This is a genomic window from Corynebacterium sp. AOP40-9SA-29 (assembly GCF_052377405.1).
GTDB lineage: Bacteria > Actinomycetota > Actinomycetes > Mycobacteriales > Mycobacteriaceae > Corynebacterium.
Genome location: NZ_JBQSWR010000001.1, coordinates 283175 through 398517, shown reverse-complemented (window position 1 = coordinate 398517; position 115343 = coordinate 283175). Strand labels below are relative to the sequence as shown.

96 protein-coding genes, 3 tRNA genes and 1 other RNA gene (2 of these 100 running past the window's edge) are annotated in these 115343 nt (G+C 67.3%); 50 read left to right on the top strand and 50 right to left on the bottom strand.

Annotated elements, in window-relative coordinates; genetic code table 11:
• Window positions 1–838 carry the 3' portion of an ATP-binding protein gene (locus tag ACT3SZ_RS01840; protein ID WP_444616220.1) on the top strand. 455 nt of this gene lie to the left of the window's left edge, so only the last 838 of its 1293 coding nucleotides appear in the window; its start codon lies beyond the left edge, outside the window; its stop codon occupies window positions 836–838.
• Window positions 839–846: 8 nt separating this feature from the next.
• Here ACT3SZ_RS01840 and ACT3SZ_RS01835 read toward each other — a convergent pair whose 3' ends face one another.
• Together ACT3SZ_RS01835 and ACT3SZ_RS01830 are read right to left on the bottom strand one after the other, a co-directional pair.
• The gene (locus ACT3SZ_RS01835) at window positions 847–2118 is read right to left on the bottom strand and encodes a D-serine ammonia-lyase (protein ID WP_444616219.1); all 1272 of its coding nucleotides are present in this window, start codon (window positions 2116–2118) and stop codon (window positions 847–849) included.
• Window positions 2119–2157: 39 nt separating this feature from the next.
• On the bottom strand, window positions 2158–3072 hold the full coding sequence (locus tag ACT3SZ_RS01830) for a carbohydrate kinase family protein (protein ID WP_444616217.1): 915 nt from the start codon (window positions 3070–3072) through the stop codon (window positions 2158–2160).
• A 127-nt stretch (window positions 3073–3199) separates the two neighbouring features.
• On the opposite strand from ACT3SZ_RS01830, the gene ACT3SZ_RS01825 reads away from it, so the two are divergent.
• On the top strand, window positions 3200–3979 hold the full coding sequence (locus ACT3SZ_RS01825; protein ID WP_444616215.1) for a TSUP family transporter: 780 nt from the start codon (window positions 3200–3202) through the stop codon (window positions 3977–3979).
• Between the two features lie 54 nt (window positions 3980–4033).
• Here ACT3SZ_RS01825 and ACT3SZ_RS01820 read toward each other — a convergent pair.
• Window positions 4034–4122, bottom strand: a tRNA-Ser gene (locus tag ACT3SZ_RS01820).
• A 147-nt stretch (window positions 4123–4269) separates the two neighbouring features.
• Between ACT3SZ_RS01820 and ffs the strand changes: the two genes are divergently transcribed.
• Window positions 4270–4366, top strand: an RNA gene (ffs, locus tag ACT3SZ_RS01815) — signal recognition particle sRNA small type.
• 20 nt (window positions 4367–4386) lie between these two features.
• Here ffs and ACT3SZ_RS01810 read toward each other — a convergent pair.
• The 3 genes from ACT3SZ_RS01810 to ACT3SZ_RS01800 are packed head-to-tail and all read right to left on the bottom strand — an operon-like array spanning window position 4387 to window position 6943.
• Entirely contained in the window at window positions 4387–5172 is a 786-nt protein-coding gene (locus ACT3SZ_RS01810) for an ABC transporter permease (protein WP_444616213.1), read from the bottom strand.
• A complete protein-coding gene (locus ACT3SZ_RS01805; RefSeq protein ID WP_444616211.1) occupies window positions 5169–5954 on the bottom strand; it encodes an ABC transporter permease in 786 nt (261 codons plus the stop codon). The genes ACT3SZ_RS01810 and ACT3SZ_RS01805 overlap by 4 nt, the downstream gene beginning before the upstream one ends.
• Complete coding sequence (locus ACT3SZ_RS01800; protein WP_444616209.1) at window positions 5951–6943, bottom strand: ATP-binding cassette domain-containing protein; 993 nt, start codon at window positions 6941–6943, stop codon at window positions 5951–5953. Before ACT3SZ_RS01800 ends, ACT3SZ_RS01805 begins: the two co-directional genes overlap by 4 nt.
• Window positions 6944–7123: 180 nt before the next feature.
• Here ACT3SZ_RS01800 and ACT3SZ_RS01795 point away from each other — a divergent pair, with 180 nt between their 5' ends.
• Window positions 7124–8416 (top strand): aminotransferase class I/II-fold pyridoxal phosphate-dependent enzyme, encoded by a 1293-nt coding sequence (locus tag ACT3SZ_RS01795; protein WP_444616207.1) that lies wholly within the window; start codon window positions 7124–7126, stop codon window positions 8414–8416.
• 3 nt (window positions 8417–8419) lie between these two features.
• Complete coding sequence (locus ACT3SZ_RS01790; protein ID WP_444616206.1) at window positions 8420–9082, top strand: hypothetical protein; 663 nt, start codon at window positions 8420–8422, stop codon at window positions 9080–9082.
• An 88-nt stretch (window positions 9083–9170) separates the two neighbouring features.
• Here the strand turns inward: ACT3SZ_RS01790 and ACT3SZ_RS01785 are convergent, their stop codons facing one another.
• Window positions 9171–10505: an HNH endonuclease signature motif containing protein gene (locus ACT3SZ_RS01785; RefSeq protein WP_444616204.1), complete on the bottom strand. Its 1335-nt coding sequence runs from the start codon at window positions 10503–10505 to the stop codon at window positions 9171–9173.
• 205 nt (window positions 10506–10710) lie between these two features.
• On the opposite strand from ACT3SZ_RS01785, the gene ACT3SZ_RS01780 reads away from it, so the two are divergent.
• Both ACT3SZ_RS01780 and ACT3SZ_RS01775 read left to right on the top strand, forming a co-directional pair.
• Window positions 10711–13284 carry a DNA polymerase III subunit gamma and tau gene (locus ACT3SZ_RS01780; protein ID WP_444616202.1) on the top strand — a complete coding sequence of 858 codons (2574 nt, stop codon included), beginning with the start codon at window positions 10711–10713 and terminating at the stop codon, window positions 13282–13284.
• Window positions 13285–13419: 135 nt separating this feature from the next.
• Window positions 13420–15024, top strand: coding sequence for an alpha-amylase family glycosyl hydrolase (locus ACT3SZ_RS01775; RefSeq protein ID WP_444616200.1), 1605 nt, complete (start codon window positions 13420–13422; stop codon window positions 15022–15024).
• On the opposite strand, the gene ACT3SZ_RS01770 is transcribed toward ACT3SZ_RS01775, so the two are convergent.
• Together ACT3SZ_RS01770 and ACT3SZ_RS01765 are read right to left on the bottom strand one after the other, a co-directional pair.
• Window positions 15005–16024: a LacI family DNA-binding transcriptional regulator gene (locus tag ACT3SZ_RS01770; RefSeq protein WP_444616198.1), complete on the bottom strand. Its 1020-nt coding sequence runs from the start codon at window positions 16022–16024 to the stop codon at window positions 15005–15007. The genes ACT3SZ_RS01775 and ACT3SZ_RS01770 overlap by 20 nt on opposite strands.
• Before the next feature lie 42 nt (window positions 16025–16066).
• Entirely contained in the window at window positions 16067–18016 is a 1950-nt protein-coding gene (locus ACT3SZ_RS01765) for an MFS transporter (RefSeq protein ID WP_444616197.1), read from the bottom strand.
• A gap of 208 nt (window positions 18017–18224) precedes the next feature.
• Between ACT3SZ_RS01765 and ACT3SZ_RS01760 the strand changes: the two genes are divergently transcribed.
• The 8 genes from ACT3SZ_RS01760 (at window position 18225) to acpS (ending at window position 34330) form a co-directional block, all read left to right on the top strand.
• Window positions 18225–19193 carry an aldo/keto reductase gene (locus tag ACT3SZ_RS01760; RefSeq protein ID WP_444616195.1) on the top strand — a complete coding sequence of 323 codons (969 nt, stop codon included), beginning with the start codon at window positions 18225–18227 and terminating at the stop codon, window positions 19191–19193.
• Window positions 19194–19281: 88 nt separating this feature from the next.
• Entirely contained in the window at window positions 19282–19596 is a 315-nt protein-coding gene (locus tag ACT3SZ_RS01755; RefSeq protein ID WP_301441777.1) for a YbaB/EbfC family nucleoid-associated protein, read from the top strand.
• Window positions 19597–19608: 12 nt separating this feature from the next.
• Complete coding sequence (gene recR, locus ACT3SZ_RS01750; RefSeq protein ID WP_444616193.1) at window positions 19609–20253, top strand: recombination mediator RecR; 645 nt, start codon at window positions 19609–19611, stop codon at window positions 20251–20253.
• A 97-nt stretch (window positions 20254–20350) separates the two neighbouring features.
• A complete protein-coding gene (locus ACT3SZ_RS01745) occupies window positions 20351–20737 on the top strand; it encodes a DoxX family protein (RefSeq protein WP_301441779.1) in 387 nt (128 codons plus the stop codon).
• A 378-nt stretch (window positions 20738–21115) separates the two neighbouring features.
• Complete coding sequence (locus ACT3SZ_RS01740) at window positions 21116–22990, top strand: acetyl/propionyl/methylcrotonyl-CoA carboxylase subunit alpha (protein ID WP_444616192.1); 1875 nt, start codon at window positions 21116–21118, stop codon at window positions 22988–22990.
• Window positions 22987–24564, top strand: a complete 1578-nt coding sequence (locus ACT3SZ_RS01735) for an acyl-CoA carboxylase subunit beta (RefSeq protein WP_444616190.1) — start codon at window positions 22987–22989, stop codon at window positions 24562–24564. Before ACT3SZ_RS01740 ends, ACT3SZ_RS01735 begins: the two co-directional genes overlap by 4 nt.
• A 35-nt stretch (window positions 24565–24599) precedes the next feature.
• Window positions 24600–33869, top strand: coding sequence for a fatty acid synthase subunit beta domain-containing protein (locus tag ACT3SZ_RS01730; protein WP_444616188.1), 9270 nt, complete (start codon window positions 24600–24602; stop codon window positions 33867–33869).
• Complete coding sequence (acpS, locus tag ACT3SZ_RS01725) at window positions 33866–34330, top strand: holo-ACP synthase AcpS (protein ID WP_444616187.1); 465 nt, start codon at window positions 33866–33868, stop codon at window positions 34328–34330. Before ACT3SZ_RS01730 ends, acpS begins: the two co-directional genes overlap by 4 nt.
• 370 nt (window positions 34331–34700) lie before the next feature.
• Here the strand turns inward: acpS and ACT3SZ_RS01720 are convergent, their stop codons facing one another.
• Both ACT3SZ_RS01720 and ACT3SZ_RS01715 read right to left on the bottom strand, forming a co-directional pair.
• Window positions 34701–34934, bottom strand: coding sequence for a YlcI/YnfO family protein (locus ACT3SZ_RS01720; RefSeq protein WP_444616186.1), 234 nt, complete (start codon window positions 34932–34934; stop codon window positions 34701–34703).
• Between the two features lie 324 nt (window positions 34935–35258).
• Complete coding sequence (locus ACT3SZ_RS01715) at window positions 35259–35732, bottom strand: universal stress protein (RefSeq protein ID WP_444616184.1); 474 nt, start codon at window positions 35730–35732, stop codon at window positions 35259–35261.
• 379 nt (window positions 35733–36111) lie between these two features.
• Between ACT3SZ_RS01715 and ACT3SZ_RS01710 the strand changes: the two genes are divergently transcribed.
• Window positions 36112–37617, top strand: coding sequence for an alanine/glycine:cation symporter family protein (locus ACT3SZ_RS01710; RefSeq protein ID WP_444616182.1), 1506 nt, complete (start codon window positions 36112–36114; stop codon window positions 37615–37617).
• Between the two features lie 34 nt (window positions 37618–37651).
• On the opposite strand, the gene ACT3SZ_RS01705 is transcribed toward ACT3SZ_RS01710, so the two are convergent.
• Window positions 37652–38248 (bottom strand): TetR/AcrR family transcriptional regulator, encoded by a 597-nt coding sequence (locus tag ACT3SZ_RS01705; protein WP_444616180.1) that lies wholly within the window; start codon window positions 38246–38248, stop codon window positions 37652–37654.
• Window positions 38249–38382: 134 nt separating this feature from the next.
• Between ACT3SZ_RS01705 and ACT3SZ_RS01700 the strand changes: the two genes are divergently transcribed.
• Window positions 38383–39600: an MFS transporter gene (locus ACT3SZ_RS01700; RefSeq protein WP_444616179.1), complete on the top strand. Its 1218-nt coding sequence runs from the start codon at window positions 38383–38385 to the stop codon at window positions 39598–39600.
• Here the strand turns inward: ACT3SZ_RS01700 and ACT3SZ_RS01695 are convergent.
• The 4 genes from ACT3SZ_RS01695 to ACT3SZ_RS01680 all read right to left on the bottom strand — a co-directional run bounded on the left by ACT3SZ_RS01695 (window position 39597) and on the right by ACT3SZ_RS01680 (window position 44279).
• On the bottom strand, window positions 39597–41096 hold the full coding sequence (locus ACT3SZ_RS01695; RefSeq protein ID WP_444616177.1) for an aldehyde dehydrogenase family protein: 1500 nt from the start codon (window positions 41094–41096) through the stop codon (window positions 39597–39599). The two genes, ACT3SZ_RS01700 and ACT3SZ_RS01695, sit on opposite strands and share 4 nt — an antisense overlap.
• Window positions 41097–41145: 49 nt before the next feature.
• Window positions 41146–42033 (bottom strand): dihydrodipicolinate synthase family protein, encoded by an 888-nt coding sequence (locus ACT3SZ_RS01690; RefSeq protein WP_444616176.1) that lies wholly within the window; start codon window positions 42031–42033, stop codon window positions 41146–41148.
• 51 nt (window positions 42034–42084) lie between these two features.
• On the bottom strand, window positions 42085–43455 hold the full coding sequence (locus ACT3SZ_RS01685; RefSeq protein WP_444616174.1) for a protoporphyrinogen/coproporphyrinogen oxidase: 1371 nt from the start codon (window positions 43453–43455) through the stop codon (window positions 42085–42087).
• Between the two features lie 158 nt (window positions 43456–43613).
• Window positions 43614–44279, bottom strand: coding sequence for a GntR family transcriptional regulator (locus tag ACT3SZ_RS01680; protein WP_444616172.1), 666 nt, complete (start codon window positions 44277–44279; stop codon window positions 43614–43616).
• Between the two features lie 100 nt (window positions 44280–44379).
• Here ACT3SZ_RS01680 and ACT3SZ_RS01675 point away from each other — a divergent pair, with 100 nt between their 5' ends.
• Window positions 44380–45357 carry an Ldh family oxidoreductase gene (locus ACT3SZ_RS01675; RefSeq protein WP_444616170.1) on the top strand — a complete coding sequence of 326 codons (978 nt, stop codon included), beginning with the start codon at window positions 44380–44382 and terminating at the stop codon, window positions 45355–45357.
• A gap of 40 nt (window positions 45358–45397) precedes the next feature.
• On the opposite strand, the gene ACT3SZ_RS01670 is transcribed toward ACT3SZ_RS01675, so the two are convergent.
• From ACT3SZ_RS01670 to leuA, 4 genes are all read right to left on the bottom strand, one after another.
• Complete coding sequence (locus tag ACT3SZ_RS01670; RefSeq protein WP_444616168.1) at window positions 45398–46222, bottom strand: type 1 glutamine amidotransferase; 825 nt, start codon at window positions 46220–46222, stop codon at window positions 45398–45400.
• Window positions 46219–47481: a MurT ligase domain-containing protein gene (locus ACT3SZ_RS01665; protein ID WP_444616166.1), complete on the bottom strand. Its 1263-nt coding sequence runs from the start codon at window positions 47479–47481 to the stop codon at window positions 46219–46221. Before ACT3SZ_RS01665 ends, ACT3SZ_RS01670 begins: the two co-directional genes overlap by 4 nt.
• Window positions 47482–47489: 8 nt before the next feature.
• Window positions 47490–49337, bottom strand: coding sequence for a DNA polymerase III subunit epsilon (locus ACT3SZ_RS01660; protein WP_444616164.1), 1848 nt, complete (start codon window positions 49335–49337; stop codon window positions 47490–47492).
• A 151-nt stretch (window positions 49338–49488) separates the two neighbouring features.
• The gene (gene leuA, locus ACT3SZ_RS01655; protein ID WP_444616162.1) at window positions 49489–51342 is read right to left on the bottom strand and encodes a 2-isopropylmalate synthase; all 1854 of its coding nucleotides are present in this window, start codon (window positions 51340–51342) and stop codon (window positions 49489–49491) included.
• Window positions 51343–51591: 249 nt separating this feature from the next.
• On the opposite strand from leuA, the gene ACT3SZ_RS01650 reads away from it, so the two are divergent.
• A complete protein-coding gene (locus ACT3SZ_RS01650; RefSeq protein WP_444616160.1) occupies window positions 51592–52869 on the top strand; it encodes a hypothetical protein in 1278 nt (425 codons plus the stop codon).
• A gap of 3 nt (window positions 52870–52872) precedes the next feature.
• Here ACT3SZ_RS01650 and ACT3SZ_RS01645 read toward each other — a convergent pair whose 3' ends face one another.
• The 3 genes from ACT3SZ_RS01645 to fepB all read right to left on the bottom strand — a co-directional run bounded on the left by ACT3SZ_RS01645 (window position 52873) and on the right by fepB (window position 55681).
• Window positions 52873–53679, bottom strand: coding sequence for a trimeric intracellular cation channel family protein (locus ACT3SZ_RS01645; protein ID WP_444616158.1), 807 nt, complete (start codon window positions 53677–53679; stop codon window positions 52873–52875).
• A 24-nt stretch (window positions 53680–53703) separates the two neighbouring features.
• Window positions 53704–54561, bottom strand: a complete 858-nt coding sequence (locus ACT3SZ_RS01640) for a DMT family transporter (protein ID WP_444616156.1) — start codon at window positions 54559–54561, stop codon at window positions 53704–53706.
• 61 nt (window positions 54562–54622) lie between these two features.
• Window positions 54623–55681, bottom strand: a complete 1059-nt coding sequence (fepB, locus tag ACT3SZ_RS01635; RefSeq protein ID WP_444616154.1) for a Fe2+-enterobactin ABC transporter substrate-binding protein — start codon at window positions 55679–55681, stop codon at window positions 54623–54625.
• A gap of 79 nt (window positions 55682–55760) precedes the next feature.
• Here fepB and ACT3SZ_RS01630 point away from each other — a divergent pair, with 79 nt between their 5' ends.
• The 3 genes from ACT3SZ_RS01630 to ACT3SZ_RS01620 all read left to right on the top strand — a co-directional run bounded on the left by ACT3SZ_RS01630 (window position 55761) and on the right by ACT3SZ_RS01620 (window position 60268).
• The gene (locus ACT3SZ_RS01630) at window positions 55761–57827 is read left to right on the top strand and encodes a siderophore-interacting protein (RefSeq protein ID WP_444616152.1); all 2067 of its coding nucleotides are present in this window, start codon (window positions 55761–55763) and stop codon (window positions 57825–57827) included.
• A 106-nt stretch (window positions 57828–57933) separates the two neighbouring features.
• Window positions 57934–59208, top strand: coding sequence for an aspartate kinase (locus tag ACT3SZ_RS01625; RefSeq protein ID WP_444616150.1), 1275 nt, complete (start codon window positions 57934–57936; stop codon window positions 59206–59208).
• 19 nt (window positions 59209–59227) lie between these two features.
• Entirely contained in the window at window positions 59228–60268 is a 1041-nt protein-coding gene (locus tag ACT3SZ_RS01620; protein ID WP_444616148.1) for an aspartate-semialdehyde dehydrogenase, read from the top strand.
• 194 nt (window positions 60269–60462) lie between these two features.
• Here ACT3SZ_RS01620 and ACT3SZ_RS01615 read toward each other — a convergent pair whose 3' ends face one another.
• On the bottom strand, window positions 60463–61173 hold the full coding sequence (locus ACT3SZ_RS01615) for a hypothetical protein (RefSeq protein ID WP_444616146.1): 711 nt from the start codon (window positions 61171–61173) through the stop codon (window positions 60463–60465).
• 217 nt (window positions 61174–61390) lie between these two features.
• Window positions 61391–61996 (bottom strand): TetR/AcrR family transcriptional regulator, encoded by a 606-nt coding sequence (locus ACT3SZ_RS01610; RefSeq protein ID WP_444616144.1) that lies wholly within the window; start codon window positions 61994–61996, stop codon window positions 61391–61393.
• Window positions 61997–62089: 93 nt separating this feature from the next.
• Here ACT3SZ_RS01610 and ACT3SZ_RS01605 point away from each other — a divergent pair, with 93 nt between their 5' ends.
• Window positions 62090–62683 carry an NAD(P)H-dependent oxidoreductase gene (locus ACT3SZ_RS01605; RefSeq protein WP_444616142.1) on the top strand — a complete coding sequence of 198 codons (594 nt, stop codon included), beginning with the start codon at window positions 62090–62092 and terminating at the stop codon, window positions 62681–62683.
• Here ACT3SZ_RS01605 and ACT3SZ_RS01600 read toward each other — a convergent pair.
• A complete protein-coding gene (locus ACT3SZ_RS01600; protein WP_444616140.1) occupies window positions 62680–62805 on the bottom strand; it encodes a hypothetical protein in 126 nt (41 codons plus the stop codon). The two genes, ACT3SZ_RS01605 and ACT3SZ_RS01600, sit on opposite strands and share 4 nt — an antisense overlap.
• 242 nt (window positions 62806–63047) lie before the next feature.
• On the opposite strand from ACT3SZ_RS01600, the gene ACT3SZ_RS01595 reads away from it, so the two are divergent.
• Entirely contained in the window at window positions 63048–64358 is a 1311-nt protein-coding gene (locus tag ACT3SZ_RS01595; protein ID WP_444616138.1) for a YkvI family membrane protein, read from the top strand.
• Between the two features lie 22 nt (window positions 64359–64380).
• Here ACT3SZ_RS01595 and ACT3SZ_RS01590 read toward each other — a convergent pair whose 3' ends face one another.
• The 4 genes from ACT3SZ_RS01590 to ACT3SZ_RS01575 form a co-directional block, all read right to left on the bottom strand.
• Window positions 64381–64854, bottom strand: a complete 474-nt coding sequence (locus ACT3SZ_RS01590) for a hypothetical protein (protein ID WP_444616136.1) — start codon at window positions 64852–64854, stop codon at window positions 64381–64383.
• A gap of 94 nt (window positions 64855–64948) precedes the next feature.
• Window positions 64949–65947 (bottom strand): ferrochelatase, encoded by a 999-nt coding sequence (locus tag ACT3SZ_RS01585; RefSeq protein ID WP_444616134.1) that lies wholly within the window; start codon window positions 65945–65947, stop codon window positions 64949–64951.
• A gap of 10 nt (window positions 65948–65957) precedes the next feature.
• Window positions 65958–67325, bottom strand: coding sequence for a TIGR01777 family oxidoreductase (locus tag ACT3SZ_RS01580; protein ID WP_444616132.1), 1368 nt, complete (start codon window positions 67323–67325; stop codon window positions 65958–65960).
• Window positions 67322–67990: an RNA polymerase sigma factor gene (locus ACT3SZ_RS01575; protein ID WP_444616130.1), complete on the bottom strand. Its 669-nt coding sequence runs from the start codon at window positions 67988–67990 to the stop codon at window positions 67322–67324. Before ACT3SZ_RS01575 ends, ACT3SZ_RS01580 begins: the two co-directional genes overlap by 4 nt.
• Window positions 67991–68254: 264 nt before the next feature.
• On the opposite strand from ACT3SZ_RS01575, the gene ACT3SZ_RS01570 reads away from it, so the two are divergent.
• Both ACT3SZ_RS01570 and ACT3SZ_RS01565 read left to right on the top strand, forming a co-directional pair.
• Complete coding sequence (locus ACT3SZ_RS01570) at window positions 68255–69868, top strand: catalase (protein WP_444616128.1); 1614 nt, start codon at window positions 68255–68257, stop codon at window positions 69866–69868.
• Between the two features lie 111 nt (window positions 69869–69979).
• Window positions 69980–70933 carry a GDSL-type esterase/lipase family protein gene (locus tag ACT3SZ_RS01565; protein WP_444616126.1) on the top strand — a complete coding sequence of 318 codons (954 nt, stop codon included), beginning with the start codon at window positions 69980–69982 and terminating at the stop codon, window positions 70931–70933.
• A gap of 3 nt (window positions 70934–70936) precedes the next feature.
• On the opposite strand, the gene ACT3SZ_RS01560 is transcribed toward ACT3SZ_RS01565, so the two are convergent.
• From ACT3SZ_RS01560 to ACT3SZ_RS01535, 6 genes are read right to left on the bottom strand one after another with little or no spacing between them, the layout of a single operon-like run.
• Window positions 70937–71362 (bottom strand): Na+/H+ antiporter subunit G, encoded by a 426-nt coding sequence (locus ACT3SZ_RS01560; RefSeq protein ID WP_444616124.1) that lies wholly within the window; start codon window positions 71360–71362, stop codon window positions 70937–70939.
• Between the two features lie 5 nt (window positions 71363–71367).
• Entirely contained in the window at window positions 71368–71646 is a 279-nt protein-coding gene (locus tag ACT3SZ_RS01555; protein WP_444616122.1) for a monovalent cation/H+ antiporter complex subunit F, read from the bottom strand.
• Window positions 71643–72812: a Na+/H+ antiporter subunit E gene (locus tag ACT3SZ_RS01550; RefSeq protein WP_444616120.1), complete on the bottom strand. Its 1170-nt coding sequence runs from the start codon at window positions 72810–72812 to the stop codon at window positions 71643–71645. The genes ACT3SZ_RS01555 and ACT3SZ_RS01550 overlap by 4 nt, the downstream gene beginning before the upstream one ends.
• Entirely contained in the window at window positions 72812–74440 is a 1629-nt protein-coding gene (locus ACT3SZ_RS01545; protein ID WP_444616118.1) for a monovalent cation/H+ antiporter subunit D family protein, read from the bottom strand. The genes ACT3SZ_RS01550 and ACT3SZ_RS01545 overlap by 1 nt, the downstream gene beginning before the upstream one ends.
• Window positions 74440–74868 (bottom strand): sodium:proton antiporter, encoded by a 429-nt coding sequence (locus ACT3SZ_RS01540; RefSeq protein ID WP_301443685.1) that lies wholly within the window; start codon window positions 74866–74868, stop codon window positions 74440–74442. The genes ACT3SZ_RS01545 and ACT3SZ_RS01540 overlap by 1 nt, the downstream gene beginning before the upstream one ends.
• Complete coding sequence (locus ACT3SZ_RS01535; protein WP_444616116.1) at window positions 74865–78023, bottom strand: DUF4040 family protein; 3159 nt, start codon at window positions 78021–78023, stop codon at window positions 74865–74867. Before ACT3SZ_RS01535 ends, ACT3SZ_RS01540 begins: the two co-directional genes overlap by 4 nt.
• 232 nt (window positions 78024–78255) lie before the next feature.
• On the opposite strand from ACT3SZ_RS01535, the gene ACT3SZ_RS01530 reads away from it, so the two are divergent.
• Both ACT3SZ_RS01530 and ACT3SZ_RS01525 read left to right on the top strand, forming a co-directional pair.
• The gene (locus ACT3SZ_RS01530; protein WP_444616114.1) at window positions 78256–79119 is read left to right on the top strand and encodes an aldo/keto reductase; all 864 of its coding nucleotides are present in this window, start codon (window positions 78256–78258) and stop codon (window positions 79117–79119) included.
• A 25-nt stretch (window positions 79120–79144) separates the two neighbouring features.
• Window positions 79145–79825: a response regulator transcription factor gene (locus tag ACT3SZ_RS01525; RefSeq protein ID WP_444616112.1), complete on the top strand. Its 681-nt coding sequence runs from the start codon at window positions 79145–79147 to the stop codon at window positions 79823–79825.
• Between the two features lie 55 nt (window positions 79826–79880).
• Here the strand turns inward: ACT3SZ_RS01525 and ACT3SZ_RS01520 are convergent, their stop codons facing one another.
• The 5 genes from ACT3SZ_RS01520 to ACT3SZ_RS01500 all read right to left on the bottom strand — a co-directional run bounded on the left by ACT3SZ_RS01520 (window position 79881) and on the right by ACT3SZ_RS01500 (window position 84329).
• Window positions 79881–80180: a GlsB/YeaQ/YmgE family stress response membrane protein gene (locus tag ACT3SZ_RS01520; protein WP_444616110.1), complete on the bottom strand. Its 300-nt coding sequence runs from the start codon at window positions 80178–80180 to the stop codon at window positions 79881–79883.
• Window positions 80181–80236: 56 nt separating this feature from the next.
• Complete coding sequence (locus ACT3SZ_RS01515) at window positions 80237–80434, bottom strand: CsbD family protein (RefSeq protein ID WP_444616109.1); 198 nt, start codon at window positions 80432–80434, stop codon at window positions 80237–80239.
• A gap of 509 nt (window positions 80435–80943) precedes the next feature.
• Window positions 80944–81017 (bottom strand) — tRNA-Pro (locus ACT3SZ_RS01510).
• Between the two features lie 130 nt (window positions 81018–81147).
• Window positions 81148–82038 (bottom strand): metallophosphoesterase, encoded by an 891-nt coding sequence (locus ACT3SZ_RS01505; RefSeq protein ID WP_444617033.1) that lies wholly within the window; start codon window positions 82036–82038, stop codon window positions 81148–81150.
• A gap of 95 nt (window positions 82039–82133) precedes the next feature.
• Window positions 82134–84329 (bottom strand): transglycosylase domain-containing protein, encoded by a 2196-nt coding sequence (locus ACT3SZ_RS01500; protein WP_444616107.1) that lies wholly within the window; start codon window positions 84327–84329, stop codon window positions 82134–82136.
• A 577-nt stretch (window positions 84330–84906) separates the two neighbouring features.
• Here ACT3SZ_RS01500 and ACT3SZ_RS01495 point away from each other — a divergent pair.
• From ACT3SZ_RS01495 to ACT3SZ_RS01480, 4 genes are all read left to right on the top strand, one after another.
• Window positions 84907–85311, top strand: coding sequence for a WhiB family transcriptional regulator (locus ACT3SZ_RS01495; RefSeq protein WP_444616105.1), 405 nt, complete (start codon window positions 84907–84909; stop codon window positions 85309–85311).
• Window positions 85312–85337: 26 nt separating this feature from the next.
• Window positions 85338–85490 (top strand): DUF4177 domain-containing protein, encoded by a 153-nt coding sequence (locus tag ACT3SZ_RS01490; RefSeq protein WP_301443460.1) that lies wholly within the window; start codon window positions 85338–85340, stop codon window positions 85488–85490.
• A complete protein-coding gene (locus tag ACT3SZ_RS01485; protein ID WP_444616103.1) occupies window positions 85491–85979 on the top strand; it encodes a RidA family protein in 489 nt (162 codons plus the stop codon). It abuts the gene before it with no gap.
• A gap of 75 nt (window positions 85980–86054) precedes the next feature.
• Window positions 86055–86879, top strand: a complete 825-nt coding sequence (locus ACT3SZ_RS01480; protein ID WP_444616101.1) for an MBL fold metallo-hydrolase — start codon at window positions 86055–86057, stop codon at window positions 86877–86879.
• 69 nt (window positions 86880–86948) lie between these two features.
• On the opposite strand, the gene ACT3SZ_RS01475 is transcribed toward ACT3SZ_RS01480, so the two are convergent.
• Together ACT3SZ_RS01475 and glxR are read right to left on the bottom strand one after the other, a co-directional pair.
• Window positions 86949–87896, bottom strand: a complete 948-nt coding sequence (locus ACT3SZ_RS01475) for a DMT family transporter (RefSeq protein WP_444616099.1) — start codon at window positions 87894–87896, stop codon at window positions 86949–86951.
• Window positions 87897–88021: 125 nt separating this feature from the next.
• Window positions 88022–88705, bottom strand: coding sequence for a CRP-like cAMP-activated global transcriptional regulator GlxR (gene glxR, locus ACT3SZ_RS01470; protein WP_441579686.1), 684 nt, complete (start codon window positions 88703–88705; stop codon window positions 88022–88024).
• Between the two features lie 237 nt (window positions 88706–88942).
• On the opposite strand from glxR, the gene nth reads away from it, so the two are divergent.
• Genes nth through ACT3SZ_RS01450 form a run of 4 tightly spaced genes read left to right on the top strand, consistent with a single transcriptional unit; the run spans window position 88943 to window position 92470 of the window.
• Window positions 88943–89638, top strand: coding sequence for an endonuclease III (nth, locus tag ACT3SZ_RS01465; RefSeq protein WP_444616097.1), 696 nt, complete (start codon window positions 88943–88945; stop codon window positions 89636–89638).
• Window positions 89635–90381: a TlpA family protein disulfide reductase gene (locus tag ACT3SZ_RS01460; RefSeq protein WP_444616095.1), complete on the top strand. Its 747-nt coding sequence runs from the start codon at window positions 89635–89637 to the stop codon at window positions 90379–90381. Before nth ends, ACT3SZ_RS01460 begins: the two co-directional genes overlap by 4 nt.
• Complete coding sequence (locus ACT3SZ_RS01455) at window positions 90378–91277, top strand: NUDIX hydrolase (RefSeq protein WP_444616093.1); 900 nt, start codon at window positions 90378–90380, stop codon at window positions 91275–91277. The genes ACT3SZ_RS01460 and ACT3SZ_RS01455 overlap by 4 nt, the downstream gene beginning before the upstream one ends.
• On the top strand, window positions 91274–92470 hold the full coding sequence (locus tag ACT3SZ_RS01450; protein ID WP_444616091.1) for a MarP family serine protease: 1197 nt from the start codon (window positions 91274–91276) through the stop codon (window positions 92468–92470). The genes ACT3SZ_RS01455 and ACT3SZ_RS01450 overlap by 4 nt, the downstream gene beginning before the upstream one ends.
• Here the strand turns inward: ACT3SZ_RS01450 and ACT3SZ_RS01445 are convergent.
• The 3 genes from ACT3SZ_RS01445 to ACT3SZ_RS01435 all read right to left on the bottom strand — a co-directional run bounded on the left by ACT3SZ_RS01445 (window position 92467) and on the right by ACT3SZ_RS01435 (window position 94989).
• On the bottom strand, window positions 92467–93378 hold the full coding sequence (locus tag ACT3SZ_RS01445; protein WP_444616089.1) for an alpha/beta fold hydrolase: 912 nt from the start codon (window positions 93376–93378) through the stop codon (window positions 92467–92469). The two genes, ACT3SZ_RS01450 and ACT3SZ_RS01445, sit on opposite strands and share 4 nt — an antisense overlap.
• 36 nt (window positions 93379–93414) lie before the next feature.
• Window positions 93415–93921: a phage holin family protein gene (locus ACT3SZ_RS01440; protein ID WP_444616087.1), complete on the bottom strand. Its 507-nt coding sequence runs from the start codon at window positions 93919–93921 to the stop codon at window positions 93415–93417.
• 141 nt (window positions 93922–94062) lie between these two features.
• Window positions 94063–94989 carry an HAD family hydrolase gene (locus ACT3SZ_RS01435; protein WP_444616085.1) on the bottom strand — a complete coding sequence of 309 codons (927 nt, stop codon included), beginning with the start codon at window positions 94987–94989 and terminating at the stop codon, window positions 94063–94065.
• Window positions 94990–95175: 186 nt separating this feature from the next.
• Here ACT3SZ_RS01435 and ACT3SZ_RS01430 point away from each other — a divergent pair, with 186 nt between their 5' ends.
• From ACT3SZ_RS01430 to ACT3SZ_RS01395, 8 genes are all read left to right on the top strand, one after another.
• Window positions 95176–96252, top strand: a complete 1077-nt coding sequence (locus ACT3SZ_RS01430) for a hypothetical protein (protein ID WP_444616083.1) — start codon at window positions 95176–95178, stop codon at window positions 96250–96252.
• Complete coding sequence (locus ACT3SZ_RS01425) at window positions 96249–97424, top strand: TadA family conjugal transfer-associated ATPase (RefSeq protein WP_444616081.1); 1176 nt, start codon at window positions 96249–96251, stop codon at window positions 97422–97424. Before ACT3SZ_RS01430 ends, ACT3SZ_RS01425 begins: the two co-directional genes overlap by 4 nt.
• The gene (locus ACT3SZ_RS01420) at window positions 97418–98572 is read left to right on the top strand and encodes a hypothetical protein (RefSeq protein ID WP_444616079.1); all 1155 of its coding nucleotides are present in this window, start codon (window positions 97418–97420) and stop codon (window positions 98570–98572) included. Before ACT3SZ_RS01425 ends, ACT3SZ_RS01420 begins: the two co-directional genes overlap by 7 nt.
• 94 nt (window positions 98573–98666) lie before the next feature.
• Entirely contained in the window at window positions 98667–98936 is a 270-nt protein-coding gene (locus ACT3SZ_RS01415) for a DUF4244 domain-containing protein (protein ID WP_444616078.1), read from the top strand.
• Between the two features lie 17 nt (window positions 98937–98953).
• Window positions 98954–99343, top strand: coding sequence for a hypothetical protein (locus ACT3SZ_RS01410; RefSeq protein ID WP_444616076.1), 390 nt, complete (start codon window positions 98954–98956; stop codon window positions 99341–99343).
• Complete coding sequence (locus ACT3SZ_RS01405) at window positions 99336–99689, top strand: Rv3654c family TadE-like protein (RefSeq protein WP_444616075.1); 354 nt, start codon at window positions 99336–99338, stop codon at window positions 99687–99689. The genes ACT3SZ_RS01410 and ACT3SZ_RS01405 overlap by 8 nt, the downstream gene beginning before the upstream one ends.
• 273 nt (window positions 99690–99962) lie before the next feature.
• Complete coding sequence (locus ACT3SZ_RS01400; RefSeq protein WP_444616073.1) at window positions 99963–100718, top strand: hypothetical protein; 756 nt, start codon at window positions 99963–99965, stop codon at window positions 100716–100718.
• 356 nt (window positions 100719–101074) lie between these two features.
• Entirely contained in the window at window positions 101075–102130 is a 1056-nt protein-coding gene (locus tag ACT3SZ_RS01395) for a hypothetical protein (RefSeq protein ID WP_444616071.1), read from the top strand.
• A gap of 6 nt (window positions 102131–102136) precedes the next feature.
• Here the strand turns inward: ACT3SZ_RS01395 and ACT3SZ_RS01390 are convergent, their stop codons facing one another.
• A complete protein-coding gene (locus tag ACT3SZ_RS01390; protein WP_444616070.1) occupies window positions 102137–103381 on the bottom strand; it encodes a lipase family protein in 1245 nt (414 codons plus the stop codon).
• A 60-nt stretch (window positions 103382–103441) separates the two neighbouring features.
• On the bottom strand, window positions 103442–105835 hold the full coding sequence (locus ACT3SZ_RS01385) for a DEAD/DEAH box helicase (RefSeq protein WP_444616068.1): 2394 nt from the start codon (window positions 105833–105835) through the stop codon (window positions 103442–103444).
• A gap of 384 nt (window positions 105836–106219) precedes the next feature.
• Between ACT3SZ_RS01385 and ACT3SZ_RS01380 the strand changes: the two genes are divergently transcribed.
• Entirely contained in the window at window positions 106220–106423 is a 204-nt protein-coding gene (locus tag ACT3SZ_RS01380; RefSeq protein ID WP_038546005.1) for a cold-shock protein, read from the top strand.
• Window positions 106424–106572: 149 nt separating this feature from the next.
• On the opposite strand, the gene ACT3SZ_RS01375 is transcribed toward ACT3SZ_RS01380, so the two are convergent.
• Window positions 106573–106923 carry a winged helix-turn-helix transcriptional regulator gene (locus ACT3SZ_RS01375; protein WP_444616066.1) on the bottom strand — a complete coding sequence of 117 codons (351 nt, stop codon included), beginning with the start codon at window positions 106921–106923 and terminating at the stop codon, window positions 106573–106575.
• Window positions 106924–106997: 74 nt separating this feature from the next.
• Here ACT3SZ_RS01375 and ACT3SZ_RS01370 point away from each other — a divergent pair, with 74 nt between their 5' ends.
• The 3 genes from ACT3SZ_RS01370 (at window position 106998) to ACT3SZ_RS01360 (ending at window position 112296) form a co-directional block, all read left to right on the top strand.
• The gene (locus ACT3SZ_RS01370) at window positions 106998–107654 is read left to right on the top strand and encodes an NAD(P)-dependent oxidoreductase (protein ID WP_444616064.1); all 657 of its coding nucleotides are present in this window, start codon (window positions 106998–107000) and stop codon (window positions 107652–107654) included.
• Between the two features lie 144 nt (window positions 107655–107798).
• Entirely contained in the window at window positions 107799–110816 is a 3018-nt protein-coding gene (topA, locus tag ACT3SZ_RS01365; RefSeq protein WP_444616063.1) for a type I DNA topoisomerase, read from the top strand.
• Window positions 110817–110955: 139 nt separating this feature from the next.
• On the top strand, window positions 110956–112296 hold the full coding sequence (locus ACT3SZ_RS01360) for an Nramp family divalent metal transporter (protein WP_444616062.1): 1341 nt from the start codon (window positions 110956–110958) through the stop codon (window positions 112294–112296).
• Between the two features lie 19 nt (window positions 112297–112315).
• Here ACT3SZ_RS01360 and ACT3SZ_RS01355 read toward each other — a convergent pair whose 3' ends face one another.
• Window positions 112316–113842, bottom strand: a complete 1527-nt coding sequence (locus ACT3SZ_RS01355; protein WP_444616060.1) for an adenylate/guanylate cyclase domain-containing protein — start codon at window positions 113840–113842, stop codon at window positions 112316–112318.
• Between the two features lie 116 nt (window positions 113843–113958).
• On the opposite strand from ACT3SZ_RS01355, the gene ACT3SZ_RS01350 reads away from it, so the two are divergent.
• Complete coding sequence (locus ACT3SZ_RS01350) at window positions 113959–115200, top strand: DNA polymerase III subunit delta' (RefSeq protein ID WP_444616059.1); 1242 nt, start codon at window positions 113959–113961, stop codon at window positions 115198–115200.
• 100 nt (window positions 115201–115300) lie between these two features.
• Window positions 115301–115343 (top strand) — tRNA-Thr (locus ACT3SZ_RS01345); it runs 33 nt beyond the window's last position.

The window sequence follows — 115343 nt, the reverse complement described above, 5'->3', positions numbered from 1 at the left end:
AGCTCTTCACGGCCGGACATCCCTGACCCTAGTCGACTACACGCGCGAGATTCTGTCCTCGGGATTCCCAGGTATTAGGGATGGAGCGGACCGGTTCAGAGCGCGGGAACTGAACAGCTACTTGGAACTCGCATTGTCACAAGAGGTGCCGGCGCTGGGGACCGTAGTCCGCAGACCGCAGTCACTGCGGTCCTGGCTGCAGGCATATGCCGCAGCTACGTCGACGACGGCGTCGTTCCAGTCCATAGCGGACGCGGTGTCGCCCACCGAGCGGCCCTCGCGGGACACCGTGCTCGACTACCGGGACGCCTTGACCAACCTCTGGCTGCTCGACCCCGTCCCTGCGTGGTCGCCCCGTGGAGTCGGGGTCAAGAGGCTCGGCGGCGCCCCAAAGCACCAATTGGCGGATCCGGCGTTGGCTGCCCGTCTTCTTGGGGCCACGCAGCGCAGCCTCTTGGGTAGTACGACCGAAGCCGACCAGCTTCCGGAGTTCCGGAAGTTCCGGGACGGCCCGCTACTAGGGGCATTGTTCGAGTCGTTGGTCACCCTTACGGTCCGTGTGCTCGCGCAGGCGAATGACCTTGAGGTCTCGCACCTGCGTACGCAGGGCGGTGACCACGAGGTGGACATGATCTTGACCTCAGAGGAAGGCGACGTGGTGGCCGTTGAGGTGAAACTCGCCGAGGACGTCGGTGCCAGGGACGTCAAGCACCTCAATTGGCTGCATCAGCAGCTCGGCGACCGGGTTGTGGCGAAGGTGATCATCACCACCGGGGAGTTCGCCTACCGGCGTGAGGACGGTGTCGCGGTCGTCCCACTGTCACTTCTCGGGCCGTAGATACCGGTCTAATTCGTGGCGTCGAGCAGCGCGGCGAACTCCTCGTCGGGCATCAGGGAACCGCCGGTCAGCCACGCGATGTGCGTGCCATCGCCATCGCCGAGGCATCCTGCTGCGCGCAGCCCAGCACAGGCGGACGGCTCAAGTTTCATGCCGGCGACGTCGTTCGCCAGGCGTAGGACGCGCATCAGGTCGTCGTCGGTGACGGTGGCGTATCCGGCGACGAGGTGGCCGACGGTCGCGCCGACGAATCCGGAGGGACGCCCGACCGCCAGGCCGTCGGCGAGTGTCGCCTCGCCGCGTCCGATGTCGGTGACGGCGACGGCGTCGTCGCGCCCGGTGAGCCGGCCCAGCAGGAAGGCGGGCATTGCCACGGGTTCGACGAACACACAGCGTACGGCATCGCCGAAGGTCTCCCACAGGCCGTAGGTGATGCCGCCGGGCGCCCCGCCGATGCCGCACGGCAGGTACACGGTCAGCGGGTGCTCGGCGTCGACGACGACGGAGGACGCCGCGAGCTGACCGGCGAGGCGGCGTCCTGCGACGGCGTAGCCGGCGAAGAGGCTGCGGGAGTTTTCGTCGTCGATGAAGTGGGCGTGCGGATCGGCCTCGGCGGCGAGACGTCCGGCGTGCACGGCCTCGGTGAAGTCGGTCTCGTGCTCCACGACCTCGACCCCGGAGGCGCGCAGGCGCTCCTTCTTCCACTGTTTGGCATCGTGGGACATGTGTACCACCACGGAAAAGCCGAGCACCGCGCCCATCAGCCCGATGGACATGCCGAGGTTGCCGGTGGAGCCGACCACGATGCGCCGGGTGGCCATGCGCGCCCGGGTGGGCTCGGAGAGGAAGGTCAGCGGCCCGTCGCTCAGGTCGATGCCCAGTTCGTCGGCGGTCTCCACCGCGGTCTGGAGGACCTCGTGGATGCCGCCGCGGGACTTCACCGAGCCGCTGACCGCCAGCGAGTCGTCCCGCTTGACCCACAGGTTCGCCGGCACGGGTGCACCGAATTCTGTGCCTAATGCCTCGCTGAGCGCGGCGACCTTCGTCAGCTCGGACTCGATGATGCCGCCGCGTGCGCGGGTGTCGGGGAAGAGCTCCTCGAAGAGCGGGGCGAACCAGCGGAAGCGGTCCTCCGCGGCGTCGACCAGCGGGGCGAGCGCACTGAGGTCCGGCGCCGTCCCACCACGGTCGGGACGCCACACGGTGGGGCGTCCGGCGACGAGGTCGTCAAAAACCTCCCGGTCGGCGTTGGTGGTCAGGGCGTCCCGCAGTGAGTGCATGGTGCACGAGTGTAGAGGTGCGCGTTGAGAGGCGGCCGCTCACACCAGTTCGTCGCGGTGCGGCGGTTGCGCCCCAGCGCGCGAGACCGCGATCGCGGCGCTGGCTACCGCGGTGTCCAGCGCGCGGGTCACCCGGTCGGCGTCGAGGGGTTCGCCGGCCACGAGAATCCGGTCACTGCCGTCGCTGACCAGGGCGAACAGCAGGCCGGACATGAAGGCATCGCCGGCGCCGATGGTGTCGGCGACCTCCACCTTCCGCCCGGGCACCTCGTGGGTGACGCCGTCGACGACGGCGGTGCAGCCGTCCGCGCCGCGGGTCATCACCGTCACCCGCGGGCCGGACGCCGCGACGTCCGCCAGCACCTCGTCCGCAGTGCGGCCGTCGCCGAGCCAGACGGCGTCCTCATCACTGAACTTCACCACGTGGCAGGACGCCGCCAGCGCGCGGATCGTGCGGCGCGCGGTGCCCGCGTCGCCCATGATGTCGGGTCGGACGTTGGGGTCGTAGGTGCGCAGGACGCCCGGGGCGGCGGTGCTCACCGCAGCGCGCGCCACCGTCCCGCCCGGCTCCAGGACGGCACCGATCGAGCCGGTGTGCACCACCGTGACCGCAGAGGCGTCCGAGACGTCCGGCGCGGGGAGGTCCCAGACCAGGTCGAAGTCGTAGCTGGCACCGCCGTCGTCGGCGAGGGTGACCGTGGCGGTGGACGTCCGGCCGTCGACGACCGCGCCGTCCGGCACGATGACGCCCTCGTCCGCCAGGTGATCGGCGATCAAGTCGCCGTAGTCGTCGCGTCCGATGCGGGTGTGCAGCGTGGCGGGGAGCCCGAGGCGGGCGAGACCGACCGCGACGTTGAGTGGTGACCCGCCGACGTAGCCGTGGCTTTGTTGCGTCGGGCCCTCCTGGACGACGTCGACGAGGGACTCGCCGATCACGGCGATGCGGGTGGTCATCGGTGGGGCTCCTGGGATGCTCTCGGGTTCTTTGGGGTTCTAGGTTTTCCGGGGCCAGTGTAGGCGCGGTGGCGGTACGCTCATACCGGTTGGTCTGACTGATGGTGCGAGACGGAGGAGGTGTGCGGTGTCTGCGACGGTGATTGGTGTGCTGCTCGTCGGGTCGATGGCGGCCGGGTGGGTGGACGCCGTGGTCGGTGGTGGGGGACTGATCCTCATCCCACTGGTGATGATCCTGAACCCGGGGATGTCCAATGCCCAGGCGCTGGGCGTGAACAAGGTCGCCGCGATCTTCGGGACCGCCAGCTCGGCGGCGGTGCTGGCGCGCAAGGTGCCCTCGGCGCGTAAGGCCCTGCGCTTCGCCCCGGTGGCATTGCTCGGTTCGGCAGGCGGGGCGATGATCGCGTCCTCGGTGGACAAGCAGGTCATGCGCCCGGTGATCATCGTGCTGCTCGTGGCCGTGGGAGTGTTCATCGCCGTGCGGCCCTCGTTCGGGCAGGGATCGGGGACCGGTGCGTTCGCCGGGGCAGGCCCTGGTGTGCGCACCTGGCTCAGCCTGATCGCCCTCGTCGCCGCGATCAGCGTGTACGACGGCACGTTCGGCCCCGGCACCGGACTGTTCCTGATCCTGGGCTTCACCTCTCTGTTGGGCGGGGACTTCATCACCAGTGCCGCGTGGGCGAAGGTGATCAACGTATTCACCAACCTCGGCGCGCTTGTTACCTTCGCGCTGCAGGGCGAGGTGCTGTGGCTGCTGGGTATGGGACTGGCGGTGACGAACGTGATCGGCGCGCAGATCGGTGCCCGGATGGTGCTCGGTCGCGGGACCGGCTTCGTGCGCGTGGTGATCCTGGTGGTCGTTGTCGTGATGTCCGCGAAGCTGGGTTACGACCTGTTTGCAGGGTGAGCAGTGCTGCGCGCACGACGAAACCCCCGGTCCGAGGGCCGGGGGTTTTCGTGTTGGCGGAGGATAGGGGATTTGAACCCCTGAGGGATGTGACTCCCGCACGCGTTCCAGGCGTGTGACATAGGCCGCTAGTCGAATCCTCCGACGAGAAATATACACATGAGGGTGTCGTAGATGCAAAACGCGGGTGAATTCCCAGGTAGGAGGGTAAAAATGGGGCGGTGCCGGCATGTGGTGGTGTTGCCGGGCGACCGGTCTTGGCTCCGCGGGCCCCGGCTTGCTACTATGAGGGCCGGACGCCGCGCGGCGTGCATCTTGTGAACTCCCCCAGGGCAGGAATGCAGCAAGGGTCAACGAGCTCTGGCGGGTGCGCGGTGTCCTTTCACTTATTCTGGTGACTTTTCCGGCTACGCTCGCCGGGCCGCGCTCGTCAGGAGCAGCGCCCCCACCGCGATCGCGCCGAGGAGCCAGAGCACCGCAGGCACCACGGATCCGTCCGCCGCCGCTGTGCCGGCGCAGACGTCCATCGCCTCCACGACGGCGCTCAGTGGATTCACCTGCACCACGCCCTGCATATACGAGGGGAATCCCTCGACCGGCATGAAACCGCTGTTGCAGAACATCATGATCATCATCACCGGCAGGGCCGCGACCGTCGCCTCTGGAGTGCGGGCCACCATGCCCACCCACGTCAGTAGGCAGCTGATGGCGAGTGCCACGAGCGCTGAAAGCGCAAGGATGCCGAGAACCCCCGGCAGGCCGTCCACCCGGTAGCCGAGGAACAGACCCGTCATCAGGACGAGGACGGCACCGACGGTGCCGCGGACGACCTCGGCGGCGACGCGTCCGACCAGCGGTGACACCCGGGCACCGGGGAGCGTGCGGAACCGGGTGAACAGGCCGTCCTGCCGTTCGGTGACCAGGCCGGCGGCACTGGTGGTGCCGGCGAACATCGGGCCGGTGCAGATCATCAGCGGTACCAGGCCCTGCACCGCCGCCCGGTCGGTGGCCATCTCGATGGCCGTGCCGAACATGAAGGTGATGATGAGCAGCATCGCCACCGGCATGCCGAGGGCCTGCGCGAGGATCGCGGGGGTACGCGACCATCCCCGCAGCGTCCGGCCCGCGTGGAGGGCGACGGCGCGCGGAAAGGGCGCTGCGGTTGGTGAGTTCATGACATGTGCGCTGGTCATCGTCTCCTCCTGAAGCTCCGGGCGCAGAGGATGCCGCCGGCGACGCCGACGGCGAGGATCCACGCCGCGGCCCCGGCTGCCGTCGTCGCCGTGATGTCCCCTGTACTGGCCTGGCGCAGCAGCTCGCCGATGACGGACACCGGCAGCGCGGCGACTACGTCCCCGCTCATGCCCGGAAGCGTGTCGGACGGGACGTAGGACGTGGACAGCATGATCAGCGGCACGGACACCGCCTGCAGTAGCGCGGCGGCGGACTCCGGGGTGGAGGCGCTCAGGGCAACGCCGTCGAAGACGAGCGAGGCGGCGACGGCGAAGGCCAGCGTCGTAACCAGGTATATCAGGGTGTCGCCGGGGTGACCGTGCCAGCGAAAGCCCAGAAAAAGCATGCCGATCGCCACGACAACGGCGACGGACAGTACGGCCCGGACGAGGTCGGCGATCAGGCGTCCGACGACCGGGGCGATGGTGGGCACCGGGGAGGCGCGCAGCCGGTCGTTGATGCCGGTGGACTTGTCCACGCCGACCGCCATCGCCGAGCCGCCGGCGGTGAACAGCACGGCCTGCAGCGTCGCCGCCGGGACAATGTACTGGCCGTAGTCGATGCCATTGGCCTCCATCACCTGCGAGAAGACGATGTAGAGGGCCACGAGGAAGAGCCCGGGGATGACCGTGGCGCTGATGACGGAGCCGGAGTTGCGTCCGATGCGGCGGACGTTGCGTCCTGCCAGTGCGAGCGTGGCGGTGGTGACGGTGGTGGTTGTGGTGGTTGTCGGGGCCGTCATTGTCCCGCCTCCTGGGCGGTGGACTCACCGGTGAGGGCAAAGAAGACGTCGTCGAGGGTGTGGCGCGCCATTTCCATGCCCGCCAGTTCGATCCCCGTACCGCCGAGAGCCTGCATCGCGGCCGCCGCGGTCCGCGCGCCGTCGGTGAGCGGGACGCGGACCGCGTCCCCTTCCGTAGCGGGTGCCCAGGCATTGAGGGACGCTGCCAGGCGGGGCAGGTCGCCCGGGTCGTCCGGGGTGAGGATGAGTTCGTTCGGGCCGAGCCGCGCCTTCAACTCCTCGGCGGTGCCTTCGGCGATCACGGTGCCGTGGTCGACGACCACGATCCGGTCGGCGAGTTCATCGGCTTCCTCGAGATACTGGGTGGTCAGCACGATGGTTACCCCGCGGGCGCTCAGCGCCCGGACCACGTCCCACAGCTCCGTGCGGGCGTGCGGGTCGAGGCCGGTGGTCGGCTCGTCGAGGAAGAGCACCTCGGGAACGGTCATCATGGACACCGCGATGTCCAGGCGTCTGCGCATGCCACCGGAGTAGGTGCGCACCAGGGAGCGTCCGACGTCGGTGAGGCTGAGGTCGGCGAGGAGGGCGTCGGCGCGGTTCCTGGCGGCGGGCCTGCTGAGGCCGCGGAGCCGTCCGAACAGGACGAGGTTCTCGTGACCGGTGAGCTCGCCGTCGACGGCGGCGAACTGGCCGGTCAGCGAGATCGAGGCGCGGACCGCGGCGGCGTCCTGCACGACGTCGACACCGGCGACGGTGGCAGTACCGCTGTCGGGGGACTCCAGGGTGGACAGCACGTTGACGGCGGTGGTCTTCCCCGCGCCGTTGGGGCCCAGCACGCCGAGAACCTCGCCGCGCCGGACGGAGAGGGTCATCCGGTCGAGGGCGTGCACGGTGCGGTCGCGTGTGCGATAGGTCTTCGTGACCGCGTCCATGCTCACGACGGGGGAGGAGTGGTGTTCCGGGGTGGTCGCCCTCTTGGTGCGGTCCATTCGTGTCTCCTAATAATGAAGAGGTGTCATGATTAGGGTGACCTTGGCGACTTTGATTGTCAAGGGGTCGCCGGGAAGTCGAGGACACCAAGCCAGTCCCTGGGTCCTGTCGGTTCGCGTCTCCGCCAACTACACTCGGACCGAACCCACCCGTTGAAGTCGAGGAGGTCCTGCGGGACTATGAAGCTCACCCACGCGAACACTGCGAACGCCGAGAACCTGAGGTCCCTGAGGGGCGAGGCCGACAAGGCCTACCGCGAGCTCAAGGAGCGCAACCTGGCGCTCGACCTCACGCGTGGCAAGCCCTCCGCCGAGCAGCTCGACCTCGGTATAGACCTTCTCAGCCTCCCGGGCGTGAACTACACCTCCGAGGACGGCGTAGACACCCGCAACTACGGTGGCGGCGACGGCCTCAAGGAGATCAGGACGCTGTGGGCCGAACTCCTCGGCGTGGATCCGTCGCTGCTGATCGCCGGCGACTCGTCCAGCCTGAACATCATGTTCGACCTGGTGTCGTGGTCGCACACCTTCGGCAACAACGACTCGCAGCGCCCCTGGTCGGCCGAGGAGACCGTGAAGTGGATCTGCCCGGTGCCCGGCTACGACCGCCACCACACCATCGCCGAGACCTTCGGCTACGAGATGGTCACCGTGCCGATGACTGAGCAGGGCCCGGACCTCGACGCGGTGCGTGAACTGGTCAAGGACCCCGCGGTGAAGGGCATGTGGACGGTGCCGGTGTTCTCCAACCCGACCGGCTGGTCGGTCTCCCGCGAGGTGGCCGAGGGGCTGGCGTCGATGGAGACCGCCGCCCCGGACTTCCGTGTGGTGTGGGACAACGCCTACGCGGTGCACACCCTCACCGAGGAGTTCCCCGAGGTCATCGACATCGTCGCGCTGGCAGCGGAGCAGGGTAACCCGAACCGTTTCTGGGCGATGTCCTCGACCTCGAAGATCACCTTCGCCGGTGCCGGCGTGGCGTTCTTCAACTCCTCGGCGGCGAACCTGGACTGGTACCGCAGCTTCGCTTCAGCGCGCGGCATCGGGCCGAACAAGGTCAACCAGCTGGCCCACGCCCGCTACTTCGGCGATGCAGAGGGTGTGCGCGTGGTGATGCGCAAGCACTCCGGGATCTTGGCACCGAAGTTCACGGCGGTGACTGACATCCTGCAGCGTCGCCTCGGAGACCTGGGGATCGCCGAGTGGACGAACCCGGCCGGCGGTTACTTCATCTCCGTCGACGTCATCGACGGCACCGCTTCACGCGTCGCCGAGCTGGCGAAGGACGCCGGTATCGCGCTGACCGGTGCGGGGGCGACGTTCCCGTACAAGAAGGATCCGGACAACCGGAACCTGCGCCTCGCCCCGTCGATGCCTCCGTTGGAAGAGGTTGAGGTTGCCATGGACGGTGTGGCGACGTGCATCCTGCTCGCTGCGATTGAGGCCGCGGAAGACGCGGCTGCCGGAGAGTAGCCGGTGAATCTCGAAGAGACGACGTACTGGGTCGGCGACCTGCTGCCCGGCGAGTTCACCACGTCGCGGCGCCGGGTGAGTCAGAGCTTCCCGGAGTTCACGGTCGCTGAGTTGAATCTTGGTGGTGATGCGGACGGGGCTGGCGCGGGCGGCGCGGGCGGCGCGGGCGGCGCGGGCGACGCGGAGACCGTTGCGGCGACACTGGACGCCGCGCGCATCGAACCGTTGCTCGTTACGGAGGACGGTTCGGACCTGCGGGTCGAGTTCATTACAGTCACCGCTGGTCACGGTCGGGCGGCGGCGGACCTGGTGATGGCCGCAGCGACGATGATCTCCCGCGATCCGATCCAGTTGTCACCGCAGCCGGGCCTGCTCCTGCCGAAGTTGGGGTGGCATGTTGACGACACGATCACCGCGCAGCACGGTCTGCTCGTCCCGCCGTTCCTGTGGGAGGACGGGGTGCCGAACGTGCATGAGGTGAACTTCGGTGGTCGTCATGGTGGCGGGCAGCAGCACGAGTACACGCATCCGGGCCGGATGACAGTTTTTGCGCAGTTGGTGATGCTGACCGAGGACGAGTACCGCGTGGCGGTGGACGGTGGTCCGGGTGCGGCGCAGCAGTTGTTGGCGACGTCGCAGGCGAATCTGAACGACGTGTGGCGCTGAATTCGGGGCTATCCGCGGCCCTGGCCCGCACGTCTGGCCCCTGCACCTGCGAGGGTGCGGGGGCTTTCTGTGTAGCTGCGGGTGGCTTCTATGCCGGCGGGCCCTCGGTGGGGTCGGGGCCTTCTGGTTCGGATGGTTCGGCTGGTTCGGTGGGTTCAACCGGTTCGGTAGGTTCTGCAGGTTCGACCGGTTCGGTGGGTTCATCGGGATATGCGGGGTAGACCGCGTCCGGGTCGTACGCCTGGGCCAACGGGCCGGTGGCGTGGGTGGTGTAACGCCGGTCGTTCGGGCCTTGCCAGTCGATGGTGAACCCGTCGTCGGTGGTGGAGCAGGTCCATACCCCCTCGGTTTTCAGCCGGTGGTGCGGGCGGCACAGTTTCTGCCCGTTGCTCGGATGGGTGATCCCGTCGCTGGTGGGGTCGGTGTGCGGGGAGTTGATGATGTGGTCGTTGTCGCACAGCGTGGCCGGCACGTCACAGTTCGGGAACCGGCAGGTCGCGTCACGCCCGTCGAGGTAGTCCTTATGCGCGGTGGTGAATGAGTAGGCCTCGGTGTCGGGATACTTGTCGGGGTTGGTGTGCAGGACGCGCACGTAGCCGGACTCGTTTTCCAGGCGCTGGGCGGTGGAAGGGTCGATCCAGCCAACGCCGGTGACGTAGCCCGCTCCGGTGCCATGAATGCCGTCGAGGGTCGCACGGTACAGGTTCACTCGGATTTTCATCGAGGCTGGGTTGTCGCCGAGCTGTTCGAGCAGTACTTGTGCTTTGAGTTGTGAGCGGGTTGGCAGCACGGTGCGTTGGTCTTCGGGGATGTCTTCCTGCTGGCGGCGGGCGTCGGCGAGTAGGACGCGGGCTTTCTTGTCGAGTTCGTCGTCGATGGCGGCGAGGGTGACTTCGTCGCCACCGGTGAGGACGAGTTGTTTGCCGCGGCGTTTGAGTGTGGCGGTGTCTTCCTGGGCGAGGGCGGTGTCATTGGCCAGTTCCGGGGCGGCGTCGAGGATTGCTGCGCGCACGCGGTCGCGGAGTTCGCGCAGGGTGACCAGCTCGGTGGTGTCGCGTAGCCAGGGGGTGACGTCTTTGTTCACCGCGGCGTCGAGGTGTGCGGTGATCTCATCGTGGTGGGCTGTGGGCACGGTGTCTAGTTGGGCGTGGATCAGGCGGCGGATCAAGGCGAGGTGGTCGGCGGCGAGGATGCCGGTGGTGAGCACTGCGCAAAAGAGTTCGAGGTTACGTGCGGCGAGTTCGCCTGCATGTGCGAAGCGGGAGGCATCAGTTCGGGAACGTCCGCGTAGTGCCAGAGCTGTGGCGAAGCGTTCGGTGGCGGCAATGTCGCGGAGTTTCGCGATGAGCAGCATTTCGCCGAGGTTGAGGTGGCGTTGGATGTCGTCCATGCTCATGGTGGGTGTGGTGTTGTCGTCTGTCATGGTGCCAGCGTCCCCCTTGGTTGGCTTCCTTGACGGAAGTGTACTACATGCCACGGACATGGTCAATAGTATGTTCGAATAATGGCAATCTCCTATGGTGCGGAGTGAGGAGAGCCGGTGTCTTCTCAGTAGCCTCCGGGCGATGACATCCCCCGGTCTCGACGGTGGGGCGGTCCATGTCCGTCCCGCCTTGTAGGCTGGGTCCGTGGCTCTTTACAGGAAGTACCGGCCTGCGTCGTTTGCCGAGGTCGTGGGGCAGGAACATGTGACCGAACCGTTGTCGACGGCACTGGACAGCGGGCGGATCAACCACGCCTACCTGTTCTCCGGCCCACGAGGCTGCGGTAAGACCTCGTCGGCGAGGATCCTCGCCCGCTCGCTGAACTGCGAGCAGGGGCCCACATCAACCCCGTGCGGCGAGTGTGCGTCCTGCCTCGCTTTGGCGCCCGGCGGGCCGGGCACGTTGGACGTCACCGAGATGGATGCGGCGACGCACAACGGTGTCGATGACATGCGCGAGCTGCGCGACCGGGCGTTCTACGCCCCGGCGGACTCGCGCTACAGGGTGTTCATCATCGACGAGGCCCACATGATCACGGCGGCGGGCTTCAACGCGCTGCTGAAGATCGTCGAGGAGCCGCCGGAGCACCTCATCTTTATCTTCGCCACCACGGAACCGGAGAAGCTGCTGCAGACTATCCGGTCGCGTACGCACAATTACCCGTTCCGGCTGCTGACCCCGCCGGCGATGCGTGGCCTACTGGGGCGCGTGTGTGAGGACGAGGGTGCCGTCGTTGAGGATTCGGTGTACCCACTGGTCATTCGTGCCGGCGGTGGTTCTCCGCGAGACTCGTTGAGCATCATGGACCAGCTGCTCGCCGGTAGTGGCGAGGAGGGAGTCACCTACAGCCGGGCGGTGGCCCTGCTCGGGTTTACGGACACCTCGCTCATCGACAGGGCGATGGATGCTCTCGCGGACCAGGACCAAGCGGGCCTGTTTGGCTGTGTCAGTGACGTGATCGACGCGGGCCACGATCCGCGTCGCTTCGCGATGGACCTGCTCGACAGGTTTAGGGATCTGCTGGTCGTGCAGGCTGTTCCGGAGGCCTTTGATACCGGCCTGGTGGACGCGCCCGCAGATCAGCGTGAGGCGCTGACCGCGCAGGCCAATACCCTCGGGCAGGCGACGTTGACTCGCTGTGCGTCCCTTGTGAACGAGGGGCTGGCGCAGATGCGGGGTGCCACCGCGCCTCGACTGTTGTTGGAGATCCTGTGCGCCCGTATGGCCCTGCCCGCTGCGGGTATGACGGTCGAGGCGCTCGCGCAGCGCGTCGAGGCTCTCGAGGCCGGCGGCGGCACCGGCGGAATGGGTGCAGGTGCGGGAAGCGCCGCGCCGGCCGGGTCCGGACGTCCTTACGTGCGTAAGTCCAAGAGGGAGGCGGAGGCTGCTCAGCAGGCGCAGTCAGCACCGCAACCAACACAGACTCCGCAGGCTCCACAGGACGAAACGGTCCAGGCTGCGCCGACGCCTACCCAACCCGCGGCACAACCGACGCCGGACGCTACGCCGGCTCCGGCTCCTGCCGCGGCTGCTGCCGCGGCCGCAGCGCCGGAGACCTCTCCCGAGGATGACCGCAGGGCAGAGGCGGAGCGCGCCCGCGAGATCATGCGACGTCGTCGGCAACCGTCCGCAGAGCAGGCTCCCGAGCCTGAACCCGCTCCAGAGCCGACCCCGGAACAGGCCCCGGAACAGGCCCCGGAGCCTGAACCGGCACCTGAACCAACTCCCGAGCCCGAACCGGCTCCCGAACCTGCACCCGAGCCTGAGCCGGAGCCCGAGCCGGAGCCCACGCCAGAACCGGAGCCGGCGGCGAGCGCCCATCCGGTCGAGAAGTGGGGCGAGGTTCTCGAATCGCTGAAGGACGCCAACCTCGCCGCGTGGATCGCCGCGCGCGATGCCACGGCGCAGGAAGGTGCTGTCGGTGCCGACGGTGCTCCGACGATCTACCTCAGCCACCACACCGGAGCCCTAGCGAACTACGTCAACGCCCCAGAACACGCCGCGATCTACGCTGAGGCCGTGGAGAAGGTCACCGGCCAGTCCGTGCAGGTGACCGCGGGTGTCGGTGTCAGCACGCCCCCGGAGTCGCCGGGAAAAGCTGAGGCTGCGGCTGACCCGCAGCCAGAGCCCGCACCAGCGCCAGAACCGGCACCAGAACCGGCACCGGTGCCTGAGGCGGAGCCAGAACCCGAGCCTGCACCAGAGCCGGCCCCTGAGTCCGAGGCCTCCCGTCCGGCGGACCCCGTCGACATGGCCCTGCAGCGCGCCCGGCAGGCAGAGTCGACAGCTCCGGCGCAGCCTGAGCAACCCCGCCAACCGGCTCAACCCCAGCCCCAGAACGCCCCCCAGAACACGCCCCAATCGCCCGCGGCCCGAAACGAACGGCCTGTCGAGGAACTCTCCGGCTGGCGTGCCCGTCGCGCGAAGATCGACGCACGTCGCAACACCGGTGGTCCCAGCGGTCCCGGTGCCAGGCCCATGGACAACGGCGGATTCAACGGAGTCCCGCTACCGGACGAGCCGTCCGAACCCTGGGACGACGGGCCAGGTGCGATACCTCCGGACCCGGAGGGGCCGCAGGGCGTCGACCGCGCCGAGGCCGAGGAGGCCATGGCGCAGCTCAACGACCCGTCCTCCGCCAACATCGACCACCGCAATGCCATCGAGATCGCCGGTGAGTTGCTGGAGAAGCACCTCGGCGCAGAGCGCACGAGGTAGGCCGGTCTAAAACGGGCTTCCTTCGGGAAATGAGGGAGTCCAAGTGGTACGGTCGGCGACAGTGTTGACGCGCGTCGACACTTCGATATCGACCACGTGGACACCCGCACATCTTCCTTGGGCAGGAGCATTTTAATGGCAGTTGCAACCCCGACCTGGTTAAGCGATGCGGTCATCTATGAGATCTATCCGCAGTCATTCGACGATACGGACGGTGACGGCATTGGTGACCTCAGAGGCGTCATCAACCGTATTGACCACATCGCGAACCTTGGTGCCAACGTGATCTGGTTCAATCCGTGCTTCGCCTCGCCGTTCAGGGATGCCGGATACGATGTCAGCGACTACTTCTCGATCGCTCCCAGGTACGGGAGCAACCAGGACATGATCGATGTGATTGAAGCGGCTAGGAGTCGTGGCATCAAGGTTCTCCTTGACCTTGTCGCGGGCCATACGTCGGTTGATCACCCGTGGTTCGAGAAGGCTGCAAATGACCCGGACGACAATAGGTACATCTGGTCAGACCAGGCTGGGCCCGACTTCGTTGCCGGACCAGGGGCCCGTGACGGTTGGTACATGAAGAACTTCTTCGAATCGCAACCGGCACTGAACTTTGGCTATTCCCGCCTCGACGAAAACGAGCCGTGGCGGCAGCTGCCCAGTGACCCCGGTCCTCAGGAAAACGTTCAGGCCTTGAAGGACATCATTGCCTTTTGGTTGGACAAGGGGGTCGCAGGATTCCGGGTGGACATGGCGTATTCACTCGTCAAGGATGATCCCGATCTCAGCGCGACTACTGCGCTTTGGCACGGAATTTCGGAGTGGTTGGACGCGGCCTACCCTGATTGCGTCCTTATTCCGGAGACCGATGAGGATCGAACTGTCGATGCCGGTGTCCGTGGAGGATTTGATGCTGACTTCTTCCTCGTCATTCAGCGGGAGCACGCTGCGTTGTTCAACAACGGCGCGAGCGGGGTGCTGCCTTGGCAGGAGGGAGTGGAGCCCTGTTACTTCTCGGATGAGGTGTCTGTCGCCGAAGGTACCGCCGCACTCGAACGATTTTTGGGCTACTGGAATGAGCACCAGGTGGGGACCGGCGGGGACCAGCTCGTGGTGCTTCCTTCGTCGGACCACGATTTCTCCAGGCTCGCTGCGGGTACCCGTGGGTACGACCAGCTCTTTGCTGCGTATACCTTCCTGCTGACGTGGGGGTCTTTGCCATCCATTTACTACGGTGACGAGATCGGCATGAGGAATGTGGAGGGATCGCCGTCGAAGGAGGGGAGTCGCTGGAACCCCGGGTACGACCGTTCCGGATGTCGCACGCCGATGCAGTGGGATACCGCGGAGGTCAACGACGGGTTCTCTTCGGCGCCGACGGATGTCATTTACCTTCCGCAGGATTCAGACCCAGGACGTCCGTCCGTGGCAGATCAGGAGAATGACAAGGACTCTCTGTTGTCCTATATCCGCCGTCTCATCAGTGTGCGCCGGGATACCCCGGAGCTGACACCGAGGGGAAGCCTGGAAGTTCTGTCCGTGGGCTATCCCTTCGTTTACCTTCGCGGCGGGAGGTACCTCGTCGTCGTCAACCCGCGCGGTGATGACCAGGATCAGCAGTTGGCTGTGCTGGAGACCGCGCGGTCCGCCACGGTTCTTGCCGGCGAGGGTGTCACTGTCGAGGGGTCAACACTGAAGGTGACCGGGTTCGGACACGCCGTCATCGACCTTGAGGCGTAGCGCTTGATCGTCTGACGGTGAGGGTGGGTTCCAGGAGAAGCTCGTTCGACGACGCCGCCCGACCACCGATCACCTCGGCCAGCGCGTCCACCGAAGCTGCCGCCAAGTCCCTTGGCGACGGTGCCACGGTGGTGAGAGGCGGGGAGAGGATCTCTGCGATGGTGGAGGGGAAGCTGAGACCCACGACCGAGAGGTCGTGGGGGATGGTCACTCCGCGGGACGGCGCCGCGCGCACGAGCCCGGTGATCGCGAGCTCATTGAATCCGATCACGGCCGTCGGTCGGGGGAAGTGGCCCAGGACTTGGTCGAGAACTGACTCTCCACCGTTGATCGAGCTCTCGGCCGTCAGGTGCAGAAGCTCTGCGCCTCGGTTCGTAGCGGATTTCTCCAACGCTGCGAGGGTGCGACGTGCCGGACCATGCCCGGCTTCCAGATAGGACGCCTCCTGCGATATGTAGGCGATGTGGTGGTGTCCCTGGCTAACAAGGTGTTCCACCGCTTTGTCGCCGAGTAGCTCGAAGTCATCATCGACGCAGACCAAGCCATCGGTGTCTTCGGGTCGTCCCAGAAGGGCGAACGGCAGGTCGGTTCCCCGGAGTGCCGGTATGCGGGGATCCTCGAGCCGAATTTCCATGAGGAGTACCCCATCCACCGCCTGTGAGCTGATGAGACCGACCAGGGAGTCGAGGTCTTCAGAAGGGGTGGAGAGCAGAAGCATGTGGTATCCGCGTGCCTGCGCCTGCTGGGAAATGGAGGTCAGGTACTCGAATTCGGTGGTATTCGGGCCGGTGCTCCCCACCGGAAAGTGGAGCGCGATCAGTCCGCTATGTGCACCTGCCAGGGCCCGCGCCGCGGCGTTGGGGGTGTACTCCAACTCCCGGATGGCCTGCTCGACGCGGGCCCTGGTGGCCCCGGAGATCGTGCGTTTCCCACTCAGGACGTAGGAGACCGTGCTGGGGGATACCCCGGCTCGCTCCGCTACGTCTTTTCGTGTGGCCACGTTCGCTCCGGTCTGCAGTGAGTCCTTTGTTTCAGAGCGATTCTAGTCGGCTTCGGCGGTCTCGTCCGCCCTGGCCTGAGCTTCGTCGCCTGCCTGCACAATGAGGACGTTGCATGCGGCCTCGCTGGTGACCCTTCGGGAGATGGAGCCTAGGACGTCGCCTTCCGTGGCGCGCCGTCCTCGGTTGCCCACGACGATCAGGTTGTGCGGGTCGGCGCCGGCCACGCGCAGAAGAGCGCGAGATGGTTTCGCCTTAACCCGCCGCTGATCGACCCGGGTAAATCCGCCTTGCCGCAGCTTCTTGATGGTTCTCTGCATGGCCTCGTCGGCCTGCTCTTCTCCGTACAGGCGGTGGTGGATGACATCGAGTGGGTCGACGACGTCCATTGGGCCGGTCTCACCGTTGTGAACAGCCGCCTGGTCGGGGCCGTCGGGTTCGTTGGGGTCGCCCGGACGGTAGGCCACCACGACCACCAGGCGAGCCTGGGCGGCAGCTGCGAGTCCTGCGGCGTGTCCCACGGCAACTAGCGCTTCGTCGGACCCATCGGTGCCGACAACGACCTTCTTGTACACGGAAGTGAGGCGACGCGGGGAGCCGAAGGGCATGAGGGATGACTCTTCGTCGGCCCTGGGCGCGTTGATCCATGTCGAGGAGAGGCCACCGAGGGCGAACATCACGCCAACGACGAGGCAGGCATAGGTCGGGTTCGAATCGAGCAGGTTGCGATAGATCCAACCGAAGGTGAGTGTCTCGATGAGCTGTGGGACCACGATCATCATGTTCAGGACGCCAAGGTAGACGCCGATCCTGGCGGCAGGGACCATGCTGGTGACCATGACGAAGGGCAAGGAGCAGACGCTCGCCCACCCGATGCCGAGGCCGATCATGGGGATGAACATCGCGTACTCGTTGGGGACGAACGGGAAGACCACCATGCCGATACCTGCAGCGCCGAGTGCCACAGCGTGGACGTACTTTGCTCCGAAACGTCTGGCCAACGGGATCATGATCAGCGCGGCGGCCACGGCGACGAGGTTGTACCAGCCGTTGAGGAGACCAGTCCAGCCGGCGGCATCCTGGAACGCTTGGGTCTGGCCGAACCCGCGCACGCTGGTATCGACGTCGTAAGCAGACTGGCCGACAACGTGGGATCCGAATTGCCACCAGATGAACAGTGCGTACCACTGGAACATGTAAACGATGCCGATCTTGTGCATGCCAGCCGGCATGTCGCGGACGGCATAGACGATCTCCGAGAACACCGCTACAGGATTCTTCGGCAGTGCGCGGACACGGTCGATCTCAGCCTGCGGCGGTTTGATCTCCTTGGTCTTGGCTGCGGAGATGGCCACGCTCACCAGGAGGAAGCATGCTCCAACCCAGAAAGTGGCGGGAACCCAGTAGGGCACTCCGGCGGCGTTGCTGCCGGATATCAGCTTCTGGAAGACGAACAGCGACAGGTTCGCGACGACCGTGCCGGCACCAATGAGCATTCCTTGGAGCAGGTAGCCGGTGGTGCGTTGGGAGAGCCTGAGCTTGTCGGCGATCAGAGCACGGTAGGGCTCCATCGACGTGTTCGCGCCGGCATCGAGCATCCAGAGGAGGACGACGGCCATCCACAGTGCCGCGACGAAGGGGAAGAGGAAGAGCATCAGCGCGGCGACGATCACACCGACGACGAAGAACGGCTTGCGTCGACCCCATCGTGTCCAGGTCCGGTCGCTGAGTACGCCGATGACAGGCTGGATCAGGAGTCCGGTGACGGGGCCTGCGAGGTTGAGCAACGGAAGGTTGTCCGGGTCTGCCCCGATGATGGTGAAGAGGGGGTTGACGGCGGACTGCTGCAGTCCCATCGCGTAGTTCACGCCGAAGAACCCGAGGTTCATAAGCAGGATGGACTTGGTGTCCATCAGGGGTTTTCGACTGTCGGCGGGGTCGAACTGGGCGTCCGCGAGATCCTGTTCGGCGATCGTGCTTTCACGTAGCGTCATCGCTACCTCCTTGGGAAGGTCGTTGCGCCGTGCGGTGCCTGTGGTGGGGGCCTCCGCGGTAAGGTGTCGACGCGCGTCGAATGTTAGCAGGGTCACGATCGGAAAATCCAGAGTCGCAATCTCACAGAAGGGTGTTTCCGGGGGTAGTCTGGCGCTCGCTCAATCCCACAAACGTGCAGTTTTACCTGTCCGCGAGAACTGGAGAACGATGAGAAAACTCCACGACGACCCCTCCGAACCCTCCCCCCGCGCAACCCCTGGCATCCCGTCCATCATCGCCGGAATGATGCGGATCGCTGAGAAGAACGACGCCGAGATCCGTGCGCTCTATGACACGGCACGCGCACGCGGCGTCACGTACTTCGACCACGCCGACCTCTACGGCGTCGGCGCGCCCGGCGGCGGCTACCACCGCTGCGAGAGCAGGTTCGCCGATGCGCTGAATCTCAGCGCGTCCGAACGCGATGAGATCGTGCTGCAATCCAAGGTCGGCATCGTCACCGATGGCCCGTACTACGACTCGTCCTACGAGCACATCATCGCCACCGTCGAGGAGTCGCTGACGGCGCTGCGCACCGATCGTCTCGACGTCCTGCTGCTGCACCGCCCGGACGCACTCGTGGAACCAGACGAGGTCGCCCGGGCCTTCGACGAGCTCGAGGCCACGGGCAAGGTGCGCGCCTTCGGGGTCTCGAACCACACGCCCCGGCAGATTGACCTTCTCAAGACTGCGGTCCGGCAGCCGCTGGTCGTCAACCAGCTGCAGTTGTCGATCACCCACGCGCCGATCATCACCCAGGGACTCAACGCCAACATCGTCGGGGAACCCGGTGCGGTGGACGTCGACGGCGGTGGCGTCCTCGACTACTGCCGCCTCCACGGCATCACGGTGCAGGCGTGGTCGCCGTTTCAGAAGGGGACGGAACGCGGGGTGTTCCTCGGCGACCCTGGGTACGCCGAGCTCAACGCCGTGCTCGAGGAGATTGGCGACGCCCACGGCGTCGGCCCCGCAGCGGTCGCGACCGCCTGGATCCTGCGCCACCCCGCGCGCATGCAGGTCGTCCTCGGCTCCACCGATCCGTCCCGCTTCGCCGAGGCGTCCGACGGTGCGAACGTCGAACTCTCCCGCAGCGAGTGGTACCGGCTGCTGCGCGCCGCCGGGCACCGTCTTCCCTGAATCAGTTACAGACGCCGTCAGCAGGTAAACTCTGTCGGGGTAGAAGACCAGAACGATCGACCTGAACCAACAGCGAAGGGAACACACCGTGAGCCAGCCCGACATGAACCAGATCATGGCCCAGGCCCAGCAGATGCAGCAGCAGCTCCAGGAGGCGCAGGCCGAGATCATGGCCTCCACCGTCGAGGGCACCGCCGGCAACGGCCTGGTCAAGGTCGCCCTGCGCGGCTCGGGTGAGGTGGAGAGCCTCTCCATCGACCCGTCCGTGGTGGACCCGGAGGACGTCGAGACCCTCCAGGACCTCGTCATCGGCGCCTACCAGGACGCCGGAGAGAACCTCAAGAACCTCTCCAACGAGAAGATGGGGCCGCTGTCCCAGGGCCTCGACGGCCTCGGCTTCTAGGACGAGTCCACCGTGTTCGAAGGTCCCCTCCAGGACGTGATCGACGAGTTCTCCCGCCTCCCCGGGGTGGGGCCCAAGAGCGCCCAACGCATCGCCTTCCACCTCCTCCAGGCAGAGCCGGAGGAGCTGGACAGGCTCACCGGCGCGCTGTCACGCCTGCAGAACGGCGTGCGCTACTGCCGGATCTGCCACAACGTCTCCTCCGAGGAGGTCTGCCGGATCTGCGCGGACTCCACCCGCGACGCCACCATCGTGTGCGTCGTCGAGGAGTCGAAGGATATCCAGGTCATCGAGCGCACCGGTGAGTACGACGGGCGCTACCACGTCCTCGGCGGTGCCCTGGACCCGCTGAACGGCATCGGTCCGAAGGAACTCAACGTCACCGCGCTGGTGCAACGCATCGGCGGTCGGGTGGATGATGTCGTCGCCGCAGACGGCACGGTGGCGGACGCCCCGGACATTACCGAGGTCATCATCGCCACCGACCCAAACACCGAGGGCGAGGCCACGGCTGCGTACCTGGGCCGCCTGCTCAAGGAGTTCCCCGGGCTGACCGTGTCCCGGTTGGCCTCGGGAATCCCGATGGGCGGGGACCTCGAGTTTGTCGACGAGTTGACGCTCTCGCGCGCCTTCGAGGGGCGCACCGCGATCCGATAATGGCCGCACAAGCCGCATAAGCGGCATTTACCTCACCAGGGTGTCCTAGCCCACGAAAGCGCTGACAGGGGGTCAGCGTGGGCGTAGCGTGAGGGGCATGACCACACGAAACAAGAACCTCGCGAATGCCAGGGCAGCAGTCTGGGCCACCGTCTTCGGCGGAGCCGGGGTGCTGCATTTCGCGCAGCGCCGTTTCTTCGACTCCATCGTCCCGGAGGAACTTCCCGGCGAGCAGAAGTACTGGACGTGGGGGAGCGGGGTCATTGAACTCGCCCTCGCCGCGGCGATCGCGAACCCGTCCACCCGGGCGGCGTCGGCGAAGCCGGCATCGCTGTTCCTGCTCGGGGTGTGGCCCGGCAACATCAAGATGGCGATCGACTGGCAGGCCTCGGACTCCAAGAGCACACTGTTCAAGGCTGGCGCATGGGCTCGCGTTGCAGGTCAGGTGCCGATGATCGTGTCCACAAGCAGGCTCGGGGAGTAAGAAAGCGGCCGCGTACAGGGTTGTTTCTTTGGGGGGATGACAATCTTGTAATCACTATGTCGGTAAAGGTGTCCGCATAGAGTGACGCAAGGCACATGGCGGCGGGGTTGGGCGTCGCCAGGGTGGGGGCGGGGGTAGTTGGCCGAAGGGGTTCCTATGGTCCAGAAAAACACTTGTTGACCTAAGGAAACTCCCTCAATGTTCGCCGTCGCGGGGAGGGGCACGGGGGTGGGGCACATATATGTGCAGAACAGAATGGGTCGGAGCTGTCCGTAGCGGTTCCTAGAGTTCATCCCTATTCACGCGAACCATGCCCGAACTATGTCGGGCATGCGTTGCGATGAGCCCTTCATGAACCAACTCTCCGAAAGGAGCCCGATGCCGACCACCATCCTCGTGGCCAATCGTGGCGAGATCGCCGCACGTGTCGTCCGTACTGCTCGTGACCTGGGACTTCGTTCCGTTGCCGTGTACTCCGACCAGGACATCGACTCGCCTGCAGTCGCCCTGGCCGATGACGCGTACTCGCTGGAGGGCACCACCCTCCAGGAGACCTACCTCGACATCGCCAAGATCATCGACGTCGCACAGCGTTCCGGGGCGGATGCCATCCACCCCGGCTACGGCTTCCTCTCCGAGGTGCCGGACGCAGCCCAGGCCGTCGCGGACGCCGGGCTGATCTGGCTCGGCCCGGCCGCGGACACGATCCGCCAGCTCGGCGACAAGATCAGCGCGCGGCGCACCGCCCTGGCCGCCGGCGTCTCGCCGGTGCCCGGCACCACCGACCCGGTGCAGTCCATGGAGGAGGTCGACGACTTCGTCGCCGCACACGGCTACCCGATCGTCCTCAAGCGCTCCGACGGAGGCGGCGGACGCGGCATCGAGGTCATCCGCACTGATGAGGATCTGAAGACCTTCGCCGCGGGCCACGCGATGGCCGGCGGTGACCTGGACAAGTTCTTCATGGAGCGTTTCATCGTCTCCGGCCGTCACATCGAGACCCAGTGCATGCGCGACTCCCACGGCAACTTCGCCGTGGTCACCACGCGCGACTGCTCGGTGCAGCGCCGCCACCAGAAGGTCATCGAGGAGGCCCCGGCACCGTTCCTGCCCGAGGGCGCCGACGAGACCCTGCAGAAGTGGTCCAAGGCCCTGTTCGACCACACCGACTACGTGGGTCTGGGCACCTGCGAGTTCATGCTCACCGAGGAGGGTGAACTCTTCTTCCTGGAGGTCAACCCGCGCCTGCAGGTCGAGCACACCGTCTCCGAGGAGGTCACCGGGCTCGACCTCGTGGAGGCGCAGTTCACCATCGCCGACGGCGGCAACATCCCCGAGGTTCCCGAGATCCGCGGCCACTCCATCGAGCTGCGTCTGACCTCCGAGGACCCGGCCAAGGACCTCACCCCGACCGCGGGCAAGATCAAGGAACTCGAGTGGCCGGCCGGCCACGGGGTGCGCATCGAGACCGGTGTGCGTCTCGGCGACAAGGTCTCCCCGGAGTTCGATTCGATGATCGCCAAGCTCATCGTCACTGGTCCGGACCGTCCCCGCGCGATCGCCCGGGCACGCCGCGCCCTCGGCGAGCTGTCCATCAAGGGCATCGCCACCTCCACCCCGGTGCTGGACCTGATCATGGCTCACCCGGACTTCGACGCCACCAACGACCACGGCGACCTGCGGGTGCGTACCCGCTGGCTGGAGACGACCTTCCTGCCGGCCGTGGACATGGAGAACCTCGGTTCCGACTCCGACGGGGACGACGACGAGGGCAGCATCGCCGCTGCACTGCGCACCTTCACCGCGCAGATCGACGGCCGTCGCCACCGCATCACCCTGCCCGACGGGCTGGCGAACCTCGGTTCGATGATGCAGAGCGGGCTCGGCAACCTGGGCGAGATGGGCCAGGAGATCGGCTCTCGTGTCCGACGCAGCCAGCCGCGTCGCGGTTCCCGGCGTCGTGGCGGCGAGGCCGCCGCAGGTGCCGCCCCGGTCGGCGAGTCGCTGACCGCCGAGGGCGCACTGAAGTCGCCGATGCAGGCCATCGTCGTGCGCATGGGCACCGAGCCCGGTGCGACCGTCGGTGAGGGTGACGTGGTCATCGTCCTGGAGGCGATGAAGATGGAGAAGTACATCCACGCCCCGGCCGGGGGAACCATCGAGTCCATCGACGTCGCAGTCGGCCAGAACGTCAACGCCGGCGACACGCTGCTGCACATCAACGCCGAGAGCACCGAGGAGGCCGCAGAATGACCGCCGCCGAGAAGACCGACAAGACCGCCAAGATCGAGAAGATCGCCGCGAAGGCCTCCGTCGACTACGACGCACTCGCCGCCGCCGCGGACGAGAAGGCCCAGAAGTTCCAGCACGGCAAGGGCAAGTACACCGCGCGTGAGCGCATCGCGATGCTCTGCGACGAGGGCTCCTTCGTGGAGTACGGCCGTTTCTTCGGCGGCGACCCCGCCGAGGGCTTCCTCGGTTCCGCCGTGGCCACCGGCTTCGGCACCATCGACGGACGCACCGTCGCCATCTACGCCCAGGACTTCTCCATCCGCGGCGGCACCCTCGGCAAGGTCGAGGGCCAGAAGATCACGGACATCATCGACCGTGCGATCGCCGAGCGGGTTCCCTGCTTCGGCCTGCTGGACTCCGGCGGAGCCCGGATCCAGGAGGGCGTCGCCGCCCTGTCGTGGTACGGCCGTATCTTCCGCAAGTCCTGCGAGGCCTCCGGGTTCATCCCGCAGATCTCCCTGATCCTCGGCCCGTGTGCCGGCGGTGCGGTGTACTCCCCGGCGCTCACGGATTTCGTGATCATGCCGCGCGAGAACTCGCACATGTTCGTCACCGGCCCGGACGTGGTCAAGGCCGTGACCGGCGAGCAGATCAGCCTGGACGACCTGGGCGGCGCGGAGATGCACAACAGCGTCTCCGGTGTGGCCCACTACCTCGCCGAGGACGAGGAGGACGCGATCGACTACGCCCGCGCCCTGCTCAACTACCTGCCGCAGAACTGCAACGACGAGACCCCGTCCTACGACTACGTCCCCACCAAGGAGGACATCGAGGCCTCCCGCGGTGTCGGCGACATCGTCCCGGCGGACAACCGTATGCCCTACGACGTCGTCGAGGTCATCGAGTCCCTCGTCGATCACGGTGAGTTCGTGGAGGTCCAGGAGCACTGGGCCCGCTCGATCGTCATCGGTTTCGCCTGCATCGAGGGCAAGCCGGTCGGCATCGTCGCCGACCAGCCCATGCACAACGCCGGCACGCTGGACGTCGAGGCGTCGGAGAAGACCGCCCGTTTCGTGCGCTGCTGCGACGCCTTCGGCCTCCCGGTCGTCACCCTGGTCGACGTGCCCGGCTACCTGCCCGGTGCCGAGCAGGAGCGCGCCGGCATCATCCGCCGTGGCGCGAAGGTCATCTACGCCTACGGCAACTGCACCGTCCCGGTGGTCACCATGATCACCCGCAAGTCCTACGGCGGCGCCTACATCGTGATGGGCTCCAAGGGCATCGGCGCGGACTTCGCCTTCGCATGGCCGGACGCCGAGATCGCCGTGATGGGTGCCGAGGGTGCCGTGCAGATCCTGCGTCGCCGCGACATCGCCGCGGTTCCCGACGAGGAGAAGGCCGACTACACCAAGCAGTTGGCCGACGAGTACCAGGCGGAGAACATCAACCCGAACTTCTCCGTCGAGACCGGTGAGATCGACCGCATCGTCGTCCCCGCGGACACCCGCGACACCCTGGCCTCCGCGCTGCGTTCCCTGCGCACCAAGGATCGCGATCGCCGCCACTTCAAGTTCCACTCCAACGGGCCCCTGTGACCCCTGCAGAGAACCGTCGGACAACTAAGGACATCATGACTGACTCTTCCTCCAGCTTCCTCTCCCGTCTGAACGGCGGCGACGAGAAGACCACCCTGCTCTTCGGCGGTCAGGCCACCCCCTGGCGTCCCGCCTGCGCGCAGCTCGCCGAGGACCCCACGCTGGCCGGCGAGATCCGCGGGCTGATCACCGCGTCGGACGACCTGCTCGCCCCGGTCGCCGCCGAGCTCACCGCCGCCACGGCCGGCGCCCTGACGCTGGAGCGTCTCGCCGGTAACGCGGCCACCTCCGCTGGCCCCGTCTCCGCCGCGCTGTCGGTGCCTGGCATCACCGCCGTGCAGTACGCGCAGCTCTCCGCGCTCAAGGGTGCCGGCTTCGACGCCGTCGCCGCTGTCGCCGACGGTCGCGCCACCGCCCTGGGCCACTCCCAGGGCGTGCTGGGTGCCGCCTTCGTCGCCGAGGACGGCCCGTCGGACGCCGAGGTCTTCGCCGTTGCCAGGCTGATCGGTGCCGCCGCAGCGCGCACCACCCGCTCCGCCGGTTTCGCCGTCGGCGAGCACACCCCGATGCTCTCCGTGCGTGGCCTGGAGAGCACCCACCTCGACGCCGTCATCGCCGACGCCGGCGTGGACGTCGAGGTCGCCATCCACAACGGCCGTCGCCGCTTCATCCTTTCTGGCACCCCGGAGGACCTGGGTGTCGTCGAGCAGACCGTGCTGCAGCTCGGCGAGAAGGATGCCGCCGAGCTCACCGCGAAGACCCGCGGCGGTGCCCCGCTGTCCCCGCAGACCGAGTACCTCGAAGTCACCGTGCCCTTCCACCACAGCTCCATGGAGCCCGCGGTGGAGCAGGTCGTCGCCTGGGCAGGACGTTGCGGCCTCGCCGCGGACGCTGCGGAGCGCTTCGCCCGCGCCGTGCTGACCGACCACGTCGACTGGGTCGACCAGGTCGCCGCCGCCCGTGACGGTGGCTCCGCGTGGTTCCTGGACGTCGGCCCCGGTGTCGTCGCCTCCAAGATCTCCGCCGAGGTCATCGAGGGCTCCGGCGCCGGCATCGTCGCCGCCGGCAGCCTCGACGACGTCGACGCGCTCGCCGCACCGGGCCCGGACCCGGAGCGCACCGTCGACTGGTCGTCCTACGCTCCGCGCCTGCTCGACCTGCCCACCGGACAGGTCGTGGAGACCGCGTTCTCCCGCCTGACCGGCCGTTCCCCGGTGCTGCTCGCCGGCATGACGCCGACCACCGTGGACCCCGAGATCGTCGCCGCCGCCGCCAACGCCGGCTACTGGGCCGAGATGGCCGGTGGTGGACAGGTCACCGCCGAGGTCTTCGACGCCAACCTCACCAAGCTCAAGGGACTGCTCGAGCCGGGCCGTGCCGTGCAGTTCAACGCCATGTTCATGGACCGCTACCTGTGGAACCTCCACTTCGGCGGCCAGCGCGTGGTCTCCAAGGCCCGCGAGTCCGGCGCACCGCTGGACGGCGTGGTCATCTCCGCCGGCATCCCCGAGCCCGATGAGGCACCCGAGGTCATCGGAGCGCTGCGTCAGTCCGGTTTCTCGCACATCGCGCTGAAGCCCGGCACCGTCAACCAGATCCGCGCCGGCCTGGGCATCGCCCGCCAGATCGAGGACACCGGCACCAGCATCATCCTGCAGGTCGAGGACGGCCACGCCGGTGGCCACCACTCCTGGGAGAACCTCGACGACCTGCTCACCGCCACCTACGCGGAGATCCGTCGTCAGAAGAACGTGGTGCTCTGCGTCGGCGGCGGCATCGGCACGCCCGAGCGCTCCGCCGACTACCTCTCCGGTGACTGGTCGGTGGCCCTCGGCCTGCCGTCCATGCCGGTCGACGGCGTGCTCGTCGGCACCGCGGCGATGACCGCCAAGGAGGCCAAGACCACCGACGAGATCAAGCAGCTGCTCGTCGACACCCCCGGTGTCGCCGATGCGTCCGGCGCGGCCTTCACCGCCCCCAACGGCGGCTGGATCGCCCCCGGCAACTCCGCCGGTGGCGCGACCTCGGGTCTGTCGCACCTGCGTGCCGACATCCACGAGATCGACAACTCCGCCGCCAAGTGCATGCGCCTGATCCAGGAGGTCGGTGGCTCGCTTGAGGCCGTCAACGCCCGCCGCGACGAGATCATCGAAGCGATGGACAAGACCGCCAAGCCCTACTTCGGTGAGCTGGAGGAGATGACCTACGCACAGGTCGTCCGCCGCTTCGCCGAGCTGAGCTTCCCGTGGGTCGACCCGTCCTGGCTGCAGCGCTTCCAGGAACTCCTGCAGCGCGTCGAGGCCCGCCTGACCAGCGCCGAGCACGGCCCGGTGGAGACCCTGTTCCCCACGGTGGAGTCCGCCGAGGATCCCACCGCCGCGGTGGAGACCCTCGTGGCCGCCTACCCGTCCGCCGAGGTCGACACCCTGACCCCGCTGGACACCGCCTGGTTCATCGCCCTGTGCCGCAAGTACCCCAAGCCCATGGGCTTCGTGCCCGCCATCGACGAGGATCTCCTCGCCTGGTGGGGCAAGGACTGCCTCTGGCAGGCCCAGGACGACCGCTACTCCGCTGACCAGGTGCGCATCATCCCGGGACCGGTCTCGGTCTCCGGCATCACCACCGTCGACGAGCCCGTCGCCGACCTCCTCGGACGTTTCGAGGAGGCCTGCCGCGCCCGCATCGCCGACACCGAGCCGGTCACCGCGTGGTCGCGCACCGAGGACGCAGTGGACGTGGAGTCCCTGCTCAAGGCCGTGCCCTACATCTCCTGGACCGGCCACCTGATGGACAACCCGGCCCACGTCATCGACGAGGACCGCTACGACCTGGTGGTCACCAACGACGGCTCCGACGGCAACCCCGTCACCGTCACCATCGACCTGCACCTGGACACCTTCTGGGACGACACCGCCGCCGGTTCCGGCGACGCGCAGGTCCACGCCGTGCGCAGCCTGCCCGTCCCGCTGATCCTGGACACCACCAGCATCACCGGCGGCATGCCCGTCGTCGACGAGGACCGTCTGCCCGACACCATGTACGGGCTGCTCGCCGGTACCGCCGGTGTGGGTAACACCGCCGTCACCGGCGATGAGATCAGCGCGATGCCGACCAAGGTCGCCGGTTCCACCACCGACGAGACTCCCTTCGGCACGTTCAGCTACGACTTCACCCTCACCGGCTCCCTGGGCTCCGAGCACGCCGGCGTGACCGGCGACGACCTCGGCGACCTCTCCGCGGTCGGTGGCGGCGCTACCCGCGCCTCCATCGTGCCGGACGCCCTGCTCGGCACCTGCTGGCCGGCGATCTACGCGGCACTGGGTTCGGCCACGGTCAACGAGTACCCCGTCATCGAGGGCCTGCTCAACGCCGTGCACCTGGACCACACCGTGGCCCTGGAGGTCTCCGCCGGGGAGCTCGCCGCCCGCGCCCCGCTGACCGTCACCGTGTCCAGCTGGGCCGCCGGCATCGAGGAGTCGTCCTCCGGACGCGTCGTCACCGTGCACCACCACATGCACGACGCCGAGGGCGTCCTGCTGGGACGCCAGACCGAGCGCTTCGCCATCCGTGGCCGTGCCTTCGGTACCACCCCGCCGGCCGAGCCGGCGGCCGCCGGCGGCACCGGCGCGGAGGTCACCGACACCCCGCGCTCCACGCTGCTGCGCACCCGCGTCAACGCCCCGGCGGAGATGACCCCCTTCGCATGGGTCTCCGGTGACTTCAACCCGATCCACACCAGCCACGTCGCCGCCCGCGTCGCCGGGCTGCAGGCACCGCTGGTGCACGGCATGTGGCTCTCGGCCACCGCCCAGCACGCGGCGTCCGCCGCCGGCTCCGGCCACCGCATCCTCGGCTGGACGTACCGCATGTTCGGCCTCGTCCAGCTCGGTGACCCGGTGGACATCCAGGTCGAGCGCACCGGACGCGTCGCCGGCGGCGGACTGCTGCTGGAGGTGACCTGCCGGATCAACGACGAGCTCGTGTCCCAGGGCACCGCCGTCACCGCCGCCCCGTCCACCGCGTACGTGTACCCCGGCCAGGGCATCCAGTCCAAGGGCATGGGCCTGGACGAGCGCGCCGCCTCGAAGGCGACCGCGGAGGTCTGGGAGCGCGCCGACGCGCACACCCGCGCCACCCTGGACTTCTCCATCCTCACCGTGGTGCGCGACAACCCCACGTCGCTGACCGCCAACGGTGTGACCTACCAGCACCCGGACGGCGTGCTGTACCTGACCCAGTTCACCCAGGTTGCCCTGGCGACCCTGGCGCTGGCACAGACCGCACGCCTGCGTGAAGCGGACGCCCTGGTTGCCGACGCCTACTACGCCGGCCACTCGCTCGGCGAGTACACCGCCCTGTCGGCGTACGCCGGAACCATCGAGCAGGAGACCGTGCTGGAGGTCGTGTTCCACCGCGGCTCCACCATGCACCACCTCATCCCGCGCGATGAGAACGGCCGCTCGAACTACCGGATGGGTGCTCTGCGTCCCAACCAGTTCGGCGTCGACGACGACCACGTCGTGGAGTACGTCGAGTCCGTGGCGACGAAGTCCGGTGAGTTCCTGGAGATCGTGAACTTCAACCTCGCCGGCGAGCAGTACTCCGTCGCCGGCACCGTTGCCGGCCTGGACGCCCTGCAGAAGGACGCCGCCGAGCGCACCGCCGCCGCCGGCGGCAAGGGCTCGTTCATGATGGTCCCGGGCATCGACGTGCCCTTCCACTCGCGCGTGCTGCACCCCGGTGTGCCCGACTTCCGCGAGAAGCTCGACGACCTCCTGCCCGCGACCATCGACCATGAGGTCCTGGTGGGACGCTACATCCCGAACCTCGTGGCCCGCCCGTTCGAGCTGACCCGTGAGTTCGTGCAGTCCATCCTGGACGTGGTCCCCGCCGAGCCGGCTCAGGCCGTGCTCGATAACTGGGACGCCCGTACCAAGGACGAGGCAGGACGCGCCGAGGTGGCGCGCACCCTGTTCATCGAGCTGCTGTGCTGGCAGTTCGCCTCCCCGGTGCGCTGGATCGAGACCCAGGACCTGCTCCTGGCCACCGACCGCCTGGACATCGACGAGCTCGTCGAGGTCGGCCTCGGTGCCGCCCCGACGCTGGCGAACCTGGCGACCAAGACGCTGCGCCTGCCGCGCTTCACCGGCGCCGACGTCGCCGTGCGCAACGTGCAGCGCGATGAGAAGGCCGTCTACCACGAGGACGTCCAGACCATCGAGGCTCCCGCCGCGCCGGCGGCTGACGAGGCTCCCGCAGAGCAGGACGCCGTGGCCACCGGTGACGTCGTCGCCGAGGCGCGTCCCGACGCGTCCGCACCGTCCCCCGCCGTCGACGAGGGCTACGCCACCCCGGAGCCCCCGGCACCGGCCGGCTCCGTCGAGCGTCCCGCGGACCTGCCCTACAAGGCGTCCGATGCGATCAAGACGCTGCTGGCCTACGCCAACAAGCTGCGTCCGGAGCAGATCGGTGGTGCCGACACCACCGGTACGCTGACCAACGGCGTGTCCTCGCGGCTCAACCAGCTGCTCATGGACATCTCCGCGGAGCTGGGCCTGTCCAGCGTCGAGGGTGCCGCCGAGGCCGACGTGACCACGCTGTCCGCCACCGTGGACGCCGCGGCGCACAACTACTCCGCATTCGGCCCGGTGCTCAGCGAGGCCGTCAAGGACCGGCTGCGCAAGCTCTTCGGTGCCGCGGGTGCGAAGGCCACCGCCATCGCCGACCGCGTCACCGGCACCTGGGAGCTCGGACCGGGCTGGGTCGACCACGCCACCGCGCAGATCCTGCTCGGTTCGCGTGAGGGCGCCTCCGCCCGCGGTGGCGACCTGTCGTCCCTGCCGACCTCGGCGACGTCGATGACCGACGTCAACGCCATCGTCGACGAGGCCGTCACCCAGGTCGGTACCGCCCACGGCATCCCCGTGGCCAAGCCCAGCGCCGGCGGCTCCGGCGGCGGCACGGTGGACTCCGCCGCGCTCGACGCCTTCGCCCAGGAGGTCACCGGCGACGAGGGTGTGCTGGCCAACCTGGCCCGCCACATCCTGCACGACCTTGACCTCGACGTGCCCGCCTCCTCGTCCTTCGGCGACCCCGAGGCCGATGAGACCGCAGCGGTGCTGCAGGCCGTCAGCGAGGAGCTCGGTGCCACCTGGCCCAAGCAGGTCGCGCCCGTCTTCGACGAGCGTCGCGCCATCCTCATCGACGACCGGTGGGCCACCGCCCGCGAGGACATCTCCCGTCTGGCCGAGGGCGGCGAGATCGCCGATACCGCCACCTTCCGAGGCACCGGCGAGACCGTGGCCAAGCACGCCGACTGGTGGGCCGACCACGTCTCCGACGCACAGCTGGCGTCCCGTTTCACCAGCATCGCCGCCGAGGCGCGCGACGAGGAGACCACCGGCGACTTCGCCGGACAGGTCGCCGTCGTCACCGGCGTGACCCCGGCGTCCATCACCGGTGGAGTGGTCGGCGACCTGCTCTCGCAGGGCGCCACCGTGGTGATCTCCGCGTCGCGCATCAGCCCGGCCCGCCTGGAGTTCATCAAGAAGCTCTACCGCGAGCACGCCTGTGCCGGTGCGCAGATCTGGCTGGTCCCGGCGAACCTGTCGAGCTACCGCGACATCGACGCCCTGGTCGAGTGGATCGGCAATGAGCAGACCGAGACCGTGGGCTCCGAGAAGAAGCTGGTCAAGCCGGCTCTCGTCCCGGACCTCTTCCTGCCCTTCGCCGCACCCACGGTGTCCGGCACGGTCGAGGATGCCGGCGGAAACGCCGAAACCCAGGCCCGCCTGCTGCTGTGGAGCGTGGAGCGGTCCTTCACCGCCCTGTCCCGCATCGGCCACGAGGCGAACCTGGCTCACCGTCTGCACGTCGTCCTGCCGGGTTCCCCGAACCGCGGAACCTTCGGCGGCGACGGTGCCTACGGCGAGACCAAGGCCGCCTTCGACGCGATCAGCAACAAGTGGTCCAATGAGCCGTGGGGCGGGCGCGTCACCATCGCGCACCCGCGCATCGGCTGGGTCGCCGGCACCGGTCTGATGGGCGGCAACGACCCGCTCGTCGACGCCGCCGTCGAGGCCGGGGTCCGCGTGTGGACGCCGTCCGACATCGCCGGCGAGCTCGTTCGCCTGTGCTCCTCGGAGATCCGCGCCGCCGCGTCCATCGGACCGGTCGACGCCGACCTGACCGGTGGGCTCGACAAGATCAACCTCACCGAACTGCGCGAGCAGGCCATCGCCGACGGTGCCTTCGACACCGTCGCCGCTGGTGCGGACGCCGAGGCCACCCAGGCCCCGGTCACCGTCAACGCGCTGCCGTCGCCGGTGCGCGCCGCTCAGCCCGTCGCCGTCGAGGGCGACGCGGCCTGGGGCGAGGTCAGCGCCGACCTGGACGACATGGTTGTCGTCGTGGGTCTCGGCGAGGTCAGCGCCTGGGGCTCCGGACGTACCCGCTTCGAGGCGGAGTACGGCGTGCAGGCCGACGGGTCCGTGGACCTCACCGCTGCCGGCGTGCTTGAGCTCGCCTGGATGACGGGCCTTCTGACCTGGAAGGACACCCCGGTCGCCGGCTGGTACGACGCCAAGGGCGAGATCGTGCCCGAGGAGGAGATCTTCCCGCGCTACCGCGACGAGGTCGCCGCCCGCGCCGGTGTGCGCACCTTCGTCGACGACGTCGCACTCGAGGACGTGCACACCCCGCAGGCCGCGGAGATCTTCCTCGACCGCGAGGTCACCTTCTCGGTGGACTCCGCCGAGGCCGCCCAGACCTTCGTCGAGGCCGACCCGGACTTCACCCGGGCAACCGTGGACGAGGGGACCGGCGAGTGGTCCATCACCCGACTGCCCGGTGCCCGTGCGCGCGTGCCGCGCCGTGCCACCCTGGCACGCAAGGTCGGCGGCCAGTTCCCGACGGACTTCGACCCCACCCGCTGGGGCGTGCCGGCCTCGATGGTCGAGGCCATCGACCGGATCGCCGTGTGGAACCTCGTGGCCACCGTGGACGCCTACCTCTCCGCCGGCTTCACCCCGGCAGAGATCCTGCAGGCCGTGCACCCCTCGGACGTGGCGATGACCCAGGGCACCGGCTTCGGCGGCATGACGTCGATGCGCAAGCTCTTCGTCGACCGCTTCCTGGAGGAGGACATCCCGTCCGACATCCTGCAGGAGACGCTGCCCAACGTCGTGGCCGCGCACACCATGCAGGCCTACGTCGGCGGCTACGGTGCGATGATCCACCCGGTCGGCGCCTGCGCCACCGCCGCGGTCTCCGTGGAGGAGGGCGTCGACAAGATCAAGCTCGGCAAGGCCGACTTCGTGGTCGCCGGTGCCACCGATGACATGTCGGTGGAGTCCATCAGCGGGTTCGCCTCGATGAACGCCACCGCCAACTCGGACGCCATGGCCGCCAAGGGCCTCAACGAGCGCTTCTACTCCCGGGCCAACGACCGCCGTCGCGGCGGCTTCGTTGAGGCCCAGGGTGGCGGCACGATCCTGCTGACCCGCGGTTCCGTCGCGGCGAAGCTGGGTCTGCCGGTGCAGTCCGTGGTCGGCTACGCGGCGTCCTTCGCCGATGGCGCGCACACCTCCATCCCCGCTCCGGGTATGGGCGCGCTGGCGGCCGGACGCGGCGGGCAGGGCTCGAAGCTGTCGAAGGAGCTCGCCAAGCTCGGCGTCTCCGCCGACGACATCTCGGTGGTCTCCAAGCACGACACGTCCACCAACGCCAACGACCCGAACGAGTCGCGCCTGCACACTCGCCTGGCCGCGGCGATGGGCCGTACCGAGGGCAACCCGATGTACGTCGTCTCGCAGAAGACGCTCACCGGACACGCCAAGGGTGGTGCCGCTGTCTTCCAGACCGCCGGCCTGGGCGATATGTTCCGCACCTCGCGCATCCCGGCGAACCGTTCGCTGGACTGCGTGGACCCGGAGATGGCCTCCGCGCCGAACCTGGTCTGGCTGCGTGAGCCGATGCAGCTCAACCGCACGGTCCGCGCCGGTCTGCTGACCTCGCTGGGCTTCGGTCACGTGTCCGCGCTGATGGCACTGGTGCACCCGGAGGCCTTCCGTATCGCCGTGGCCAACCAGCTCGGGGAGGACGCAGCGACGGCGTGGGTGGAGACCGCTTCCGCCCGCCTGCGCGCCGGCGTGCGTCGCCGCGAGGCCGGCATGCTCGGCCACCGCGCCCTGTTCGAGGAGATCGGGCACCGTCGCTTCGCCGAGGACGTCGACATCGACGCCGCCGAGCCGGCGATGCTGCTCGACCCGCAGGCCCGTGCCGGTGAGGACGGTCTGCTGCGGTGACCGGTTCCTCCTTCGTGATCGGTGTCGGCATCGACGTGGTCGACATCCCGTCGTTCGCCGAGCAGCTCGATCTGCCGGGGTCGCGGTTCGCCGCGTCCTTCACCGGTGCCGAGCGTCGTGCCTGTGCCCGTCTCGCCGAGACGAGCGGGAATGAGGCGCAGCACCTGGCGGCCCGGTGGGCGGCGAAGGAGGCGTTCTACAAGGCGTGGACTGCCGCCGAGGCCGGCGACGAGATCCCCGGTGCCAAGATGGACTGGTCACGGATCGAGGTGGTCAAGGACCGCTGGGGTCGGCCGTTTATTCGGCTGCATGATCCGCTGGACTCCGTGGTCACCGGTGCGCTGACCCGCCACTTCGGTGGTGGGGACCCGGATAACGGGCATGCCGTCTGGCACCTGAGCCTCTCGCACGACGGCCCGGTGGCCCAGGCCTTCGTGGTCGGGGAGTGGCGGCGCATGTAGCTGCCGTGGTTCCCCGGGCAGCCTTGGTTCCCCGGCAGTGAGCGAGCAACCCCGCAGGTTGGTGTAACCGACCTGCGGGGTTGCTGCGTGCGGGGACTGCCATCATGTTGTGATCGGACGCTACGCATTGAGCCATCGTGGCCCCACAGTTATCTCATGCGCGCCGGGCAGGCTGGGGTGATGATGAGGACCAGTGGAAGTGACCGCCGTCGACTACCGGGACTGCGCGGCAGATTCCGGTCAGGAGGCCGACGCCGCCTGCTCGGCGACACGGTCGGCCCCCGCAGGGAGATCGGCTGTGAGGTGAGCGAGCCGGCTAGTCCGACGAGCCGTCGGTCCCGGTGATGGCGCCGGTGTCGGTGTGCCGGATCTATCCAGTCTCTCGGTCGAGCTCGTGCTCGGCTGCGCGCCGGATCCACGAGGACACCGAACGGTCGTCCTTCTCGGCGGCATCCCGGATCCGGTCTAGGAGAGGCTGCGGAAAGCGGACCGGGACCGGAGCCCCGTACTTGGACTTTCTCCTTACCGGCGGCCCCTGGGGTTCCTGGTTCTCGGGTCGGGAGTAGAACTCGTGCTCTTGTTCCTTCTTCATGTCGTCGGTCACCGGGTCTCCTCGTAGTGGGCTCAGTCCTCCGGAAGCCTGAAAAAGCGGAGTGTGATGGCGCACCGGATGGTTTATCCCACCAATCCTATATCTCCTGTATTACAGATGGCTACTGCCGATGGCATCCGCGCCGGACGGAGTGGACAACTGGGGTGGTGTGGATAGTGGGGGAGGGGCCTCCCGCCCCAGAGCGTCGAGCATCCGGTCGCGCAGGGTGTCCAGTCCGCTTGCTATCACGGCAGGTTTCCCCGGCGTCCCACCCCGCGCAGCGATACTGAGCGCCGCGGTGTCGGCCTCCGCGACGGATTCGCAGAGGCCTTCACTTCACCGTTGCACGGTATTGACGATGTAGAGGTCGCACTTCGCTTCCGAGGCGACCTTGCGGGCCACACTGCCGAGGATCCGTTTGAATCCCTGCACATGCTTGTTGCCCACGACGATGAGGTCTGCGTCCGAGTTCTTGGCCTGCCGAAGGAGCACGTCTGCGGGAGGGCCTTCCCCGGCGAACGCCTCCACCTGGAGCGAAGGGTGGGAATCCCGCAATACTGCGGCAACCGACTCCGCGACCTGGAGGGCGGCGTTCCCCAGCCCTTCGGTCAGCTTCTTGTGCGACTTCGTGCTTGCTACGCCGGTGCTCCTGGTCCTGATGGAGTCCAGGGCATCGGCGCTGGTGGTGCTGTAGGCAGTGCAGAGGTGCACCTGGGCGCCCAGCCCCTCCGCCAACTCGGCAGCCTTCATGGCAGCGTCGAGAGCGGTCTGGCTTGAGTCCACTCCGGTCACGATTGTCTTGGTCATCATCTTCCTCTCCGTCTCCTCGCTGGAGACGATGGAGGCCCCGACAGTGCGGGGACATCGGTGGGTGACAGGGGACGGGCGGTCAGTACCGCTGAGCGTCTCGTATCGAAGGGTAGGGGATTTCAGAGTCGAGCCGGTTCCCCGCGGCGGGTGTCGTGGTGGTTACGGGGAAAGAGCTGGTGCTCTACACAGATGTGATGTGTGATCACAAAACTACATAGGAGGCCGCGTTTGCACAAGAGGCTTCATTGCTGACTTGTAAAAAGGCCAGGTGAGAGAGGGGATTTGCCGATGTGGATACTTCACTCTTGACGTTCGTTGTGTTCCGTGTCACGATAAAACAATCTTCCGCGGCGGGTGTCACGTCCCGGACGGTAACTACATGAACCTACTGACAACGATCAGTGACTGGATCTGGAACCCGCTCGCCTACTTCGCCTTGGCGGTCGGTGGCTTCTTCACGATCGTCACCCGCGGCGTGCAGTTCCGGCGACTGCCCGACATGATCCGGCAACTTCGCCAGAGTGAGGCCGGCGACGGGGGACTGTCCTCGTTCCAGGCTCTCGCGCTCACCCTCTCCAGCCGCGTCGGCGTCGGCAGTATCGCCGGCGTCGCGACGGCCATCGCCATGGGCGGTCCAGGAGCCTTGATCTGGATCATGATCACTGGCTTGCTCGGATCAACCTGTGCCTACGCGGAGGCCGTCCTCGCCCAGGTCTTCAAACGGCGTATCCACGGTGAGGACCGAGGAGGCATGCCCTACTACATCAGGCACGGTCTTCGTGCCCGTTGGCTGGCCGCGGCAGTGGCCTTGACCGCGATGATCGGCTACGGATTCGTCTTCCCCGGAATCCAGGCCAACAACATCGCCTCCAGTGCGAGCCAGGCGTTTGGGCTCGAGCCGTGGGTGACCGGAATTATCATCACCTCGGTGCTCGCGTTCGTCGTCGTCGGAGGTACGCGCCGGGTCGTTCAGGTAGCTCAGACCGTCGTCCCCTTTATGGCGGTCGGTTACCTCCTCGTCGCCCTGGTCCTCATCGTGATGAACGCTGGTAAGGTGCCCGAGGCGATCAAGCTGATCGTGCTCTCCGGTCTCGGTGTGGACCAGATGTTCGGTGGCATTGTCGGCTTCGCTGTTGCATGGGGAGTCCGCCGTGCGGTGTTCGCCTCTGCGACCGGATTCGGCGAAGGTACGTTCGCTGCCGCGTCCGCGGATGCGACCCATCCCGGCAAGCAGGGCATCATCCAGGCCTTCAGTATCTACATCGACCTCTTCCTCATCTGCATGGCCACCGGCATAATGATCATCATCACGGACAGCTACCACGTGGTGAATCAGGCTGGCGGGTACCTCGTCGACCATGTACCGGGCGCCATCGCGGGGCCGAACTTCGTCCAGCTGGCGATCGACACGAGCCTGCCCGGGTGGGGGAGCGTCTTCGTTGCCCTGGCCGTGCTCCTATTCGCCTTCACGTCCCAGGTGTTCTTCTTCTACGTGGCCACAACGAACCTGATCTTCCTCCTCGGGGAGAAGAGCAACCGGTTCTTCGAGGGGATCATCAAGGTCGGTGCGCTCGTCATCTCCTTCACTGGATCCGTTGTCAGTGCCGATGCCATGTGGGCTGCAGGAGACATCGGGTACGGGTTGTTGGCCTGGCTCAATATGATCTCTGTCTTGCTTCTGACACCCATCGTCTTCAAGGTCGTCCGCGACTATGACCGTCAACGCAAGCTCGGTCAAGACCCGGTGTTCGACCCCGAGCCGCTGGGCATCAAGGGTGCGCTGTGGTGGGAGACGACGTTCCGCGAGCGGCTGGAGCGAAACCGTGCGGCCACGGTCGGTGAAGCGTCTGAAGAGCTCGCCGAGGACTCTCCCCAGGAGAGGTAGCGCTACCTCGGGAGCGAAGGGGAGGGTGCGGGGGTCACTTCTCCCCGGGTGTCGCTTGCGTGGCGGTTGTGGTTGGCCCCGGGGCACCTGCGACGGCCTCCACGACCCGCCGAACCTCCTCCCTGTCCGGTGATACTCCCTCCACGAACTGGTTCACCGACCAGCCTTCGATGAGGGAGTCCAGGGTGCGTGCGACGTCCGCGGGGAAGTACCGGCCGAGGGCGGTGCGACTCTTTCGCATCCACTCGCGGTTGATCGAGGTGACGGCGGAACTGCGACGGCTGAAGATGTACATCTCGAACAGCGCGGCCATGTCCTCGGAATTCCCGTAGGACGAGCCGCACACCAGGTCGACTACGGCCTCGACGGGCTGACCGGTGTGCTCAGCGGTCGACAGCGTGTCGCTGTAGCGCTGGAACATGGTCGTGGACAGGTGCGCGAACGCCTCGACGACAACGTCAAGGATCCCGTCGAAATGGTAGGTGATCGACCCGAGCGGCACTCCGGCCCTGCTCGCGATCGCCCGGTGCGTCACATTCGCGACACCGTCCTCCGTGATGATTTCGAGCGCTGCGGCAATGATCTTGTCGCGGCGCTCGGGGTCGTTCGGAATACCTTTGCGTCCCGACACTGCGGTGCGTCCTTTCCCTCGGCTCCAGGGGCCTTGCGGCTCCTTTTTGGAGTGTAGTAGAGTCCGCCTTCTGTTAGTGCGTACATACGTACACACTTCCAGAAAGGTCGTCCAAGAGGAGTAGAGGAGCACGTATGTCGATGAACATCGCGCGGCGCCGCGTGGCGCTGCTCGCACTGTTTTTCCTGCCGGGGATGGGTATCGCGTCGTGGGTCACGAGGACCCCGGCCATCAGGGATGCCATCGACGCATCCACCGCCCAGATGGGCATGGTGCTGTTCGGCCTCTCGATCGGGTCGATGCTCGGCATCCTGAGTTCGGGCCCACTCGTCGCACGCCTGGGTGCCAGAACGGTCATCGGCGTCGGACTTGTCGGGGTCGTCGTCAGCATGCCGACGATTGGTATCGGAGCCGCCGCGGGGAGTCCCTTTGTGGTGTTCTGTGGCCTGGCGTTCTTCGGCGCCGGCATGGGTGCCGGTGAGGTGGCTATGAACATCGAGGGTGCTGACGTGGAGAAGGTGGCACGCCGCCCGTTCCTGCCTCTCCTGCACGGGTTCTTCAGCCTGGGGACCGTGGCGGGTGCTTTGCTGGGCATGCTCGCGACCGCAGTCGACTTCTCCGTGATTGCGCACCTGATCTTGATCGGGGTGCTCGCAGCCGTCGTTCTCCTCGTTGCCATCCGGGAACTGCCCGCCCACACGGGGCGTATCGGCCCGGACGACCGTGAGGTGGAGGGCGCAGATTCGGCCGGGCGGCCGGCTGTCTGGAAAGACCCGACACTCATCCTCATCAGTGTCATCGTGTTGGCGATGGCGCTGGCGGAGGGCACGGCCAATGACTGGCTCCCCCTGGTGATGGTCGACGAGCATGGCTTCGCCGACACCCTCGGATCGGCGATTTACACCGTCTTCGCGGCGTCCATGGCTGTCGGCCGTCTGGTCGGCGGTCCGATCGTCCAGCGGTGGGGTCGGGCCCCGGTCCTGTTCGTCAGTGCGTTGCTGGGCGCGCTCGGCATCGCCCTGATCTCCCTCGTCGACAATCAGGCCGTGGCTGCCGGTTCCGTGGTGCTCTGGGGTCTCGGGGCGTCGCTGGGATTCCCGGTCGCACTGTCGGCGGCGGGGGAGTCCGGCGCCCAGCAGGGCAAGCGGGTCGCCTTCGCCTCCACGGTCGGCTACCTGTCGTTCCTGGTCGGTCCGCCCGCACTGGGATTCATCGGCGAGTCGGCCGGGCTGCGCACGGCGCTCATCCTTCCCCTGGTCGTACTGCTCATCGCCGCACTACTTGTCCCCGCCCTCCGGCCCGGGGGTCGGAAAGCTGGGACGAGGAGTGACCGCACGCTGGAGAAGATCTAGTCGCGTCGCCCGTGGTTGATCTGCACATGCTTGGTGCGCGAGTAGTCCTGCAGGGCGTACAGCGAGAGGTCACGGCCGTAACCGGAGCCCTTGAAGCCACCCCAGGGGACATCGTTCGCTAGGACCAGGTGGCAGTTCACCCACACCGTCCCGGCGTCGATGCGACGGGGAACCGACAGCGAACGGGCGGCGTCGGTGGTGAACACTGACGCGGCGAGGCCGTAGGGGACCTCGTTCGCCCGGGTGACCGCCTCCTTCTCGGAGCTGAAGGTCTCGACGGTGACCACCGGCCCGAAGATCTCCTCCGACGCGGCCTCGGTGCCGGGCTCGACGCCCGTGAGGACGGTGGGGGCGACGTAGAAGCCGTCGCCGTCCAGCGCGCCGCCGCCGACGGCGGCCGTCGCGCCCTCAGCGAGAGCCCGGTCAAGGAACTCGGTCACCCTGGTGAAGTGTTCCTCGGAGACCAGCGGGCCGATCTCCACGTCCTCGCCGGCGGCCGGGTCCCCAACGACCAGGCTGGACACCTGCTCGACGAGCAGTTCGGTGAACTCCTCGGCGACTGACTCATGAACCAGGACTCGGGTACCGGCGCCGCACTCCTGACCGGAGTTCCAGTAGCCCGCTTCACGCAGTGACTCCGCAGCCTGCCGCAGATCGGCATCCTCGAAGATGACGACGGGGGCCTTGCCACCCAGTTCCAGGTGCACCCGCTTCAATGAGTCACTTGCTGCCTCGGCGACGGTCTTTCCGCTGTTCACGCTGCCAGTTAGCGCGACCATGGCGATGTCGGGGTGCTCGGAGAGTCTCGCCCCGACCACAGAACCGCGCCCGGTGACGAGGTTCATCACACCGTCCGGCAGGAGGTCGTCGATGATCTCCATGAACTTCAGCATGCTCAGCGGGGTCTGTTCCGACGGCTTGAGGACCAGGGTGTTCCCCGCCCCCAGGATCGGAGCGATCTTCCACGCAGCCATGAGCAGCGGGTAGTTCCACGGGACGATCGCGCCGATGACGCCCACGGGTTCACGCAGGATCATCGAGGTGTGGTCGGTGACGTAGTCCCCGGCTCCCTGCTCGGTGAACGCGCGTGCGGCACCAGCCGAGAAACGGAAGATGTCCGCGGTGCCCGCGACATCATCGTCGGCAACCATGCGGGGCTTGCCGGCGTCCGCAGCCTCGAGGCGGGCGAGGACGTCGGCGTTCTCCTCGATCCGGTCGGCGATGGCGAGAAGAAGGTCGGCCCGCTCCTTGGGCGTGGTGTCGCGCCAGGTGTCGAATGCTGTGACGGCGGCCTCGACTGCGGTGTCCACCACCCCGGCGTCCCCACGCGGGACCTCTGCGATGGTTGTGCCGTTGGCCGGATTGACCAGCGTGTATTCTCCGTCGCTCTCGACGAAGGTGCCGTTGATGTAGTGCTGCAACGGCGGAAGGTCACCGGTTGAGAGCAGCGTGGTGCCGGAGTCGGGACGGCGGACGGTGAAGGTGTGGTTGCTCATGTGCGTGGTCCTTATCTGGTGCGGTCGGTGCGGCGACAGGGCGTTCTGGTCAGCCGCGCAGGGTGTCCAGGGCGGCGGCGATGCGGTCGGCGGCGTCGGCAGGAACGTCCGCCACCGGGCGGCGGGGGATGCCGGCGGCCACGCCGTCGTGGCGGAGACCTGCCTTGACGGCGGCGATGAAGTTCTCCGAGATCATGGCGTCGATGGCGGGGTAGACCCGGTTCCACTGCGTGCGTGCCTCAGTGAGCTTGTCCTCGGCGATCAGTCGGCTGACCGCGACCAGCTCGGACGGCACGACGTTCGCGGCACCGGCGACGGCACCGGCGGCACCCTCCGCCAGCGCGCTGTAAAGGTAGGGATCCCAGCCGATGAAGGTGCCCAGCTTGTCGCTGTGGTGGTGGATCAGGCGCAGTGCCTGCTCCCAGTCGGCGCCGGAGTCCTTGATGTAGCGAATGTTGTCGACCTCGTCGGCGAGGGCTGCTGCGGTGTCGGCGGAAAGGTTCACCCCGGTGGCGTCGGGGATGTTGTAGAGCATGACCGGGATCTCGACGGAGGAGGCGACCTCCCGGATGTAGTCGAGGGTCTCGTCCAGGCTCAGCGGCTCGTAGTAGGGGGTGACAAGCATCAGGACATCGGCACCGGCGGACTGCGCGGCGCGGGAGTGCCGGATGGCCTCGGCGGTGGAGGTCGCACCGGTCTGGGCGACCACCGGGACGCGTCCCGCGGTGTACTCAATCACGCTCTCGACGAGCTGCAGACGCTCATCGGCGCTGAGTGCGGCCACCTCGGCGGTGGAGCCGCCGACAACGAGGCCGTCGACGCCGTTGTCGATGGAGCGGTCGACGAGCTGCTTGAGCACGGTGGTGTCGATGTTCTCGTCGGCGTCGAAGGGGGTGGCCAGGGCGGTGAGGATGCCGTGCAGGTTGGTGGAAGTCATGGGGTTCTCCTTCTTGGGGGTGAGGCTCTGGTCGGGGGGAAAGCCGGACGGTCAGCCAGCGACGGCGAGGCCGCGCTGGGACTCGGTGGCCAGCAGGCTGGCGGCTCGTTGTGCCGCGGTGAAGGCCGAGGTGATGGCGGTCTCCGTGTAGAGGGATCCGAGGTAGTCTCCGGCGAGGAACACCCGATCCTCGGGGCGCATCAGCTCCTCCTGGATCTTTGCCCGCCCGGGGAAGCAGTAGGGTGCGCCGAGCTTCCAGCGCTGGACGTGCGTCTCCTCGACGATGTCCGAGAACCCGGGCAGTACCTCGTTGAGGTCGCGGTGGTAGATCTCGGCGATCTCCTCGTCGGTCTTATCGATGAGGGCGTCGGCGAGACTGGCAGGGGAGAAGACCATGATGCTGCCACCAGGACGGCGTGCGCCGCCGGTGCCGTTGACCAGGTTCCCCATGTTCAGGACGATGTTGAAGGACCGTTTCGGCGTGGCTATGCCGTAGGCACCGTCCCATTCCTGGGGGGTGTTCTCCTTGGTCAGGAAGGCCGCGCTGACGTAGGAGCCGTACTGGACGCGACCGAGGGCATCGCGCAGTTCCGGGCGCAGGTCGACACCGATGCGACGGGTGATCGGTGCCGGGGTCGCCATCACGGCGGTGCGTGCCGACACTTCGTGCTCTTCCCCGTCCCTGAGGTAGCGGACGGTGACATGGTCACGGTGCTGGGTGAGCTCCTGCACGTGAGCACCGGTCTGGATGCGATCGCGCTGGGAGGCCGCGATGGTCTCGATCAGCGTCGACGGGCCGCCGACGATGCTCTTGCTCAGCCCCTGTCCGATATTCCAGACCAGGCTGAAGTAGCCGATGCCCGCGCCTGCGGAGATCTGGTCGGGGTCACCGGCGGAGCGGGTCACGGTGGGCCGGAACAGTGCGTCGACGTTCTCGGGAACGTCCCCGAGGTACTCGGCGAACGTACGGTCGTTCTCGAAGTCGTAGATCCGCTGCTGGCGGGTCTCGCCGCTCTCGCCGGGGCGGCGTCGGACGGCCTGGGCGTAGCGCAGGACGTCCTTGCTGACCTTGGCACCCTGAGTGAGCATCTGGACGCGGTCGCCGAATGGCACGGGGACGCGGAGCGGGTAGGTCTGCGCCGGTCCGTTGACGAGGAGTTTCCCGTTCATGTGAACGCCGGCGAGTGTGCCGGGGACGTCCATGACCGCAGTACCGGTCTCGTGGAAAAGGTCGTCGGTGGATGTGCCCGCCCCGCTGAAGACGTGTCCGCCCCAGTTGAGGAAGTACGGCCCGCGTTTCTCCGACCGGATGCGTCCGCCGGTACGGTCCTCGGACTCGAGGATGAGGGTGTCCCAGTGGCGTAGCCGCCACGCTGCGGAGAGGCCGGAGAGGCCTCCCCCGATGATGATTGCGTCCTTCACGGTGGACTCCTTCGCGACGTGATGGGAACGGGGCCCGTAGGTGTCCCGGGCAACAGAGCATGTACTACTGTTGTGAAACACACACTAATCTGTGATTTGTGATCACACAAGTATCGCCCGGATATTTCTTTCGCCCGGGCAGGGGCCGCACGGGCAGGTCAGTTCAGGGCGTCGCGGATGCGGTCGATGGCAGAGGTGAGAGAGGCGTCGGTGACGTCCGACGCGGCAGCCGCGTCCCCGTCCTTCGCCGCGTCGATCAGGTGGCGCTGGTGGGTGAGTAGCTCCGCGGTCGAGCCGGACTCGAGCTCGTCGCGGACGCCGACGATCTTGAAGTGACGGCACCGTGCCCAGAGGCTGCGGATCGTCTCGTCGAGGACCAGGTTCCCGGATGCCCCGTAGATCGTCGACAACAGTTCCTCGTCAAGGGAGAGGTAGTCGACCACGTCGCCGCGCTCCAGTGCCCCGTGCATCCTGTCGTACAGAGCCTCCAGCTCCCCGACGGCATCCGGCGGCAGGGCGGCGACACCGGTCTGCGTAGCCCTGACCTCGAGTATCCGGCGGACCTCGTAGATGTCGAGCAACTCTTCCGGGGAGAATGCCTTGACCACGGCACCGCGCCGGGGGCGGGTCTCGACCAGCCCGACCTCTTCCAGACGTTTAATGGCCTCGCGGACCGGCATCACGCTGATGCCGAGCTCCTCGGCGAGGTCACGGATCTGCAGACGCCGTCCAGCCTCGTAACTGCCGTTGACGATCGCGGAGTGGATCGCTTCATAGGCCAGGTCGCCCACGCGGGTGTCGGGCTGCAGTCGGCTGAGAGGCATGCCGACCACTATACCGTGCGGTTTATCCCGGCCAGGCCGGTCCTGATGTAGTTTCGTGGGGCACACGTCCTGTCCCACAGCCTCGGAGGAGACCGTAACCGTGACCGTCGTCGACGTCGGACCTGGGGAGCTCACCGAGCTCTGCGTCCGGGCAGTCCGGAATGCCGGGGCGAGCGCCAGGGTCGCACAGAGCCTGGCCGAGGCGACCGTCGCTGCGGAGATCCGCGGTCGAGCGGAGGTCGGCACCGTCCACCTCATGGACTACCTCGCGGCGCTTCGCCGTGGCGCTCTCGACGGGGAAGCGGAGCCCACGGTGTCGTGGGCAGGTTCCGTCGTCAGCGTGGACGCCCGAGCGGGAACGGCCCAGGCGGCATTCGATGCGGCCCTGCCGGATCTCCTTGCGGCCACGGAGGAGCAGGGGGTGGCCGTACTCCGGCTTCGCAACGCCTTCACCTGCGGGGAGCTCGGCCACTACACCTCACGACTGGCGGAACGGAACCACGTCGCCCTCGCGGTGGCGAACTCCCCTGCGCTCGTCACACCGGACGGCTCCACGGCGCCGGTACTGGGCACGAACCCGTTATCCTTCGCAGCGCCGGCGGACCCGGTGCCATTGCTCATCGACCAGGGGATCAGTGCCGCCGCCTATGTCACGGTCCGCGAGTACGCGCAGCGGGGGGAGGCCCTGCCGCAGGGGTGGGCCCTCGGCCCGGACGGTCAACCCACCACGGATGCGGAGGAAGGGCTCGCCGGGTCCTTGCGTCCTGCCGGTGGGCACAAGATGGCGAATATCGGCTTCATGGTGGAGGTCCTCGCGGGACTGGCCGGCGGGTCGTGGTCCACGGACGCCGAACCCTTCGACCGGGGCTCAGGGAGCCCGCGCGTCGGCATGTTCCTCGTCGCGGTCGACGCCAACGCTGACGCGGTCGACCCCTCGTTCCTGCGCCGGTTGGGCGAACATTTCCAGCGTCTCGAGAACGACTACGAACTCGGTCTTCCCGGCCGCCGCCGGGCACCGCTGGACGTGATCACCCTGGACGTAGGACTGCACCAAGAACTCGTCGCAGCGGGAGGATGACCCCGCCAACCGCCGACCGGGCGGCTGGGCGACCCGGGCCCTACGCCTTCAGGCGCTCCGCACGCAGCTGCGCGACCTCGCCGTCGAGCTGCGTGGCGAAGGCACCGGTCAGCGGCGGCAGCTCGGCCAGCGTCGTGTCCATCGCCGAGGCCAGCAGCAGGTCAGCGAGCTGCGGGTTACGCGCCAGCACCGGCCCGTGCATGTAGGTTGCCACGATCGATCCCTGCACGGCGCCCTCGAAGTAGACCTCCTTGCCGGAACGCTCGGGCGTGAGCCCGGCGGTCAGCGCCCCATGGGGGTCGGTGTTGCCCACGCCCTCGGTCACGTACCCCAGCGGCGTGGCGTCGGTGCCCAGCAGCGTCGCGCCCTGGTGGTTGGCGAAACCGGTCAACGGCTCGGTCAGCACACCGGCCGTACCCAGCGAACCCGCGGTCAGGCCGAAGCCCTTCAGGTTCGGGTCCGAGCGCAGCTCACCGATGGTGCGGTTCTGCAGTGAGGACGTCGTCGCGTCCAGCAGTCCCAGGCCGTCGACCATGCGGTCGGAGGCACGGAAGGACGTCCCGAAGACCTGCAGGCCGGCGCAGATGGCCAGGACGGGGCGTCCGGCCTGTACCGCACGCGCCATCGCGCCGTCGGCGGCGAGATGCTCGGCGGCGAGGATCTGGGCGACGTCCTCGCCACCACCGACCGTGTAAATATCCAAGGTCTCCGGCACGCCGTCGTGCAGGGTGATCGGGTGGATCTCGGCGGTGATGCCGCGCATCCGCGCACGTTGGCGCAGGACGAGGGCATTGCCGTCGTCGCCGTAGGTGCCGAGCACGTCCGGCAACACTAGGCCGATGTTCAGGGCCGCTTCTTTAGTCACTGGGAGATCTCCTTCTGCAGGTCCTTACGCAGGTCACGGAAGGCCGTGTAGTTCGCCAGCACCTCCACGCGCCCGGGCGGGCAGGCGCGCACCGCGGCGACGGTGTCCGCCACGGTGTCGTGCTCCACCCCGGCGTAGCCGAGGCGTACCGCCAGGTCCGAGGACCGCTCACCGGCGGCCACGACCTTGAGGTCGTCGAGGTTCTCGAACTTCACGTCCCACAGCCAGGACAGGTCCTGACCGTCGGCGACTTGCCCGTTCACCGCAATGACCAGGCCATCGGCGGCGCGGTCGACCATCGACAGAGCCTCCTGCCAGCCGGCCGGGTTCTTGGCGAGCAGCAGGTGCACCTCGCGGCCGTCGAGGTTCACCGTGGAGTAGCGTCCGGCGACGTCGTCGACACGCTCGGCGGCGGCCAGGGCGGACGTCTCGTCCACCCCGAGGGCCACCGCCGCGGCGATCGCCTGCGTGGCGTTGCCCCGGTTGGCGTTGCCCGGCAGTTTCAACGACAGCGGCAACAGTTCACCCGACGGCGTGGTCAGCCCCTCGGGCGTGACCGTCCAGGTGGGCGTGGGGCGGCGGAACTCGCGGCCGTCCGCCAGCGGCTTCACCGCGTACCAGTCCGGGGAGCCGTCCTGCTTCTCGGTGCGCACCACCGCACCACCGGTGCGGGGGCAGGACGTGGAGTCGCCGGTGAATCCGACGCCGGCGGACACCCACACCACGTTCGGGCAGTCCCACGCCACGGACGTGACCTGCACATCGTCGCAGTTGGCGACGACGGTCATCCCGGGCCGCGCCTCGACGCATTCGCGCAGCACTCGCTCGATCTTGTTGATCTCGCCGACCCGGTCGAGCTGATCGCGTGAGAGGTTCAGCAGCACCAGCACATCGCAGTCGAGCTTCTTGGCGATGGCCGGCACGTGCAGTTCGTCGACCTCCAGGACGATGCGTTCGCGATCCCGTCCGGCCAGTAGCGCGGAGATCACGCCGGCGTCCATGTTGTCGCCGCCGTCGTTGGTGGCCACCGTGCCCAGGGCGCGGACCGCCTCGGCGAGCATGCGAGTCGTGGTGGACTTGCCGTTCGTGCCGGTGACGATGGTGCAGGGGCGTCCCGCACCGAGCTGTTCCATGAGCTTCGGGTCGATGAAGTTGGCGACCAGGCCGCCGATCATGCCGCCGGAACCGCGGCCGGTCTTCTTCGACGCCCAGGTCGCGGCGTCCGCCGCGCGGACGGCCAGTGAGGTCAACATTCCCATTGCTTCATTCACCCTTGGTTCTGGTTTTGCTTCTGGTTCTGCTTCTGGCCCTGCTGCTTCTGGCCGCCGGAGCCACGACGTCGACGCCGCCGGGACGACGACCGGCCGGAACCGTTACCGCCGCCGTTACCGCCGCCATTGTTCTTCCCGCCGCCGGACGCTGCGTCCTTGGCGGGGTCCTTCGCCGCGTTGCCGGAGTTGCCGCCATTACCGCCGCCACCGGAATTTCCGCCGCCGGAGTTGCCACCCTTACCGCCGTTCTTGCCACGGGACTGGTTGCGATTGCGCGACTGATTGCGGCTACGCCCCTGGTTACGGTTCTTGCCGCGCTGGGGGGCGGGGATGCGCGGGGTCGCCGGCCGGGCGTCCGGCACGGCGATGTCGGTGGAGCCTGGCTCCACGTCCTCCAGTGCGGCGAGGAACTCCTCGTCGGTGAACAGGGGGATGTTCTTGCGCTCGCCGTGCATCGCCTTGCCGCGCAGCTCGTGGCTGCGGTTGCACACCACCAGGCTCGACGTCCGGTTGAGTTTCTCGCTGTACACCAGCCCAGCCTTCGTGGCGGTGCTGATCAGCAGGTCAGGGTCGTCGCCCACATCCGGGCTGACCACGAACTCCATGCCCTGGCGCAGGGCGTGCCCGTCGGGCGTGCCCGGGTTGCCGAAGGGACGCGGCGAGGTCGTGGCGTCCACCCGCACCGTGCTGCGCTGCAGACCGAAGCGGTCCGCCGTCAGGTCGGACGGATCGGCGACCGACAACCCGCCGGGCGTGTTGTCGGCGGCGCCGTCGGTGGCCTCACGCTGGGCGAGGTAGAGCGGGTGCAGAATGCGGGTGTCGGCGAGCAGGAGTTCATCGGCGAGCACGTCGGCGCGCTGCAGGCTGGACGCCGGGCCGAGGGACGCCAGGGCGTCCTGCGGCAGGTCCAGATCGTGGGCGGTCGCGTAGTAGGACGCGATGCTGCGCAGGCGCGGATCCTCGACCGGGACTCCGGCACGCCGGGCCGAGGCCAGGGTGTCGACGATGCGCGTGGGCGTGGGCACCGAGATCTTCTTCGGTCGACGCTGCCCGCGCCGACGCCCGCGCGGATTGTTGCGCTGGGTGCTGCGGTTCGCCGCACGCTGGGCGCGACGGTACTCGAACTGGATGAAACCCCACGTCAGCGTGGTGTTGTGGCAGATCAGCGTGCGTCCGTCGATCAGCTCGAACAGCAGCGGGGCGACCGTGGCGAAACCGGGAGCCTGGCCCAGGTCCGCCTCGGTGTAGCCGTGCAAGTGCCACGGGCCCGGATCCTCGCCGGGGTTGATCTGCTGGACGAAGCCGGTGAGCTGCGCGGCGGGGTCTGTGCTGTCTGTGCCATCTGTACCGTCGGCCTGCGCCGAGGCGGGACGGTTGCCGCTGAACACGGCGCGCTCCCCGTCGGCGGTGTGCAATGTCGCGGCGAAGGCCACCATCCTCGAGGTGCTGGGGTGGATGCCCGAGGTCGCCACCGTGATCTCCACGAACGGTGCCTCCTCCACGCTCGGCAGCGAGCCGTGGAAGGTCTTCGGGAGGTTGCGGGCAGGACGCGGCGCGGCCTGTGCCTGAACCTGGGCCGGAACCTGCGCCGGTGCGTCCTGCACGGCCGGCACGTCCTGCGCTGGCGCGGTAGTCGCGGCGGCCGGAGCGTCCTGCGTTTTCTGTTCGGCCTTCTGTTCGGCCTTCTGTTCGGCCTTCTTGTCGGCCTGCTCGACGGTCCGTGCCGACGGGGGAGCGGAACGGCGGTGGACCTGGCGGCGGCGACGCCGGGAACGGCCCTGCCCGCCGCGCGGGGCACCGTCTGCGCCGTGGTTGGCGTCGGGGCCGGAACCGGGAGAAGTCATGGGTGACATCATACGTTCCGTCGAGCCGCCGGTGCTAAGGACACCGGTGCCTTTACCGCGGTGATGTCAGCTGAGTCGTCCCCCAGGTCGTGAAACGCTATGTTTCGCGACCTGGGGGACGACTCAGATGACATTGCTAGCTCAGGCGGGACTAGACCCCGCCCAGCACACCCTGGGCGACCGGCTCCTTGGAGTGCGCGCGGTTCACACCGGAGGTGATGGCCTTCAGCGAGGCGTAGGTTATGGAACCGGCGATGCCGACTCCCCAGACCTGCTGGCCGTCGATCTCAGCCAGGACGTAGGCGGCGGCCTCGGCGTCGTCACCTGCGGTGCGGGCGTGCTGGGAGTACTCCTGGACCTCCACGTCCACGCCCAGGGCCTCCAGGGCGTTGCAGTACGCCGCGATCGGCCCGTTGCCACGGCCCTGGATGGTGCGGGTGTCGCCCTTCCACTCGATCTCGGCGGTGACCTTGGTCTCCGACCCCTCGGTCTGCGGGCCGTCCACCGTCACGGAGATCTGCTCCAGCGGGGAGGTGCGCTCCAGGTACTCGCCGGTGAAGATGTCCCACATGGCCTTGGAGTTCACCTCGCCGCCCTCGGCCTCGGTCACGGCCTGGACCACGCCGGAGAACTCGACCTGCATCGGACGCGGCATGTCGATGCCGTGGTCGGTCTTCATGATGTAGGCCACGCCGCCCTTGCCGGACTGCGAGTTCACCCGGATCACGGCCTCGTAGCTGCGGCCGATGTCCTTCGGGTCGATGGGCAGGTAGGGGACCTCCCACTGCACGCGGCGGAAGTCCTCTTCGGAGATCTCATTGGCGTGGTGGCCGGGGGAGACGGAGTCCGCCAGGGCGTCGATGCCCTTGTTGATGGCGTCCTGGTGCGAACCGGAGAAGGCGGTGAACACCAGGTCGCCGCCGTAGGGCTGACGCTCCGGGACGACCAGCTGGTTGCAGTACTCCACCGTGCGGCGGATCTCGTCGATGTCGGAGAAGTCGATCTGCGGGTCCACGCCCTGGGTGAACATGTTCAGCCCCAGGGTCACCAGGTCTACGTTGCCGGTGCGCTCACCGTTGCCGAACAGGCAGCCCTCGATGCGGTCGGCGCCGGCCATGTAGCCCAGCTCGGCGGTGGCGACACCGGTGCCGCGGTCGTTGTGGGGGTGCAGCGACAGGATCACCGAGTCGCGGCGGGCGATGTGGCGGCTCATCCACTCGATGCCGTCGGCGTAGACGTTCGGGGTGATCATCTCCACCGTGGACGGCAGGTTGATGATGATCGGGTTCTCCGGGGTCGGCTCCATGATCTCGATGACCGCGTCACAGACCTCCTTGGCGTACTCGACCTCGGTGCCCGTGTAGGACTCCGGGGAGTACTGCCAGCGCCAGGTGGTGTCCGGGTAGTCCTTGGCGACGTCCTTGATCAGCTCGGCGGCGTCGGTCGCCAGCTTCTTGATCGCGTCCCGGTCCTTCCGGAAGACCACGCGACGCTGCAGGATCGAGGTGGAGTTGTAGAAGTGCACGATCACGTTCTTCGCGCCCTCGCACGCCTCGAAGGTGCGGCGGATCAGGTGCTCACGCGCCTGCACCAGCACCTGGATGGTGACGTCCTCCGGGATCATGTCGTTCTCGATGATCTCGCGGACGAAGTCGAAGTCGACCTGGGAGGCGGAGGGGAATCCGACCTCGATCTCCTTGTAGCCCATGCGTACCAGCAGGTCGAACATGCGGCGCTTGCGCTCCGGGCTCATCGGGTCGATCAGGGCCTGGTTGCCGTCACGCAGGTCCACCGCGCACCACTGGGGTGCGGTGTCGATGACCTTGTCCGGCCAGGTGCGGTCGGGCAGCTGGAAGCGCTCGACCTCGGTGAAGTGCGGCTGGTAGCGGTGGGCCGGCATCTGGGAGGGACGCTGCTTGTTCCAGGTCTTCTGTCCCTCGGGGATCTCACCGGCAGGGGTGGAGATGCGGGCGGGGGCGGAGATGAAGGAATCGGAAGGGGTCATGATGGTGCTCCTTGGATCGGTGGAAAGAAAAAATGGTCATCACCGACCGGCACGACTCAACTCCGCGACGGGGAGCCGGTCGGTTTTTCAGAACCTGACCCCGCCGCGGCAGAGAAGGAGGAGCTGCGCGCGCGAGTTATTCATGGCGACCACTGTAACACGGTGACGCGGACGCGGGGAAAGGGGCAGTGTGACCGGGCTAACGTTGAGCAGGTTTGTCGTGGTGGTGGGGCGGTAGGATGAGCGATCGTGGAACGAAGAACAACGGCTCGGGTGACGGCTGTGGTCTCGGCCGTGGTGACGGTGCTGACCGCGGCCGTGCAGATGGTCGTGATGACCATCCGGGGCAACCGAAGCGGCCTCAGCCTGCGCGAGGTCCTCACCCAGTGGGACGCCCAGTGGATGATGATGATCTCCGAGCACGGCTACTCCGGGTTCGTCATGTCCGCCGAAGCCTCCGGCCCGGTGCAGTGGGAGTCGGTGGCTTTCTTCCCCGGCTACCCGGTGCTTGTGCGCCTCGTCGCCGCCCCGATGGCGGTGCTGGACGTGGCGGACGCGACCTTCATCGCCGCGATCGTGACCTCGGCCATCGCAACGTTGTTCCTGGCCTGGGGTGTCAGTCTGCTTGCCGTGCAGCTGTGGCGTCCGCCGGACCGCAGGACGCTGGTCGTGCTGACTGCCGTAGTGACGGTGCTCGCCGTCGGCGCGCCGATGGGTGTCGTTTATTGGATGCCCTACTCCGAGAGCCTGTTCACCGCCCTGACGGTGTGGGCGTTGTACTTCCTGCTGCGCCGCCGCTTCCTCGCCGCTGGTGTGCTGACCCTGTTCGCCGGGCTGACCCGGCTCACCGCCGCGGCACTGGTGCTGACCCTTTTTGTCGCCGCCGCGGTCGAGGTGTGGCGCTGGTGGCGGGCACGGCAGGCAGGAAAGACACCGCAGGACGCTGCGCGTCGTGGTTTCCCGGCGTCGGCCGTCGCCGCGCCGCTGCTCGGCGTCCTGGGCATCGGTGCCTATCTGATGTGGGCGAACCGGACGGTCGCCGAGATCGGCGGCTACTTCGCCGCGCAGGAGCGCGGCTGGCACTCCGGATTCGATCTGGGGGCGGCCTCGCTGCGATGGTTGGCGGCCAACCTGCCTGGCCAGATGACCGGCTACACGATCTCCAGCTGGTCGATCATATTGGTGACACTGCTGTGCGTGGCATCGATCGGGATGCTGTGGGCAGGGTGGATTCCCTGGCAGGTGTGGCTGCCGGCGGTGGTCCTGGCGGGCATCGTGCTGGGGTCGGACGGCCTCATGCACTCGCGTCCGAGGTTGCTGCTGATCCCGGTGTTGCTGCTGTGCCTGCCGCTGGTCGTCCGGGCGGTGCGTGGCTGGCGGACGAGTGCCTCGGCTGGCCCTGCCGGTGCATCCGGTGTGGTCTCGATCGTGGCTGGTGCGGCGATCGGGGTGGCCGCGGTGCTCTGGTGCACGTTGGGGTTCTGGGTCTCCGCCGAGATGCTCATCGGCTTCGAGTACGCGATCTGAGGATCACTCCTCGCGTTCTTCTTTAGCCTCTTCCTCTGCTTTCTCCTCTGCCACTTCTTCGGCTTCCTCTCGTCGCCGCAGTCGGATCCGGCGCAGTTTCATGGCCCGTGCCATCGTCATCGGCTGCCGTAGTCGCTTCTGCGCGGCCCACGACAGGTCCTGCATGCCAGGCAGTACCCAACCTCGCCAATAGGCGATGATCATCAGCCCCGCGCCGATGAAGGGGGACACGATCAGCCCCACCAGGAACACCGGGAAGTCGCCTGCCACCCCGGAGTCGTCCAACGATTTGATCCCGACCATCACCGCCGCGGTGAGCAGTGCCGGGGTGGCGTACAACGTCGCCCCGCCGAAGATTGCGGGTACCGACCCGGTCATCACGTCGCGGATCATGCCGCCGCCGACCACCGTCAACACTCCCAGGAACAATGCCGATGACCACGGCAGGTCGTTGGCCAGGGCTTTCGTTGACCCGGTTGCCGCCCACACACCCAGGACCACGGCGTCGCCGTGGACACGGAAGATTTCCCAGCCACGGGAATTCATGTGGATCATCGTGGAGATCACCGCCCCGACCAGCGCGAGCCCGAAGTAGCGCATGTCCTGCATGGCGGCGGGCGGCCCGTTGTCGATGAGCACGTCGCGGATCATGCCGCCGCCGAGTGCGGTGATGATCGACAGGAACAGGATGCCGATGAAGTCGAGGTTGCGGGCGCGGGCGATGATCGCCCCGATCATCCCGTAGAGAACCACCCCGATCAGGTCGAGTGTTTCGTAGACCGCCCTGATCGACGGGTCGACAAAGTCCATGGTGCCGAGGATATCCTTTCCCGATTACTCCACGCCGCGGCGCGAGAGCACCACCGTGGACACGATCATCACCACCAGGGCCCCGGCCATGATCAGCCACTGGGCGCCCTCCACCTGGAACCGTTCGCCGAGCACAAGGTAGCCCAGCACGAACGCCACGATCGGCTCGGTGATGGTCATGGCGGGCAGCGAGTTCTTCAACGCGCCGGCATTGAAGCTGGCCTGTTGGACCAGCGTGCCGATGATCGCCGCGGCGATGACCCCGTAGAGCTCCCAGGTGGTCAGCAGGGCAGCCACGCCCTCCTGGTTGAAGATATTGACCACCGACTTCGACAGCACCGCCAGGTAGCCCATGATCGCGCCGGTGACCGCACCGAGGATCAGCGCCCGGGTGCGCAGGCGTTGCCGGGTGGCCAGCCACATCAGTGCCAGAAGCACGACCGCGCCCACCCCGAGCGTGGCCATCCACGTGCCCAACGTCGGGAAGTCACTGCCGGGCAGGGGACGTCCCCACACCACGACCACGCCCACGGCGACGGTGAGCAGCGTCGCCCACGTCATCTCCATACGCGACACCCGGCGTCCGTCGAAACGGGCGGCCAGGGGAAGGGTGAACATCAACGAGAGCACCAGCACCGGTTGGACGACCAGCAGCGTGCCGAACCCCAGCGCCACGATCTGCAGCCCGTAGGCAGCCAGCGCGCAGAAGACGCCCGCCCACCAGCGTGGACGGGCGACGGCCGCGAGGACCGGGGTGCCGTGGGCGTTGTCGCGGTCGCCCGACGTCTGTTCGGCAACCTGGTGGCGCAGGATCGTTCCCCAGGCCACGGTGAGTGCAGAAAGAAGGGCGAAGACGACAGCGAGCAAGTTGCTGTGCATCATCAGAAACTCAGACTAGTCGCCTGCAGACTCCGGTGTATCAGAGGGCTTTATTACCTCTGCTCTAATTCGAGAAGTACTCCTCGATCTGGTCCAGCATCACCATCGCACTGTAGTAGTCGATGCGGAAGGTCTCGGCGCTGAACTCGAAGATGCGGTCGTTCTCCACGGCGTAGGTATTGCGCGCGGTGGGCTTCTCAGCCATCTGCTCGCTGACGGGGTTATCGGCGTCGGCGTTGGTGGCGAAGATCGTCCGGCCGGTCAGACCCTTGTCGAGGTTCTCATCGGTGACCTGCACCACGTCGGTGCGTCCTGCGTAGTCGCCGTCGGTACGTGCGACACCCTCGCCGGGGACGTCGAGGTCCCAGCCGAGTTCTTCGATGATGCGGCCCTGGGCGGACTCGCCGGTCATGAAGTTCACGCCGCCGTCGGTCGCCGGCAGGATGAACTGCACGGGCTGCTCGGGCTCCTCGATGTTCTCGGTCACCTCGGAGGCGCGGTCCTTGAACTCCTGGATGGCGTTGGCGGCTTCTTCCTCGTGACCGGTGACCTCACCGAGCTGCGTGGTGACCTCGGTCCAGTCCTTGTCGGAGTAGTCCAGGACCACGGTGGGGGCGACCTCCTGCAGACGCTCGGCGAGGTCCGGGGCGGAGTCCGCGCCGAAGGCGGAGACGATGATCAGGTCCGGGTCCTCGGCGGCGATCTTCTCGAAGTCCGGCTCCAACTGGCCGATCTCCTCAACACCGCGCTCGTCGGCGACGTCGGCCCACTGCTTGAAGAAGCCCTTGTCGTCGGAGGTCGGTCCCGGGCTCGCGGCACCGGAGGCGATGACCGGGGCGTCCATGGACAGCAGGCTGCCGGTCAGGGTCACCGAGGTCGACACGATGCGCTCGGGCTGGGCGGGGATCTCCACCTCCTCGGTCTCATCGGTGGGGGTGCCGTTGTCGACCTTGATCGAGTCGACGGTGCGCGGCCACTCGCCATCGCTCGCGGCGGAGGTGTCGGTGCTGTCGGACGAACTGCTGTCGTTACTGTCGTCGGAGCAGGCGGCCATCGTGAAGACGAGTCCGGAGACGACGACGGCACCGGCGATCAGGCGGCGCAAAGTGGGCAGATGAGACATGTGATTCTCTCCTCGAGAATACGAAAGGGTGCTTACGTTCAGTTATCGTATCGGCACCGCCCGTCCACCGGTAGGGGGTATGTCAGGTGATGCTAACCTCGTGGCGAAGCGGTTTGACCGCCACCCCCGCACCCAACGTGAGGAGCACTTCGCCGTGCCACGAATCAGCCGCGACACCGACATCTACCCGATCACGATGCGCGAGCTGGAGGTGCTCGGCGTCGAGGACGTCTCCCCGAATATGCGTCGCATCGTCTTCGGTGGCGAGGGGCTGCACGCCCACGAGCGTGACGGTGAGACCGTGCCGGCCATCGTCTCCGACGGTTTCGATGACGATATGCGGATGATCTTCCCCCACCCGGAGACCTCCGAGCGTCCCTACCCGGTCTCCCTGGGCGATGGCCGCCTGGACTGGACCGCCGAAGTCAACGAACTCTTCCGTACCTATACGGTGCGCCGCTGGTCGCCGGACGCCGGGGACCACGGCGAGCTCGTCGTGGACTTCGCCCGTCACGGCGCGGGCCTGGCGGAGGGGTGGTCGTCCACCGCGGGTATCGGCGACAAGGTGTACGCCGCCGGTCCGAAGAACTGTGCCTCGCTGCCGGTGCACACCGACTGGCTGCTGCTCATCGGCGACGAGACCGCCCTGCCGGCCATCGGCCGCTGCCTGGAGGAGGTGCCTGCCGGCCACCGGGTGCTCGCCATCGTGGAGGTTCCGGACCGCGCCGATATTCAGGATGACCTGGGCCAGGTGGCCTGCGCGGACACCCTGGACCTGCGCTGGGTCGTGCGCGCCGAGGGCGGGGACTTCACCGCGGAGGTCGACGCCCTGGCGTCCGGCGACACCGCACTGCCGGAGGGCACGCCGTTCGTGTGGGCCGGTGGTGAGGCCGGACGGCTGAAGAAGGTCCGGTCCTTCATCAAGACCGCCGGCGTGCCGCGCGAGCATGTGCAGGTCACCGGCTACTGGCGCAAGGTCGAGGCCCCGCAGCCGGCTACGCCGGAGGGCGAGAATGGCGAGGCAGGGGAGGGCGCAGCTGAGGCAGCAGAGGCGCCGTCGTCGAGCATGTCCGTGCTCCTGCAGCTCCATGAACTCACCGAGATCGCGCCGGGCCTGGCCCTGCAGGCGGCCGCCCGGCTGGCCCTGTTCGAGGCCATCGACGTGGCTGCCGAAGCTGCAGACGGGGCGGCAGCACCGCTCGCCGCCGTCTCCGAGGCGACCGGGGTGGACCCGGACCGGCTGCTGCGCTTCCTGCGCTACCTGCAGTCTCTCGACCTGCTCACCATCGCCGGCGACGCGGAGGGTACCGAGACCCCCACCGTGCAGCTGACGACCCTGGGTAACGAGCTCGCCGACCCGGAGGGTGTCGTCGCACGCCTGACCGGGCCGGGGGCGGTCCAGTCGCTGGCCTGGCTGCACCTCGACGAGACGCTGCGCACCGGCACACCGGCAGCCATCGGCTCGCGCGGGGCCGACTGGGCATCCGTCCGGGCCGAGAATCCCGCCCTGGGCGAGACCCTCGCCGACGGTGAGGCCACCCGCGCCCAGTGGGTCGCCCCGGCGCTGGCGAAGAAGCTGGACGCACTGCCCGGCGGTGCGCCGACACACGTCGCCGTGGCCGGAGCGTCCGAGGGCGTGGCCGCCGCGGTGTACGCCGATGAACTCGTCCGCGCTCGTGGCGACCTCAAGGTCACGGTGCTCGACCTCAAGGAGTCAGAGGAGAACTCGCACGAACGGGTGCTGCGCGAGGTCGCCGCCTCGCGCCGGGACCGCGTCGCGGTCCGCGGCTGGGCCGAAGGCACCGGGGACGCAGGAAGCGCGGCGGGCGCACTGGGCGCGCCTAGCGTCCTGATCCTGTTGGATCCCTTCGCACTGCGCAGCGCGCAGGACGTCCCGACGTTGCTCGCCGAGGCGGCGTCGACCGTCGGGCCGTCCGGCAGCGTTGTGATCGTTACCCGACTGCTCGCCGAGAGCGGGGAGGAGGACCACGACTACGAGGAGGACCTGACCCGCATGCTCGTCGACGGGCACCGTCTGCCCACGGCCCGTGACCTGGCGTCCGCGGTGGCGGAGGCGGGGCTCACCGGAGTGGCGGACCTGCCGGTCGGGTGGGGTAGTCACGCCGTGGTCGTTGCCGGAAAGTGACCTATGACACCGGCTTCCGGGAGTAGTGAAGCCTCAGGTACGCTGGTGAGGTCTGAGCAATTATAACGAGTTATCCCGTCAACACGGGAAGGTGGAGCTGGGAACTGTGGCCTTGATCGTGCAGAAGTACGGCGGATCGTCGTTGGAGAGCGCCGAACGTATCCGGCGCGTGGCGCAGCGCATCGTAGAGACCAAGAAACAGGGCCACGACGTGGTCGTGGTCTGCTCCGCGATGGGTGACACCACCGACGACCTGCTCGACCTGGCGAACCAGGTCAACCCGGTGCCGCCGGGCCGTGAGATGGACATGCTGCTCACCGCCGGTGAGCGCATTTCCAACTCCCTGGTGGCCATGGCCATCGACTCCTTCGGTGCCGAGGCGCAGTCCTTCACCGGCTCGCAGGCCGGGGTGATCACCACGGAGCGTCACGGCAACGCCCGCATCGTGGACGTGACCCCGGGCCGGGTGCGCGAGGCGCTGGACGAGGGCAAGATCTGCCTCGTCGCCGGCTTCCAGGGCGTCAACCGGGAGACCCGGGACATCACCACCCTGGGCCGTGGCGGCTCGGACACCACCGCCGTGGCGCTGGCCGCCGCACTGAAGGCCGATGTGTGCGAGATCTACTCCGACGTCGACGGTGTGTACACCGCCGATCCGCGCATCGTGCCCAACGCCAAGCGGCTGGACACCATCTCCTTCGACGAGATGCTGGAGATGGCCGCCGTCGGCGCCAAGATCCTGATGCTGCGCTGCGTGGAGTACGCCCGCGCCTTCAACGTCCCGATTCGTGTCCGTTCATCATTCAGCAACGAAACCGGCACCCTGGTGTCCGGCTCTTTGGAGGATATCCCCGTGGAAGAAGCAGTCCTTACCGGTGTCGCCCACGACCGTTCCGAGGCGAAGGTCACCGTGCTCGGCATCCCCGACAAGCCGGGCGAGGCCGCCCGCGTATTCCGCACCCTGGCGGACGCGGAGATCAACATCGACATGGTGCTGCAGAACGTGTCGTCGCTGGCGGACAACCTGACCGACATCACCTTCACCTGCCCGCGGGAGGACGCACCGCGCGCCGTGGAACTGCTCAAGGGCCTGCAGGGCACCGAGGAGCACCAGAAGTTCGGGCAGCTGCTGTTCGACGACCAGGTCGGCAAGGTGTCGCTGGTGGGAGCGGGCATGAAGTCGCACCCCGGCGTGACCGCGGACTTCTGTGAGGCGCTGCGCGACGCGGGCATCAACATCGAGCTGATCTCCACCTCGGAGATCCGTATCTCCGTGCTGATCCGCGACACCGACCTCGACGCGGCCGTGGCCGCCCTGCACGAGCGTTTCAAGCTCGGTGGCGAGGAAAATGCCACCGTCTACGCCGGCACCGGCCGGTAGAAGGGATACCGAGAAAACCATGACGACCCTCGCGATTGTGGGTGCCACCGGCCAGGTCGGCCGCGTGATGCGTGACATCCTGGAGAACCGTCCGGCCGTGCTGGACAAGCTGGACGCTGTGCGTTTCTTCGCCTCGGCCCGCTCGGCGGGTACCGAGATCGAGTTCAACGGCGGACGTGTCGTCGTCGAGGACGTCGAGGCGACCTCGACGGAGGACCTGCGTGGCATCGACGTGGCCCTGTTCTCTGCCGGCGGTGCGACGTCCAAGGTGCAGGCCCCGCGTTTCGTGGAGGCCGGCGCCACCGTGGTGGACAACTCCTCGGCATGGCGTAAGGACCCGGAGGTCCCGCTGATCGTCTCGGAGGTCAACCCGGACGACGCGAAGGACGTGCCGAAGGGCATCATCGCCAACCCGAACTGCACCACCATGGCGGCGATGCCGGTGCTGGGAGCCCTGCACGGTGAGGCCGGTCTGAAGCGACTGCACGTGTCGAGCTACCAGGCGGTGTCTGGTTCGGGTCTGGCAGGCGTGAAGGCCCTGGCCGACCAGGTGCGGGCCAACCTGGAGGTCCTGGAGAACCTGGCGACCGACGGGTCGGCGCTGCAGGTCGAGGACTTCGGACCGTACGTGGCCCCGATTGCCTTCAACGCGCTGCCGATGGCCGGCAGCATCGTGGACGACGGTTCCGGGGAGACCGATGAGGAGCAGAAGCTGCGCAATGAGTCGCGCAAGATCCTGCACATCCCGGAGCTTCCCGTTGCCGGCACCTGCGTGCGCGTGCCGGTGTTCACCGGGCACACGATGACGGTGCACGCGGAGTTCGATTCCGCGATCACCCCGGAGCGTGCCGAGGAGGTCCTGGCAGCGGCACCGGGTGTGGAGCTGACGGACGTGCCCACACCACTGGCTGCCGCGGGTGTGGACCCGTCCCTGGTGGGGCGTATCCGCCAGGACCAGTCGGTGGAGGACGGCCGTGGCCTGGTCCTCGTGGTCTCCGGCGACAACCTGCGCAAGGGCGCGGCGTTGAACACCATCCAGATCGCGGAGCTGCTGCTCTAGGCGATCTGGCTGTACTTCCCGGGGCGGTTGTTATCGCCCCGGGGGAACGGCACATAGGCAAGGCCTCCTGGTCCATCGTGGTGGGTGAATGTTTACTCACTTCGAGGGACCAGGAGGCCTTCGGTGTACCAGGAGAAGTGCATCGTTGCTTCACCAGTTAGCTCACTGCGAACTCCGTATCGCGACGAACCAAGTTAGCCGCGCTGCAATAGTTCGTAGAGGTAGTCAATATTTATCTTCCCTGCGTTCAAGTTGTTGACAACCATTCTTTGATTCCGGTGTTTGATCGTGCCGTCTTTCCGTTCGAGCTTTGCCGGTCCTGAAAATACTAGACTGGGCCGCAAGAGGGACTTCTTGAGGTGTATATCGCACGAAGATGGGTCGAACTCTATTTTCGTCCCAGCGGACGCAATCGATGCACTGTGGGGGGAAATGTCGACTACGGCGGCACATTTTCGGTCAGATTGTGGAAGTTTCACTAGGGACCAGACTGACACCATGGCGCCAATTATTCCAACCACGACGTAGTACGATCCGTAGTAGCTTACGTCACTCATAATTCGAGTTCCGTACATTAGGAAGAACCCCGTACCTGGAACCATGCTCGATGCTAACAGGGCGCCGGTCCTGGTTGTGACAACAATTCTGCGGGGTTCAGGGGTTTCGTATCTGAATAGGAACATCGGCACCGTGTGCGGAAGTGCGGCGAATGCGAGGAACGGGGTCAGGAGCAGAGAGGTCAACGTCAACAGTGTGAGCTCTGCGGTCGTTAATCCGCTGGATTCATGATCGACCCACAGGGCGATGAACAGTACAAGAACTAAAGAATAGAAGGCGAGTGCCAAGAGCAACGATATGACACGGGCCTTCCTGGGAGTTCTGGAGTAGGCCGCTAATAGGTCCATAGATTTCGTATCCCTTTAGTTCCCGCGACGGTGGCGGAAGTTTCTGCAATAACACGCGCAATCACTGGGGCTGTCGGAGTGGTAGGTCCAACGGCGACAATGTCCACACCTGGAGGGCTGTGGAGTTCAGTCCGTTAGGTCGGTCCGCTTCGCCTGCTGACGGGAACATTATCAAGGTGCTGGGGACCCGCGAGGTGTTCGGCCCGAGGTTGCGTCCCTAAGTTACGGCCGCGACGACTTTCGCGAGCGCGATGCGGCCGTCCGCGAGAGTGACCCGCTCCAGCGTGTAGGCGCGGGCGATGCCGTCGGCGGCACCGAGGATCGCCTGCATCGACGCCTCAGGAATCTCTCCGGAGGTCGCGAAGGGCAGAAGTGCTGCCCGGCAGCGGGCACTGAAGGCCACGTCGGCCTCCTGGCGCAGCTGCTCGAGCTCGGCCGATCCGGACAGGGCGCCACTGACCCCCGGGATCGCCGCGCTCTCCTCGTCGATGCAGTCCAGGTAGGAGTCGGCGATGACCCGGGCCGTCGCAGCCAGTGACGCGGAGTCGGCAGTCGTGGCGGGGTCTGCGGATGCCGCGGCGGCGTCCAGCTTGTCGTAGGTGCGTCCCTTGAACTCCCGGTAGAGCTCCACAAGGATGCCCGCCCGGGTGCCGAAGTGCTGGTACACCAGCGGCTTCGTCACTCCCGCGTGCTCGGCGAGCTTCGCCGGGGTTAGTGCGTCCACGCCCTGACGGCGCAGGAAGTCGCGGGCGGAGTTCAGCAGTTGGTCGTGGCGTTCGTCGTAGGACATCCGGCGACGACCACCGGTGGCGGCAGGGGACATTGCGAACCTTTCGACGATGCGCTAAGTTACGGTTCGTAAGTTACGTTGAGTAACTACGCGGACAGATCGCAGTCTAACGGAAAGGTTCACACCATGCATGCCCTCGTCCTCTTCACCCACCCCGAGACCGACTCACTCACCGCCTCGCTCGCCGGACGCGTCGCCGACCGGCTCCGTCAGCAGGGCTGGACGGCCGAGACCGCCGACATCGCCACCGAGGGATTCGATCCCCGGCAGACGACCGCAGACCTCGACGTCGTCAGGGGAGTGGGCACCCCACCTGTCGACGTTCTGCAGGAACAGGAGCGCGTGGAACGCGCCGACACCGTCGTCATCGTCCACCCCGTCTACTGGTGGGGCATGCCGGGGTTGATGAAGGGCTGGTTCGACCGCGTCCTGTCCTTCGGCTGGGCCTTCGGCGGGGAGGCCGCCACGGGCCTCTCCGGCCGCGACGTCCACCTCGTCCGCGTCGGCGGCAGCGCCCCGGAGACCTACGACAAGCACGGCTACCGCGATGCGATGCGCACCGGCGTTGAGCACGGCATCTTCGAGTTCGCCGGGTCGCCGCTGGTCTCGTCCCACCTGCTCCACAGCGCGCCCGAGGGCATCGCGGAGCGGCTGCAGGAGACCGAGGACGCCGTCGTCGACGCGGTCGTCAACTCCCGCGCGAAGGTGACGGTGTCCTAGGCGAGCACGATTGAGGCCGGCATCCCCGTCGCCCCACGCATCGCCGAGACGTTGACCACGCTCGGTGCGTCCCGCTTCTCCTTGAAATACTCCAGCGGGCACATGCCCCACGGGAAGGCCATGAGGTCCATCGAGCGGTACGGAACCCAGGTGGCCCCGCGGGTTCGGGAGATCCTCGCAGGTCAGTGACACCCTGGAAGTCGCTAATGTGACGCATGCTACCGTGTTTCCCGTCCAACTTATGTGATCACAGATTTCACGAGTGCCGGGCCGCCAAAACCTGGGGAACACCACCCCAGCACACTGCACCACAGCGACAACCTGTCCGCAGCTGGCGTCCCGGCGCCGGATAGGGAGAGCACACATGAAGAAAGCACTCGTCATCGCGCTCGCGTATTTCGGGGTGACCGTGGGCGCAGGATTCGCCTCCGGGCAGGAGATGTTGCAGTACTACGCGTCCTACGGTTTCTGGGGCATCGCCGGGGCAGCGGTCGTGGTGGTCCTCATGCCGATCACCGCCATGGTCATCCTGCAGTACGGCAGTTACTTCCGGGCGCGGTCCCACGAGAAGGTCTTCACCGGAGTCACCTCGAAGCCGGTGGCGGTGTTCCTGGACTACTCACTGTCGATCGCCCAGTTCTGCATCGGCTTCGTGATGATGGCCGGTGCCGGCTCGAACCTCAACCAGCAGTTCGGGCTGCCGCTGTGGGTCGGCTCCGCACTAATGGCTGCTCTCGTGCTCATCACCGGCATGCTCGACGTCGACCGGGTCACTCAGGTCATCGCCATGATCACCCCGGTGATGATCCTGCTGCTCATCGCCGCGGGCATCTACGCTGTTGCGTCCCCGCCGGAGTCGCTGCAGGCCGTCAGCGACTACGCCATGGCCAACGTCGACTCCCCGGTCTCCGGCTGGCTGCTCGCCACCCTCAACTATGTGGGCCTGGCGATGTTCAGCGGCATCTCCATGGCCATCCTCATCGGCGGCAGCAACTGGAACACCCGCACCGCCGGGTGGGGCGGGTTCATCGGCGGCTCGCTGTTCGCCGGCATCCTGCTGCTGATCACCGTTGCCCTGCTATTCCGTATCACCGACGTCGCCGACAAGGACCTGCCCACCCTCGAGCTGATCAACCAGATGAGCCCCAGTATCGGCATCGTGGCATCCGTGGCGACCTACCTGATGATCTTCAGCACCACCCTCGGCGTGCTCTACTCCCTGGGCAAGCGGCTCACCGTGAACCGTGCCACCGGCTACCGCCCGGTGTTCGTGGTGCTCACGCTCGCCGCTTTCGCCTTGAGCTTCTTCGACTTCGCTCTGCTGGTGAACAAGGTCTTCCCGATCCTCGGCTGGCTCGGCATCGCCCTCGTCGCCGTGCTGCTGGGCACGTGGGTGGTCAACGGCCGAAAGCGCATCGGACGCGAGGTCCTGCGCCGCGACCGCATCCGCACGCTGATCCTGCGACTCGTGGACCCGAAGGGCAAGTTCACCCGCAAGGACTGGGCCGCGCTGGAGAAGTCCTTCAAGGAGTCCAGTGTGAGTGCCGGCCAGCTCCGCGACGACGTCACCGAGGACGTGGTTCAGGAGCTCGACGGCGACGACGACATCGACTTCTCCGCCGAGGACTTCGACGCCGAGGAGTTCTGGGAGGAGACCCGCGACGAACTGCGCTAGATCCCGAGGCGCTGGTTAACCATCACTTACCTTTTGTGGCGCGATGTATGACATGCCCGAGGCGTTCTTTCTTTCGTTCGATCGACGACATGCGGCTCGGGCTCAAGGAGGGCTTGTAGTCAAAAATCGTCCACGGGTGCTTTATGGCGTGAGTTCGGCTGCCTTGGGTCACCATTGCGGGGATGGCCATCAATACCCAGATGAGGAAGTGTGCAGGACCGATCGTGACCGTGTAGATGTCCGCAAGGAATCTGCGAGAAGACGAGTGAATCCGAAAATTGGCGATTGTCGCAATCGCGGCGAATCCAGCCATGAAGTATGTGAAGCTCAGTGGGCTTGACGCGCTGTCGGTATTGACGGTCACCGTAAGCGTCGCGGTGACGGCGGCCGTCATCCAGAGAAGTGTTGTCCAGAAGCCATATCCGTCGAGTCCCTGCCCTGCTATGAGTCCGAGAGCTGTGGTTGCGACGAGAAGGAGCAAGGCTACGGCGGTCATGACTGAGTTTCCATGTGGTTCAGCAGGGCGGCGGGCTCGCCGACAATAGTCGCATTGTATGCCATGTCGACCCGCGACGAGCTGCGTTAGTCCGTTAGTTCACCTGGTCCGGGACCAGATCCAGGATCATCTCGGTGAACTCAGGGGTGGGTCCCGGCGTAGCGGCGCGGACCATCGTGATCCCCAGTTCGGCGGCGGTCTCGGCGGCCTCGTTGTCGAGGTCCCACATCACCTCCATGTGATCGGAGATGAAGCCGATCGGCACCAGCACGATCGGTCGCCGATCACCGGCACCGACGGTCTCCTCGAGGTGGTCGCAGATATCGGGGTCCAGCCACGGGATGTGCGGCGGGCCCGAGCGCGACTGCCACACCAGCTCCACGTCCGTGCCGTCCGCCCCGTCGGCGGCGAAGCTCGTCTGCTCGCGGACCTCGCGGGCGGCGGTGAGCACCTGCCCGGAGTAGCGGTGCGTGGAATCCGAGGAGGACGTCTCGTCCGCCGAGACCGGCACGGAGTGCGCGGTGAACAGCAGGCGGGCGTCCTCCCGCACGTCGGCGGGAAGCTCCTGCCGGGCGGCGTCCACCAGGCGCGCGAAGGACGACAGGAACAGCGGGTGGTCGTGGAAGGGGCGGATCTTCGTCATCGTCGGCGGGGTCAGGCCCGCGTCCCGGCAGGACTGCAGCGCCCGCTCGATGTCCTCGCGGTACTGGATGTCGCCGGAGTAGCCGCCCCAGGCCGACGTCGCGAAGACCACGACCTCGGTGATGCCATCGGCCACCATCTGCTTGGTGGTGTCCTCTACATAAGGCTCCCAGTTACGGTTGCCGAAGTAGACCGGAAGATCCAGGCCACGTGCGTCGATCTCGGCGCGCAGGTGGTCGATGATCTCCAGGTTCTGGTCGTTGATGGGACTCTTGCCGCCGAAACGGTAGTAGTGCTCGCCGACCTCGGCGAGACGCTCGCGGGGGATGCCCCTGCCGCGAGTCACGTTCTCGAGGAAGGGGACCACGTCCTCTTCTTTCTCGGGTCCTCCGAAGGAGAGGACGAGCAGTGCCCTGCGGGCGGTGGTGTCAGACATGCCAGACTCAGCCATGCCCGCGATTCTACTCGCCGGGTAGCCCCAACTCGTGGATCAGGGCACTGCGCAAGGTGGTGTGACGGAACACATGCCCGAGGTCCTCGAGCACCCGCGGTGAGACGTTCTGGTCGGCCAGAGCAAGCTCCTCGGCCCCCTGCACACCCAGCAGCATCGCCGGTGCGGCCGCCGGCACCGGCAGGGACAGCGGGACGCGCACGCGCTGCAGGTCAGACAGGGTCGCGGTGAACTCCGCGTTGGTGACCATCTGCGGACCCACGCCGTTGACGGCCCCGGTCAGGGTGTTGTCCACCACGGCACGCACGTAGATGTCCACCAGATCGTCCACCGAAATCCACGGGAAATGCTGCCGACCGGAGCCGAGCACACCACCACCGATCCGGCAGGACGCCGCCAGCGCGGTGAGCAGCGTCGAGCCGCCTGCGAGCACCAGGCCCGTGCGCACCGCGACGACGCGGCGTCCGGCGTCCCCCGCCGGGGAGGCGGCGTCCTCCCAGTCGGAGACGACCTCGGCGAGGAACCCTTCGCCGGCACCGGCACGCTCGTTGACGCGTCCGGCGCGGCTGTGGCCGTAGAACCCCACGGCGGACGCACCGATGAAGGCGCCGACCCCGTCGGTGGCGGCGGCGCGCTCGGCGAGTCGACGGGTGGGGCCGATGCGCGAATCGCGCACTGCCGCCTTGTGCTTCTCGGTGAACCGTCCGGCGATGGGCGCGCCGGCGAGGTGGACGACGGTGTCCACCCCCTCGAGCAGGCCGCTGGCGGGGGAGTTCGGGTCCCAGATCCGGGCGTGTGGTTCATGCGGCATCCGTGAGCGCGACAGCGGGATCACCGTATGCCCGAGATTGCGCAGCAGCGCGACCAGGCGGGTGCCGACCAGCCCGGTCGCCCCGGTGACTGCCACGGTGTGGTGGCCGGTGACCTCCGCCGAACCCACGCGGGAGCGGTGGGTCAGGTCGTCGATCAGCTGTCGATGCCGGTAGGCGAACACCCGGTCCAGCAGCGCTGCCGGGGCCTTGGCCTGCACGGAGTCGGTGAGCACGGTGCCCGCCGAACCGCCGGCACCGTCCTCGCGCAGGCTGTGGGTGTGGTGCCAGCCGGTGAGCTGGCGTAGTGGGGTGCTCACGCACTCGTCGATGAAGACATGGCCGTCCATGAACTCGCTCGGTACGTGGCGGGCCTCCCACGTCCGCAACCCCGGCACGCCGCCGGGCAGGGAGAGGATGGTGGTCCCGTCGCGCAAAGAGTTCGCCTCGGCGGCGACACGGATCCGGGAGAAACCTGGGGTCAGACGCGTCACTGCGCCCGGGCGGGTGTGCCAGTCCCAGACGTCCTGACGCGGGAACTGGAGATGCTGGTGGTGGAGGTGGGTCACGAACCCCAGTGTAGGACCGGCCCGGAATCCGTGTCGCCGGTCTCGCTGGCGTTGCCGGCGTCACTGGTGTCGCCGCCGTCGCGGCCGGAGGCGGCGAGCAGGTCCGCACGCGCCCGGGCCACCCGCGAGCGAATCGTCCCCACGCGGACGCCGCAGATGTCCGCGGCCTCGGCGTAGGTGTGCCCCAGGATCTGGGTGAGGATCAATGCCTCACGACGGTCCGGGGCGAGGTTGTCCAGCATCGCGCGGGCATCCACCAGCTCCGCCCACGTCTGCCCGCCGGTGGTGTCCGGGGAGGTGGTCAGCTCGGTGGCGTCCTCCCACTGCTCGGCGGAGCGGCGGGGACGGGCCATGTCGTGGCGCACGCTGTCGACCCAGGTGTGCCGGGCCAGCGCCAGCAGCCACGTGCGGGCGGACGAGCGGGCCGCGAAGCGCGGCAACCCGCTGAGCGCGCGCAGGTAGGTCTCCTGGGTGAGGTCATCGGCGCGGTCGGCGTCCGCCAAGTGAGCCAGCAGTCGCCAGACGTCGGCGTGGGTCGCTTCGATGAAGTCATTGAGGGCCTGCCGGTCGCCACCGGCGGCACGCAGGGCGAGGTCGGTGACCGCGCGGTCCGAGTCGGACACGGCGGAAGTGTCGCGGGCCGACTGGGCTGATCTTCTTCGCACGGTACCGAATTCTAGCAGGTCGCCGCCGCGACCGCGAGACCACTGATTATAAATAAACCTACTTAATCCCATCGGATTGATAGTGCGAACCTGCGGGACGAAGTGTATAACGGGAACCAGGCGGCAGGACGCCCCCGGCAGGGGCCTGCGAACCATCCACGTGACTGACTATCACGCGCAGGACCCCCAGGGAGCTCGACCGTCGACCACGACTGACACGTGCGCGACGCGTGCACGACACGGCAGCATCCAGGAGGGTTACACATGAGCACGGACAAGCACACGAGCTCGAAGGACATCGCCGACCGCGGCGTCTGCCCGTACTCCGGGCACTCGACCAACGCCAACGGCTCCCCGGTCACCACCGAGGAGCACTCCGTGACCGTCGGTGAACAGGGCCCCATCGCCCTGACCGACGTCCACCTCGTCGAGAAGCACGCCCACTTCAACCGCGAGCGCATCCCGGAGCGCAACGTGCACGCCAAGGGCTCCGGCGCCTTCGGCGAACTGACCGTCACCGAGGACGTCTCGCGCTACACCAAGGCCGACCTCTTCCAGAAGGGGCGGGTCACTCCGATGCTCGCCCGCTTCTCCACCGTCGCCGGCGAGCAGGGCTTCCCCGATACCGTGCGCGACGTGCGCGGATACTCGCTGAAGTTCTACACCCAGGACGGCAACTACGACATCGTGGGCAACAACACCCCGGTGTTCTTCCTGCGCGACGGCATGAAGTTCCCCGACTTCATCCGCTCCCAGAAGCGCCTGACCAACGGGCTGCGCAGCGCGGACATGCAGTGGGACTTCTGGACCCGCAGCCCCGAGTCCGCCCACCAGGTCACCTACCTCATGGGCGACCGCGGGATCCCGAAGGACTTCCGCCACATGGACGGCTTCAGCTCGCACACCTACCAGTGGATCAACGCCTCCGGTGAGCGCTTCTGGGTGAAGTACCACTTCAAGACCCGGCAGGGCTGGGAGTTCTTCACCGACGACGAGGCCAGCAAGGTCGTCGGCTCCGGCGACTTCGACCACTCCCGCGCCGACCTCTACGACGCCATCGAGCGTGGCGAGTACCCCACCTGGGACGTCAAGGTGCAGATCATGCCGCTGGAGGAGGCCGAGGGCTACCGCTACAACCCCTTCGACCTGACGAAGACCTGGTCGCAGAAGGACTACCCGCTGATCGACGTGGGGCACTACACCCTGAACGCCAACCCGCAGAACTTCTTCGCGCAGATCGAGCAGGCCGCGTTCGCGCCGTCCAATATCGTCCCCGGGATCGGGTTCTCCCCGGACAAGATGCTGATGGCGCGCGCCTTCGCCTACGCCGACACCCAGCGCTACCGCCTGGGCGCGAACTACCCGCAGCTGCCGGTGAACCGTCCGGTCGTCGAGGAGCGCAACTTCTACACCATGAAGGACGGCGCGGCGGCCTATGAGTTCCCCGCCGACGGCACGCCGGTGTACTCGCCGAACCGCTTCGAGCGCGGCGAGGGCACCGACGACGTCGCCGACGGCACCGGTGTGGTGGAGAAGGGCGTGGCACCGGGGGAGTCGTCCTATGGCTTCGGTCGCGGCCAGGAGTCCGCTACCGGCCCGGCCGACGAGCTCGGCCTCTTCGACAATAACTACGGCGGCGACCTCACCCGTGGCGCCTACGTGCGCCACCCGGAGGACGACGACTTCGCCCAGCCCGGAAACCTCGTGCGCGAGGTGCTGGACGACGCCGCCCGCGAGCGCCTCGCCGGCAATATCGCCGGGGCGATGCAGGGCGTCTCCGAGCAGGTTGAAGGCCAGTGCTGGACCTACTGGGGCCGGGTGGACGAGAACCTGCGCGACCGTGTGAAGGAGATCTACACGGAGCTCAAGAACGGCTGATCTTGCTGAGGGTGGGCTGAACTGGAGCGGAACTTCAGTTGGCATTAGTGTGGTTTCTGCATCCATATACCCTGTAAATGACTGCAGGCACCACACCCTGAGGAGTTCAGCATGTCCGCCGCCACCCCGTCCCGATCCCGTACCGGCCCCCACGCGGTGCCCAGTAGGACGCGCCGACGTGGCCGTCTGACGTCGCGGCGCGGCGGCCTGACGTCGCGCGTCCTCGCCGCCGGTGCAGGGCTGCTCGTCTCGCTGGGCCTCGGCGCAACGCTCGCGCCCGTCGCGTCCGCGGCACCGGGTGACGGCAATGTCGTCGCCTTCGGCGACTCCTTCTCTGCCAACCCCGACCAGGTACGCAATACGCTGCACGGTGTCCCCGGGCCGATCGGGGAGTGGGCGGACGACTACCCGCAGACCGCGGGCTGCCTGCAGTCCGCGCAGAACTTCCCCCGGCAGCTCAGCCAGGTCTCCGGACAGGCGGTCGAGGACTACTCCTGTGCAGGGATCAGCTCCGGGTCAATGATCAACCGGATCAACCAGGCGATCAATGCCGGTGTGCTGACCAATGACTCCACGGTGATCCTGGCCGTCGGCATGAATGATTTCGGCCCCTTCGGAGCCTCAGAAAACGGGACGGGCTTGCTCGACCCGGTCAATGTGGCCGCCAGCTTCCGGTCGAATATGGCGTCCGCGGCCGCGCGGATCCGGTCGGTGGCACCGGGGGCGAAGATCCTCGTGCCGGGCACCCTGCCCACCGTGGACCGCGACTCCATGATGTACTGCGCTCTGAATGTGGTTCCCAACATGCCCGCGGGCCTGCCCATTCCGATACTGCGCGATGTGGAGAACTGGAACCGCGAGAACCAGAAGGCCGCGGCCGCCGATATCGACGCGACGTACATTGAGGTCATCGATGGTGCCCGTGGCCATGACAGCTGTGCTGCGGATACCGAGCGCTACATCGCCGGCATCATCGACACCACGACCCCCGGTTACCAGATGATGTTCCACCCCTCGACCGCCGGTTCCCGGTACCTGGCGGAGACCGTCGCCCCCCACGTGTGACGGTCAGTTCGTCTCCTTGGCCCTCTCACCACCGGAGAGGGGCACGGTGTGATCCCACAGGGTGGCGTGCAGGGCACGGCCCATCACATAGGACCCCACCGCCTGCACGATGAGCAACGCCAGCACGGCGACGACTCCCCTGATCAGGTAGCCGATCACGAATCCCTCGGTGGACCAGGAGTATACGAAGTCCGCTGCGACGAGCAGCGGTAGCCCCATGCCGAGAGCAGGGCCGATCATGTTGACCTGGCTCAGAGCGTCCGGCGCGAGGTACATCGCCACGGCGGAGACCAGGACGTAGAGGGCACCGACGACGGCGAGAATGCTGACGATGATCGCCGGGATCCAGCCGATTTCGCTGGTCTCCTGGACCACTCCGGCCTCGGCGGCGAGCAGGTCAACGGTGGACTGAGTCTGTGTGAGCATCATTTCTCCTACCTGCGTCCGCGAGTGATGATTCGCGCGAAGGCCATGGTACTGATCGCGCCTCCCAGCCCGGCGAGCAGGACGACGTCGTAGGTGATCGACGAACTGTAGAACAGGCTGTAGACGAGGAAGCCGGCGATGATGGTCAGGAAGACCATGTCGGCCAGCACGGCACGGCGGGCGTCGTTACGGGTGGATACCGTCCGCCACAGAACGAGCGCCATGGCTGCGGCGACGATCACCGCGGCGATGCCGGCGAAGATCCACAGGAATTGTGTCGGTGTCACTTCGAGTCGTCCTCTCTCTTGTCGCCGTCGGCGGGTGGGGTCTCCTGGTTACCGGTGTCGGGTTCGTGGCCGGTTTCGTGGCCGGTTACGGGATGTCCGTGCCGACCACGCAGCCGGGACAAGGGTGTACCGGGAAGCCCGCGGCGACCACTGAGATCCAGGTTGGGCTGTGGCAGGCGGGAACGCACCTCGAGCGCATTGACCAGCGAGGCAATCGGGGAGGTCCGGCGACCACTGCGTGAGGCTTTGGTGCCATCGGCGTTGGTTGTCGGCTCGTGCGCCTCCGACATCGCGGAGATGCCCCCGTCCTGCGACGGAGCCACTCGAGCGGGATCGATGCCGCCCTCGGAGTCCTCGGAATCGTGGTCCTCGTCCGCATCGTCCAGGTCGAGCGCCGGCGGGCTGAGCTCTTCGGCGAGCTTGCGCCGACGCCGCTTCTCCTCTTCCTCGATCCGACGCCGCTTCTCCTCGGCGGCCTTCTTCGCGTGGGTCTTGGCGATTTTCTCGCGTTCCTCGCGGGAGAGGTTGTCGAAGTCGTTGACGTCGAGGTTGTCGTCCTGTCGCATGATCGCCGCGACGAAGGCGGCGGCGTGCGGGGTGGAATCGACCTTCTCGATGTCGAAGACTCCGTCCTCGCTGGCACGACCACCACGGTTACCGCGGTAGCCGCGCGGGCCGGGCACACCGCGCTCCACGAGGTGCTCCACGTCGAACTCGATCTTGCGTTTGCGCACGGTGGGGGAGACCTTCGCCTCCATCACTGCCAGCGAGTGCAGCAGTTCCTGCGGGTCGGCACCGTACATGGCGTGCACGGCGAGGAAGCGCTGTACGCGGGTGAGACCGTGGGTGCGGAACTCGGAGGTGGCCACGGAACTGACATCGCTGAGATTGCGCTTGCCGGCTTTGGCGTCCTCGTCGACTTCCTTGGGCCCGGTGAGGCCCAGAGCCAGGGTGCCCGGCGTCATGGTGATCGAGGCGATGAAGATCGCGATGTCGCGCTCGCTGGTCAGACGCAGCGGGTAGTAGATCATCACCGGGGCGATGTGGCGACCGGTGGTGAAGGTGTCGTAGGCCATGATGGTCGATTCCTTCACGATCTGGCCTCCGAGCCAGACCGAGTAGGACGTCCAGTGGCCGATCTGCTGGAAGATGTTCTTCTTCTCCATCACCGGGTTCCTTCCGCTGCGGATTCGGTGTGCGCCAGGCCGTACTGCTCGGAGGGCAGGACGACCCCCACGGCCTCGTCCGGGTCACCGAGGACGGCGTGGACGTAGTTCGTGGTGTCCGTCAGCGACGCCGCGGCGTCGCCAGTGACCTGGGTGATCGCGCCGATGCCGAGGAACATGGCGATGCTGACAACCATCATCGCCGCGCTCGGCAGGGTGAGCCGCACGCTGACCGCCAGGCTGGGGTCCATGTCCTGCTTGTCCATCGGCTTGCCCCAGAAGCACTTGCGCCAGACGTGCAGCATGCTCAGCAGAGCGCCGACGGAGGCGATGACCACTGCACCGACACCGACCCAGACCATGGGCCCGGAGTCACGGACCATGGCGAAGATCAGCATGAGTTTGCCCCACAGGCCGGAGAACGGCGGGAAGCCGATCAGCGACATTGCCGCGGCGGCGAAGACCACGGAGATCATCGGGTCGCGACGCATCAGGCCGGACAGCCGGCGCAGACGCCCGGTGCCGTAGGTCTCTTCCACCGCGCCGGCGGCCATGATCAGCGCACCTGCGGTGATCATGTGGTGCAGCATGTAGAAGATCGCGGCGGAGAGCATCAGTTCGGCGCTGCCGCCGAGGAAGGCCAGGGCCACGAGGATGAACGGGATGCCGTTGACCATCTGGTAGGAGATGACACCGCGCAGGGTGGTTTCACCCAATGCGGCGAATCCGCCGATCATCATGCCGATCACGGCGAAGACGAGGATGGTCAGGGCCCAGCGTTGGTCGCCCTCGAAGATGGTCATGAAGATGCGCAGAATGGCATACACACCGACCTTGGTGTGCAGGCCGGAGAACAGTGCCATCACGGATGGGGAGGTCGAACCGTAGGCCCGGGGCAGCCAGGTGTGCACCGGGGCGGCACCGGCCTTCACGGCCAGGGCGATCAGCACGATGCCCAGGGCGAGCCAGAGCTGCCACTGGGTGCCGAAGATTCCCTCGGCGAAGCCATCGGAGGCTCGTTCGCCGGCGGCACCGGCGAGGGCGGCGATGTTGGTGGTGCCGGCCACCGCGTACACCAGGGCGACACCGGAGAGCAGCGTCAGCGAGGTCACCAGGTTGACCAGCACGAAGGTGCGTCCTGCAGCGAGTCGCGCCCACGTGCCGGTCATGGCCAGCAGGCCGAAGGACGGCATCAGCATGACCTCGATGAACACGAAGAGGTTGAACAGGTCGGCGGTGAGGAAGGCACCCCACACGCCGGCTAGCAGCATCAAGGTCATTGCCGGGTAGAACCGTGCCTGCGATTCTCCGACGGCCTCGGCGAACCAGTTGGCGGTGAAGGCGACCACGGAGGTGGCCACGATCATCACGGCGGAGAGTGTGTCGGCCGCCAGCGGGATCGAGACGCCGCCGACGAAGTCGCCGATATTGTCCGCGACCACGGTGGTGTCACCGCCGCCAGCGAGTTGGGTCAGCAGCAGGACGCCGCCGATGATGCCGGCGAAGGGGACGAGCAGGCCGAGGGCCCGCCGGGGCAGGCTCCAGGGCATCGCCGCGGCGATGCCCGAGGACATCAGCGGGACGACGACAAACAGTGCGAGAAGCGGTCCGAGGGTGTCCGGGTTCATCAGTAGTCCACCTCTCGGTCGCGCCGGCGCTTGGCCTGTGCGGAGTGTTCGTCGATGCGGTGGGCGGAACGCTGGCCCACGGTGTCCAGGGCCCGGAATTCGCGGCGGGCGCGCTGGACGTCCTCGCCGGAGCGGGTGTCGTCATCACGTCCAAGGGCCGCGAGGGCGAGCAGGACGGCGGTGGTCGCCATCGAGATGACGATGGCGGTCAGGACGAAGGCCTGGGGGAGTGGGTCGGCGGACTCCGCGGGCAGCGTCCGGTCGGCCAGCGGGTCCGAGCGCCAGGCGCCGATACCGGCGGCGAGCAGCAGCAGGTTCACCCCGTGGCTCATCAGCGTGGTGCCGATGATGACGCGGACCATGCCGCGCTGCATCACCATGTAGACGCCGGCCGCAACGAGCAGGGCGATGATGGCCGCGATGATCATTGGTCGTCACCGTCCTTCTTCTCGTTCTTGTCGTTCTTGTCGGTTGTGTCTGGCTTGTCGGACTTCGGGGCAGGGTCCGTCTTATCCGGGCGTTTCTGTTTCTTCCGGCGTTGCTCTTCCGCGACGGCTGAGGGGTTCAACGGGATCGCCGAACCACCGGCGGTGACCGCGACCTTCGAGCCGGCGAGAGCCTGGAGCTCTGGCCGCTGGGCCATCATCTTCGAGGACTCCACCGGGCTGGCCTTGGTGAATTTGCCGGGTTCGGCACCGGGCCGGTCCCGTCCGCCGAGGGAATTCAGCACGATGACCACGATGCCGATGACGGCGAGGTAGACGCCGCCGTCGAAGAACAGCGAGGAGCTGAAGTGCTCGGAGCCGATGTAGAAGTGGATCGGTGCGAGGAAGCTGCCCTCGAAGAATCCGAAGAGTCCGGTGACCAGGGCCAGGACGATACCGCCTCCGACGAGCTGGTAGCCAAGGTCGGTCTTCCCGATCTTCTTCGCGTTCGGCTGCACGAGGTACCAGAACACCAGGCCGAGGGCGAGCATCAGGGCGGCGAGGAAGCCGCCGCCGGGTGCCTGGTGGCCGCGGTACAAGGTCACCGCGGAGTATGCCACGAGGACGGTGAGGAACGGCCAGACCACGTTGCGGCCCAAGATGGAGTTCAGGTGGGTGCTGCGCAGGTACTTCGAGTAGAAAGGTGCGAGCTCCGGGATCTTGTGCACATCGGGGAACTTGGTGGACCCCTCCTTGCGGAAGAGTTCGGCGGTGGAGCCGGGGCCGTATCCGGGGACCGGGGACTTCGGCACGGAAGCGACGATTGCCGCGATGACGATCCCGGCCATGCCCAGGACGGACAGCTCGCCGAGCGTATCGAGTGCACGGAACTCCACGAGGATGGCGGCCACGATGTTATTGGCACCGGACACGTCCGGGGACTCGTTGATGTACCACTGGGCCAGCTCCGGCCGCGGGTGACGACCGATGAGCAGCCAGACGCCCACGAAGACGACCAGGCCGACAATCGCGGCGAGGGTGACCGCGAACTTCGTGCGGTTCTCCCCCTCCTTGAGGTACAGCCTGGGCTGGTGGCGGACGACGAGCATGAGGAACACGGTGACGATGAACTCGACCATGAGGTTGGTCATCGCCACGTCCGGGGCACCCAGGGTCAGCATGATCCAGGAGACACCGGCACCTGCCACGCCGACCAGGACCACCGAGCCCATCCGGGAGCGGGTGGAGATGATCGCCATGGTCACGAGGAACATGATGAGCAGGCCGGCGATATCGGTGATGCTGTCGATGCCGGAGACCCGGGGCTCCAGGGCGCCGAGGTTCTCCAACCCGCCCGGGCCGAAGAACGCCGCGGTACCGAGCACCAGGAGCATCACGAAGATCCACAGCAGGTGACTGTTCGGGCTCAGTGCGTTGCCCAGTCGGCTGACGAGACGGCCCCACCGGCTGGCCATGCGCAGGGTGAAGGCGATGAGCTCGTTTCCGGTGAAGGGGAAGAGCCGGTGGTCTTCCATCCAGTCTGTGTAGGCACGGTGGCGCAGGGCCACGAGGATGCCGCCGACCACGATCACGGCGATGGTGATGTACAGCGGGATGCCCAGGCCATGCCACAACGCGAGGTGCGAATGCGGGTCGCCGGAGCCGATCGATCCGACGATGGCATCCATCGGAGCGTCCAACATCGACAGGAAGAGCACGACGGGCAGAGACAGCACGCCGGGAATCGCGGCCGGCAGCCAGAAGGAGACGGGGGCTTCCTTCACCTCGTCGACGGGGACGACCTCGGCGGTGTCGACGGCCGAGCCGGTGTCGATGAAGGCACCGATGAGGTACTTCGCCGAGTACATGAAGGTGGCGACGGCACCGACACCAGCGGCGATGAGCAGCACAATCTCCCAGCCCGGCAGCAGCGGGGAGTCGGTGAAGGACTCGAGCATGCCCTCCTTGGACACGAATCCGAGCAACGGCGGGATGCCCGCCATGCTGGCCGCTGCGATCGCCGCGGCGGTGAACGTGGCGGGCATGCGACGCCAGATCGAACCCAGTTCGCGGATATCGCGGGAACCGTTCTGGTGGTCGATGACTCCGATGACCATGAACAGCGAGGACTTGAACATTGCGTGTGCCGCGGTGTGCAGGACGGCCGCAGCGAGGGCGAAGGGAGTGCCGATACCGATCGTCGCCACGATCCAGCCGAGCTGGGAGACCGTGGAGTATGCGGTGAGCCGCTTCAGGTCGGTCTGCTGGTAGGCGAAGACCGCGGCCATGACCGCGGTGGCCATACCCGAGATGATCAGCAGCAGGTTCCAGACCAGCACGTCGGAGAAGATGCCGGAGAAGCGGAGCAGAAGGTAGATACCTGCCTTGACGACGGCGGCGGCGTGCAGGAAGGCCGAGACCGGGGTCGCCGCGGCCATGGCCTCGGGCAACCACACGTGGAAGGGCAGCTGGGCTGCCTTGGAGAATCCGGCGATCGCGATGAGCACGGCGACGATGATGGTCACCGTCGCGTCCTGTCCCCATGCGTCGCTGTTGATGATGCCGGAGATATTCGTCGTCCCGGTGGTGGCGACGGCGATACCCAGGCCGACCAGCAAGCTAAGCCCGCCGGTGAAGGTGAGGATGAGGGTGCGCACAGCACCGGGCTCACCGGTGTGGCCGGCGCGGGCGATGAGGAAGAAGGAGGCCAGCGACACGAGCTCCCAGCCGATGAACAGTACGGAGACGTCGTCGGCGAGGAACAGGAGGACGACCGACACCATGAACGCCGTCATCAAGACGTAGAAGTTCATGATGTGCTCCCCACGGTGCAGATACCGCGAGGAGTAGGCGAACACGGCTGAACCGATCAGCAGGGCCAGCAGGGTGAAGAACATGCCCAGTGCATCCATGCGCAGGGCGAACTCAAGGTCCGCCCCACTGCCGTCCGCACCGGGGAGGATGTCTCGGATCCAGGTCACCGAGTAGACGGCGTCCTGCCCGTCGAGGATGTCCCCGGCGTGTGACAGGACGTAGGCGGCCAACCCGATGAACACGGCGGCCAGAGGCCAGCCCGCATTGCGGTCGAGTGTTTTGACCAGGACCGGGGTAAGTGCGAGAGCTATGGCAAGCACCACAGGAACGACGATCAGGGTCACGGTCTCACCAACACCTCACATTTGTTCTGACTTGGTAGGGCCCCATGGTTCCTGCGGTTGTTGGATCTTTCAGACCGAACTACCTGCGGATCCGGTCAGGATCCGAGTAACCTCATGCGACGGGCCAAGTTTATCAGGCGTGTCGGACACGGGTACGGGCAGGACTTTGCAGTAGGGGCACCTGCCCTTACCTAACGACACCCAACCGGCGACCTTGTTACGATCGGGCGGCATGACTAATTCAGCATCTGAATCATCCGCAGCGCAGGGGACGACCAGCGCGCTCGAACTGCCCGCACTGGGCTTCGGCACCTACAAGTTGTGGGGCACCGAGGGGGCCCAGGCGGTGACTGGTGCCATCGAACTCGGCTACCGGTTGATCGACTCGGCCTACAACTACGAGAACGAAGGAACGGTCGGGGCAGGAATCCGTGCTGCCGTGGAGAACGGTACCGCCGCCCGTGACGAGATCATCTACACCAGCAAGCTTCCGGGTCGCTACCAGAAGCGCGAGAAGGCCTTGGCCGCGGTGGAGGAGTCCTACTACCGGGCCGATGTGGGTCCGATCGATCTCTACCTCATCCACTGGCCGAATCCGGGCCAGGGTCACTTCGTTGAGGCATGGCGTGCGCTGATCGAGGCCCGCGAGCGTGGCCTGGTCAAGCACATCGGCGTGTGCAACTTCCTGCCCGAACACATCGAGACCCTGGAGAAGGAGACCGGCGAGCTCCCGGAGGTGAACCAGATCGAGCTGCATCCCGCCTTCCCACAGGTCGGAGCCCTTGAATGGAACAACTCGCACGGGATCATCACCGAGGGGTGGAGCCCGCTGGGGCGCGGCGCCGCGCTGGACAGCGCCCCGGTGCAGGACGCCGCACGCGCGCACGACGCCTCCGCCGGCCAGGTCGTCCTGGCGTGGCACCGGGCCGTCGGCTCCCTGGCGATCCCCAAGGCGTCCAGCCGGGAACGTCAGCAGGAGAACCTCGACTCGCTGAAACTCGAGCTCACCGACGACGAGGTCACGGCGATCACCGCCCTGGGACGTCCCGATGGGCGTCTGAAGGGCCAGGATCCGGCAACCTACGAGGAGTTCTGAGACAAGATCTGAGACAATTGGCACCGTGACCATTCAATCCTCCCGCCCGCTCAGGCTCCGACTGCTCAACGACTACGAGGTCGTGGTGGCCGGTCTTCGGTCGATCCTCGCCCCCTACGAGGGCAGGATCCACATCGTCGAGACCGACGTGGGGACCACCGGCGCGCGTCCGGTGGACCTCACCTTGTACGACACCTTCGGCCTGACCCAGGCCGACGGGCAGGAGATCGACGCGGTGCTGGCCGACCACACCGCTGGGCGAGTGGTGGTCTACAGCTGGAATATGCAGGCGGACCTCATCCAGGCCGCCCTGGACAAGGGTTGTCACGGCTACCTCGACAAGTCGATGGGTGCCGGGGTGCTCATCGAGTGCCTTGAAGCGATCGGGGAGGGCCAGGTGCTGGTGTCCGATACCGCGGAGATCGCAGGTGCCGCGGAAACTGACCCCGTGCCGGTGCGTGGCATCTGGCCGGGACAGGCGGAGGGACTCACCGCGCGGGAGGCGGAGATCGTCACGCTGATCACGCGGGGGATGACCAATGTGGAGATCGCCGAGCGGAGCTTCATCACGATCAATTCGTTGAAGTCGTGCATCCGTTCGGCGTACCGGAAGATGGGTGTCGAACGGCGCTCCCAGGCGGTGCGATGGGGGATGGAGCACGGGATGACCCCACCCGGACGTGAAAAGACCCCCCAGCCAAGCTGAGGGGTAACTCCCGGTGGTGGGGGAGGAGGGGTCCGGCCCACGGGGGCCGGGGACGTCACCTCTTCTTGGTTACCAAGCCCACGATCCACAGCAGGATCACCGCGCCGATGAGGCACGTGATGAAGCTGAAGATGATTCCTCCGCCGGCCACGTCCACGCCGAAGAGGGTCAGCAGCCAGCCGCCGAGGAAGCCGCCGATCACACCGACGATGATGTTGAGGATGATCCCCATGGAGGCGTCGGTGCCCATGACCTTCGAGCCGATCCAGCCGGCGAGACCGCCGACGATGATCCAGCCAATGAAGCCGAGGGGCGGGGCCGAGCTGGCCGCGAGAATAAGCGTATTCGAGTCCATGTCATACTCCGTTCATGAGTCGTCGTTCCGGGCAGGGTGCAGGGGTCTGCGACCCGCTAGTTTCCGGTGATCTTGTTGATTCCCTCGGAAATCTTGTCCTTGGCGTTCTCTGCCGCATCCTTGATTCCTGACGCCGCCTGGTCGGACTTCCCGTCGCCCTTGAGGCGGTCGTTGTCGGTGGCGTCACCAGCGGCTTCCTTAGCCTTGCCGGTGGCATCCTGAGCCTTGTTCTTGATCTTGTCGTCGAGACCCATGGTGGTTCTCCCTTTCGGTCGTCGGGAACAATTCTGCATTCCCAGTGTACGTGATTCCGGAGGAAAGGTGACGAGTGATTTTCGCTCCCCGAAGTCCTTGCAGTCATAAATGAATCAAAAGAGACATGACAAAAGAAATGGTGTGTATTTATGCCAATACATTTCCGCTGTCTTTTGCTCTCTTCCACACTCGCCTGGGCCCGTCTGTGCCCTGCTCCTGCTGGCGCGCCGGCTAATGGCGACGAGGAGCACCGCGTTGCAGTGCCCCAGACCCCACTCCAGGCGCCATAGGCCGAGTGTGCCGGCCACAGCGTCCCTGTCCGGCCGGGTGGGCAGCAGGTGCGGGCCCAAGCGGTGTGGAACTGATCATGGCTTCCACGCTAGAAGTAGGCGAGCGGGAGGGAAACACCCCTGAGGGTGGCCTGCTTCGGACAGTCACCCAGCCCCACGCGAAAAAAAGGAACACCCTCCGTCCTGCGTCTGCAGGTCGGAGGGTGTTCCTCTGGCTGTCGGGGTAGCGGGATTTGAACCCACGACCTCTTCGTCCCGAACGAAGCGCGCTGCCAAGCTGCGCCATACCCCGGTCTGGAACGGCACGGATTAACCCTCGCGGGTTTCTCTGTGTCGCAACAGATAAGCACTATAGACGGACTTCCGGCCCCGTGGCAAAACACCTGCACACGGCCGTGCCAGGAGCCCACTCACGAGCCCCGTCAGGACTCCCGCTCCACCACCCGGACCAAGGTCGCCGAGGGACGGCAGAACGTCCGGAAGGGCACGTACTTCGACGTCCCCAACCCGTTGGTCACGTGCAGCCACATCCGCTCGGACCACCGCGACAAGCCGGACACCCGGGAGCGGTCGATCCCGCAGTTCGTCACGATCGCCCGCCCACCAGGCAGACATAGCTGACCGCCGTGCGTGTGCCCGGCCATCATCAGTTGGTAGCCGTCGGCGGCGAACTCGTCGAGCACCCGGGGCTCCGGCGAGTGCGCCAGACCGATCGACAGGTCCGCCTCGGGGTTCGGCGGGCCGCCGAGGGACTCGTAGTCGTCCCGGTCGAGGTGCGGGTCGTCCACGCCGCCCACGGCGAGTTTCACCCCGGAGGTGGCGAAGTCCACGCGACGGTGGGTGGCGTCCTCCCAGCCGTGCTCCACGAAGGCGGCGCGCATGCCGCGCCACGGCAGCTCCACGTTGCTGGGCTTGTTGCGCTTGCCCAGCAGGTAATTGAACGGGTTCACCGGGTGCGGTGCGTAGTAGTCGTTGCTGCCGAAGATGAAGACGCCCGGGCGGCGCAGCAGCGGCCCCAGCGCGCGCAGGACGCCCGGTACGGCCTGTTCCTCGCCGAGGTTATCGCCGGTGTTGACCACTAGGTCGGGTTCCAGGGCGTCGAGCGAGGCGACCCAGCCCTGCTTGATCTTCTGGTCGGCGAGCATGTGCAGGTCGGAGACGTGCAGGATCCTGAAGTCGTCCTGCCCTTCCGGCAGCGTGCCCGGCTCCAGGGCGGGGACGGTCACCTCGTGCAGGACGAAGGCGCGGGTCTCGACGACGGCGGCGGCTGCGGTAGCCACGCCGAGCGCGGCGAGCGCGGCAGTGGCGCGCACAGCGGAGGAGAGGACGCCGCGGGTGCGTCCGGAATTATTGTCTGGGAGGTCTCGGCTAGTCACCCTGCCCAGTGTAACGGTGGGCGAGAGGCTGCCTAGTTGAACTCGTCGAGGCTCATGTCCCAGTCGACGGTGCGCGAGGACGTGCCGGACGTGGCATCTGTGCCCGTCTCTGTGCCAGTTCCGGTACCCGTCTCGTTCGCCGCGCTGCGGTAGCGCCCGGGGTTGCCGCGGTCGTAGTCACGGTTGTAGGAGGGCAAGCCCGCGCCACCATAACTTGCCACGATGGAGTTCGCCGCGGTGAAGAACGCCCGCGCCGGCTCATTGCCGCCGTAGAGGTTGCCCTCGCCGCACTGGCGCAGCGGCCCGGTGCACAGCGGGGAGGCCTGCGAGCCGTCGTTGAAGGCGTACGTCGCGCCGGCCAGGCCCGGGGTGAAGCCCAGGAAAGCGGCGGACAGGCTGGTCTCGGTGGTACCCGTCTTCGCTGAGATCGGCCCGCCCCAGCCGGACGCGGACGCCGCGGCGGACGCGGTACCGTCCGCCACGTCCCCGCCCATGCCGTTGGCCAGGGCGTCCGCCACGCCGGAAGAGAGCGCCTGCTCGCAGTCGGGGGTGTCCAGCGCCACGTCCTGCCCGTCGTGGTCGGTGACCGACAGGACGGGGGAGGGCTCGCACCAGCGGCCGTGGTCGGCGAGGCTGGCGGAGACATTCGCCAGTTCCAGGGGGTTGACCTCCAGCGGGCCCAGCACGAACGAGCCGAGGTTGCTGGCCTTGATGAAGTCGGCCACGGACTGCTCGCCGTCGTAGGAGCCCTCCTCGCCGTAGGAGCGCAGGCCCAGGTCGACGGCGATATCGGTCATCCGCTCGGTGCCGAGCTTCTCGGCCATCGCCACGAAGGGGGTGTTGGGGCTGGTGGCCAATGCCTCGCGCAGGCTCATCTTCGACTTGAAGTCCCCAGCGTTCTCCACGCAGTAGCGGTTCGCCGGGCAGTCGGACGCGCCGCCGCTGCCCATGCCGGAGACCTCGATGCGGCTGGGAACGTCCAGGCTGGTGTTCAGCCCCATGCCGTTCTCCATGGCGGCCGCGGCGGCGAAGATCTTGAACACACTGCCCGCGCCGTTGCCCTCGGAGGTGTGGGTCACCGGCAGGACGGTCTCGCTGATGTCCGCGTCCAGCCCGTAAGTGCGTGAGGACGCCATGGCGACGACTTCGTGGGAGTCGTCCGTCGGCGCGATGAAGTTAGAGGTCAGCGACACCCCAGGGGTGGACGCATCGGCCTGGGAGCGCACCGCGTTCACAGCGTCTTCCTGCGCATTCGGGTCCAGGGTGGTGCGCACCGTGTAGCCGCCACGGGCGAGTTCGGCGGAATCAAGGTCGTGGTCTTCGAGGTACGACAGCACGTAGTCGCAGAAGAAGCCGGCGTTGTCGGCACCGATGCAACCGTTCGCCTGCCCCACGGGACTGTCGTTCACGCCGAGGGGTTCGGCCACATAGCGGTCGCGCTCGGCGGGGCCCAGGGAACCTGTGTCCACCATGGCGTTGAGCACGGCATCGCGCCGGGCCTGGGCGCTTTCCGGGTTCGTCCACGGATCGTGGGCGCTGGTGGACTGCACCATGCCGGCCAGAAGGGCAGACTGCGGCACGGTGAGCTGATCGGCCGTGGTGGAGAAGTAGGTGCGCGCGGCGGCCTCGATGCCATAGGCGCCGTTACCGAAGGAGATGAGGTTGAGGTAGCGGGTGAGGATCTCGTCCTTGGAGTAGCGCTTCTCCAGGTCGATGGCCATCTTCATCTCGCGCAGTTTGCGGGTCGCCGAGGTCTCGGTGGCGGCGGCGCGTTCCTCATCGTCTGCGGCATCGATGAGCAGTAGGTAGTTCTTGATGTACTGCTGGTCGATGGTGGAAGCACCCTGCTCCACCCCGCCACTGGAGAAGTTCGCGGCCAGGGCGCGCAGGGTGCCGCGCACGTCCACCCCGTCGTGCTCGTAGAAGCGCCGGTCCTCGATGGCGACGATGGCGTCCTTCATCGTGTCGGAGATCTCGTCCGCCCCGACGGAGTAGCGGCGCTGGTCGTAAAGGGTGGCCAGCGTATTGCCTTCACGGTCGGTGACGGTGCTGACCTCCGGCAGCGACTCATTGTCGTCGATGTCGGCGAGGTCGTTGTCGACCGTGTCCGAGCCGGCATTGACCACCAGGCCCGCGCCGCCGACCAAGGGGACGACGGCGAAGGCGGTGAGTGCGCCGACCATCACGATGGCGAGGACGAGTGTGGCTGCGCTCTTGAGGTAAGTCACACACAGCAGCGTATCGGATGGCTCCTGTGATGGGGAGTCCGTGACGGTATCGCCGATCGGATCGTGACCGGTTCGTGACAGGGGGAGGGTGCGGGGGTGGTGTGGGCCGGTGTTGTTCACCGTCCGACGGAGGCGGTGCGGCAGGCGTCGCGGAGGTGTCTCCGGGGGGCCTCGGTAGCAGTGTCCGTGGCCGCGCGGCGGGGGAACGCCCAAGCGGTGATCGACATCACACTGCCCGGTGACTGTGGTGTCGGCGGTGTGATGACCAGCACATCTTCCGGGATGATCGCTCCATTTAGCTGCGGAATGGATCGGAGTGTGCCGCGGAAGGTGGAGAAAGCACAGTCGCGGGCCGAATGCTAGGGCGGGCGGCAGGGTGGGGCGCCAACGGTCGTTCGGCGCCTCTGCGCAGGTGCGCGGTGATGTGCCACACAGGTTCTCGACATATGTGCGATTCGACACTTCTAAATCTGTGTGAATACACTTACACCCAGTTTGCTGATGATCACTTCCGGGGTCAGATCTCCGGAGCCGGGGATCATCAACCCCCGGCCACCATCCACAGCGGAAGGACATCATGACCGCTTCACTCCAACGCCCCGAGACCTCCACCGACGTTGAGACCGCCGCATCTCCCGACGTTCGCAGCGGGACCCAGGGTGTGCTGCACCGCACTGCCGGGCAGGTCACGACCCGCGAGTCCTTCAACAACCGTGGTGAATGGATCACCCAGGCGCACTGCCGCAACATCGACCCCGAGGAGCTGTTCGTCCGCGGGGCGGCACAGCGCAAGGCCGTGGCCATCTGCCGTCACTGCCCCGTCGTGCTCCAGTGCCGTGCGGACGCCCTCGACAACGACGTTGAGTTCGGCGTGTGGGGCGGCATGACCGAGCGTCAGCGCCGTGCCCTGCTGCGCAAGCACCCCGAGGTCGAGAGCTGGGCCGACTTCTTCGCCGGCCAGCTCGAGGCGTCCCAGGCCTAAACCGCGACGTTTGTATACTCGTCGACATGACTCAATGGGAATACGTCACCGTTCCGCTCCTGACCCACGCAACCAAGCAGATTCTGGATAACTGGGGTGAGGACGGCTGGGAACTCGTCTCCGTCCTCCCCGGCCCGACCGGTGAGCAGCACGTCGCCTACCTGAAGCGGGAGAAGTAGATGGCGGCGGACGGGGGCCTTATCTCCGCCCGTCTCGACGAGCTCGGCCTCACCCTCCCCCCGGTCGCGGCACCGGTCGCGGCCTACGTGCCCGCCATTCGCACCGGTGACTTCGTGTTCACTTCCGGCCAGCTGCCTTTCGTCGACGGCGCACTGCCGGCTACCGGCTCGGTCGGTGCTGTGGACGCTGGGGACGCCGCCGTGTCGCCTGAGGACGCTGCGGCGTACGCCCGCACCGCCACGCTCAACGCACTGGCTGCGATCGACGACCTCGTCGGCATCGACAACGTCGAGCAGATCGTCAAGGTCGTCGGTTTCGTCGCCTCCGCCGATGGGTTCGGTGGCCAGCCCGCCGTCATTAACGGTGCGTCCGATCTCCTCGGTGAAGTCTTCGGCGATGCCGGGGCACACGCCCGCAGCGCCGTCGGCGTCGCCGAGCTTCCGCTGGGAAGCCCGGTCGAGGTCGAACTCATCGTTCGCGTGTCCTAAGCCGTCGTTTCCGGGCGGGTGGGCCCACCCCCGCCCGGACTGACCGTGGGCGTTCCCCGCAGTAGGATCAGAGCCATGGAGCATCCCGCGTACAGCCAGTTGCGTTCCGTCACCCCTTCCACCGGCGTTGTCCTGTGTGATAACCCCAGCTACCAGGCATTGGAGGGCACGAATTCTTGGGTCGTCCGCGCGCCGGGCGACAGCAAGAGCGTGATCATCGATCCCGGCCCGCAGGACGAGGGACATCTCAACGTCCTGCGTGCGAAGGCCACCGAAGGTGGCGCGGAGGTCGCTCTGATCCTGCTGACCCATCACCACGCAGATCACGAGGACGGTGCAGCGCGACTGCGTCAGCTGCTCGGGGCACCGGTGCGTGGCATCGACAAGCGCTACTGCATCGGCGGGGACGTCCTGGAGGACGGTGAGGTGATCCGTTTCGAGGGCCTGACCCCGTCGATCGAGGTCATCGCCACACCGGGGCACACCGACGACTCGGTCTGCTTCGCCGTCCACACCGACGGCGGGGATACGGATGCTGATGTCGAGGCCATCGCCACCGGCGACACCATCGCTGGGCGTCACACCACCATGATCTCCGAAACCACTGGTGACCTGGGCGACTACCTGGACACCTTGCGTTTGCTGATTCGTCGTGGCGCGGGAGTGCACCTGCTGCCGGGCCACGGTCCGGATCGGGAGGACACCGCAGAGCTGGCGCAGAAGTACCTGGAGCGTCGGGAGCTCCGGCTCCAGCAGGTCACGGAGGCCGTGGCGAAGCTGGGGGACGACGCGACCGTGGGCCAGATCGTCGACGAGATCTACACCGATGTCGACCCGGTCTTGCGCGACTCCGCCAAGCAGTCGACCCGCGTGGCGCTGCGCCACCTCGGCAAGTTGTAGGAGCCATCGCGCTGGGGGAGCGCCCATGTCGCCGGATCACCCTTCCAGGTAGCGAATCAGCCCGAATGCCTACCTGGAAGGGTGTTTTTCTTCAGGCTCGGGCAACGGGGTGATATCGCGTCCCGTCGGCTGAGGCGCGAAGGCGAGGATCAGCAGCACCAGCGCGATCAGTGACAGGCCGACCCACCCCAGCGGAGCCAGCCGCTCGCCCACGACCACCACGGCGAGCAGTGCGGCAACCGCAGGTTCCAGCAGCGTCACCGTCGTCGCCGTACTCGGGGAGAGACTGGTCAGCCCGTAGCCGAAGAGAACGTAGCCGAGGAACATCGGCACCACCGCGATATACGCCGACACCGCTACGTTGTTCCACGAGTCCAGGATGGGCCCGCCGGTCAGCAGCAGGACCGGCATCAGCAGTGCGCCGCCGACGCCGAATACCGAACCCATTGCCGCCCCGCGCCCTGCCCCGGCGACCATCAGCCGAAACGCCGCCCACGCGTATAGGGCATAAGATATGCCGGCGACCAGGCCTAATGTGATGCCGGCGAGCGCGGCACCGGGGTCGGTGCTGGCGGAGCTCTCCGCGCCGGACGCCACACTGATCAGCACCGCGCCGGTCACTCCCAGCGTTGCGGCGCTCGCCCACCACGGCCCGAGCCGCGCCTTCCCGGTGAACTTCTCCAGTAGTCCGGCCGCGAGCGGTGCCGAGGCCAGGGAGATCACCGTGCCGACGGCCACGCTCGCCAGGTGCATCGAACTGTAGAACGCCAGCGGGTAGGTGAACACCGCCACCCCGCCAAGCAGGACGGTGCGGCGGTGCGTCCGGAGCAGGCTGCGTCGTCGGTACAGATCGGGTGCGGCGATGAGGGCTTGGAGGAGTCCGCCGATGCCGAGGGACACCGCTCCGATGGCGAGAGGGCCGACATCACCGGCGAAGGTCGCCGCGGTGCCCGTGGTTCCCCACAGCACCGCGGTCACCGTGACCGCCAGGAGGGCGGGCAGACGGGAGGACGTCACGACGCGAGTACCTCGATGATCTTGCTGGCGTGGCGCAGGCGAGTGACGCTACTGCACTCGGAGAACAAGGTAGCGGCCGCTGCGTTCGACGAGAAAGATGGAAAAGGGGAGCGGTGGCGAAGGCCCTAGCGGGCGCGCTTGGCCAGACGCTCCGTGTCGGAGATCAGCACGGACTTGCCCTCCAGGCGGATCCATCCGCGGTGGGCGAACTCGGCCAGGGCCTTGTTCACGGTCTCGCGCGAGGCGCCGACGAGCTGGGCGATCTCCTCCTGCGTGAGGTCGTGGTGGACGCGCAGCGCGCCGCCCTCCTGCACACCGAAACGGTTCGCGAGCTGCAGCAGCGCCTTGGCCACACGACCGGGGACGTCGGTGAAGATCAGATCGGCCAAGGTGTTGTTCGTGCGGCGCAGACGTCGGGCCAGCACGCGCAGCAGCTGCTCGGAGATCTCCGGGTGATCGGAGATCCAGTCGTGCAGCATCTGGGAGTCCATGGTGGCCGCGGTCATCTCGGTGACGCAGACGGCCGCGGAGGTGCGCGGGCCTGGGTCGAAGATGGACAGCTCGCCGAACATGTCGGACGGCCCCATGATCGTCAGCAGGTTCTCACGCCCGTCGGGGGCGTGGCGCGCGAGCTTCACCTTGCCGTTGATGATGATGTAGAGGCGGTCGCCCGGTTCACCTTCGTCGAAGATGGTGGTTCCGCGCGGGTAGGTCACCGACTCCAACTGCTCGATGAGTGCGTTGACCGCGGTGGCCTCGACACCCTGGAAAATTCCGGCGCGAGACAGGATCTCAGGTACTTCACCCATTGCTCGTCTGACTCCTGGTCTTGGTACTGTTCGTCTACTGTTCGGTCGAAGGCTGGCGGTGCCGGCGATGCTGTGGCCGTAGTGACGGATTGGTCACACAGGCCCCCGAAAAGGGTCACTCCACACAATACAGCCTGGGGGGCATGTTCTGTGGAACGCCTGGGGAATCATGGTCGCACGGGCGGTGATGCTTCATGTCGGGTCCATGTCCGTCGGCGGGGTTAGACTGTCTCCACCATGGTCACAACCTCTGCATCCCGTCCTGATTCCCGTGCCGGCACGTCCAGTTCGTCGTTGGCGTTGACGCGGCGTACTCGCTGGGTCAACCGGACGTTGGCGGGGGAGTACCCGGACGCGCACTGCGAGCTCGACTACACCACGCCTCTGGAGTTGCTCGTCGCCACGGTGCTGTCTGCGCAGTGCACGGACAAGCGGGTCAATCAGGTGACCCCGGGGCTCTTCCGGGAATTTCCGGACGCCGCGGCGTACGCCGGGGCCGACCGTGAGCGCCTGGAGGAGGTCATCCGTCCGACCGGGTTCTTCCGCAACAAGGCCGCCAGCCTCATCGGGTTGGGTACAGCGTTGTGTGCCGATCACGGCGGCGAGGTGCCCGGTTCGATGGAGGCGCTGGTGGCGCTGCCGGGGGTGGGCCGCAAGACGGCGAACGTGGTGCTGGGTAATGCGTTCGGGGTGCCGGGTTTCCCGGTGGACACGCACGTCGGACGGGTGCTGCGCCGGCTGGGGCTGACCACGCAGACGGACGCGGTCGCGGTGGAGCGCGAGATCACCGCGCGGGTGGAGAAGAAGGAGTGGACGATGTTCTCCCATCGCCTGATCTTCCACGGCCGACAGGTGTGCCACTCGAGGCGTCCGGCCTGCGGGCAGTGCGTCCTGGCGGCGAAGTGCCCGTCGCGTGAGGACGGTGCGAGGTGACGCGCGAGGAGGACGCAACGACGCAGGACGAAACGACGCAGGACGCGCGGCTGCGCGGCATCCTGCTGGCGGTCGTGGTCGTCGTCGGCCTGGCGATCGCTGCGGTGCCGATGGTGATCTCCCTGACCGGAGGGGACGCAGCGCAGGACGCACAGAACGCGCCGGGTGCGGCGGCGTCTGCGTCGCAGTCGCCGGTCGAGCCGTCCGGTGAGGCGACCAGCGAGCCGGACCCCGACGGGACGTCCTACGACGTGCCGGAGGCCCAGCGCGTCGCCTGCCCGTCGCCGGAGGCCGGAACGCAGATTGCTCAGGATGCTGAGCTCGCCGATGTCGTCCTGCCGTGTCTGACGGACGGCGGTGGGCAGTCCAGCACGTCCGTCGCCGAGATGCTGTCGGGCAAGCCCACGCTGGTCAACGTGTGGGCGTGGTGGTGCGGGCCGTGTCGCCAGGAACTTCCTGTCCTGCAGGAGGTCGCCGAGAAGCACCCGGAGTGGAATATCGTCGGGGTGCATTCCAATGAGCGCGGTCAGGCCGGAGTTGACCTGCTCGACGATCTGGACGTGAGTTTCGCCAGTTTCCAGGACTCCACGGGGCAGGTTGCGGCCGCGGCGTCGTTGCCGGCGGTGGTGCCGTTGTCAGTGGTCTACGGCCCGGATGGATCCCGGATGGATCTGCATCCAGGGGAGCTGACCTCCGTGGAGCAGGTGGAGGACCTCATGGCAGGTAGTGTGGAGAACTCATGAGCCGACCCACCGCACCCGAGCGTGACAACGCCGGGGAGTTTTCCCTGCAGGACTGGCTGGACGCTGCGCGGACCCAGCCGACACTGCCCGATGATCTCCCCGACTGGGTCCGCCGTCTCGCCGAAGTCACTGACCCCAACTCTGGGGCAGATGGCATCGGCGCGATCTTCAACGAGCCGGCCCGTACCGTCCCCGAACTCGGGCCGGACGGCACCCCGCCGCGCTACTCGGCGGTGCTGGTGCTGCTGGGCGAGGGCGACGGTGATGAGGACGGCGAGACGACCGTCCTGCTCACACACCGCAACCCGCGGATGCGTACGCATTCCGGGCAGATCGCCTTCCCCGGCGGGCGTCGGGAGGCGCAGGACGCCGACCCGATCGCCACCGCGGTGCGTGAAGCGGTCGAGGAGACCGCCCTGGACCCGGCATCGGTGGTGCCGGTGAGCGTGATGGCACCGCTGTACATTGACCGGACGAACCACGCCGTCATCCCGGTTGTCGCCTGGTGGCGCACGCCGGGACCGGTGCACCCGGCCACGCAGGAGTCCGATTGGGTTCGGGCCTTCCCCGTCGCCCGGTTGGCCGATCCAGCCAACCGCCGCCGCATCGGTTTCCTGAGCTGGCACGGCCCCGCCTTCGACGTCGACGGGTACCTCCTGTGGGGGTTCACCGGCGGGGTGGTGGACGCCCTGCTCACCATCGCCGGCTGGGAACAGCCCTGGGAGGACCCCTGGGTCGATGGTGAGCCGGCGGCCGTAGCCGACCTCTTCGCCGCGCTGGAGGCCTCCCGCAATGGGGAGAACCTCGCCGCCGAGGCGCTCGGCGACAGGCTCGACGGAGAGTTGGAGAACGACAGCACACACGACAGCACACAAGACAGGCAGGAAAGCAGATGAGCGGTTCGGTCATTGTCGACATTGCCCTGGCCGTCGTCGCTGTCTTTGCCCTGTTGTCCGGGTGGCGTCAGGGCGGCTGTTCGGCGGTGCTGTCACTGGCCGGCGTGCTGGGTGGCGGCGTCCTTGGCCTGCGGATCCTTCCGTGGGTCATGGGCTACGTGGACGGCGACACCCAGCGATTCCTCGTTGCCCTGGCGGTTGTCGCCGGGTCCGTGGTCATCGGCTACACCATCGGTTCGGTGATCGGTGGGCGCCTGCGTGACCTGATCCGCACCCGCGCTGTCCTGCGGGTCGATTCGGTGGTCGGTGCCCTGGTCCAGGTCCTGACCACCGTGGTGGTCGTGTGGCTGATCGTGGTGCCCGTGGCCGGAAACAACTCCGGTGACCTAGGCAAGGCGGTTCGTGGATCCTCGATCCTGTCCGGGGTCAGCAAACTGGCGCCGTCGTGGCTGGAGGCGTTGCCGCAGCAGACGGCGTCGTTCTTCAGCGACTCCGGCTTCCCGGTCATCACCGACCCCTTCGATGAGGTGCCGTCGGCCGAAGTCGCGGCCCCGGACAACGCACTGTCGGACAATCCGGTTGTCGCCGACGCCCGCCCGTCGTTGGTGCGGGTGCTCGGGGAGGCAGAGCAGTGCAGCCGTATCCTGCAGGGCTCGGGCTTCGCGATCGAACCCGACCTGGTGATGACCAATGCTCACGTGGTGGCCGGTACCGGCCGGGTCGCGCTGGAGACCGTCGACGGCGATGCCGAGGGCGAGGTCGTCTACTACAACCCGTCGCAGGACATCGCCCTGATCCGCACCACCGACGGCACCACCCTGCCCACGCTTAACTGGGCCGATCAGCCCGCCGCGCAGAACGACGACGCGATCGTCATGGGCTTCCCCCTCGGCGGGCCATTCCAGGCCACCCCGGCACGCGTGCGGGAGATGTTCACGGTCTCCGGGCCGGATATCTACGCCGATGCGCGGGTCGACCGTGAGGCGTACACGCTGCGCGGGACCGTTGTGCAGGGCAACTCCGGCGGACCGTTGATCGACACCGAGGGCAATGTGCTTGGCCTGGTGTTCGGCGCGGCGGTCGGGGATTCCGAGACCGGCTACGCCCTGACGAAGAACGAGGTGCTCTCCCACGTCGGCGACACCGCGTCCTACCGCTCGCCGGTGGACACCCAGGAGTGCGTGGTCAGCTAAGCGTCGGGCTCGGCGGCGCGGATGAGCGCCGCGACGGAGGGCGGGTCCTCGATGTGGGGGAAGTGCCCCACCCCGTAGAGCAGCTCGGCGGAGGAGCCGTCGGCACCGCGTGCGGCTGAACGCTTGGCGATACGCGCGGAGTAGGCGGGGTCCATCGACCCGTCCACACACACCGCCGGCACCTCGGTACGCGCGGGGAAGGTGCGGTTGAAGTCGCCGCCTTCCGGACGCAGCCGGCTGCGCAGCGTCCACCGCCGGTACTCGCAGGACAGGTGGGCGACCTTGTCGATCTGCATCGCCTCGCGGCGTAGTTCCTCGTGTTCCTGGCAGGTATCGGTGCCCCGGAAGCCGGGGGAGACCTGCTGGCGGAAGGACGTTGCGACGCCCTCCGAGCCGTTGCGGCGCAGAGCACGTTCCGGCAGGCGGGGCAGCTGGGCGTAGAGCGAGGCGCGTACGCGCGGCCACTGCGACACCGGGTGCAGCAGGACGGATCGGGCGAGCACCAGCGGATGCGCGGAGGAGAGGGTGACGATGCCGCGCACGCGGCGCGGCTCGTGGGCGGCCATCGTCCAGGCGATGAGTCCGCCTTCGCCGTGGCCAACGACCAGTGCGTCGGTGTGGCCAAGGGCGCGGATCGTGCCGCACATATCGGAGGCGGCGGTAGTGAGGTCGTAGCCGCGCGGAGTTTTGTCGGAGCGACCGTATCCACGCAGGTCGACGGCGGCGACGCGGACCGGCGGCGTGGAGTCGCCGCAAAGCTCGGGCATCAGTTCACGCCAGTCGAAGTGTCCACCGGCGAAACCGTGGATGAGCAGCACCAGAGGTGCATCAGGGGGGCCCTGGACCAGGACGTGCAGGCGGATGCCGCGGGTGTGGACGTACTTGTGGGCGGCGTCGGCGCTGGTCATGGCGTAAGGAGAGGGTCCGGCGGGGAGCTAGACGAACTAGGTGTACAGCCCGTTGTCGGCGGACTCGTTCTTCTGCCCGCTGGGGACCACGGACTTCAGTTCATTGACCGAGTCGATCGTGGCCTGGGGTTTCTTGACGCCCTTGATGAACTTCACGCCGAGGATGGCGAGCAGCGCAACGAGCACGACCATGATGCCGAAGACGATGAGGAAGGCCGACCAGCGCGGCAGCCAGTTGTCCAGCAGCTCGGCGAGGAAGAAGAAGAAGAAGAACGAGCTGTAGGCCAGGACCACACCGGCTGCGCCGAACATGGCGACGGCGATGCCGGCCTTCTTCGCGCTGGCGGAGATCTCGGTCTTGGCGAGTTCGACCTCGGAACGGATCAGCGAGGACACCTGGGCGGTGGCGTCCTTGACGAGGTCGGCGATGCTGCCGCCACGGCCGGCGGCCTGGGCGTCCGCGTCGGACAGTGGGATGGAGTTGACCTTGGGGTTAAAGCTGTCCTGGTCAGTGAACAGGCCGTTGCTGTTCTTGTCGCTCACTACGCACTCTCCTGGGTGATGGTCCGGTTCGAAAAACCCGGTTCGGTGATCCTACGGTGATCCTACCGTGTCAGTTCTTCACGCTATTGTGCCAGAGGCTCCCGGTTGGTGAGGCAGAAGCCGCACTCTAGTGGGGTGTGCTCACTCGTCCTCGCGTCCGCGGAGCCAGACAAGGAGCCCGGCGGCGACGGTGCCGACGAGGGCGACGGCGGCGGATGTCCCGGCGATGGCACCGGTGTGTTCCGGGAGGGTGAACAGCGGCTCGGTGCGTCCGAAGCGGGCGATCGGCCAGTCGCGGGTGGTCGCCTCGCGGCGTAGCGCGCGGTCCGGGTTCACCGCGGTGGGGTGGCCGACGGCCTCGAGCAGCGGCAGGTCGGTGGCGGAGTCGGTGTAGGCGTAGCTGGCGTCGAGGTCGTAGCCGTCGGCCTCGGAGAGGTCGCGCAGTCCCTCGACCTTGGCCGGGCCCTTGCAGAAGAAGGGGACCTCGCCGGTGAACAGGCCGTCATCGTCGACGGCGAGTTCGGTGGCGATGAGGTGGTCGGCACCGAGTTCATCGGCGATGGGGGACACCAGCACGCGGGCGGAGGCGGTGATGATGGCGACCTTGTGGCCGAGTTCGTGGTGGCGGGCGATCAGGTCGCGGGCCTCGGCGTAGATGACCGGGACGATCACGTCCTGCAGTGCGCCGTGGGCGACGTCGGCGAGGTCGTCGCTGCTGCGGCCGCGGACCATGGCGACGAGGGTGTCGCGGGTGGTGTTGAGGGAGTTGTCGTCATGTCCGCTGATCATGTAGTTGCCGAGCATCATGAGCATGCGCAGCATGTCAGCGGTGCTGATCAGTCCGCGGTCGGCCAGTGGCTTGCGGTAAGCCATGGACGCCGAGGTGTCGATGATCGTCTTGTCGAGGTCGAAGACGGCCAGGACGTGCGAGGGGTCGACGCCGGGGTCGGTGGCGATGGACCTGCTGAGGTCAGCGACGGGCGTGGCCGAGGCATCGGGCGTCCCGTTGGTGGTGTGGGAGGCGGTGGTGCCGTCCGGCTCGCGTGGTTCTCCCTGCGGCGTAGTCACACCTACACCATACGTTCCAGGAGCCTCATTCGTTACCTTGCGTATCATTCATTCCTTTCCCCGCGAACGTTGTCCACAGGGGGTGGGGATAGTTTCGCGAAACCGCCACGGAAGTTATCCACAGGAACCGGGCGTGGAGCCGGTGCCTCTTCCGCTGTGGGGGCCCTGGTGTCACTATCTACCGCCATGAGGGGAACACGAGGTGTCAGGGGAATGGCCGGGAGGTTCACCGGTGATGCACGTTCGATAGCAGGGCTGGGTTCTGGTTCAGGGCCGGCACCGGTGCTGCTGACATTGGCGGATCCGGGTCTCGTCGACGAGGTGTCGATGGTGGTCGCGGCGACCGGGCGGCGTCTCGTCGGCGAGGAGGAGGCCAGCGGGCTTGCGCGGCTCGTCGTCGTCACCGACTCCCCCGGTCCGACTACTGCGAAGGAAGACGAACCGCAGGACGCCCCGGCGTCGGTGCGCACGATCCGGGTGACCGGCATGCCGTTCACGGGCGGTTCTGAGGCGGGCGGTGCTGGCACCCCGGCGCTGCAGATCCCGGAGTCCTCCGGGGAATTGGCGGCGATGATCGGGAGCCACGATCCCGTCAATATCGCGGTTGCCGGCATCGTCGGCGGGGCGGGGACCAGCGTCTTCGCCGCCGCGCTTGCGGGGGCCCTCGCTGCAGGGGCGGGCACGTCCGGCGGGGCAGGTCAGGCGCTGCTGGTGGACGACGACCCGCTGTCGCGTCCCGGCCAGCTGCGGTTGCTTCTCGGGGCAGAGGTCGACCCAGACTTCCCGGGCAACCCAGACGGTTTGCCGGGAGTCGGGGACAGCGCGGCAACGGTGACCTGGGTGCAGGACGTCGGGATCCTCGAGGCCCGGGACATCGCCGGCGCGGACGGCACGGACAGCACGGCACCGTCGGCCGATCCGTCCTGTCCGGTGGTCCGTGACTGCGGACGCCGCGATCTGGCCACCGTCGGTGGCGGGGTGACCGCGCGAGTGCTCGTCGTCCCGCAGTCGGTGCCCGCCGTGTTGGCCGCACGTCGGGTCGTGCAGGACTGCGATGGCATCCACGTGGTGCTGCGCGAACTGCCGCGCTCCGGACTGACATGGAACCAAACCCTCAGCCTGCTCGGTAGGGCACCCGCCGTGACCTGGGAGGACGACCCCTTTCTTACGGTGGACGTGGACAGGGGCGATTTCCGCACCACCGGCAGTGGCGCGGGGACCGCCGGTCCGGCGGCCGCCCGCCTGGTGGAGGAGATCCGGTGAGCGGCCGGCTGACGAGGCTGAGCCGGATGGGCATGCCGAGGAAGAATGCGCAGACCCTGGAGCAGGATGCGGCACCGAGCCTGGTCGACCGGGTGCGCGACGGGCTCGTGGACCGCGAGGTAGCCCGGCCGACCCCAGGGGACATCGCCGGAGTGGTTGGCTCCCTCGACGACATCAATGGTGCCGGGGTTGAGCAGGTCCGTACCCTGGCCCGCGAGTTCTCCGGGTTGGGTGAACTCGCCGTCCCGCTGTGCGACCCGCAGGTTACTGACGTCCTGATCAATGGGCCTGGTCCGGTGTGGGTCGACCGCGGCGATGGGGTCGAACCCACCCACCTGAGCATCGGCGACGCGCAGACCTGCCGGCGGATCGCGGTGCGTCTCGCAGCGTCCTGCGGTGTGCGGCTGGACGATTCGCGACCGTTCGCCGATGGCATTCTCACCGACCTGCCACCCGGCGTCGTCGCCGGTGGGGTGCGGGTGCACGCGGTGCTGGATCCTCCGGCGAGTTCCGGAGCCTGTGTGAGTCTGCGGGCACTGTCGCGTGGCCACGGCGACCTGGCGGCATTGCAGCGTACCGGGATGTTCAGCGCAGAGGTCGCCGGACAGTTGCGCGACCTCGTCGCCGCCCGGCGATCCTTCCTGGTCAGTGGAGGAACCGGAGCAGGGAAGACCACGCTGCTTGCGGCGATGCTGCACGAGGTGCCGGCGAGCGAGCGGTTGCTCCTCGTGGAGGACACCCCGGAGCTCGTACCGGACCATCCGCACGTGGTCGGACTGCGTACCCGAGATGCCAGCGCCGATGGTTCCGGTGAGGTGGACATGCGCACGCTGGTGCGTCAGAGCCTGCGGATGCGCCCGGACCGCATTGTTGTGGGAGAGATCCGGGGTGCCGAGATTGCCGAACTGCTGTTGGCATTCAACACCGGACATGGAGGAAGTGCTGGGACGGTGCACGCCAATAGCCTGGCCGCGGTGCCGGGCCGACTCACGGCACTGGGTGCGCTGGCGGGGATGCCCGCGGAGACCGTGGCCCGGCAGGTCGGTGACGGGGTCGACACGGTGGTGCACCTGTCCCGTGTCGCGGGGCGACGCCAGGTCTGCCAGATCGGACGCCTCAGTGGCGACGACGGTCAGTTGCGGGTCGATATCCTCTGGGACCGCACATGGTGACGGCATTGGCGTTGGCCGGCACCGGGGCAGCGGTGTCGTTCGCCGGCGGGAGAGTGGTGACGGCGGCAGTGGGCCTGTCGCGCGATCGGACCCGAATCAAGGAGTACCGCGCCTTCACCGACGCCTTCGCCGTGGAACTGCTCGTTGGGGCCCGCCCTGTCGATGCCGCTGAGCAAGCGCTGACCACAGGCCATGGCATCACTGGGGTGGTCGGACGCGAGGTCCACCGCATTCGCCTCGGTGCTGAGATCAATGCGAGTGCCGAGATTAGCGCGAGTGGCGGAGCAGGCGAACTGCAGGGCCTACTGCGGATATGGGCGGTCGCCGAGCGACACGGTCTGGCACTGGGGTCGTTGATGCAACGGTGCGTCGAGGATCTCGACGCCCGACTCACCCACCTCGGGCACACCTCCAGCGCCCTGGCCGGGGCGCGGATGACCGAGGTCATCTTGCTCCTGCTGCCGCTCGGGGCATTGGGCATCGGACAGTCGATGGGGCTGGACCCGGTGACGTTCCTGGTCGGCGACGTTCTCGGTGCTCTGGTGTTGCTGGCCGGCGCGCTGTTGGCCAGCGCCGGGGTGCTGTGGGTGGAGTCGTTGACGGTCACGGTGCTCGGTGGGGTCGGCGGGCGCGCCGGACCCGGTGCCAAGGCAGGGGCCTCAGGGGGCTTTCGCATCCCAGGGGTCTCAGCGGCACCGGGTGTCGGCGCGCTCGTCGCAGCCAGGGTGCTCGATGTCTTCGCCGCAGCGATCCTCGCCGGCCTGCCCGTGGCAGGAGCCTGGACGGCGGCGGTGCAGGCGGCAGTACCGGGCAATCGTGCGCTCGACGACCCTGTCGTGGGCGATCTTCTTCGGGTGTCCGCCCTGCTTGACCTGGGTGCCGGGGAAAGTGCGTGGCATCACTTGTCGGCGGATCCGAGCTTCGGCCCGGTGGCCCGTCGGGCAGCGTCACAGGTGCGCAACGGTGGGCGGATGGCCGGTGAGGTGACCGCCCAGGCTGACCGACTGCGTCGGCAGGCCGAGGACGCCGCCAGGGCAGGTGCCGAGCGTGTGCTGGTGGCCGTCGCCGCGCCGCTGACACTGTGTTTCCTCCCCGCGTTCGTACTGGTGGGGCTCATCCCGCTGGTCGTCGGCTTCGCCGGGGTGTGAGGAGGGGAGGCGGCGTTACCGCGAAAGGCACAGGAAGAAATCGCATGCAGGAACCAACAGGAAGGACAGGAACATGACCACTAGGGGGAACACCATGGAAACCATCGATGACGAAGAACAGTTCACCGCTCGGGAGCTGGACACCGGGGATGCCGGGGAGGCTGGGGAGACCGAAAACGAGTCGGAAAACCGGGGCTTGATACGCTGGTTTGGGGGCGATGAACAGGGTATGAGCACAATCGAATACGCCCTGGGATGCGTGGCCGCTGCGGCGCTGGGGGCGCTGCTCTACCTCGTTGTTACCTCCGATGCGGTGGAGGGTGCATTGACCGCAATTTTCCAGCGCGCACTCGACACCCAGTAGCGGCATCCGGGGTGGACGTGGTGAAAGGAGGAGGCGACAGCGGAGGCACCAGCGGCGGCGATGCCGGTTATGTGACGGTGGAGGCGGCGATCGTCTTCACCGCCTTGACCGCTGTGATCGGACTCGTCATCGCCGGCGTCCTGACCCTGGCAACATATCTCGGGGCGGTGGGGATGGCCCGCGACGCAGCCCGGGCGGCGGCTCTCGGCGACGAGGCTGCTGCCCAGGCTGTGGTGACGCAGGGCGAACCGGACGCGCTGCTGATCATTGAACCCGGCGGTGTGCCCAGTGCCCCCGGTGCCTCTGGGGACGGTGCCCGACTAATTACGGTGACCGTGATGGTCCCCGGTTGGCTATTCGACATCTCGGCATCGGCGGTGATCATCGGTGAACCGCAAGATGCGTGACGACGAAGGCTCGGCGACCGTGGTGGGTGCCGCCATGATCCTCGGCGTCGTGGCCTTGTGCCTGCTGATCGTGCATGGGGTGACAGGCCTGATACAAGAACACCGGGCATTGGCGGCGGCGGACCTGACCGCGCTGTCGGCGGCCACGGTGCTGCAGCGCGCCGGGATCGATGAGGCGTGCAGCGTCGCTGGGACGGTGGCGAAGGACAACGGTGCTGATCTGCGTGCGTGCACAGTCGTCGACGGGGCGGAGACGCCCTATGGCACCAGCGGACTACAGGGGGTGAGGGTCGAGGTCTCGGTGTCAGGAAGCAGCGCACCAGCTATGGCCGGGCCGATGTCCTGATCAGGTATTTCTTAGTTCTGAAGAAAAAATGTATAGTTCTTTCATAACTTAACGGAAACTGTCCGGTACCTCTCCATGCTGCGCACAGGAATGACAAGAAGAGGAAGGATCGCCCGGAGTCATCCGGCGCGAGCGCATACATTGAGTAACCCTACTGGACAGAACCCGAATCAACCCCCGGTCGACCCTGCTTCCTACCCGCAAGGGAACGGAGGAGCGGGGTACGCTCCGGTCGCCCAGCAACCTGAGAAGAAGAAAAACACGCTCGGTCTGGTGGCGCTCATCGTCGCCGTGATCGGATTCATCTTCGCCTGCATCCCCGGTGCCCTGATCATCGGCTGGATCCTCTTGCCCATCGCATTCATCTTGTCGTTGGTGTCGCTGTTCCTCAGGGACAAGAAGCAGGGGCTGGGCATCGCGGGGCTCTTGGTGTCGATCGTAGGAACCGTGGTGGGATTCCTCGTCTTCTTCCTCGTCGTCGGCGGGGCCTTCAATGACGCAGTCGATGAGCTTTCCTCGGGAACAGAGGTGACAGTGTCCTCCTCCGACGACGACGAGTCCTCGGACGGCTCTACAGGAACCGGTGAAGGCGATCAGGGCACCCGTGCCAACCCGTACCCGCTGGGATCCACGGTGTCGGACGACGACTGGTCCGTCACCATCAACAGTGTCGACCTCGACGCGAATGACGCGGTCCTTGCCTCGAACTCTATGAATTCGCCCGCGTCGGAGGGGATGACCTACATCCTGATCAACGCGACGATCACCTACGAGGGTGACTCCGACGATGGCGAGATGCCGTGGACCACGATCGAGTACGTCACCGCGGATGGGAACACCATCTCCTCACTGGACAGCAGTGACTTCGCGATCACCCCGGACCGCCTTGATACCCTCTCTGACCTGTATCAGGGCGGATCGACCACCGGGAATGTGCTGTTGACTGTTCCTGCCGATAGTGCCGACCAGGGGGTTCTCGCGGTCGAGCCCGGACTGTTCTCCCAGAAGGCCTTCATCGCTGTGATCTAGTCGGATGCCCCGGAGGTGGGCCGGTCACGACCCATTACCTGAATAGGGAGGCCATGCAGGACGCACTGCGCGCCTATATGGCGATTTCCGGCGGCGGCTACGACAAACCGGTGTCGCCAGCGAACTGCAGGGGGTGAGGGTAGAGGTGTCCGTATCTGGTTCGCTGTCTGGTTCGGTAGCGGAGGCGTCGGGGGGACCGGTGGGGTGAGTTGCGTTTTACCTGGTTAGAACGTGTGAGACGTACTCTGTAAACGTCAGAGGTTGGCCCTGTCCGGCTACCTCTCCAAGCCGTGTGCAGTGGACAATCGCATTGTGAAAGGAGCATGTCGTCCTCAACGACGGCATGTGTGTGACGCATGAATAATCCCACCGGTCCGGGCCCCGACGAGGCGCCCCAAAACAAGCCCGAGCATGAGCGCCAGCATGAGCCCGAATACGGGGCCGAGTACGGGGCACAGCCAGGGGACTGGCAGCCCACGGGCCCGCAGGATCTGAGGTACGCCCCTGCGTCGTACCCGTCGTACCCGTCGAACCCGGCGTACCCGCCAAACTCGCCATATCAGCCGTACTCGCCGTATCAGCCGGCTCCGGCGCTGGACGCAAACCCCCTCGGCCTGGTCGGCTTCATCCTCGCGGTAGTCGGCACCGTCCTGGCCTGTATCCCAGGGATCATGGTCCTGGGGTGGGTGCTGCTGCCGATTGCATTCATCGTGTCGATCGTGGCGGTGTGCCTGCGTGGGAAGAAGCAGGGTTTCGGGATCACCGGCCTGGTGGTCTCGGTGATAGGCGCGCTCCTGGCGGTCTTCATGTTCATCTTCGTCATCAGCACCGTATTCAGCGACGTCATGGACGAGATCTCCGACGCACAAAGCTCCTCCGAGGGCGTGCTGCCACACACTGGCACGCCGACGCCCGACTCCGAGCGCGGCACGCGCGCCGAGCCGCTTGCGTGGGGGACCACCGTCTCGGACGGTGAATGGGAGGTCACGATCAACAGTGTGGACCTCGACGCCAACGCCGTGGTCAGGGCGGAGAACGAGTACAGCGATCCCGCACCGCGCGGTTCGACGTACATCCTTGTCAACGCCACGATCACCTACGTCGGTGACGACGAGGACGGGGATATGCCGTGGACGACGATCGAGTATGTGACCGTCGACGGAGAGACCGTCACCCCCTACGACGGTGAGCACTACGCCGTGACCCCGGACGAGCTGGACACGATCACCGACCTCTACCCGGGTGGGTCCACTACCGGCAATGTGCTGCTCACCGTCCCGGCCGATACAGCCGGCGAGGGTGTGCTCGCCGTCGAACCCGGCCTGATGGACTACCTCGCCTTCGTCTCGGTCAACGGTGACGGCAGCGCAGCCGGGGCAGCAGGGTCGGCCGGGGAGACCCAGATGAGCTGAACAGGCTCAGCTGAACAGGGAGGCCAGGTAGGGCGTGGAGTCCGCCATCGAGGCGACCATCGCCCCACTGTGGTCCTCGGGGTACCAGTGCACGTCGACCTGCTCATTGGAGCCGGCGAACTGGTTCAACCACAGCTGTGAGTTCAACGCCACCCCGATCGGGCTGGGCACGTCGATGTCCAGCAGGCCGTGGCCCACGAACACCGGCTTGTCGTAACCGTCGGTGGGCGTGGCCATGTAGGCGCGCAGTGCGTCCTGCATGCCCGGGATCGAGCGCAACGGTGCGGAGAAGGCGTCCGACAGATCCGCCCCGTCCATGGCCTGCGACATCTCGTCGTAGCAGGCGGTTTCGGCCAGGTCGGTGATGCGCCGGCCCTCGTCGGACAGGGCGGAGTTCAGGTCGATCTCCGGGTGCGCCTCGCGGAAGCCGGCGAGGATGTAGGCGGCGTACACGTTCAGCCCGGTAGGCAGCACGACTGGCGGGAAGGACGGTGAGGCGGCGAGCACCACTTCCTCGATGTAGGCCGGTGCACCGGTGGCGACCGCGCCCCGGTAGTCCAGCTCAGGGGCGATCTCGGCGCCGCGCCGGGTGGCGGCGTGGGCGACGTGCAGTGCGGCCCCGCCACCCTGGGACTGCCCGATCACCGCCCACGACGGTGACAGCAGTGAACCTGCGTCGGAAACATCCAGGGTGCGTGCGGCGGCGACGGAGTCGATCACGTTGAGCGCGCTGACCGACCCGTTGAGGTAGGACATCAGCCCCGGCGTGCCCATGCCCACGTAGTCCGAGGCGACTATGGCGTAACCCTGCTCCAACCAATGGTTGAGGTAGCCGGCGTCGCGGTCGGAGCGCGGCTGGGCCGAGGGAGTACATGCGTCGCCGAGTCCGACGGTGCCGTGCGCCCAGGCGAGCACCGGCCAGCCGCCCTCGGGTGCGTCGCCGGACGGAAGGAACAGTGCGGCGGTGGACGCGGCGGGTTGCCCGTGCTGGTCAACGGTGGAGTAGACGAAGCGATGCTGCGTGCCGGCCGAGGACAAGCCGAGTGAGGGGTCGAGCGGCACCTCCTCGACGGCGACGCCCGCCTCGTCGGGCAGCGGCACACCGTCCGCAACGTCCAACCCCGACCAGTCGGGTGCGGCAGCACCAGCAGTGTCAGTAGGCTCGGCGCCGGCGCTCGGGACGCACAGCGCCGCGGTGAGCACGGTGCACAGCACACCGGCGGAGATGGTCGACAGGGGGGAGCGGCGCACGGGGAACGTCCTTGCTGGAAGTGGCTGGGCAATATCAGAAAAAGGCTTTCGCCGCCGATACTAGTTCGCCGGGCGAGCCGATTCAGCAGTTTTCGCCGCATCCGCCAGCGCGCGCAGCAGCACCGCCGCCCCGTGCTTGAACAACGGGTCATTGCCGTTGCCGCACTTCGGCGACTGCACGCACGAGGGGCAGCCGGACTCGCAGGCACAGGACTCCACGGTGTCCGCAGTCATCGCCATCCAGCGGGCGAAGCGTTCGAACCCGGCCTCGGCGAAGCCCGCCCCGCCCTCGTAACCGTCGTAGACGTAGACGGTGGGGAAGCCGGTGTCCACGTGCAGCACCGTGGACACCCCGCCGATGTCCCACCGGTCGCAAGTGGCCAGCAGCGGCAGTAGCCCGATCGCCGCATGTTCGGCGGCGTGCAGCGCGCCGGGCCACAACGGTTCCTCGATGCCCAGGTCGAACAACACGCCCGGGTCCACGGTGTAGGCGACCGCGCGGGTGTGCAGCCGTTGGGGCGGGTAGTCCAACGGCACGGTGGTGAGCACCTCGCCGTCGAGGGTGCGGCGCTGGTAGCCGGTGACCTGGTGGGACACCTCCACGTCCACGTCCGCGGTCCACACCCCGGAGGGCGCGGAGTCGGTGCCGCCGATCTCGCGGGTACGTCGCACGCGTTCCACGCGGATGTCCACGGTCTCCTCCGCCCGCGTGGTCCACTCCGGGATCTCGGGGTGGACCAGGCACACCGAGTCGGCCAGGGACAGGCCGTCGACAAGGTAGGTCTCGCCCTGGTGGACGTAGACGGCGCCGTCGTGCACCTCGCTGACCGCGCGGGCGGCGTCGACGGTGCCGAGCACCTGCCCGGAGGCCTGGTCGACGATGACCACCTCCTCGCCCGCCCCGCCACGGATGCTCACCCGCCCGTGGACCTCCCCGGAGATCTCCAGGTCGCAGAACACCCCGCGCGGACGCCGACGCAACGAGCCCTCGGCGACCAGCGCGTCGACGACGCGTCCTGCGCTCTCACCGAAATCGCCGGACGCACCGATCTCCGCATCGCTCAGCGGGGCCTCGGCGGCGGCGCACAGCAGGTGACCGGCCAGGATGTAGGGGTTCGACGGGTCGAAGACGCTGGCCTCCACCGGCTTGTCCAGCAGCGCCTCCGGGTGGTGCACCAGGTAGGTGTCCAGCGGGTTGTCGCCGGCGACCATCACGACCAGGCAGCCCTGCCCGCGGCGTCCGGCGCGTCCGGCCTGCTGCCGGAAACTGGCCACAGTGCCGGGGAACCCGCAGGACACCACGGCGTCCAGCCCGCCGACGTCGATGCCGAGCTCGAGGGCGCTGGTCGCGGCGAGGCCGAGCAGTTCGCCGTCGTCGAGGCGTCGTTCCAGTTCGCGGCGGGCCTCCGGGGTGTAGCCGGCGCGGTAGGACGCGATGAGTGCGGCGTCGCCCGGGCGTCCTGCCGCGGAGAGGTCCTCGGCGCAGGCCAGGGCGGTGATCTCGGCGCCGCGCCGCGAGCGCACGAAGGTCAGCGTGCGCGCGCCCTCGGCGATGAGCCGGGCCATGATCCCGGCGGATTCCGTGGTCGCCGCGCGCCGCACCGGTGCCCCGTGCTCGCCGACGACGTCCTCGCGGAAGCCCGGCTCCCACAATGCGACGGTGCGCTCGCCCTGCGGCGAGCCGTCCTCGGTCACCGCGACGGTAGGGCGCCCCGTCAACCGTGCGGCGTGACGCTCCGGCTCCGCCGTCGTCGCGCTGGCCAGCACGATCGTGGGTTCGGCGCCCGCCCGGGCGGCCAGGCGCAGCAACCGGCGCAGTACGAGTGAGACGTGCGCGCCGAAGACGCCGCGGTAGACGTGGCACTCGTCGACGACGATGAAGCGCAGGGTGCGCAGCAGCCGTGACCAGCGTTGCGACTGGCCCAGCATCGAGGCGTGCACCATGTCCGGGTTGGAGACCAGGATGCGTGCGTCGTCGCGGATGGTGCGCCGGGCCTCGGTGGGGGTGTCGCCGTCATAGGACGCCACCATCACCCCGCGCAACTCCGGGACCTGCGAACACAGCCGCGCCAGGCTGGCACGCTGGTCCTGCGCCAGCGCCTTGGTCGGCGACAGATACAGGCAGGACGCCGTGGGCTCGGCAGCGAGCCGGGAGAGCACCGGCAGCTGGTAGCCCAGGGACTTGCCGGACGCCGTGCCCGTGGCCACGACCACGTCGCGGCCCTCCCACGCGTGCTGCGCGGTGGCGACCTGGTGCGACCAGGGGGCGGCGATGCCGTGGTCGATGAGATGATCGCGCAACGCTGGCAGCACCCAGTCCGGCCAGTCGGCAGGTTTTGAGGGGCGTGCGGACTCGGTGCGTACGTGAGTGAGCGGGTCCTGGTGGAGGTTCCCGGGGGTGTCCCGCACCGCTGCGAGGAGTTCGGAGCCGTAGGAGCCGGGGGATTCGCTCATGGTGAACAGTCTAGGGGGACGGCTCGTGGCGCCCGGCCGGACGGGCGGTTGCCGATGATTGCGCAGGTCAGCGAAGTGCGATGTGGTGTGCGCCATAACCGCCTGCCGAGGGCGATGGAAGATTCGGGGGTTTCGGGGGAGAAAATAGTGGCGTGGGTATGGTGCTGCGCGGGAAAACGTGGAACACTGGTGGGCGGTCACAGTTTCTGTGCGTCGCTTTGCTCGCTGTATCACCGGTTAGACCCGCAGTCAGTAGGTAAAACGTTCGCGGGAGTTGTTTGCATGCGAACGGACCAACGTTCACGGTGGTTCTAGCATCGGCCCGGTGGCCTCGCGAAAAGTTGGCGGGGCACCGATCACCGAGAAGTAAGTAAGGGAAAGAACATGGCACAGGGAACCGTCAAGTGGTTCAACGCTGAAAAGGGCTACGGCTTCATCGCACCGAACGATGGTGGCGCTGACGTCTTCGTCCACTACTCCGAGATCCAGGGCAACGGCTTCCGTACCCTCGAGGAGAACCAGCAGGTCGAGTTCGAGATCGGCGACGGCGCCAAGGGCCCCCAGGCTCAGGCTGTCACCGCTCTCTAAGAGCATCGACTGAACCCACCGTCACACCGGAAGGTCTGACCTTTCCGAGACGGTAGATTCATCACAGCGCCGTCCGGCGTCCGCGGAGAAATCCGTGGGCACCGGGCGGCGTTGCTGTGCGCGGGGAGGGGCGCACGGGTGGGGGGCGCTCAGGCGGTGCCGCGGTGCTCCACGACCTGCGACATGTGCCCGACCGTCCAGTCGAACAGGGCGTGCACGGCCGGCAGGGCAGAGCGCCCCAGGTCGGTGAGTTCGTAGACGACCCGAGGGGGGATCTCGGGATAGGCGGTGCGGGTGACCAGGCCATCGGCGGCCAGGGTGGTGAGGCGCTGAGAGAGGACGCGCACCGAGATGCCGTCCACCGCGGTCTGGATCTGGCCGTTGCGCAGGGCACCGTGCTCGAGGCTGAGCAGGATCAGCATGTTCCAGCGGTCGCCCACGGTGCTGAACAGGTCGCGGCTGGGGCAGTCGCGGGCGGCGGGGTTCCAGGAGTCGGTCATGGTGGGGATTCTATCACTAGGAACTTTTCGGTAGCCACTTTACAAAGGGAAGTGACGAGGTTAGGCTTCGGGACATGGCTAATATCACCATCTACGGATCGACCGGCATGGTCGGCAGCGACATCACCCGCGAAGCACTCTCCCGAGGTCACCGGGTCACCGGCGTGACCCGTCAGGACAATCCCTCCAACCCGATCGACGGCGTCACCTACGTCACCGGCGACATCAACGACCCTGCGGACGTCGCGGCCAAGGCGCAGGACGCGGACATCGTCGTCCTCTCCGTCCCCGGCCCGCGCGACGGCAGTTCCGTCCAGCCCATCGTCGACGCCCACGCCGCGCTCATCGGCGAGGTCGCCGCAGCGTCGGACGCAGAGGCGGACGCAGCGTCCGGCGCTCGTCTTTTCGTCGTCGGCGGAGCCGGCGCCACGCTCACCGCCGAGGGCACCATGCTCGTCGACACCCCGGATTTCCCGGAGGCCTATGCGGCGGAGGCCCGCTCCTTCGCCGAGGTGCTCGACCTCTACCGCGCCGCCCCCGAGGAACTGGACTGGACGATGCTCGCCCCGGCACCGGAGATCGGCCCCGGCGCACCCGGTGCGTCCTACGTCCTGGGCGATGATCATCCGGCCGGTGACAGCGTCACGACCGGCACCTTCGCCCGCGCGGCGCTCGACGAGATTGAGCGTCCGGCGCACCGTCGGGCGCGCTACACCGTCGCGGATGCCTGAGCCGGAGCTGAACCCCCCGTGGACACGGGGTTTCCGCACGCTTGTCCCGGCAGCGTGTAGGGTCACACCTCGAACCCTCTGTTGATTCATTCGGGTAAACAGAGATGCACGGGTAACGACAGAACGAAGGTGGGAGCAACACCGATGGCAGCGCAGGAGACCGAGGGCGGCGGCGGGAAGAAACTCGTCATCGTCGAGTCCGCCACAAAGGCGAAGAAGATCCAGCGCTACCTCGGCGACAAATACATTGTCGACGCCTCCGTCGGTCACATCCGTGACCTGCCGCGCGGTGCCGCGGACGTGCCCACCAAGTACAAGAAGGAACCGTGGGCGCGCCTCGGCGTGAACGTCGACGACGACTTCGAGGCCCTGTACGTGGTCAGCCCGGACAAGAAGAAGAAGGTGTCCGAGCTCAAGAGCAAGCTCAAGCAGGTCGACGAGGTCTACCTCGCAACAGACCCCGACCGTGAGGGCGAGGCCATCGCCTGGCACCTGCTGCAGGTTCTTAAGCCCAAGGTGCCGGTGCGCCGCATGGTCTTCCACGAGATCACCGAGGCCGCCATCAAGGAGGCCGCGGAGAACACTCGCGACCTGGACCTGGACCTGGTTGATGCCCAGGAGACTCGTCGTGTGCTCGACCGTCTCTACGGCTACGAGGTTTCCCCGGTGCTGTGGCGCAAGGTCATGCCGCGCCTGTCCGCCGGGCGTGTGCAGTCCGTGGCCACCAGGGTCATCGTGGAGCGCGAACGCGAGCGCATGGCGTTCGTGTCCGCGGAGTACTGGGACTTGACCGCCACGCTGGAGACCGGCGCGGCGGACGGGGATTCCGCCAACCCGACGTCCTTCGACGCCTCCCTGGTGGCGGTCAACGGTGCCCGCGTGGCACAGGGCCGCGACTTCGGTGACGACGGCAAGCTGAAGACCGGCAAGGCGCAGGCCAATGTGACCGTCATCGACCAGCAGGGTGCCGAGCAGCTGGCGGAGAACCTCACCGGCGCGGCGATGTCCGTGTCGAAGGTGGAGGAGAAGCCGTACACGCGGCGCCCCTACCCGCCGTTCATGACCTCCACGCTGCAGCAGGAGGCCGGCCGCAAGCTGCACTACACCTCGGAGCGCACGATGCGTATCGCGCAGCGTCTCTACGAGAACGGCCTCATCACCTACATGCGTACCGACTCCACGACGCTGTCGAAGTCCGGTATCGATGCCGCGCGCCAGCAGGCCCGCGAGCTCTACGGCCCCAGCTTCGTGGCGGACGCACCGCGCCAGTACAACCGCAAGGTGAAGAACTCGCAGGAGGCGCACGAGGCGATCCGTCCGGCCGGCGAGACCTTCGCCACCCCGGGCAACCTGTCCGGTCAGCTCGATACCGAGGAGTTCAAGCTCTACGAGCTGATCTGGCAGCGCACCGTGGCCAGCCAGATGGCCGACGCCCGCGGTACCTCGATGAAGGTCACCGTCTCCGGGACCGCCACCAGCGGCGAGAAGACGGACTTCCAGGCCAACGGCCGCACGATCACCTTCCCGGGCTTCCTGAAGGCCTACGTGGAGACCACCCAGACGGCGGACGGACGCAACGTCGCCGACAACGCCGAGAAGGCGCTGCCGGTACTCGCCGAGGGCGATGCGCTGGACTCGCGCAAGGTCACCGCCGACGGCCACTCCACGAACCCGCCCGCGCGGTTCACCGAGGCTTCGCTAGTCAAGACGATGGAGGAGCTCGGCATCGGGCGTCCGTCGACGTATGCCTCGATCATCAACACGATCAAGGCGCGCGGCTACGTGGTCTCACGCGGTGCGGCGCTGGTGCCCAGCTGGGTGGCCTTCGCCGTGGTCGGCCTGATGGAGCAGAACTTCGGCTCGCTGGTGGACTACGAGTTCACCTCCTCGATGGAGGACGAGCTCGACCGCATCGCCCGCGGCGAGGAGAACCGCTCGCACTGGCTGCGCGGCTTCTACTTCGGCGACGACAAGGCGTCGGAGGCGACGGCGGAGACGGTTGCGCGTCTCGGCGGGCTCAAGACGATGGTGGGCGACAACCTCGAGCAGATCGACGCGCGCAAGGTGAACTCCCTGCATCTGTTCGACGACTCCGAGGGCGTGCCGATCATCGTGCGTGTGGGTCGCTACGGCCCGTACCTGGAGCGCACGAAGCCGGTTCCCGAGGGCGCACCGGAGGGCACTGAGCCGGAGGTGCAGCGGGCGAACCTGCCCGAGACCATCACCCCGGATGAGCTCACCCGCGAGGTCGCCGAGAAGCTCTTCGCCACCCCGCAGGGCGGACGTGAGGTCGGGGTGAACCCGGCCAACGGCCGCATGATCATGGCCCGCGAGGGTCGTTACGGCCCCTACGTCACCGAGCAGGTCAAGGACGACGAGGAGGCGCGGGTCTCCGCCGAGGCGGAGAAGACCGTGGAGGCCGAGCGCGACCAGGAAGATGCCGATCGTGCCGCGGAGGGCAAGAAGCCGCTGAGCCGCGAGACGAAGACGGCGGCGAATAAGAAGGACAAGCGCGTCAAGGAGATCCTGCAGGAGACGCTGAAGCCGAAGACGGCGTCGCTGTTCGAGTCCATGGATCCGGCCTCGGTGACCCTCGACGAGGCGCTGAAGCTGATGAGCCTGCCGCGTGAGGTGGGTGTGGATCCGGCAGACGGTGAGATGATCACCGCGCAGAACGGCCGCTATGGCGCGTACCTGAAGAAGGGCTCGGACTCGCGCTCGCTGCAGAACGAGGAGCAGATCTTCACGGTGACCCTGGACGAGGCGCGGCGGATCTACGCCGAGCCGAAGCGCCGGGGCCGTGCCGCGGCGAAGCCGCCGCTGAAGGAACTGGGCGACAACGACGTCTCGGGCAAGCCGATGACGGTGAAGGACGGCCGGTTCGGCCCGTACGTGACCGACGGGACGACGAATGCCTCGTTGCGCCGTGGTGACTCGCCGGAGACGATGACGGACGCCCGCGGCAATGAGCTGCTCAGTGAGCGGCGTGCCAAGGAAGCCGCCGACGGCGGTGCCCCGGCGAAGAAGTCCGCCAAGTCGACGCGCAAGACGACCAAGAAGACTGCGAAGTCGACCAAGAAGGCCGCGAAGTCCACGACGAAGCGCACGGTGAAGAAGGGCACGTCGGCGGCGGCGAAGAAGGCCGCCGCGAAGAAGAACTGACCGGACGGGTCCTTTTCTTCCCTTGGCCGGGGGTGTGCGCGGATTTCCGCGTGCGCCCCCGGCCGTGTTTGACCACAACTTCACCCAGTCGTAGCATGATGTTCAATACATTGAACTCTTGAACGACGGGTGGCGAAGAATGTCGGTTGACGCCTCCGAGGTGAACCTCGGGCAGGACGGGGCGACGCAGGACAGGGTAGCGCAGGACGCTCCGGCGGCAGGCGGTAAGCAACCCCGCCTGACCAGCCTGCTCGGCCCGGCCTTCGTCGCCGCCATTGCCTACGTCGACCCCGGCAACGTCGCGGCGAACCTCTCCGCCGGTGCGGAGTACGGCTACCTGCTGCTCTGGGTGCTCATCGTCGCCAACCTCATGGCCGCGGTCGTGCAGTACCTCTCGGCGAAACTCGGGCTGGTCACCTCGAAGTCACTGTCCGCCACTCTGGCGGACTGGTTCGACGCCCGCGAGAACAACGGCACCACCGCAGGACGCCGCCGCGGGCGTGCGGGACGCCTCGCGTTCTGGGGTCAGGCCGAGATCATCGCCGCGGCGACAGACGTCGCCGAGGTCATCGGCGGTGCCATCGCCCTGAACCTGCTCTTCGGGACCCCGCTGGTGCTCGGCGGTGTGATCGTCGGAGTGGTCTCGCTCGGCATGCTCGTTCTGCAGGGAGGCCCCACGCAACGCCGCTTCGAGTTCGTGATCATGGGGTTCCTCCTGGTCATCACCGTCGGTTTCCTCTCCGGCCTATTCGTCACCGGACTGTCGGTGGGGGAGATGGTCGAGGGCATCGTCCCGCGCTTCCAGGGCACGCATTCGGTGGTCCTGGCGGCGAGCATGCTGGGTGCCACGGTGATGCCGCATGCGGTGTATCTGCACTCCGGGTTGGTCCGTGACCGCCGGTTCACACCTCAGGGCGACACCGGGATGCGCCGTCACCTCAAGGCCACCAAGTGGGATGTCGGTACGGCACTGGTCGTGGCCGGCACGGTGAACATCGCTATGCTCTGTCTGGCTGCCCAGGCGCTGCGCGGGGTGGACGGCACCGACACCATCGAGGGTGCCCACGGTGCGGTGGAGAACGCCCTGGGCCCGGTGATCGGCGTGCTCTTCGCCGTCGGGCTGCTGGCCTCGGGCCTAGCCTCGACCTCGGTGGGTTGCTACGCCGGTGACATGGTGATGCGTGACCTGCTGAAGGTGCGCATCCCGCTGCTGCTGCGTCGCTTCCTCACGATGCTCCCGGCCCTGGTCATCCTCGGCATGGGTGTGGAGCCCACCTGGGCGCTGGTGATGAGCCAGGTAGTCCTCAGCGTAGGCATCCCCTTCGCACTGGTCCCGTTGGTCGCCGCGACCTCACGACGTACCGTGATGGGACGCTGGGCGAACCCGCGGGCGCTGACACTCGTCGCCATCGTGATCTGTGCGGTGATCATCGCGCTCAACGTCCTGCTGATCTGGCTGACGCTGACCGGGCAGGCGTAGGGACAAATCCGCCGAGGGCCTACCCGCGCTCGGCGAGCGTGGAGCGGATCGGGCGGGCGAGCTGCGTCATCTCCTTGCGTCCGCGCAGTTCCACGGACTTCATCAGTGTCCAGCGCTCCTGCTCGGCGTCGTTGGCCTTGCGCAGCGTGGACGCATTGGTCAGGACGCGGCCCGGGGTGTCCTTCGCCAGTTCGGTCAGCCGCGCGGCGGCGTTCACCGCGTCGCCGATCACGGTGTACTCGAAGCGGTCGCTGGCACCGATGTGCCCGGCCACGACCTCGCCCACGGCGGCGCCGATACCGGCGGCCAGCTCATGCTCGGCGAGTTCCTGGTTGAGTTCACGCGCGGCGGCGAGCGTGTGGCCGGCCATGTCGTCCAGCGGGATCGGGGCACCGAAGACGGCCAGTGCGGCATCGCCCTCGAACTTGTTGATGATGCCCTTGTTGCGGTGCACGACCTCCACGACCTTGTCGAAGAAGCTGTTCAGCGCCTTGACCACGTGCTGCGGGGAGGAGGAGACGGCGAAGCCGGTTGAGCCGATCACGTCGACGAACAGCACGCCCACGAAACGGTTCGCCCCGCCGAGTTCCGGCTTCTCCTCGATGGCGCGGCGGGCCACTTCGGTGCCCACGTAGCGTCCGAACAGGGTGCGGACCTGCTCGCGTTCACGCAGCCCCTGCATCATCTCGTTGAAGCCGGCCTGCAGCACGCCGATCTCGGTGGCGTCGTAGATGCGCACCTGCGCGTGGGAGTCGCCGCGGCGCACGCGGTTCATCGCGTACTGCAGCTCGCGGATCGGGTCGACCACGGTCATGGTGATCAGCCGGGTTCCGGAGAAACCAGTGAACAGTGCGGTGAGGCTCAGCGCCAGCACGCCGGGGAGGATCTCGCGGGCGTCGCCGGGGAAGAAGGTCGTCGCCTGGGCACCAACCATCAGGACCACGCCGATCACCGGGACGGCGGAGGTGAGGATCCAGACTCCGGTGATCTGCAGGGACAGCGGAGAGATACGTTCCTGCGGTGCGCCGGTGCGCCGCAGCGCTCGTGCGGCGACAGGACGCACCAAGCGCTCGGCGACCATGAACGTCATCAGTACCACCATGGCCCCACCCAGCAGGGCGGTGACCGCGACGGACAGCGCCCATTTACCGGAGAACTGGGAGGCGACGATGGTGAAGATCACGACTCCGACTAGCCACAACACGGCCCCGAGTAGGGCCTGGAGTGCCGGAATGCGCAGCACGAGACGCCTGATCATCACCGGGTCGACCGGATCCGGGTTGCGCTGCCACCGCAGCACCGGGGTGAAGAAGAACAGCGTGGCACCGATCCCCACCACCAGCGCAATGATGAAGTACATGGTGTACAACGTGGCGGTGGTGGTGTTCAGCGTCGTCAGTTCTGCGGCTCCGCCGAGGGGCACGAGGAACCGCAGGAAGGACGCCACGCCGAGCGCGCCGACCACGTTGACCAAGAAGACGGTCAGGGCGTACAGCGGCCAGGTGGTGCCCCATGCCCACTTGATGTACTGCCCCAGTTTCTGCATGCGTCCCAGACTATCGGAGCGGCACCGGCTTGTCCCCGTCCCGGTCAAGTACCGGCCCCATAGCTGTCTCATCCGTTCCTGTCCGGTGGCCGGGCGGGGGACTAGACTTGGCCATCGTGTCTTCCCCCTCAGAGTCCGTGTTCACTGCCGCAGTCCTCAGTCCTCACGTGACCGTGCCCTTGATTGCCGCGGTGGAGGCGGCGCGGCGTGAGGTTAGGGGCGAGGGACAGTCCTCCGCCATGACCCACTCGTGGCTGCTCACGGGCCCTCCGGGGTCAGGACGTTCCGTCGCGGCGAAGGCTTTCGCCACGGCGTTGGTGTGCGAGGATCCGGACGTTCCGGGGTGTCGGCGCTGCGCCGGGTGCCGCTCGGCGGCGGCCGGTTCGCACCCGGACATCACCTGGGTGCACACCGACGGCGTGGTGATTCAAGTGGATGAGGCACGCGATCTCATCACGATCGCCGCCGCGAGGCCCACTGTCGCCTCCTGGCGGATCGTGGTCTTCGAGGACGCTGACCGGTTCAACGCGAGTAGCGCGAACGCCCTTCTGAAGAGCATCGAGGAGCCGCCGGAGCGCACCGTGTTCGTCCTGTGCGCGCCGAGCACGGATCCGGAGGACATCGCGGTGACCTTGCGCTCCCGGTGTCGTCACCTCTACGTCCCCACACCTTCGCGCGAAGAGGTCGAGGCGGTGCTGCTGGCCGATGAGCGTCTGGGGCTGTCGCCGGAACAGGCGTCCTGGGCGGCGGAGGTCGCCGGCGGCCACATTGGGCGTGCACGGCACTTGGCGTCGGAGGAGAAGGCGAGGGACAAGCGTGCCAGTGCCCTGAAACTGCCGGCGCTGGTCTACGAGCCGGGTGAGGCATATCGCTTCGTCACGAACCTGGTGACCTCGGCGACGGAGGAGGTCGCCGCGTCGGTAGTCGAGCGTGATGAGAAGGAACTGGCCGATCTGCGGAGCTCACTGGGCATCGGTGCCACAGGCCGAGGTGTGGTCAAGGCGCAGGGGGGAACCGCCGGGCAGATCAAGGAGCTGGAAGCAGATCAGAAGTGGCGTCGGACCCGGATGCTGCGCGATTCACTGGACCTGGCGCTGATCGATATCGCCGGCATGTACCGCGACGCGATGATGGTCGCGGCAGGCGCGGTCGAGGGGGAGGAGCCGGTGGGCGGGTTCCTGCACCCCGATCAGGCGAAGGTCTCACGTGAACTGGCCCGGCGCAATGCACCGGAAAACCTGGTGCAGTGCATCGACGCGGTGTCGGCATGCCGGGAGACGCTCACCTACAACGTGAAGCCCGAGGTCGCGTTGACCTCGATGGTGGGGCGGCTGCGGGAGTGCTGCCGGCAGGTGTGACCTGGGATGGCGGTGGCGACCGGGGCTGTTTTTGTCGAGGGTTGCACTGTCGGCTAGGATTACCCGTCGTATGCAGCACCGTCCCCGACGGTGCCTGTGCGCCGCCTTAGCTCAGTCGGTAGAGCGTTTCACTCGTAATGAAA

What these genes read in the sequence shown, in the direction of transcription:
- ACT3SZ_RS01715 (WP_444616184.1), bottom strand. Translation starts at nt 35,732, where the DNA reads ATGATGACCAAGACAATCGTGACCGGAGTGGACTCAAGCCAGACCGCT.
- ACT3SZ_RS01570 (WP_444616128.1), top strand. Translation starts at nt 68,255, where the DNA reads ATGAGCACGGACAAGCACACGAGCTCGAAGGACATCGCCGACCGCGGC.
- ACT3SZ_RS01595 (WP_444616138.1), top strand. Translation starts at nt 63,048, where the DNA reads ATGAAGAAAGCACTCGTCATCGCGCTCGCGTATTTCGGGGTGACCGTG.
- ACT3SZ_RS01795 (WP_444616207.1), top strand. Translation starts at nt 7,124, where the DNA reads ATGAAGCTCACCCACGCGAACACTGCGAACGCCGAGAACCTGAGGTCC.
- ACT3SZ_RS01560 (WP_444616124.1), bottom strand. Translation starts at nt 71,362, where the DNA reads ATGATGCTCACACAGACTCAGTCCACCGTTGACCTGCTCGCCGCCGAG.
- ACT3SZ_RS01370 (WP_444616064.1), top strand. Translation starts at nt 106,998, where the DNA reads ATGGCTAATATCACCATCTACGGATCGACCGGCATGGTCGGCAGCGAC.
- ACT3SZ_RS01640 (WP_444616156.1), bottom strand. Translation starts at nt 54,561, where the DNA reads ATGATGCACAGCAACTTGCTCGCTGTCGTCTTCGCCCTTCTTTCTGCA.
- nth (WP_444616097.1), top strand. Translation starts at nt 88,943, where the DNA reads ATGGTCACAACCTCTGCATCCCGTCCTGATTCCCGTGCCGGCACGTCC.
- ACT3SZ_RS01540 (WP_301443685.1), bottom strand. Translation starts at nt 74,868, where the DNA reads ATGATCATCGCGGCCATCATCGCCCTGCTCGTTGCGGCCGGCGTCTAC.
- ACT3SZ_RS01645 (WP_444616158.1), bottom strand. Translation starts at nt 53,679, where the DNA reads ATGGACTTTGTCGACCCGTCGATCAGGGCGGTCTACGAAACACTCGAC.
- ACT3SZ_RS01590 (WP_444616136.1), bottom strand. Translation starts at nt 64,854, where the DNA reads ATGACCGCCGTAGCCTTGCTCCTTCTCGTCGCAACCACAGCTCTCGGA.
- ACT3SZ_RS01700 (WP_444616179.1), top strand. Translation starts at nt 38,383, where the DNA reads ATGTCGATGAACATCGCGCGGCGCCGCGTGGCGCTGCTCGCACTGTTT.
- ACT3SZ_RS01615 (WP_444616146.1), bottom strand. Translation starts at nt 61,173, where the DNA reads ATGGACCTATTAGCGGCCTACTCCAGAACTCCCAGGAAGGCCCGTGTC.
- ACT3SZ_RS01565 (WP_444616126.1), top strand. Translation starts at nt 69,980, where the DNA reads ATGTCCGCCGCCACCCCGTCCCGATCCCGTACCGGCCCCCACGCGGTG.
- ACT3SZ_RS01405 (WP_444616075.1), top strand. Translation starts at nt 99,336, where the DNA reads ATGCGTGACGACGAAGGCTCGGCGACCGTGGTGGGTGCCGCCATGATC.
- ACT3SZ_RS01710 (WP_444616182.1), top strand. Translation starts at nt 36,112, where the DNA reads ATGAACCTACTGACAACGATCAGTGACTGGATCTGGAACCCGCTCGCC.
- ACT3SZ_RS01355 (WP_444616060.1), bottom strand. Translation starts at nt 113,842, where the DNA reads ATGCAGAAACTGGGGCAGTACATCAAGTGGGCATGGGGCACCACCTGG.
- ACT3SZ_RS01665 (WP_444616166.1), bottom strand. Translation starts at nt 47,481, where the DNA reads ATGGGAATGTTGACCTCACTGGCCGTCCGCGCGGCGGACGCCGCGACC.
- ACT3SZ_RS01830 (WP_444616217.1), bottom strand. Translation starts at nt 3,072, where the DNA reads ATGACCACCCGCATCGCCGTGATCGGCGAGTCCCTCGTCGACGTCGTC.
- ACT3SZ_RS01395 (WP_444616071.1), top strand. Translation starts at nt 101,075, where the DNA reads ATGAATAATCCCACCGGTCCGGGCCCCGACGAGGCGCCCCAAAACAAG.
- ACT3SZ_RS01610 (WP_444616144.1), bottom strand. Translation starts at nt 61,996, where the DNA reads ATGTCCCCTGCCGCCACCGGTGGTCGTCGCCGGATGTCCTACGACGAA.
- topA (WP_444616063.1), top strand. Translation starts at nt 107,799, where the DNA reads ATGGCAGCGCAGGAGACCGAGGGCGGCGGCGGGAAGAAACTCGTCATC.
- leuA (WP_444616162.1), bottom strand. Translation starts at nt 51,342, where the DNA reads ATGACCCCTTCCGATTCCTTCATCTCCGCCCCCGCCCGCATCTCCACC.
- ACT3SZ_RS01490 (WP_301443460.1), top strand. Translation starts at nt 85,338, where the DNA reads ATGACTCAATGGGAATACGTCACCGTTCCGCTCCTGACCCACGCAACC.
- ACT3SZ_RS01740 (WP_444616192.1), top strand. Translation starts at nt 21,116, where the DNA reads ATGCCGACCACCATCCTCGTGGCCAATCGTGGCGAGATCGCCGCACGT.
- ACT3SZ_RS01545 (WP_444616118.1), bottom strand. Translation starts at nt 74,440, where the DNA reads ATGAACCCGGACACCCTCGGACCGCTTCTCGCACTGTTTGTCGTCGTC.
- ACT3SZ_RS01620 (WP_444616148.1), top strand. Translation starts at nt 59,228, where the DNA reads ATGACGACCCTCGCGATTGTGGGTGCCACCGGCCAGGTCGGCCGCGTG.
- ACT3SZ_RS01585 (WP_444616134.1), bottom strand. Translation starts at nt 65,947, where the DNA reads ATGGCTGAGTCTGGCATGTCTGACACCACCGCCCGCAGGGCACTGCTC.
- ACT3SZ_RS01835 (WP_444616219.1), bottom strand. Translation starts at nt 2,118, where the DNA reads ATGCACTCACTGCGGGACGCCCTGACCACCAACGCCGACCGGGAGGTT.
- ACT3SZ_RS01420 (WP_444616079.1), top strand. Translation starts at nt 97,418, where the DNA reads ATGGTGACGGCATTGGCGTTGGCCGGCACCGGGGCAGCGGTGTCGTTC.
- ACT3SZ_RS01775 (WP_444616200.1), top strand. Translation starts at nt 13,420, where the DNA reads ATGGCAGTTGCAACCCCGACCTGGTTAAGCGATGCGGTCATCTATGAG.
- ACT3SZ_RS01810 (WP_444616213.1), bottom strand. Translation starts at nt 5,172, where the DNA reads ATGACCAGCGCACATGTCATGAACTCACCAACCGCAGCGCCCTTTCCG.
- ACT3SZ_RS01550 (WP_444616120.1), bottom strand. Translation starts at nt 72,812, where the DNA reads ATGGAGAAGAAGAACATCTTCCAGCAGATCGGCCACTGGACGTCCTAC.
- ACT3SZ_RS01485 (WP_444616103.1), top strand. Translation starts at nt 85,491, where the DNA reads ATGGCGGCGGACGGGGGCCTTATCTCCGCCCGTCTCGACGAGCTCGGC.
- ACT3SZ_RS01415 (WP_444616078.1), top strand. Translation starts at nt 98,667, where the DNA reads ATGGAAACCATCGATGACGAAGAACAGTTCACCGCTCGGGAGCTGGAC.
- ACT3SZ_RS01360 (WP_444616062.1), top strand. Translation starts at nt 110,956, where the DNA reads ATGTCGGTTGACGCCTCCGAGGTGAACCTCGGGCAGGACGGGGCGACG.
- ACT3SZ_RS01745 (WP_301441779.1), top strand. Translation starts at nt 20,351, where the DNA reads ATGACCACACGAAACAAGAACCTCGCGAATGCCAGGGCAGCAGTCTGG.
- ACT3SZ_RS01450 (WP_444616091.1), top strand. Translation starts at nt 91,274, where the DNA reads ATGAGCGGTTCGGTCATTGTCGACATTGCCCTGGCCGTCGTCGCTGTC.
- ACT3SZ_RS01765 (WP_444616197.1), bottom strand. Translation starts at nt 18,016, where the DNA reads ATGACGCTACGTGAAAGCACGATCGCCGAACAGGATCTCGCGGACGCC.
- ACT3SZ_RS01660 (WP_444616164.1), bottom strand. Translation starts at nt 49,337, where the DNA reads ATGACTTCTCCCGGTTCCGGCCCCGACGCCAACCACGGCGCAGACGGT.
- ACT3SZ_RS01430 (WP_444616083.1), top strand. Translation starts at nt 95,176, where the DNA reads ATGAGGGGAACACGAGGTGTCAGGGGAATGGCCGGGAGGTTCACCGGT.
- ACT3SZ_RS01760 (WP_444616195.1), top strand. Translation starts at nt 18,225, where the DNA reads ATGAGAAAACTCCACGACGACCCCTCCGAACCCTCCCCCCGCGCAACC.
- ACT3SZ_RS01530 (WP_444616114.1), top strand. Translation starts at nt 78,256, where the DNA reads ATGACTAATTCAGCATCTGAATCATCCGCAGCGCAGGGGACGACCAGC.
- ACT3SZ_RS01515 (WP_444616109.1), bottom strand. Translation starts at nt 80,434, where the DNA reads ATGGGTCTCGACGACAAGATCAAGAACAAGGCTCAGGATGCCACCGGC.
- ACT3SZ_RS01695 (WP_444616177.1), bottom strand. Translation starts at nt 41,096, where the DNA reads ATGAGCAACCACACCTTCACCGTCCGCCGTCCCGACTCCGGCACCACG.
- ACT3SZ_RS01455 (WP_444616093.1), top strand. Translation starts at nt 90,378, where the DNA reads ATGAGCCGACCCACCGCACCCGAGCGTGACAACGCCGGGGAGTTTTCC.
- glxR (WP_441579686.1), bottom strand. Translation starts at nt 88,705, where the DNA reads ATGGGTGAAGTACCTGAGATCCTGTCTCGCGCCGGAATTTTCCAGGGT.
- ACT3SZ_RS01735 (WP_444616190.1), top strand. Translation starts at nt 22,987, where the DNA reads ATGACCGCCGCCGAGAAGACCGACAAGACCGCCAAGATCGAGAAGATC.
- ACT3SZ_RS01495 (WP_444616105.1), top strand. Translation starts at nt 84,907, where the DNA reads ATGACCGCTTCACTCCAACGCCCCGAGACCTCCACCGACGTTGAGACC.
- ACT3SZ_RS01380 (WP_038546005.1), top strand. Translation starts at nt 106,220, where the DNA reads ATGGCACAGGGAACCGTCAAGTGGTTCAACGCTGAAAAGGGCTACGGC.
- ACT3SZ_RS01680 (WP_444616172.1), bottom strand. Translation starts at nt 44,279, where the DNA reads ATGCCTCTCAGCCGACTGCAGCCCGACACCCGCGTGGGCGACCTGGCC.
- ACT3SZ_RS01600 (WP_444616140.1), bottom strand. Translation starts at nt 62,805, where the DNA reads ATGGCCTTCCCGTGGGGCATGTGCCCGCTGGAGTATTTCAAGGAGAAG.
- ACT3SZ_RS01520 (WP_444616110.1), bottom strand. Translation starts at nt 80,180, where the DNA reads ATGGACTCGAATACGCTTATTCTCGCGGCCAGCTCGGCCCCGCCCCTC.
- fepB (WP_444616154.1), bottom strand. Translation starts at nt 55,681, where the DNA reads ATGTCTCATCTGCCCACTTTGCGCCGCCTGATCGCCGGTGCCGTCGTC.
- ACT3SZ_RS01805 (WP_444616211.1), bottom strand. Translation starts at nt 5,954, where the DNA reads ATGACGGCCCCGACAACCACCACAACCACCACCGTCACCACCGCCACG.
- ACT3SZ_RS01785 (WP_444616204.1), bottom strand. Translation starts at nt 10,505, where the DNA reads ATGACAGACGACAACACCACACCCACCATGAGCATGGACGACATCCAA.
- ACT3SZ_RS01385 (WP_444616068.1), bottom strand. Translation starts at nt 105,835, where the DNA reads ATGAGCGAATCCCCCGGCTCCTACGGCTCCGAACTCCTCGCAGCGGTG.
- ACT3SZ_RS01630 (WP_444616152.1), top strand. Translation starts at nt 55,761, where the DNA reads ATGTCAGGTGATGCTAACCTCGTGGCGAAGCGGTTTGACCGCCACCCC.
- ACT3SZ_RS01605 (WP_444616142.1), top strand. Translation starts at nt 62,090, where the DNA reads ATGCATGCCCTCGTCCTCTTCACCCACCCCGAGACCGACTCACTCACC.
- ACT3SZ_RS01480 (WP_444616101.1), top strand. Translation starts at nt 86,055, where the DNA reads ATGGAGCATCCCGCGTACAGCCAGTTGCGTTCCGTCACCCCTTCCACC.
- ACT3SZ_RS01445 (WP_444616089.1), bottom strand. Translation starts at nt 93,378, where the DNA reads ATGACCAGCGCCGACGCCGCCCACAAGTACGTCCACACCCGCGGCATC.
- ACT3SZ_RS01730 (WP_444616188.1), top strand. Translation starts at nt 24,600, where the DNA reads ATGACTGACTCTTCCTCCAGCTTCCTCTCCCGTCTGAACGGCGGCGAC.
- ACT3SZ_RS01690 (WP_444616176.1), bottom strand. Translation starts at nt 42,033, where the DNA reads ATGACTTCCACCAACCTGCACGGCATCCTCACCGCCCTGGCCACCCCC.
- ACT3SZ_RS01800 (WP_444616209.1), bottom strand. Translation starts at nt 6,943, where the DNA reads ATGGACCGCACCAAGAGGGCGACCACCCCGGAACACCACTCCTCCCCC.
- ACT3SZ_RS01375 (WP_444616066.1), bottom strand. Translation starts at nt 106,923, where the DNA reads ATGACCGACTCCTGGAACCCCGCCGCCCGCGACTGCCCCAGCCGCGAC.